The sequence below is a fragment of the Allobosea sp. TWI1241 genome, assembly GCF_039673065.1.
Taxonomy (GTDB): domain Bacteria; phylum Pseudomonadota; class Alphaproteobacteria; order Rhizobiales; family Beijerinckiaceae; genus Allobosea.
In genome coordinates this window covers 113,114-195,384 of the sequence record NZ_JBDJKW010000009.1, presented here as the reverse complement: position 1 = coordinate 195,384, position 82,271 = coordinate 113,114, and the positions used below count along the sequence as shown (strand labels likewise).

General features: G+C 69.3%; 81 protein-coding genes and 3 tRNA genes (1 of these 84 cut by a window edge). 31 read left to right on the top strand and 53 right to left on the bottom strand.

Going from position 1 to position 82,271, the window contains the following annotated elements:
* The 5 genes from ABE438_RS13715 to ABE438_RS13695 all read right to left on the bottom strand — a co-directional run.
* A partial coding sequence (locus ABE438_RS13715; protein WP_346503186.1) for a biotin/lipoyl-containing protein occupies positions 1-662 on the bottom strand: 662 nt, incomplete at its 3' end.
* Positions 663-677: 15 nt separating this feature from the next.
* Positions 678-2,117 (bottom strand): pyruvate dehydrogenase complex E1 component subunit beta, encoded by a 1,440-nt coding sequence (locus ABE438_RS13710; RefSeq protein ID WP_346503185.1) that lies wholly within the window; start codon positions 2,115-2,117, stop codon positions 678-680.
* 60 nt (positions 2,118-2,177) lie between these two features.
* Positions 2,178-3,260: a pyruvate dehydrogenase (acetyl-transferring) E1 component subunit alpha gene (gene pdhA, locus ABE438_RS13705; RefSeq protein ID WP_346503184.1), complete on the bottom strand. Its 1,083-nt coding sequence runs from the start codon at positions 3,258-3,260 to the stop codon at positions 2,178-2,180.
* A 172-nt stretch (positions 3,261-3,432) separates the two neighbouring features.
* Positions 3,433-3,744: an FtsB family cell division protein gene (locus ABE438_RS13700; RefSeq protein WP_346503183.1), complete on the bottom strand. Its 312-nt coding sequence runs from the start codon at positions 3,742-3,744 to the stop codon at positions 3,433-3,435.
* Positions 3,745-3,778: 34 nt separating this feature from the next.
* Positions 3,779-4,882 (bottom strand): hypothetical protein, encoded by a 1,104-nt coding sequence (locus tag ABE438_RS13695; RefSeq protein ID WP_346503182.1) that lies wholly within the window; start codon positions 4,880-4,882, stop codon positions 3,779-3,781.
* Between the two features lie 188 nt (positions 4,883-5,070).
* Here ABE438_RS13695 and ABE438_RS13690 point away from each other — a divergent pair.
* Together ABE438_RS13690 and ABE438_RS13685 are read left to right on the top strand one after the other, a co-directional pair.
* Positions 5,071-5,145, top strand: a tRNA-Lys gene (locus ABE438_RS13690).
* 346 nt (positions 5,146-5,491) lie between these two features.
* Positions 5,492-6,004, top strand: a complete 513-nt coding sequence (locus ABE438_RS13685; protein ID WP_346503181.1) for a PRC-barrel domain-containing protein — start codon at positions 5,492-5,494, stop codon at positions 6,002-6,004.
* Between the two features lie 68 nt (positions 6,005-6,072).
* Here the strand turns inward: ABE438_RS13685 and ABE438_RS13680 are convergent, their stop codons facing one another.
* Positions 6,073-7,608 (bottom strand): NAD(P)H-hydrate dehydratase, encoded by a 1,536-nt coding sequence (locus ABE438_RS13680; protein ID WP_346503180.1) that lies wholly within the window; start codon positions 7,606-7,608, stop codon positions 6,073-6,075.
* 280 nt (positions 7,609-7,888) lie between these two features.
* Here ABE438_RS13680 and ABE438_RS13675 point away from each other — a divergent pair, with 280 nt between their 5' ends.
* The 3 genes from ABE438_RS13675 (at position 7,889) to ABE438_RS13665 (ending at position 10,855) form a co-directional block, all read left to right on the top strand.
* Entirely contained in the window at positions 7,889-8,227 is a 339-nt protein-coding gene (locus tag ABE438_RS13675) for a P-II family nitrogen regulator (RefSeq protein WP_346503179.1), read from the top strand.
* A gap of 106 nt (positions 8,228-8,333) precedes the next feature.
* On the top strand, positions 8,334-9,743 hold the full coding sequence (glnA, locus tag ABE438_RS13670; protein ID WP_346503178.1) for a type I glutamate--ammonia ligase: 1,410 nt from the start codon (positions 8,334-8,336) through the stop codon (positions 9,741-9,743).
* A 167-nt stretch (positions 9,744-9,910) separates the two neighbouring features.
* Positions 9,911-10,855, top strand: a complete 945-nt coding sequence (locus tag ABE438_RS13665; RefSeq protein WP_346503177.1) for an FkbM family methyltransferase — start codon at positions 9,911-9,913, stop codon at positions 10,853-10,855.
* 3 nt (positions 10,856-10,858) lie between these two features.
* On the opposite strand, the gene ABE438_RS13660 is transcribed toward ABE438_RS13665, so the two are convergent.
* Positions 10,859-12,082, bottom strand: coding sequence for a glycosyltransferase family 4 protein (locus tag ABE438_RS13660; protein ID WP_346503176.1), 1,224 nt, complete (start codon positions 12,080-12,082; stop codon positions 10,859-10,861).
* Positions 12,083-12,137: 55 nt separating this feature from the next.
* Complete coding sequence (locus ABE438_RS13655) at positions 12,138-12,326, bottom strand: hypothetical protein (protein ID WP_346503175.1); 189 nt, start codon at positions 12,324-12,326, stop codon at positions 12,138-12,140.
* A 323-nt stretch (positions 12,327-12,649) separates the two neighbouring features.
* Here ABE438_RS13655 and parE point away from each other — a divergent pair, with 323 nt between their 5' ends.
* From parE to ABE438_RS13640, 3 genes are all read left to right on the top strand, one after another.
* A complete protein-coding gene (parE, locus tag ABE438_RS13650; protein WP_346503174.1) occupies positions 12,650-14,707 on the top strand; it encodes a DNA topoisomerase IV subunit B in 2,058 nt (685 codons plus the stop codon).
* 168 nt (positions 14,708-14,875) lie between these two features.
* Positions 14,876-15,802: a LysR family transcriptional regulator gene (locus ABE438_RS13645; RefSeq protein WP_346503173.1), complete on the top strand. Its 927-nt coding sequence runs from the start codon at positions 14,876-14,878 to the stop codon at positions 15,800-15,802.
* Positions 15,803-15,876: 74 nt separating this feature from the next.
* Entirely contained in the window at positions 15,877-16,125 is a 249-nt protein-coding gene (locus tag ABE438_RS13640; protein ID WP_346503172.1) for a hypothetical protein, read from the top strand.
* 7 nt (positions 16,126-16,132) lie between these two features.
* Here ABE438_RS13640 and ABE438_RS13635 read toward each other — a convergent pair whose 3' ends face one another.
* Positions 16,133-16,819 carry an alpha/beta fold hydrolase gene (locus ABE438_RS13635; RefSeq protein ID WP_346503171.1) on the bottom strand — a complete coding sequence of 229 codons (687 nt, stop codon included), beginning with the start codon at positions 16,817-16,819 and terminating at the stop codon, positions 16,133-16,135.
* Between the two features lie 190 nt (positions 16,820-17,009).
* Between ABE438_RS13635 and ABE438_RS13630 the strand changes: the two genes are divergently transcribed.
* Positions 17,010-18,473 carry a DEAD/DEAH box helicase gene (locus ABE438_RS13630; protein ID WP_346503170.1) on the top strand — a complete coding sequence of 488 codons (1,464 nt, stop codon included), beginning with the start codon at positions 17,010-17,012 and terminating at the stop codon, positions 18,471-18,473.
* Between the two features lie 162 nt (positions 18,474-18,635).
* The gene (locus ABE438_RS13625) at positions 18,636-19,694 is read left to right on the top strand and encodes a GGDEF domain-containing protein (protein ID WP_346503169.1); all 1,059 of its coding nucleotides are present in this window, start codon (positions 18,636-18,638) and stop codon (positions 19,692-19,694) included.
* A gap of 12 nt (positions 19,695-19,706) precedes the next feature.
* On the opposite strand, the gene ABE438_RS13620 is transcribed toward ABE438_RS13625, so the two are convergent.
* Complete coding sequence (locus ABE438_RS13620; RefSeq protein ID WP_346503199.1) at positions 19,707-20,084, bottom strand: HesB/IscA family protein; 378 nt, start codon at positions 20,082-20,084, stop codon at positions 19,707-19,709.
* A gap of 287 nt (positions 20,085-20,371) precedes the next feature.
* On the opposite strand from ABE438_RS13620, the gene ABE438_RS13615 reads away from it, so the two are divergent.
* Together ABE438_RS13615 and ABE438_RS13610 are read left to right on the top strand one after the other, a co-directional pair.
* The gene (locus ABE438_RS13615) at positions 20,372-21,445 is read left to right on the top strand and encodes a malate/lactate/ureidoglycolate dehydrogenase (RefSeq protein ID WP_346503168.1); all 1,074 of its coding nucleotides are present in this window, start codon (positions 20,372-20,374) and stop codon (positions 21,443-21,445) included.
* Positions 21,446-21,454: 9 nt separating this feature from the next.
* Positions 21,455-21,811 carry an MmcQ/YjbR family DNA-binding protein gene (locus ABE438_RS13610; RefSeq protein WP_346503167.1) on the top strand — a complete coding sequence of 119 codons (357 nt, stop codon included), beginning with the start codon at positions 21,455-21,457 and terminating at the stop codon, positions 21,809-21,811.
* A gap of 444 nt (positions 21,812-22,255) precedes the next feature.
* Here the strand turns inward: ABE438_RS13610 and ABE438_RS13605 are convergent, their stop codons facing one another.
* The 4 genes from ABE438_RS13605 to ABE438_RS13590 all read right to left on the bottom strand — a co-directional run bounded on the left by ABE438_RS13605 (position 22,256) and on the right by ABE438_RS13590 (position 26,025).
* A complete protein-coding gene (locus ABE438_RS13605) occupies positions 22,256-23,143 on the bottom strand; it encodes a PhzF family phenazine biosynthesis protein (protein ID WP_346503166.1) in 888 nt (295 codons plus the stop codon).
* Between the two features lie 172 nt (positions 23,144-23,315).
* Positions 23,316-24,797: an Asp-tRNA(Asn)/Glu-tRNA(Gln) amidotransferase subunit GatA gene (gatA, locus tag ABE438_RS13600; RefSeq protein WP_346503165.1), complete on the bottom strand. Its 1,482-nt coding sequence runs from the start codon at positions 24,795-24,797 to the stop codon at positions 23,316-23,318.
* A 105-nt stretch (positions 24,798-24,902) separates the two neighbouring features.
* Positions 24,903-25,190, bottom strand: a complete 288-nt coding sequence (gene gatC, locus ABE438_RS13595; RefSeq protein ID WP_346503164.1) for an Asp-tRNA(Asn)/Glu-tRNA(Gln) amidotransferase subunit GatC — start codon at positions 25,188-25,190, stop codon at positions 24,903-24,905.
* Positions 25,191-25,326: 136 nt separating this feature from the next.
* The gene (locus ABE438_RS13590; RefSeq protein WP_346503163.1) at positions 25,327-26,025 is read right to left on the bottom strand and encodes a metal-dependent hydrolase; all 699 of its coding nucleotides are present in this window, start codon (positions 26,023-26,025) and stop codon (positions 25,327-25,329) included.
* Between the two features lie 191 nt (positions 26,026-26,216).
* On the opposite strand from ABE438_RS13590, the gene ade reads away from it, so the two are divergent.
* Positions 26,217-27,917: an adenine deaminase gene (gene ade / locus ABE438_RS13585; protein WP_346503162.1), complete on the top strand. Its 1,701-nt coding sequence runs from the start codon at positions 26,217-26,219 to the stop codon at positions 27,915-27,917.
* A gap of 11 nt (positions 27,918-27,928) precedes the next feature.
* On the opposite strand, the gene ABE438_RS13580 is transcribed toward ade, so the two are convergent.
* The 6 genes from ABE438_RS13580 to ABE438_RS13555 form a co-directional block, all read right to left on the bottom strand.
* The gene (locus tag ABE438_RS13580) at positions 27,929-28,363 is read right to left on the bottom strand and encodes a hypothetical protein (RefSeq protein ID WP_346503161.1); all 435 of its coding nucleotides are present in this window, start codon (positions 28,361-28,363) and stop codon (positions 27,929-27,931) included.
* 128 nt (positions 28,364-28,491) lie between these two features.
* Complete coding sequence (locus ABE438_RS13575; RefSeq protein WP_346503160.1) at positions 28,492-29,457, bottom strand: Ldh family oxidoreductase; 966 nt, start codon at positions 29,455-29,457, stop codon at positions 28,492-28,494.
* Complete coding sequence (locus ABE438_RS13570; protein WP_346503159.1) at positions 29,454-30,386, bottom strand: hydroxyacid dehydrogenase; 933 nt, start codon at positions 30,384-30,386, stop codon at positions 29,454-29,456. Before ABE438_RS13570 ends, ABE438_RS13575 begins: the two co-directional genes overlap by 4 nt.
* 25 nt (positions 30,387-30,411) lie before the next feature.
* On the bottom strand, positions 30,412-31,464 hold the full coding sequence (locus ABE438_RS13565; protein WP_346503158.1) for a YeiH family protein: 1,053 nt from the start codon (positions 31,462-31,464) through the stop codon (positions 30,412-30,414).
* An 88-nt stretch (positions 31,465-31,552) separates the two neighbouring features.
* Positions 31,553-32,743: a UxaA family hydrolase gene (locus ABE438_RS13560; protein ID WP_346503198.1), complete on the bottom strand. Its 1,191-nt coding sequence runs from the start codon at positions 32,741-32,743 to the stop codon at positions 31,553-31,555.
* A 189-nt stretch (positions 32,744-32,932) separates the two neighbouring features.
* The gene (locus ABE438_RS13555; protein ID WP_346503157.1) at positions 32,933-33,220 is read right to left on the bottom strand and encodes a UxaA family hydrolase; all 288 of its coding nucleotides are present in this window, start codon (positions 33,218-33,220) and stop codon (positions 32,933-32,935) included.
* 78 nt (positions 33,221-33,298) lie between these two features.
* Here ABE438_RS13555 and ABE438_RS13550 point away from each other — a divergent pair, with 78 nt between their 5' ends.
* From ABE438_RS13550 to ruvX, 3 genes are all read left to right on the top strand, one after another.
* Complete coding sequence (locus ABE438_RS13550) at positions 33,299-34,063, top strand: GntR family transcriptional regulator (protein ID WP_346503156.1); 765 nt, start codon at positions 33,299-33,301, stop codon at positions 34,061-34,063.
* Between the two features lie 68 nt (positions 34,064-34,131).
* Positions 34,132-35,136 (top strand): tripartite tricarboxylate transporter substrate-binding protein, encoded by a 1,005-nt coding sequence (locus tag ABE438_RS13545; RefSeq protein WP_346503155.1) that lies wholly within the window; start codon positions 34,132-34,134, stop codon positions 35,134-35,136.
* Between the two features lie 54 nt (positions 35,137-35,190).
* Positions 35,191-35,688 (top strand): Holliday junction resolvase RuvX, encoded by a 498-nt coding sequence (gene ruvX / locus ABE438_RS13540; RefSeq protein ID WP_346503154.1) that lies wholly within the window; start codon positions 35,191-35,193, stop codon positions 35,686-35,688.
* Between the two features lie 14 nt (positions 35,689-35,702).
* Here the strand turns inward: ruvX and ABE438_RS13535 are convergent, their stop codons facing one another.
* Entirely contained in the window at positions 35,703-36,095 is a 393-nt protein-coding gene (locus ABE438_RS13535; RefSeq protein ID WP_346503153.1) for a hypothetical protein, read from the bottom strand.
* Between the two features lie 118 nt (positions 36,096-36,213).
* Positions 36,214-36,633, bottom strand: coding sequence for a hypothetical protein (locus ABE438_RS13530; protein ID WP_346503152.1), 420 nt, complete (start codon positions 36,631-36,633; stop codon positions 36,214-36,216).
* Positions 36,634-37,029: 396 nt separating this feature from the next.
* Between ABE438_RS13530 and ABE438_RS13525 the strand changes: the two genes are divergently transcribed.
* Positions 37,030-37,218, top strand: a complete 189-nt coding sequence (locus ABE438_RS13525; protein WP_346503151.1) for a hypothetical protein — start codon at positions 37,030-37,032, stop codon at positions 37,216-37,218.
* Between the two features lie 15 nt (positions 37,219-37,233).
* Here ABE438_RS13525 and dprA read toward each other — a convergent pair whose 3' ends face one another.
* The 5 genes from dprA to ABE438_RS13500 are packed head-to-tail and all read right to left on the bottom strand — an operon-like array spanning position 37,234 to position 41,588.
* Positions 37,234-38,427, bottom strand: a complete 1,194-nt coding sequence (gene dprA, locus ABE438_RS13520) for a DNA-processing protein DprA (RefSeq protein ID WP_346503150.1) — start codon at positions 38,425-38,427, stop codon at positions 37,234-37,236.
* A gap of 4 nt (positions 38,428-38,431) precedes the next feature.
* On the bottom strand, positions 38,432-39,055 hold the full coding sequence (gene plsY, locus ABE438_RS13515; RefSeq protein ID WP_346503149.1) for a glycerol-3-phosphate 1-O-acyltransferase PlsY: 624 nt from the start codon (positions 39,053-39,055) through the stop codon (positions 38,432-38,434).
* Between the two features lie 27 nt (positions 39,056-39,082).
* Complete coding sequence (pyrC, locus tag ABE438_RS13510) at positions 39,083-40,384, bottom strand: dihydroorotase (RefSeq protein WP_346503148.1); 1,302 nt, start codon at positions 40,382-40,384, stop codon at positions 39,083-39,085.
* A complete protein-coding gene (locus ABE438_RS13505) occupies positions 40,368-40,640 on the bottom strand; it encodes a hypothetical protein (protein ID WP_346503147.1) in 273 nt (90 codons plus the stop codon). The genes pyrC and ABE438_RS13505 overlap by 17 nt, the downstream gene beginning before the upstream one ends.
* Positions 40,641-40,643: 3 nt before the next feature.
* Positions 40,644-41,588 (bottom strand): aspartate carbamoyltransferase catalytic subunit, encoded by a 945-nt coding sequence (locus ABE438_RS13500; RefSeq protein WP_346503146.1) that lies wholly within the window; start codon positions 41,586-41,588, stop codon positions 40,644-40,646.
* A gap of 237 nt (positions 41,589-41,825) precedes the next feature.
* Between ABE438_RS13500 and topA the strand changes: the two genes are divergently transcribed.
* Positions 41,826-44,522 (top strand): type I DNA topoisomerase, encoded by a 2,697-nt coding sequence (gene topA, locus ABE438_RS13495; protein WP_346503145.1) that lies wholly within the window; start codon positions 41,826-41,828, stop codon positions 44,520-44,522.
* A gap of 375 nt (positions 44,523-44,897) precedes the next feature.
* Here the strand turns inward: topA and ABE438_RS13490 are convergent, their stop codons facing one another.
* The 4 genes from ABE438_RS13490 to ABE438_RS13475 form a co-directional block, all read right to left on the bottom strand.
* Positions 44,898-45,170 (bottom strand): hypothetical protein, encoded by a 273-nt coding sequence (locus tag ABE438_RS13490; protein WP_346503144.1) that lies wholly within the window; start codon positions 45,168-45,170, stop codon positions 44,898-44,900.
* A 90-nt stretch (positions 45,171-45,260) separates the two neighbouring features.
* Entirely contained in the window at positions 45,261-45,647 is a 387-nt protein-coding gene (locus tag ABE438_RS20375) for a DUF2778 domain-containing protein (RefSeq protein WP_465248617.1), read from the bottom strand.
* A gap of 965 nt (positions 45,648-46,612) precedes the next feature.
* Complete coding sequence (locus tag ABE438_RS13480) at positions 46,613-47,563, bottom strand: ring-cleaving dioxygenase (protein ID WP_346503142.1); 951 nt, start codon at positions 47,561-47,563, stop codon at positions 46,613-46,615.
* A 175-nt stretch (positions 47,564-47,738) separates the two neighbouring features.
* Complete coding sequence (locus ABE438_RS13475) at positions 47,739-50,072, bottom strand: bifunctional salicylyl-CoA 5-hydroxylase/oxidoreductase (protein WP_346503141.1); 2,334 nt, start codon at positions 50,070-50,072, stop codon at positions 47,739-47,741.
* Between the two features lie 232 nt (positions 50,073-50,304).
* Between ABE438_RS13475 and ABE438_RS13470 the strand changes: the two genes are divergently transcribed.
* From ABE438_RS13470 to ABE438_RS13440, 7 genes are all read left to right on the top strand, one after another.
* A complete protein-coding gene (locus tag ABE438_RS13470; RefSeq protein ID WP_346503140.1) occupies positions 50,305-51,066 on the top strand; it encodes an SDR family NAD(P)-dependent oxidoreductase in 762 nt (253 codons plus the stop codon).
* A gap of 8 nt (positions 51,067-51,074) precedes the next feature.
* Entirely contained in the window at positions 51,075-51,617 is a 543-nt protein-coding gene (locus ABE438_RS13465) for a MarR family winged helix-turn-helix transcriptional regulator (protein ID WP_346503197.1), read from the top strand.
* Positions 51,614-52,450, top strand: coding sequence for an enoyl-CoA hydratase family protein (locus ABE438_RS13460; protein ID WP_346503139.1), 837 nt, complete (start codon positions 51,614-51,616; stop codon positions 52,448-52,450). The genes ABE438_RS13465 and ABE438_RS13460 overlap by 4 nt, the downstream gene beginning before the upstream one ends.
* 1 nt (position 52,451) lies before the next feature.
* Positions 52,452-53,639 carry an acyl-CoA dehydrogenase family protein gene (locus tag ABE438_RS13455; RefSeq protein WP_346503138.1) on the top strand — a complete coding sequence of 396 codons (1,188 nt, stop codon included), beginning with the start codon at positions 52,452-52,454 and terminating at the stop codon, positions 53,637-53,639.
* Between the two features lie 93 nt (positions 53,640-53,732).
* Positions 53,733-55,379: a benzoate-CoA ligase family protein gene (locus tag ABE438_RS13450; protein WP_346503137.1), complete on the top strand. Its 1,647-nt coding sequence runs from the start codon at positions 53,733-53,735 to the stop codon at positions 55,377-55,379.
* 28 nt (positions 55,380-55,407) lie between these two features.
* Entirely contained in the window at positions 55,408-55,842 is a 435-nt protein-coding gene (locus ABE438_RS13445) for a RidA family protein (protein WP_346503136.1), read from the top strand.
* A gap of 96 nt (positions 55,843-55,938) precedes the next feature.
* The gene (locus tag ABE438_RS13440) at positions 55,939-56,127 is read left to right on the top strand and encodes a hypothetical protein (protein WP_346503135.1); all 189 of its coding nucleotides are present in this window, start codon (positions 55,939-55,941) and stop codon (positions 56,125-56,127) included.
* Positions 56,128-56,242: 115 nt separating this feature from the next.
* On the opposite strand, the gene ABE438_RS13435 is transcribed toward ABE438_RS13440, so the two are convergent.
* From ABE438_RS13435 to ABE438_RS13405, 7 genes are all read right to left on the bottom strand, one after another.
* The gene (locus ABE438_RS13435) at positions 56,243-56,626 is read right to left on the bottom strand and encodes an SUF system Fe-S cluster assembly protein (RefSeq protein WP_346503134.1); all 384 of its coding nucleotides are present in this window, start codon (positions 56,624-56,626) and stop codon (positions 56,243-56,245) included.
* Positions 56,627-56,655: 29 nt separating this feature from the next.
* Positions 56,656-57,894, bottom strand: a complete 1,239-nt coding sequence (locus ABE438_RS13430) for a cysteine desulfurase (RefSeq protein WP_346503133.1) — start codon at positions 57,892-57,894, stop codon at positions 56,656-56,658.
* A 1-nt stretch (position 57,895) separates the two neighbouring features.
* On the bottom strand, positions 57,896-58,105 hold the full coding sequence (locus ABE438_RS13425) for a tautomerase family protein (RefSeq protein WP_346503132.1): 210 nt from the start codon (positions 58,103-58,105) through the stop codon (positions 57,896-57,898).
* The gene (locus tag ABE438_RS13420) at positions 58,105-59,454 is read right to left on the bottom strand and encodes a SufB/SufD family protein (RefSeq protein WP_346503131.1); all 1,350 of its coding nucleotides are present in this window, start codon (positions 59,452-59,454) and stop codon (positions 58,105-58,107) included. The genes ABE438_RS13425 and ABE438_RS13420 overlap by 1 nt, the downstream gene beginning before the upstream one ends.
* Positions 59,454-60,206 (bottom strand): Fe-S cluster assembly ATPase SufC, encoded by a 753-nt coding sequence (gene sufC, locus ABE438_RS13415; RefSeq protein ID WP_346503130.1) that lies wholly within the window; start codon positions 60,204-60,206, stop codon positions 59,454-59,456. Before sufC ends, ABE438_RS13420 begins: the two co-directional genes overlap by 1 nt.
* A 111-nt stretch (positions 60,207-60,317) precedes the next feature.
* A complete protein-coding gene (gene sufB, locus ABE438_RS13410; RefSeq protein WP_346503129.1) occupies positions 60,318-61,790 on the bottom strand; it encodes a Fe-S cluster assembly protein SufB in 1,473 nt (490 codons plus the stop codon).
* A gap of 60 nt (positions 61,791-61,850) precedes the next feature.
* On the bottom strand, positions 61,851-63,056 hold the full coding sequence (locus ABE438_RS13405; RefSeq protein WP_346503128.1) for a cysteine desulfurase family protein: 1,206 nt from the start codon (positions 63,054-63,056) through the stop codon (positions 61,851-61,853).
* Between the two features lie 291 nt (positions 63,057-63,347).
* Between ABE438_RS13405 and ABE438_RS13400 the strand changes: the two genes are divergently transcribed.
* Both ABE438_RS13400 and tyrS read left to right on the top strand, forming a co-directional pair.
* Positions 63,348-64,019, top strand: a complete 672-nt coding sequence (locus ABE438_RS13400; RefSeq protein ID WP_346503127.1) for an alpha/beta hydrolase — start codon at positions 63,348-63,350, stop codon at positions 64,017-64,019.
* A gap of 147 nt (positions 64,020-64,166) precedes the next feature.
* A complete protein-coding gene (tyrS, locus tag ABE438_RS13395) occupies positions 64,167-65,408 on the top strand; it encodes a tyrosine--tRNA ligase (RefSeq protein WP_346503126.1) in 1,242 nt (413 codons plus the stop codon).
* Between the two features lie 68 nt (positions 65,409-65,476).
* Here the strand turns inward: tyrS and ABE438_RS13390 are convergent, their stop codons facing one another.
* Positions 65,477-68,983: a hypothetical protein gene (locus ABE438_RS13390; RefSeq protein WP_346503125.1), complete on the bottom strand. Its 3,507-nt coding sequence runs from the start codon at positions 68,981-68,983 to the stop codon at positions 65,477-65,479.
* A gap of 204 nt (positions 68,984-69,187) precedes the next feature.
* On the opposite strand from ABE438_RS13390, the gene ABE438_RS13385 reads away from it, so the two are divergent.
* Positions 69,188-69,652: a peroxiredoxin gene (locus tag ABE438_RS13385; protein WP_346503124.1), complete on the top strand. Its 465-nt coding sequence runs from the start codon at positions 69,188-69,190 to the stop codon at positions 69,650-69,652.
* 54 nt (positions 69,653-69,706) lie between these two features.
* On the opposite strand, the gene queA is transcribed toward ABE438_RS13385, so the two are convergent.
* The 6 genes from queA to mce all read right to left on the bottom strand — a co-directional run bounded on the left by queA (position 69,707) and on the right by mce (position 73,680).
* Positions 69,707-70,792 carry a tRNA preQ1(34) S-adenosylmethionine ribosyltransferase-isomerase QueA gene (gene queA, locus ABE438_RS13380; RefSeq protein WP_346503123.1) on the bottom strand — a complete coding sequence of 362 codons (1,086 nt, stop codon included), beginning with the start codon at positions 70,790-70,792 and terminating at the stop codon, positions 69,707-69,709.
* A gap of 159 nt (positions 70,793-70,951) precedes the next feature.
* Positions 70,952-71,419: a peptidylprolyl isomerase gene (locus ABE438_RS13375; protein ID WP_346503122.1), complete on the bottom strand. Its 468-nt coding sequence runs from the start codon at positions 71,417-71,419 to the stop codon at positions 70,952-70,954.
* Positions 71,419-72,015, bottom strand: coding sequence for a hypothetical protein (locus ABE438_RS13370; protein WP_346503121.1), 597 nt, complete (start codon positions 72,013-72,015; stop codon positions 71,419-71,421). The genes ABE438_RS13375 and ABE438_RS13370 overlap by 1 nt, the downstream gene beginning before the upstream one ends.
* Positions 72,016-72,022: 7 nt before the next feature.
* On the bottom strand, positions 72,023-72,580 hold the full coding sequence (locus tag ABE438_RS13365) for a peptidylprolyl isomerase (protein WP_346503120.1): 558 nt from the start codon (positions 72,578-72,580) through the stop codon (positions 72,023-72,025).
* Positions 72,581-73,029: 449 nt separating this feature from the next.
* Positions 73,030-73,260 (bottom strand): DUF1467 family protein, encoded by a 231-nt coding sequence (locus tag ABE438_RS13360; RefSeq protein WP_346503119.1) that lies wholly within the window; start codon positions 73,258-73,260, stop codon positions 73,030-73,032.
* A gap of 15 nt (positions 73,261-73,275) precedes the next feature.
* On the bottom strand, positions 73,276-73,680 hold the full coding sequence (gene mce / locus ABE438_RS13355) for a methylmalonyl-CoA epimerase (protein WP_346503118.1): 405 nt from the start codon (positions 73,678-73,680) through the stop codon (positions 73,276-73,278).
* A gap of 232 nt (positions 73,681-73,912) precedes the next feature.
* Here mce and ABE438_RS13350 point away from each other — a divergent pair, with 232 nt between their 5' ends.
* Positions 73,913-74,893 carry a Bug family tripartite tricarboxylate transporter substrate binding protein gene (locus ABE438_RS13350; protein WP_346503117.1) on the top strand — a complete coding sequence of 327 codons (981 nt, stop codon included), beginning with the start codon at positions 73,913-73,915 and terminating at the stop codon, positions 74,891-74,893.
* Positions 74,894-74,975: 82 nt separating this feature from the next.
* Here ABE438_RS13350 and ABE438_RS13345 read toward each other — a convergent pair whose 3' ends face one another.
* Together ABE438_RS13345 and arfB are read right to left on the bottom strand one after the other, a co-directional pair.
* Positions 74,976-75,518 carry a regulatory protein RecX gene (locus ABE438_RS13345; RefSeq protein ID WP_346503116.1) on the bottom strand — a complete coding sequence of 181 codons (543 nt, stop codon included), beginning with the start codon at positions 75,516-75,518 and terminating at the stop codon, positions 74,976-74,978.
* Positions 75,511-75,930 carry an alternative ribosome rescue aminoacyl-tRNA hydrolase ArfB gene (arfB, locus tag ABE438_RS13340; protein ID WP_346503115.1) on the bottom strand — a complete coding sequence of 140 codons (420 nt, stop codon included), beginning with the start codon at positions 75,928-75,930 and terminating at the stop codon, positions 75,511-75,513. Before arfB ends, ABE438_RS13345 begins: the two co-directional genes overlap by 8 nt.
* 66 nt (positions 75,931-75,996) lie before the next feature.
* On the opposite strand from arfB, the gene mazG reads away from it, so the two are divergent.
* Positions 75,997-76,836: a nucleoside triphosphate pyrophosphohydrolase gene (gene mazG, locus ABE438_RS13335; protein ID WP_346503114.1), complete on the top strand. Its 840-nt coding sequence runs from the start codon at positions 75,997-75,999 to the stop codon at positions 76,834-76,836.
* A gap of 303 nt (positions 76,837-77,139) precedes the next feature.
* On the opposite strand, the gene ABE438_RS13330 is transcribed toward mazG, so the two are convergent.
* The 6 genes from ABE438_RS13330 to ABE438_RS13305 all read right to left on the bottom strand — a co-directional run bounded on the left by ABE438_RS13330 (position 77,140) and on the right by ABE438_RS13305 (position 80,348).
* Positions 77,140-77,216 (bottom strand) — tRNA-Arg (locus ABE438_RS13330).
* Positions 77,217-77,259: 43 nt separating this feature from the next.
* Positions 77,260-77,565, bottom strand: coding sequence for an ETC complex I subunit (locus ABE438_RS13325; protein WP_346503113.1), 306 nt, complete (start codon positions 77,563-77,565; stop codon positions 77,260-77,262).
* 36 nt (positions 77,566-77,601) lie between these two features.
* Positions 77,602-77,678, bottom strand: a tRNA-Pro gene (locus ABE438_RS13320).
* Positions 77,679-77,966: 288 nt separating this feature from the next.
* On the bottom strand, positions 77,967-79,142 hold the full coding sequence (locus ABE438_RS13315) for a CFI-box-CTERM domain-containing protein (RefSeq protein WP_346503112.1): 1,176 nt from the start codon (positions 79,140-79,142) through the stop codon (positions 77,967-77,969).
* A gap of 168 nt (positions 79,143-79,310) precedes the next feature.
* Positions 79,311-79,706, bottom strand: coding sequence for a PRC-barrel domain-containing protein (locus ABE438_RS13310; RefSeq protein WP_346503111.1), 396 nt, complete (start codon positions 79,704-79,706; stop codon positions 79,311-79,313).
* Positions 79,707-79,877: 171 nt separating this feature from the next.
* A complete protein-coding gene (locus ABE438_RS13305; RefSeq protein WP_465248616.1) occupies positions 79,878-80,348 on the bottom strand; it encodes a DUF192 domain-containing protein in 471 nt (156 codons plus the stop codon).
* A gap of 306 nt (positions 80,349-80,654) precedes the next feature.
* Here ABE438_RS13305 and ABE438_RS13300 point away from each other — a divergent pair, with 306 nt between their 5' ends.
* Positions 80,655-82,271, top strand: the 5' portion of a protein-coding gene (locus ABE438_RS13300; protein ID WP_346503110.1) for a hypothetical protein. It continues 225 nt past the right edge of the window; 1,617 of the gene's 1,842 nt are visible here — the first part of the coding sequence; its start codon is at positions 80,655-80,657; its stop codon lies off the right edge, out of view.

Below are 82,271 nucleotides of genomic sequence, written 5' to 3'. Positions count from 1 at the left end.
ACCTGCTCGTCCGACTGGCCGGTGGCGAGCGGCGCGGCGGCCGGCATCGGCGCAGAAGGTGCGCTTGTCTGGGAGACAGATGCGTTCGCGGTCTTGGCTCCACCACCGGCCCTCGCCGCCGCGATGTCCTTCTCGACGATCCGGCCATGCGGACCAGAACCCTGAACCGTACCGAGATCGATCCCGGCTTCCTTCGCCAGGCGACGCGCCAGCGGCGAGGCGAAGGCACGCGAGCCGCCGGATGCCGGGCGGGCCTTGGCCGGCTCCGCCTTCGCGTCTGCCTTGGGGGCGTCGGCCTTGGGAGCCTCGGCCTTCGCAGTGTCGGGCTTCGGCGCATCCGCCTTGGCAGTGTCAGCCTTGGGCGCCTCGGCCTTGGGAGCCTCGGCCTTTGCTGGCGCCGAGACGGCGCTCGCATCCTCGCCCTCGGCCGCAATGATGCCGATCACCGCGTTGACGGCGACGTCGCTGGTGCCTTCGGGCACCACGATCTTGGCGAGCACGCCCTCGTCGACCGCCTCGACCTCCATGGTCGCCTTGTCGGTCTCGATCTCGGCGATGACGTCGCCGGACTTGATCGTGTCGCCTTCCTTCTTCAGCCACTTGGCGAGATTGCCCTTCTCCATCGTGGGAGAGAGCGCGGGCATCAGGATGTTGGTTGGCATCGCTTAAGCCCCTTCTCAGCGGTAGCAGACGGCCTTGGCGGCCGCGACGACCTCGCCGATGTTCGGCAGGGCCAGCTTCTCGAGATTGGCGGCGTAGGGCATCGGCACGTCCTTGCCGGTGACCCGGGCCACGGGCGCGTCGAGATAGTCGAAGGCCGCCTCCATGATCTTCATGCCGATCTCGGCGGTGACGCCGGACTGCGGGAAGCCTTCCTCGACCGCGACGCAGCGATTGGTCTTCTGCACCGAGGCGATCACGGTCTCGATGTCCATCGGGCGGATCGTGCGCAGGTCGATGACCTCCGCCTCGATGCCTTCCTTGGCCAGCGCCTCGGCGGCGCCGAGCGCATAGGTCATGCCGATGCCGAAGGAGACGATGGTCACGTCCGTGCCCTGGCGGACAACCTTGGCCTTGCCGATCGGGATCAGGAAGTCGTCGCCCTTCGGCACCTCGAAGGAGCGGCCGTAAAGGATCTCGTTCTCGAGGAAGATCACCGGGTTGGGATCGCGGATCGCGCTCTTGAGCAGGCCCTTCGCGTCGGAGGCGCTGTAGGGCATCACCACCTTCAGGCCCGGCACGTTGGAATACCAGGCGGCGTAGTCGTGGCTGTGCTGTGCGCCGACGCGGGCGGCGGCACCGTTAGGGCCGCGGAAGACGATCGGGCAGCCCATCTGCCCGCCCGACATGTAGAGCGTCTTGGCGGCCGAGTTGATGATCTGGTCGATCGCCTGCATGGCGAAGTTGAAGGTCATGAACTCGACGACCGGGCGCAGGCCCGACAGGGCGGCGCCGACGCCGATGCCGGCGAAGCCGTGCTCGGTGATCGGGGTGTCGATGACGCGGCGCGCGCCGAATTCCTGCAGCAGGCCCTGCGTGACCTTGTAGGCGCCCTGGTATTCGGCGACCTCCTCGCCCATCACGAAGACGTCGGCGTCGCGGCGCATCTCCTCGGCCATGGCGTCGCGCAGCGCCTCGCGGACCGTCATCGAGACGACCTCGGCACCGGCCGGGAACTCGGAGGAGGCGTCATAGGCCTTGGGCTGCGGCGGCACGGCCGAATCCGCCTTGGGGGCCGCCGCGACCTGCGGGGCCTCGCCGACGGCGGCCGGCGGCGCCGACTGGGCAGCCTTGGGATCGCTTTCGGCGGGCTTGGCCTCGGCCGGCCTCTCCGGTGACTTGCCGCCGGCGGCGGCAGCCGCCGCGACGTCCTCGCCCTCGGCCGCGATGACGCCGATCGGGGTGTTGACCGCGACGTTCTCGGTGCCGTCGGCGATCAGGATCTTGGCGAGCACGCCCTCATCGACCGCCTCGACCTCCATGGTGGCCTTGTCGGTCTCGATCTCGGCGATGATGTCGCCGGCCTTGACGGTGTCGCCCTCGGCTTTCAGCCATTTGGCGAGCTTGCCCTGCTCCATGGTCGGCGACAGGGCGGGCATCAGAATGTCGATCGGCATGAACGCACCCGGATATCTGGGGGCCGCGTGGGCCCTTGAGAACGGTGGATGGCGCGGCCGTTAGGCCTGCGCCGGCTCCAGCAGGATGTCGGTGAAGAGCTCGGAGACGTCCGGCTCCGGGTCGTGCGTCGCGAACTCGGCCGCGTCGTTGACGATCTCGCGAACCTTGGCGTCGATCGCCTTGAGCTCGTCCTCGGCGACCTTGTGCTCGCGCAGCAGACGCGCCCGCACCTGCTCGATCGGATCGTGCTCCTCGCGCATGCGCTGGACCTCGTCCTTCGAGCGGTACTTCGCCGGGTCGGACATAGAGTGGCCGCGATAGCGATAGGTCTGCATCTCGAGGATGTAGGGGCCGTTGCCGGAGCGCGCGTGCTCGATGGCGCGCTCGGCTGCCTCGCGCACCGCGCGGACGTCCATGCCGTCGACCTGCTCGCCCGGAATGCCGAAGGACAGGCCGCGCTTGGAGAAGTCGGTCTGCGCCGAGGCGCGGGTCACCGCCGTGCCCATGGCGTAGCGGTTGTTCTCGATGATGAACACGACCGGCAGCTTCCAGAGCTGGGCCATGTTGAAGCTCTCGTAGACCTGGCCCTGATTGGCCGCGCCGTCGCCGAAATAGGTCAGCGATACGCTGCCGTCCTGGCGGTACCAGTTGGCGAAGCCGAGCCCGGTGCCGAGCGAGACCTGGGCGCCGACGATGCCGTGGCCGCCGTAGAAGTTCTTCTCGCGGCTGAACATGTGCATCGAGCCGCCCTTGCCGCGGGAGTACCCGCCGCGCCGGCCGGTCAGCTCGGCCATCACGCCGCGCGATTCCATGCCGCAGGCCAGCATGTGGCCGTGGTCGCGATAGCCGGTGATGACCTGGTCACCCTCCTTCGACGCCATCTGGACGCCGACGACGACCGCTTCCTGGCCGATATAGAGGTGGCAGAAGCCGCCGATCAGGCCCATGCCGTACATCTGGCCGGCCTTCTCCTCGAAACGGCGGATCAGCAGCATCTCGCGATAGGCCGCGAGCTCCTCGTCCTTGTCGAAAACCGGAACATTCGGGATGCCGGAGGTCGCATTCGCCCCCGTCTTCGCGGCTCCCTTGCCGGCGGCTTTCGCCGTCGAAGCAGCCTTCGTCTTGCGCGTGGCCGTCGCCATCAGCGTCCTCCCAAGCTCAACTGAACTAGGTTGTAGAGGAACGCAAAACCCTTGGCGAGGGCAGCATCTCGCAGCGCAACATAGGCTAATGCACTGGAGTTTCTAGACTATCACGAATTAACTTGAAACAAGTTAATCGATCGGTTTGCGACTATCGCGATGCCGCGCCGGCTCAGCGCCCCATCACCACGACGTCGTTCCGATGCACCCGGCCCAGCATGTCGCGGGCGCGCTCGTCGAGCAGATCGCGATCGACCGCCTCGTCGCGCATCAGGCTGAGGCGCTTCTCCCAGCCACGCCGCTCGCCGACCAGGCCGGCGAGCTCTTTCTCCATGTCGCCGATCTGCTCGCGCAGGCCGCCGAGCGTCTCCAGCCCGCGGGCGCCGTGATGGGCATGGAACATGAAGTAGCCAACCACCCCGCCCGAGACGAGGTAGAGCGCCAGAGCGACCAGAAGGGAGCGAACGCCGCGACGGATGACCATGGCGCGAGGCTAGCCGAACAGGGTTTCCGGCGCGTTAACGAACCGGCGCGATCACCCGCAGCACATCGCCGGCCGGGCGCCCCTGCCCGGTGCCAATCGCCACCAGATCGTCCTCGATCCGCCGCGCCGTCGGCAGGCGGTAATGCGCCGGATCCCAGTAGTTCTCATCGACCGTGGTCAGGCTGGAGCGATGGGCGTAATCGGCGACGATCGCGCCATGCCGCGCCGCGACGCGGCCGATCTCGGCCTTGCAGGCGGCGAAACGCTGCCAGGCGGCGGAGCCCTCGCGCGGCAGGGCGCCGGCATGCACCGGCGGCAGCACCAGCGTCACCCGCGTCTGCGCCGGGAATTCCGCGAGCGTCTCGTCGAGCCAGGCCAGCGCCGGAAAGCGCCAGAGCGCCTGTTGCGCAGGGGTGACCTGCTCGGGTTGCGCCAGCGGCCGCAGGTCCGGCGCCCGCCCGCCATGGTCGCGATAGAGGTGGAAGCGGGCACGGGCGAGGTCGTAGGTGCCTTCCGGCGGGGTGAAGACCTCGTAGCCGTCACCGCGGATGCGCTCCGGCGCGAGGCCGAAGCGGTAGGCAGCCAGCCGAACGGCGATCTCCAGCGTGGTGAAGTTCAGCTGCTTCGGCCAGGCGAGCCAGCGCGCGCCATCATAGAGCCAGGGCGGGAAAGGCCGCGGGGTCAGCCGCTTGGCCTCCTGCGTCGCATCCGCCTCGCACCAGGGCAGGTCGATGCCCCAGACCAGCCGCGCCGGGCTGGCGACCTCGCGGGCGAAGAGCCGCGCCATCCGGACCTGCTCCCAGGGCGTGGCGGCATTCATGCCGAGATTGACGAAGCGGCCGCCGAGGCCCTGCGACAGGCGGACCGGATCGAGCAGGCGCAAAGTCGAGGTGCCGATCACGGCGGAATCGAAGGCGCCCGAACGCACCAGCTGCGGGTACATGAAGCGCTGGTTGAGATCCATCAGTGGCCGGGCAGGCTCACCCTGGCGCACGCGCACGCCATAGGGGTCCATCACCGCCACGAAGCCGAGCAGCGCGGCGCAGAGCCCGCAGGCGACGAAGACGAAGGTCGCGGCCCAGCGCGCCCAGCCGGCGCGAAGCGCGGAATCGTCGGCGCCTTGAGCGTCGTGCGCCATCGCTCAGCGCTCCATGGCCGCGCGCGAGACGGCATCGGCCGCCGCGAGAACGGCGGCCGCGGCGATCCGGAAACCAGGAAGGGGCGTGTCAGACGGCATCGGCGACCTCCGGCGCGCTTCTGGCACGATGCGGCGGCGCGAACAATGTTGACCCGGAGCCCGGCGATGCCTATTCACCGCGCCGGTGAGGGCGGGTAGCTCAGCGGTAGAGCACGTGACTTTTAATCATGTGGTCGAGGGTTCGATCCCCTCCCCGCTCACCATTTCCGGCCGGCTTTGCCCGGCGGGCTCCGCGATCCAGCCCTGATTTCGCAGCGTCGCGCCGCAGTTTCCGCCGGCGATCGGTTGCTGCGGTGCCGGATAAGCGCCCAGCCGATATTCCCCTAAGTCATCCAAGATCGAATCGGCCCGCCAATCCGACCGGCTGCAAGAGATTCCCCGGCCACACGCCACCCACAGTTTGGCTGGCTCATCTCCAAGATGAAATTCGGTTCGGCACAACAAAAAATTCGCGCAGACCGGAGAACCAAACCGGCCCCGTCGCGTTGATGGTGCATAGAGTTTCACCAGAGCGACAGGAGAGCATTTATGTATATGCGACATATTGCAATGACCGCCATCGGCACCACCATGCTCGCGACGGCCGCAATGGCGCAGACGGCTGCTCCGACGGCTCCGGCCGCTCCCCAGCCTGCCGCCCCGGCGGTGACCGCCCCGACCGGCGCTGCGGCGGGGGCAGAGAACAATCTGACAGGCCAGGGCAAGTGGCGCGCCTCGAAACTGATCGGCGTCGACATCTACGGCCCGGACCAGAAGAAGGTCGGTGACGTGACCGAGATCGTGCTCGACAAGACCGGCAAGATCGAAATGGTGACGGTCGGCGTCGGCGGCTTCCTCGGTATCGGTGCGAAGGATGTGGCGATCCCGTTCGATCAGGTGCAGTGGAGCGACATGCCGATGCAGCCCGCCGCGACCCCGGCCGGCGGCTCGGGCACTGCGCCTGCCCCGGCGATGCCGTCGACCACGGCCAAGACCGACAACATGTATCCCGACCACGGCAAGATCACGATGACCAAGGAGCAGCTCACCGACGCTCCGCCGGTCAGCTACACCGCCCGCTGATCAAGCCGCTCGGGAGCTGACGCCGGCTATCGGCCCCGTCCCTTCCCGGGACGGGGCTTTTTTCGCGCCTAATCATGAGACGCCTGGCCACGGACCTCGACGAGGAGTGGGGGCAGCGCCTCGGGTAGCTCGTCGGCGATCAGCCCCATGCCGAGCCGTTCGCCCGCGCGGCCGTGCAGGTAGACCGCGGCACAGGCCGCCTCGAAAGCCGGCATGCCCTGCGCCAGCAGGCCGGTGATAATTCCGCCGAGCACGTCGCCCGACCCCGCCGTCGCCAGCGCGGGCGAGCCTGTTGCGTTGATGGCGAGCCGCCCATCCGGCGCAGCGATGACGCTGTCCGCCCCCTTCAGCACAACTATGCCGCCGCTGAGGCGCGCTGCGGCCGCGGCGCGTTCCGGCTTGGCGAGCCCCGGCGCGCAGGCCGCGACATGGCCGAACAGGCGCATGAACTCGCCCTCGTGCGGCGTGAGCACGAAGGGCGCCTGACGCGCAGGGCCCGCCTGCATCGCAAGCTCCGGGTCGCGCGCAAGATGCGTGACGGCATCGGCATCGAAGACCGCGGGCAGCGTCGCCCGGCGCAGGGCTGCCAGCGTCAGCGCGTGTCCTCGTTCGTCGAGCCCCAGCGCCGGACCGATCAGCAGCGCCTCGGCACGGCGCGTGTCGAGCAGCTCATCCAGCGCGACCTCGTCAGCAATGGCGACCTGCATCACCGCATCCGGCCCGCGCGCGGCGTGCACCGGCAGTGCGTCCGGCGTGCAGAGAATGGTCGCGAGGCCGGCGCCGCTGCGCAGCGCGGCACGGGCGCCGAGCCGGGGCGCGCCGACGCCGGCCAGTCCGCCGGCCGCGACGAGCACGGCGCCGCGCCCGAATTTATGCGTCGCCTCACCATGACGCGGCAGCTCGACCTGCCAGAGGCCGGGCGCGTTACGACAGGCATAAGGCGTGACGCCGCCCGGCCCGAAGACGTGTGCCGGATCGATGCCGATATCGGCCAGAGTCACGGCGCCGCAGAGCGCGCGGCCGGGATGGAGCAGATGGCCGGGCTTGAGACGGAAGAAGGTCACGGTCTCGGCTGCCTGGACCGCAACGCCCGCGGCGAGACCGCTGTCGCCAGAGGCGCCGCTGGGCATGTCGACCGCCAGGACCGGCAGCGCGAGCCGGTTGAGACGCGTCACCATGGCGGCGACCTCGCCCTCCAGCGGACGCGACAACCCGGCGCCGAAGAGCGCGTCGATCACCAGCGAACAGCCTTCGGGCGAAGCCTCAGCCAGTGGCAGCACGGCCCCGCTCCAGCCACCGGCGGCGAGCGCTGCGTCGCCGCGCAGGGCAGCCGGGTCTCCGGCGAGCGCGAGCGAGACCGCGCGCCCCTCGGCGGCAAGGAGCCGGGCGGCGACGAAGCCATCCCCGCCATTGTTCCCGGGGCCGCAGAGCACGAGGATTCGCTCGCCCGGCGTCGTCCGCCGGAGCGCAGCCTCAGCGACCGCCCTGCCCGCGCGCTCCATCAGGACGATGCCCTTCGTGCCGGCGGGGATGGTGGCGGCATCGCAGGCGGCCATCTGGGCCGCGGTCAGAAGGGCGAGTGAATCCAGGTCGGCAGCGGTCATGGCGGGATCATCGGGGAAGCCCCCGTGTGACACAAGAAGGGCACCGCGCAGGCAGATAGCCCAGCAATGAGGCATATGCTTATATTTTGGGCTGTTTTCCGCCGCATCGATAGGCGACTTTGCCTAAGCTTCGGCATGGCGCGTAACCCCGCCAATGCTATGAGCAGAACAGGCGGGGCCTCGCTCGGACGGTGTCAACCATGCCATGCCGCAAGGCATGGCGGACGAGGCCTGAGACTGTATGTTTTCGGAATCCTACGCCACGGAGGCTGGTCGGCGCATGAAGAAGATCGAAGCGATCATCAAACCCTTCAAGCTCGACGAGGTGAAGGAAGCGCTGCAGGAAGTCGGTCTCCAGGGCATCACGGTGCTCGAGGCCAAGGGGTTCGGCCGCCAAAAGGGCCATACCGAGCTCTATCGCGGCGCCGAATACGTGGTGGATTTCCTGCCGAAGGTGAAGATCGAGATCGTGCTGGCCGACGAGATGGTCGAGCCCGCGATCGAGGCCATCAAGAAGGCGGCCCAGACCGGCCGCATCGGCGATGGCAAGATTTTTGTATCGACGGTCGAGGGGGCGATCCGCATCCGCACGGGCGAGTCCGGCGCGGACGCGATCTGAGCGGACAGCTCCCTTTTAGACCCGGGATCAGCGCGCACCAGCGGCCTGGACGGCCGCCGCGGTGCCGGTTGTGAAGAAACGCAAGTCGACGAGAGGAAAGTCGAAAATGAAGAACGCCAAAGATGTTCTGAAGGCGATCAAGGACAATGACGTCAAGTATGTCGACTTCCGCTTCACCGACCCGCGCGGCAAGTGGCAGCATGTGACCTTCGACATCGGCCTGATCGACGAAGAGATCTTCGCCGAGGGCACGATGTTCGACGGCTCCTCGATCGCCGGCTGGAAGGCGATCAACGAGTCGGACATGCTCCTGATGCCCGATCCGACCACCGCCACGATCGACCCGTTCTTCTCGGCCTCGACGATGGTCATCACCTGCGACGTGCTCGAACCCGGCACCGGCGAGCCCTACAGCCGCGACCCGCGCGGCATCGCCAAGAAGGCCGAGGCCTATCTGAAGTCGACCGGCATCGGCGACACCGTCTACGTCGGCCCGGAAGCCGAGTTCTTCGTCTTCGACGACGTCAAGATCGCGGCCGACCCGTACCACACCGGGTTCAAGCTCGATAACGTCGAGCTGCCGATCAACGGCTACGCCGATTACGAGGGCGGCAACCTCGGCCACCGCATCGCCACCAAGGGCGGCTACTTCCCGGTCCCGCCGCAGGATTCCGCCCAGGACATGCGCGGCGAGATGCTGGCCGCGATGGCGTCGATGGGCGTCAAGGTCGAGAAGCACCATCACGAGGTCGCTTCGGCCCAGCACGAGCTCGGCATGAAGTTCGACACGCTGACGCACACCGCCGACCTGATGCAGATCTACAAGTACTGCATCCACAACGTCGCCCAGAGCTACGGCAAGACCGCGACGTTCATGCCGAAGCCGATCTTCGGCGACAACGGCTCGGGCATGCACGTGCACCAGTCGATCTGGAAGGGCGGCAAGCCCCTCTTCGCCGGCAACAAGTATGCCGACCTGTCGCAGGAGTGCCTGTGGTACATCGGCGGCATCATCAAGCACGCCAAGGCGCTGAACGCCTTCACCAACCCCTCGACCAACTCCTACAAGCGCCTCGTCCCGGGCTATGAGGCTCCGGTGCTGCTCGCCTATTCGGCGCGCAACCGCTCGGCCTCCTGCCGTATTCCGTGGACGACCTCGCCGAAGGCCAAGCGCGTCGAAGTCCGCTTCCCCGATCCGATGGCGAACCCCTACCTCGCCTTCGCGGCCATGCTGATGGCCGGCCTGGACGGCATCGTGAACAAGATCGATCCGGGCGCAGCCATGGACAAGGATCTCTACGACCTGCCGCCGCGTGAGCTGAAGAAGATCCCGACCGTCTGCGGCTCGCTGCGCGAGGCGCTCGACGCCCTGAAGAAGGACAACGCCTTCCTCAAGGCCGGCGGCGTCTTCACCGACGACTTCATCGAAAGCTTCATCGAGCTCAAGATGCAGGACGTGATGCGCTACGAGATGACCCCGCATCCGGTCGAGTTCGCGATGTACTACTCCTACTGATGACGGGCGCGGCCTGGCCGCGCTCTCACGGTCCGAAGGCCGGGGCGGCGACGCTCCGGCCTTTTTCGTTGCGGCCGGGTTGCCCACAGCTTTCGACGATCGCCTTTACCGCCCGGAAAACCCTGCGCCCTAGACACGAAGGCCCGAGGCCGGTTCCGGAGCGCCGCATGCCCGACAAGTCGAACGTCGTCGTCGCCATGGACCGCAGCACCGGCCGCCTCACCGCGGAGAGCCGGATGGCGCGGGGCCTCGTCGGCGCCCTCGACGTCTATGGCCTGCTGTCGCGCCCCGTGATGCAGCGCGGGCTCTACAAGGCCTGCCGGCTGGTCGGGCGCCTCGCCTTCGCCGGCCGCGATGCAGCCGTCAGCCTCGGCCCCGACGCGACGATCCGCTTTCCCGCCAGCGATCCCTACTGGAACCGGATGCTGCTGCGCTCCTACGATCACGAGCCCGAGCTCGCACGGTTCCTGACGCTGCTGCGCGGCGTCGATTACGGCTTCGTCGATTGCGGCGCCAATATCGGCTACTGGTCGGTCTTCGCCGCCGCGCCCTCGCGCGGCGGCGGCAAGCCGGTGCTGGCGATCGAGGCCTCGGGCGCGACCTTCGCGCAGCTCGCCGTCAACACCGCCGCCTTCGCCGGGCGCATCACCATCCTGCATCGCGCCATCCTCGACCGCTCAGACATCGAGGTCCGGCTCGACGACGCGGCACACGAGGCGCGCGCCATCGCAGCCGACGGCGACGGGCCGACCGGCGAGCGCGTGCTCTCTCTCGCGATCGACGACCTGCTGGCCGAGCAGGGCTGGGCCGGGCGGCGGCTGGTGGTCAAGCTCGATGTCGAGGGCGTGGAGCGCGAGGCGCTGGCGGGCATGGAGCGCGCGCTGCGGGACGGGGCGCTGGTGGTCTACGAGGACCATGGCGCCGACGACTCGCATGCGCTGACCAGGCACCTGCTCGCGGACCGCGGCTTCTTCGTGCATCTGCTGCTCGACGACCGGATCGTACCGATCAGAGATGCCGGGCAGCTCGACGCCTTCAAGCGCGACCGCACCAAGGGCTACAATCTGATCGCCCGACGCTATGCGACGAGCTGGCCCGAAGCGGTCGGCTGAGACTCAGGCAGCGCGACGCCGGGCGAGCTGGCCGTCATAGGCCGCGATCGTGCGCTCGACATGGCGGCGCGTGGTCAGCGGATCCTCCCAGTAGCGGCGATAGGCCGCCGCCCCCATGGCGCGAACGACCGCGTCGTCGCCGAGCCGGCGCAGCGCCGCCGCCAAGCCGGGCACGTCGCCACCGTCGACCAGCAGCCCGTCTTCGCCGTCGACGATCCAGCTCGCCGGGCCGGTGGTCCGCGCCAGTACGACCGGGATGCCGAGCGAGCGTGCCTCGGCGATGACCAGTGGCCCAGGCTCGAACCAGAGCGAGGGCAGCACCAGGCAGCGCGCCTGCGCGATCTCGGCGAAGACCGCATCGGCCGGCACCCAGCCCCTGACCTCGGCCTGCGGGTTGACCCGTGCGATCTCGTCGGCGAGCGGCCCTTCGCCGACGAAACGCACCGGCATGCCGGCCTCGGCCGCGGCACGCGCCAGCAGGTCGGCCGCCTTCTCCTGGGTGAAGCGCCCGAGAAAGAGCGCATGCCGGTTGGCGGCGGGATCGGCGGCGGGACGGCGCGGCGCCTCCATCATGTTCTCGACGACGACATGTCGGGCCCGGCGCGGCAGGAAAGGCTCGGCGAAGCGGCGGGCGAAATCGCTGACATGGATGAAGAGCGGCGCGTCCAGCCCGCGCATGGCCTGGTCCGAGCGCCATTGCCGGGCGACCCGTACCAGCTTGTGGACATAGGACGCGCGGTCGCAATTGGTGGTGACGCAGCCCGGCCTCATCGGCCGGACCGTACAGGGCGCGCCGAGCTTGAAGTCGAAATAGCCACCTACCGGGCAGAAGGAGAAGTAGTCGTGCATGGTGATCGCCACCGGCAGGCCGCTTTCGCGGGCCGCCGCGATCGCGGCCGGGCTGAAGGCTTTAGTCCACTGGTGGAGGTGCACGAGGGTCTCGCCGCGCGGCTGCCGCGCCAGGAGATCGGTCAGAAAGGCGTGTGCCGGCGCGTTCCAGACGCCCTGTCGGGCGGCCGCCAGCCTGCTGCCGACATGCCAGATATCTTCGCCCTCGAAGCTCACCACCTCGATGCGCGGGTGGAGCAATCGTTCCGAGATCGGCGAGATGGCGCAGGCGAAGACGACGTTGACGCCGGCCTCCGCGAGGCCCCGCGCACTCTCGATGGCGACCTTGGCGGCGCCTCCGTTGACGGAGCCGAAATCGCTGACGATGACAATGCGCATGGGCCGCTCCTTCGGCGCCAGCATCGGCGCCAAAGATTGAGGAAGCCCTGACGCCTCAGCGGGCGGCCAGCACCATCAGCCCGACCAGCGCGACCACCGCCGCCAGCCACCAGAGACGGTGCATCTGGGACAGGTCGGCCTGGGCCGGCGTCTCCTCATAGGCGAAGGACTCTCCCGCACAGCGAGCGGCCCTTTCGAGACCCGCAACCCTGGTCTTCGGGACCGACACGGAACGCGACGCCATGCTATCCTCCCCCTCTTGCGAGCAGCATATCCGAAAGCCCTGCCGAGCCAAGCTTCCGCTGCCTTGCCGCGATCATCGCGGTGACGGCCTTAACGATGGCTGAACCCGGCTGCGGGCCAAGGGTTCCACCGGCCCGCAGCTTTCGCCATGGCAGCGCGCCATGACGGGATGACGACGGCCGTGCGGCGCTTTCCGCCGCGGTACGGCTTCCGATCGCGGAAGGTTGGGTCTATTGCGTGAGGAGGGGCCGGCGGACGCGCAGCACCGCGCACGCCGGCGAGCGGATGCGGTATTCTGGACCCACAGCGAATCAGGCGGATGTAATGGCTGACGATCTTTTCGGCGAAGATGGCGACAAGGCGGCGCAGGTCGAACCGCGCCCGCCCGTTGCCGCGCCGAAGGCCGTCGCAAAGGCCGCGCCGCGCGGCGGCACCCTGTCGGAAACCGGCTACGACGCCTCGGCCATCGAGGTGCTGGAAGGGCTCGAGCCGGTCCGGCGCCGGCCGGGCATGTATATCGGCGGCACCGACGAGCGCGCGCTGCATCACCTCTTCGCCGAGGTGATCGACAATGCCATGGACGAGGCCGTCGCCGGCCATGCCAGCTTCATCGACGTCGAGCTGTTCGAGGACGGTTCGCTGGCCGTGACGGATAATGGCCGCGGCATCCCGGTCGATCCCCATCCGAAATACCCGGACAAGTCGGCGCTGGAGGTGATCATGACGATCCTCCATGCCGGCGGAAAGTTCGACTCGCGTGCCTACGAGACCTCCGGCGGCCTGCACGGCGTCGGCGTCTCGGTGGTCAACGCGCTGTCCGACCGGCTCGAGGTCGAGGTGGCGCGCGGGCAGATGCTCTACCGCCAGCACTTCTCGCGCGGCCTCCCGCAGGGGCCGCTGGAGACGGTCGGGCGCATCGCCAACCGCCGCGGCACCAAGGTACGCTTCCATCCCGACCCGCAGATCTTCGGCGAGGGCGCGCAGTTCTCGCCGGCACGGCTGTTCCGCATGGCCCGCTCCAAGGCCTATCTGTTCGGCGGCGTCGAGATCCGCTGGCGCTGCGCGCCCGCGCTGCTGAAGCCCGAGGGCGACATCGCGGCCGAGGCGGTGTTCCGCTTCCCCGGCGGACTGCGCGACTATCTCTCCGGCGAGATCGAGGGCAAGGACCTCGTCGCCGAGCCGATCTTCTCCGGCAAGATCACCCGCGAGGGCGGCCATGGCTCGCTGGAATGGGCGGTGGCCTGGCTGGCGACGGGCGAGGACGGCTTCTCCTCCTCCTACTGCAACACCATCCCGACGCCGGAGGGCGGCACGCACGAGCAGGGTCTGCGCGTCGCGCTGCTGCGCGGCCTGCGCGACCATGCCGAACGGCTCGGCCAGTCCAAGCGCATGGCGCACGTCACCTCCGACGACGTGATGGCCACCTGCGCCGCGATGCTCTCGGTCTTCATCCGCGAGCCGGAATTCCAGGGCCAGACCAAGGACAAGCTCGCGACACTGGAAGCGGCGCGCATCGTCGAGAACGCAGTGCGCGACGCGTTTGACCACTGGCTGGCGGGCTCGCCCCACCAGGCGCTGCGCCTGCTCGACTGGGCGGTGGACCGGGCGGACGAGCGCATGCGCCGCCGGCTCGAGAAGGAGGTCTCGCGCAAGACCGCGACCCGCAAGCTGCGACTGCCGGGCAAGCTCGCCGATTGCAGCCATGCCGGCGCTGCAGGGTCCGAGATCTTCATCGTCGAGGGCGATTCCGCCGGCGGCTCGGCCAAGCAGGCGCGCAACCGCGCGACGCAGGCGATCCTGCCGCTGCGCGGCAAGATCCTGAACGTCGCCAACGCCACGCGCGACAAGCTCAACCAGAACCAGCAGCTTTCGGACCTGATCCTGGCACTCGGCTGCGGCATCGGCAGCCAGTTCCGCGAGGACGACCTGCGCTACGACAAGGTCATCGTGATGACCGATGCCGACGTGGACGGCGCCCATATCGCCTCGCTGCTGGTCACCTTCTTCTGGCGCCAGATGCCGCGCCTGATCGAGAAGGGGCATCTCTACCTCGCCGTGCCGCCGCTCTATCGGCTGCAGCATGGCGGCAAGAGCGTCTATGCCCGCGACGACGCCCACAAGAACGAGCTGCTGGAGACGGTGTTCAAGGGCAAGAAGCCCGAGATCAGCCGCTTCAAGGGCCTTGGCGAGATGATGCCGGCCCAGCTCAAGGAGACGACCATGGATCCGGGCAAGCGGATCCTGCTCAAGGTCATGGTCGACCACGAAGCCAAGGAGGAGACCGCCGACACGGTGGAGCGCCTGATGGGCAACAAGCCCGAGGCGCGCTTCTCCTTCATCCAGGAGCGGGCCGCCTTCGCCGGCGAGCTGATCGACCTGTGAGCGCCCTGCCCCGCCGCAGCGTTGCGGGGCTCCCCGGCGGATGCGCCGGGCTGTGGTGCGGCCCGGTCGCGGTCATGGTCGCACCATGCCGCGCGACCACACAGACCCTTGCGATGACGACCGCTCCAGACGGCCCGCGCCGTCCGGCGGCCTCTGGCCGCTGAGCCGATGGGCCGCCCTCCTGCCTCTGCCGCTCGACCCGATGGCGGGCTGGCCGGCGCGCCCCGGCTCGCCTGGGCCGATGTCGAGATTTTCCACGCCGTCGCCGAGACCGGCACGCTGGGTGCTGCGGCACTGGCGCTCGGGCTGAGCGAGACCACGGTCGCGCGCCGTCTGAAGGCCTTCGAGACCGCGCTCGGCGTCGGCCTGTTCACCCGCGGCGCCAACCGGCTGATCCCGACCGAGGCCGGCGTGGCGATGGCGGCCGAAGCGGCCCAGGCGGCGCAGGCGATCGCGCGCCTCGGCGCCAGCGCCCGCTCCGCTCGCGCCGAGGACGATACGCCAATCCGCATCACCGCGACGACCTCGATCAGCCTGCTGCTGACCCGGCACGCCGCCGAGATCTCGGCTGCCGCCGGCGGCGTCGAGATCGTCATCATCAGCACGCGCGACCGGCTCGACCTCGCACGCGGCGATGCGGAGATCGCGATCCGCATGCATCATCCGCCGGAGGATGCCGGCTATTTCAGCCAGAAGGTCGGGCAGCTGACCCAAGCGCTCTATGTCCGGCGCGGCGTCGATCCCGCCACGGCGCCGATCATCTCTTCCAGCAACGAGGGCTCGACCCGGATCGACGCCTTCGTCCGCCGCTGGGCCGGCGAACGGCCGATCGCGGCGCGCGTCGGGGATTCCTCGGCCCGCTATGAGAGCATCCGTCGCTCCGGCGCGGTCTCGATGGCGCCCTGCTTCATCGCCGACGCAGATCCCGATCTGATGCGCCTGTGCGACCCGCCGGAGGAGACCGCCGACGCGATCTATCTGGTCTCGCATGCGAGCAGCCGGCGCCGGCCGGCCGTCCTGGCGGCGCTGGAGGCGCTACGGCGGATGTTCCGCGACTGGCGCGGCCGGCCCGACGGGCGCGAACCACCGCGTTAACCGCTTTCTTACGGCAAAGGCCCTAGCGTCATCGCGCGCGGCATGGGCCGCGATCACGGCTCCGGAGGGCAGCCATGCGGTTCGTCATCGCGCTCCTGCGCTACCAGCGCGGCTTGGTCGTCACCGGCGTAGCCAAGGCCGCCCTCGCGATCGGCCTGCTTTCGCTGGTCGCCGCCAACTTGGTCTCCGAACGGCTCGACCGCGACAGGCTCGCGCAGCTGGCCCATGCGGCGGTCGGCGGCCAGGCGGACCCGCAGGTCACCGGCTCGATCCTGCCGCGGGACGGCGCGATCAGGCTCGATCCCTGCGCCGCCCCGCGCTGAAGCGCCATCAGCGCCGCGCGAACCAGTCCAGCAGCGCCCGCGTCACTGTTTCCGGCGCCTCGAGCGTCGAGAGATGGCCGCAACGCGGCACTTCGACATAATGCGCCGCGGCACCGATACCGTCGGCGATCTCGCGCGCATCCTGCGGCGGGGTGATCGCGTCCTCGGCGCCGACGAGCACCAGCGTCGGCACCGCGATCGCCGAAAGCCCCGGCCGGGCGTCGGGACGCGCCATGATCGCACGCTGCTGGCGCACGAAGCCCTCCGCCCCGACATTCAGCGCCATCTGGCGGACCTGGAGCCGCAGCGCCTCGTCTGAGAGCCGGTGCTCGGCGACGAGCTTCTGCCAGAGCAGGGTCACGACATTGTCGAAGGCGCCCTTCTCCGCCAGCGCGATCATCTGCTCGCGCGGCGCATTGCTCTCCTGCGTCGGGCCCTTGGCGGTGGTGTCGAGCAGCGCGAGCCGCGTCACCCGCTCCGGCGCGCGGCGCATGACCTCGAAGGCGACGTAGCCGCCCATGGACAGGCCGCAGAGCGCGAAACGCGCCGGCGCGGCGGCCAGGAGCCGCTCGGCGATCGCCCCCATATCGGCGTCGCGGGCCGCATCCGCGACCAGGATCGGGCGCCCCGAGGCGAGCGCCGGCCATTGCGGCGCGTAGAGAGCGGGCGTGCAATTCAGTCCCGGAACGAGCACCAGAGGCTCCGTCTGCGCCGTCCGTTCAGCCTTTCTCATCCTCAAACCTCGCTAGAATGTTGACTTGGCCACGTTTTTTCTGCAATTCACGGGGCGTCCGAAGGCGCGCAGGCAAGCAAAGTCGCGCCACCGTCGCGGTTGATCGGTCATCCCGCCACGTGTCACCGACCCTTGAGAAGCGCAACCCTCGATGTCATTTGCCGAACTCGGCCTGAGCGATAAGGTTCTGACGGCGGTCACGACAGCCGGCTACACCACCCCCACTCCGATCCAGGAACAGGCCATCCCGCACGTGCTTGCCCGCAAGGACGTGCTCGGTATCGCCCAGACAGGCACCGGCAAGACCGCTGCCTTCACCCTGCCGATGCTCACCATCCTCGAGAATGGCCGCGCCCGCGCCCGCATGCCGAGGACGCTGATCCTCGAGCCGACGCGCGAGCTCGCCGCCCAGGTCGAGGAAAACTTCACCCGCTACGGCGTCAACCAGAAGCTCTCGGTCGCGCTGCTGATCGGCGGCGTCTCCTTCGGCGACCAGGACGCCAAGATCACCCGCGGCGTCGACGTCCTGATCGCGACGCCCGGCCGCCTGCTCGACCATGTCGAGCGCGGTAAGCTGCTGCTCACCGGCGTCGAGCTCCTCGTCATCGACGAGGCCGACCGCATGCTCGACATGGGCTTCATCCCGGACATCGAGCGCGTCTGCAAGCTGGTGCCCTTCACCCGGCAGACCCTGTTCTTCACGGCGACGATGCCGCCGGAAATCACGCGCATCAGCGAGCAGTTCCTGCACAATCCGGTGCGGATCGAGGTCTCGCGGCCGGCCACCGCCGCCGCGACGATCACGCAGCGCCTGATCGCCTCGAACGGGCAGGACTATGAGAAGCGCGAGACGCTGCGCCGCCTGATCCGCGACGCCAAGGACCTGCAGAACGCCATCGTGTTCTGCAACCGCAAGCGCGATGTCGCCACGCTGCACAAGTCGCTGCAGAAGCATGGCTTCCCGGCTGTCGCCCTGCATGGCGACATGGACCAGTACGCCCGCATGGCGGCGCTGGAGTCCTTCCGGACCGGCGAGAACCCGATCCTGGTGGCGAGCGACGTCGCCGCGCGCGGCCTCGACATCCCGGCGGTCAGCCACGTCTTCAACTTCGACGTGCCGACCCATGCCGAGGACTATGTCCACCGCATCGGCCGCACCGGCCGCGCCGGGCGCCTCGGCACCGCGCTGACCATCGTCACCCCGCATGACGACAAGCTGGTCTCGGCGGTCGAGAAGCTGATCGGCCAGTCGATCGCCTTCGACGGCCCCGGGCTCGAGTCCCTGCCGCCGGCCGCGCCGCGCGAGGAGCGCCGTGGTCGCCGCGGCGAGGAACGCCGTGACGGCCGCTCGCGCAAGGGTGGCCGCGACGCGCGTCCGCCGCGAGCGGAAGCCTCCGAGGCGCGCGAGCCCCGCGAGGCGCCTGCCCCGCCGCGCGAGCGGAGCGAACGCGCCCCGCGTCCGGTCGACACCGCCGCCGAGCCGCGCGCGCCGCGCAAGGGCAATGATCGCCCCCGTCCGCAGCGCCGCGACGACATGGACGACGGCCCGGCCGTGAAGGGCCTGGGCGATCACGTCCCCGCCTTCCTGATGCGCCCGGTCCGCCTCGGCAGCTGACGATTCTCCGGTTCCGGGAAACCGGCTCTTAACCGTCCCGCTCGTAACCTTGTAACGGTGGCGGCAGAATGCCGCCGCCGCGGGAGCCGGTTCGAGGCCACCGGACGGACGTCCCGCACAGCGCAGCGCCTATTTGCTTTGCCGGGCGGGGGACAGAACGTCATGACGACCAACGGCCAGGCCACGACGCCGGCGAACGATCTCGCCGAGCGCGTCGTCGCCGCGATGCGCGAGCACAACACGCCCGGCTATCCGCGCTCCTTCGAGGTCTGGTACGCCCATCTCAGCGGCGGGCTGCCCGCGCTCAGCATGGCGCTGACCGGCATCATCGAGGCGGGCAATGGCGAGGTCGGCGCCCGCGACATCGATACGCTCTACGAACGCTTCATCGCCACCGACCGCTTTTCGCTGCAGGCGCAGCGCACCAGCCTGCAGGTCCTCGGCGAGATCGACGGCATGATGGCGCTGGTCGACCAGGCGCTCGCCTCCAGCCAGAAATATCACGGCCAGCTCAGCGCCATGTCGGACGAGGTGCCGCCATCCGCCGACCGGCAGCGGCTGCGCGAATGGGTCGAGGCGCTGGTGCTCTCCACCCGCGAGGAGATCGTGCGCAAATCGCAGCTCGAGGCGCAGCTGCGCGAGAGCGCCCACGAGATCCGCACCCTGCGCGAGGCGCTCGAGACGACCCGGGCCGAGGCGCTGACCGATCCGCTGACCGGTCTCGCCAACCGCCGCCATTTCGAGGAGATGCTGCAGAAGACGATCGACGACGCCACGCTGCGGCGCGAGCCCTTCGCGCTGGTGATGGCCGACATCGACTTCTTCAAGCACTTCAACGACGCGCACGGCCACCTGACCGGCGATCAGGTGCTGCGTCTCGTCGCCCGAACGATGAAGGACAAGTTCAAGGACAAGGCGATCATCACCCGCTTCGGCGGGGAGGAATTCGCCATCATCCTGCCCGACGCCGACATCGTCGCCGGCAAGTTCAGCGCCGAGACCGTCAGGCAGGCGCTGCTGACCCGCGAACTGGTCAAGCGCTCGACCAACGAGAACCTCGGACGGATCACCCTGTCGCTCGGTGTCTCGGTCTACCGGCGCGGCGACACCTCGGGATCGATCGTCGAGCGGGCGGACGCAGCCCTCATGCAGGCCAAGCGCGACGGCCGGAACCGCACGGTGACGGAAGAGGCGATCCTGGACGCCTCCTGCGTCGCCTGACGGCGCAGGGGCTCAGCCCGCCGCCATCGCGCCCTCGGCGCGCGGCTTGATCTCGACCGATTCGCCGCAGCCGCAGGCCGAGACCTCGTTCGGGTTCTTGAACACGAAGGTCGAGGAGAAGCGATCGGTCCGGAAGTCGAGCTCGGTGCCGAGCAGGAACAGCACGGCCTTGGCGTCGACGATCACGGTCGCGTCCTTGTCGGTGACGACCTCGTCGCCCTTCGCGACCGCGCGGGCGATCTCGAAGGTGTACTCCATGCCGGCGCAGCCGCCCTTCTTGATGCCGACGCGCAGCCCGAGCGCGGGCCCAGCGCCATCCTCGGCCGGCGCCTGCGCCATGATCTCGCGGATACGCGCCGCAGCGTCGTCCGTGAGCGAAACCACCTTCATTCCGGGTATCGAGAACATCCTCGTCCCTCCTCGACCGGGTTCAAGGCCCGATGAAAACAGGATTGCATCGCGTAACATAGGAGCTACGGCCCGCAACGTCGAGATGCAGCCGTGCCGGCGCGACATGAGCGGCGCACGCAGCGTCGATCATGCCTGCGCGGATATTGCGTCCGCCGCCGCCGCGGGGCATGTGTCTCCCCGGCGCTCGCCGCCCGCTTCCGCCCCGGAGGCATGGCGGCCCGGCGTCCAGCCGTCGACCCGCTTCTCCAGACCGATTGCCGATCGCCATGACCTATCGCCTCCACCGGCCCGAAGCCCTGCGCGCCCTCACCGAAGCCATGGTCACCAAGGCCGGCTGGACCGCCGACGAGGCCCGCGAGACCGCCAGCCATCTCGTCCTGGCCAATCTCAGCGGGCATGACAGCCATGGCGTCGGCATGCTGCCGCTCTATTTCAACTCGCTCGCCGACGGCAATCTCAGCCCGCGCTCGAAGCTGTCGATCCGGCTCGAGGCCGGCTCCTTCCTGATCGCCGACGGCAATGTCGCGCTCGGCCAGCCGACGGCGCGCAACGCCGTCGAGCGCGGCATCGCGCTGGCCAATGCCGGCGGCGTCGCGATCGTCAACCTGCTCGACGCACATCATATCGGCCGCATCGGCCACTATGCCGAGATCGCCGCCGAGGCGGGGCTGATCTCGCTGTTCTGGGTCAATGTCGCCGGCCGCCCGCCGATCGTGGCGCCGCACGCCGCCAAGGAGGCGCGCTTCGGCACCAACCCGCATGCGATCGGCATCCCGGTGCCGGAGGGCGAGCCGATCATCCTCGACTTCGCCACCAGCCGCATGGCGCATGGCAAGGCCCGCGTCGCGCTCAACAAGGGCGTCACGGTGCCGGAAGGCTACATCATCGACGGCGAGGGCAAGCCGACGGTCGAGCCCAAGCACGTCTTCCCGCACGCCATTCCGGGCGAGCCGCTCGGGGCGCTGCTGCCCTTCGGCGACCATAAGGGCGCCGGCCTCTCGCTGATCGCCGAGCTGCTTTCGGCCGGGCTGATGGGCGCAGCCCGCATCGACGAGAAGCCGCACAAGAGCTGGATCATCAACTCGCTGTTCGGCGTGCTGATCGACCCGGCGCGGCTGGAGCCGAACGCCGCGCTGCGCCGCCAGCGCATCGAGAGCTATCTCGCCTTCGTCCGTGCAGCCGCCCCGCAGGATCCGGCCGATCCGGTGCTGGCGCCCGGCGACAAGGAGCGCGCCACGCGCATCCAGCGCGAGCGCGACGGCATCCCGCTCGACGACGAGACCTGGTCGCAGATCGTCGCCGCGGCCGCCCGCCACGGCGTCGACGCCGAGAGCTTCTGAGCCGGCACCTTGACCCTCGCGGAGTTCAACCGCCTCTGCGCCGCCCTGCCCGCGACGAGCCATGTCGTGCAATGGGGCGGCGCCGATGTCTGGAAGGTCGGCGGCAAGGTCTTCGCCATCGGCCGTGACGATGGCGACGTGCTCGCCGTCTCGTTCAAATGCTCGCCGCTGGCCTATGAAATGCTGCGCGACGCCCCCGGGTGCCGCCCGGCGCCCTATCTCGCTTCGCGCGGCATGAGCTGGATCCAGCGCTTCTCCGACGAAGGCCTGCCCGACGACGCCTTCCGCGACTATCTCGCCGAAAGCCACCGCCTCGTCGCGGCGGGACTGACGCGCAAGCTCAAGGTGGAGCTGGGGCTGGGCTGAATGGGGGCCGGGCTTCAGGCCCGCGAGAAGGCTCGGCCGCCCGACGTTCGGCCGCCGCAGCACTTCGTCGCTGTCGCCTCCCGCCGAGCCGCCCTCGCGCCTGACGGCATAGCGCTCCCCGTCATTCCGGGGCTTCGCGCAGCGAAGAGCCCGGAACCCATGACCACGACTGCGCCCGTAGAGGATTGCGGGTTCCGTCGGCGGCGAAACGGCTCCGTCAGCCGCGACGCCTGCGATCTCATGTGTCCATCTGGTAGATTACTGGCCACCTGCATGACCAGCACCATGACGGCGAGATCGCCGGGCCGATGTCGTGGTCATGGGTTCCGGGCTCGGGCCTTCGGCCCGCCCCGGAATGACGGACGCGGTTCGAGGGGGTGATGAAATCCGCCCCGGCTGACGATTCTCGCGCGTAGTCGCTTGACCTCAGACAGTCGCCTGGCCTCAGACCGCCGCTTCGCCGCGCAGGACCGGGACGCTGCCGCCGCCGACGGTGGCGCGGATACCGTCCGGGGTGCGGCGGGCGGCGACGTGGAGCAGGCTGGGCCGGCCCATCTCGACGCCCTGGCGGATGTCGAAGGCGACCTCGTCGCCGCCGTCGACATGCAGCGTGAGCGCCGCCAGCGTCGCCGAGGCGCTGCCGGTCGCCGGGTCCTCCCAGGTGCCGGAGACCGGCGCGAACATCCGGGCGCGGACATTGGCGCCTTCGCGCGCGTAGACGAAGAGCGAGAGCCGTCCCGCCAGCTCCGGCCGGGTCGATTCGGCGCGGCGGAAGCTCGCCAGATCCGGCGTCGCGCGCGACAGGGCCTCGGGCTCGACCTCGGCGAGGAAGAAGGTGACGCCGACGGAGGCCTGCACCGGGCGGTGCCGGTCGAGACGCAGATCGCTTTCCGTCAGGCCGATGCAGGCCGCGACCTCGGACGGCGCGAGCTCACCGCCGAGCGAAAGCGGCTGCGGCGCAGCGATGGTCGCGCTGGTCACCAGCCCCGCCGGATTGCGCGCGACGCGTACCTCGACCAGCCCGGCGATCTCCTCGAAACGCAGCAGGCCGTCGCGGTCGCGGCCATGGCCGGCGAGGACGCAAGCCGTGCCGACATTGGGATGGCCGGCGAAGGGCATCTCGGCGGTGCGGTTGAAGATGCGGACGCGCGCCGTATTGGCCGGATCCTCCGGCGGCAGCACGAAGGTCGTCTCGCTGTAGTTCATCTCGGCCGCCAGCGCCTGCATCTCGGCGTCGGAGAGGCCGCGCGCATCGGTGAAGACGGCGAGTTGGTTGCCGCCGAAGCGGCGGTCGGTGAAGACGTCGACGGTCTCGAAGGCATAGGCGGCCATGACGGCTCTCCGCGGATCAGGATCGCGGGAGCATGGCATCTGCGGCCGCGGCCGGGAAATCAGGAATTGGAATGCGACGGATCATCGTCCGGTCATGCCGACGGAAGGCATCCGTCCGGGGCGCCTGCGGCAGGCCCGGACGGAGAATGGTGAGCCTGCGCGGCGTCGCGCCTCAGGCCCACCAGCGCTCGCGCACGGTGAAGCGGCCGGCGGCGTCCTCGATGGCATGGCCGAGCGAGAACAGCGTCTCCTCGTCGAAGGGGCGGCCGATCAGCTGCAGGCCGAGCGGCAGGCCCTGCGCGTCGAGGCCTGCCGGCACCGCGATGCCCGGCAGGCCGGCCATGTTCACGGTGACGGTGAAGACGTCGTTCAGATACATCTCGACCGGATCGGCCGAGCCCTTCTCGCCGATGCCGAAGGCCGAGGACGGGGTCGCCGGCGTCAGCACCGCGTCGATGCCCTGGGCGTAGACGCTCTCGAAATCGCGCTTGATCAGGGTGCGGACCTTCTGGGCGCGCAGGTAATAGGCGTCGTAATAGCCGGACGACAGCACATAGGTGCCGATCATGATGCGGCGCTTGACCTCGGCGCCGAAGCCCTCGGCGCGGGTCTTCTCATACATCTCGACGATGTCCTTGCCCGGCGCGCGCAGGCCGTAGCGGACGCCGTCATAGCGGGCGAGGTTGGAGGACGCCTCGGCCGGCGCGACGATGTAATACGCCGGCAGGGCGTATTTGGTGTGCGGCAGCGAGATCTCGACGATCTCGGCGCCGGCGGCGCGCAGCCAGTCGATGCCCTTCTGCCAGAGCGCGTCGATCTCGGCGTTGAGGCCCTCGATGCGATATTCCTTCGGAATGCCGATCTTCATGCCCTTGATCGAGCGCCCGATGGCGGCCTCGTAATCCGGCACGGCGCGGTCCACCGAAGTGGTGTCCTTGGGATCGTGGCCGGCCATGGAGCGCAGCATCGCGGCGCAGTCGCGCACCGTCTTGCCGATCGGGCCGGCCTGGTCGAGCGAGGAGGCGAAGGCGACCGTGCCCCAGCGCGAGCAGCGGCCATAGGTCGGCTTGATGCCGACCGTGCCGGTGAAGGCCGCGGGCTGGCGGATCGAGCCGCCGGTATCGGTCGCGGTGGCGGCGAGGCAGATATCGGCTGCGACCGCGGCGGCCGAGCCACCCGAGGAACCGCCCGGGACCAGCTTGGCGTCGGAGCCGTGGCGCCGCCAGGGATTGACCACCGCGCCGAAGGCCGAGGTCTCGTTGGACGAGCCCATGGCGAACTCGTCATTGTTGAGCTTGCCGAGCATCACGGCGCCGTCGCGCCAGAGCTGCGCCGTGACGGTCGACTCATAGGCCGGCACGAAATTGCCGAGAATCTTCGAGCAGGCGGTGGTGCGCACGCCCTCGGTGGCGAACAGGTCCTTGATGCCGAGCGGCAAGCCCTCGAGCGGACGGGCCTCGCCCTTGGCGAGCTTCTCGTCCGAGGCGGCCGCCTGCTTCAGCGCGTGCTCCGGCGTCTCGAGCACATAGGCGTTGAGCCCGCGCGCCGCCTCGACGGCCGCGATATAGGCCTTGGCCAGCTCGGTCGCGGTGAACTGCTTGGCCTTCAGGCCGTCGCGGGCTTCGGTCAGGGTCAGGCGGGTGAGATCGGTCACGGGCAATATCCGGAAACTGGGCAATCCGGCCCGGCGTGGCGACGGTCGCTGCCGGGCCCCTGGTGCCGCCCCGGCGCGGGACGGCTCGGAAATCGAATCAGGAGATCACTCGATCACCTTGGGAACCATGAAGTAATTGTCTTCCGTGGCCGGCGCGTTGGCCACGATGGTCGCGGCGATGCCGCCATCGGTGACCTCGTCCTGGCGCTTCTTCATCGCCATCGGCGTGACCGAGGTCATCGGCTCGACGCCGTTGACGTCGACCTCGTTGAGCATGTCGACGAAGCCGAGGATGGCGTTGAGCTCGCCCTGAAGCTTCGGCACGTCCGCGTCATCGACGGCGATGCGCGAAAGGTGCGCGACGCGTTTGACGGTGGCGGCATCGACCGACATGGCGGGCTCCTGTTGGAAAAGGCCGAACGGGCCTGGAACGGTTCGCCAGCGCTATAGCGCGCCGGCGGCCGGAAAGTAAGTAAGCGCTGATTGATCGGCGATGCGCGCTCGCGGGAGAAGTGCCGCGCGGCCGGGATCAGACCGTGACGGCCTTGCCCTTCTCCGGCACCAGCGCCTCGACGCCGCTGCCTTGCAACGCCGCGACAAAGGCAGCCGCATCGGCGGCGATGATCGGGAAGGAGGCGTAGTGGCAGGGAATGGCGAGCTTCGGCTTAACGAAGCGCGTCATCGCCAGCGCCGCGGTCCTGGCACCCATGGTGAAGCGGTCGCCGATCGGGCAGATGCAGAGATCGACGCCGTGCAGCTCGGCGATCAGCGCCATGTCGGAGAAGATGTCGGTGTCGCCCATGTGCCAGAGCGTCTTTTCGCCCGGCGCCTTGAGGATCGCGCCGTTGGGGCTGCCGACCGGCACGGTGACGCCGGCCTCGGCCATGCCGGCCGAATGGTCGGCGCGGGTCAGCGTCACGGTGAACGGGCCGAGATCGACGGTACCGCCGGTGTTCATCGGCTCGAAGCGCTTCAGCCCCTTCGAGGCGAGATGCATGCAGAGGTCGTAATTGGTCACCACGACGGCGTCGTTCGCCTCGGCGATCGCCAGCGCGTCGCCGACATGGTCGCCATGGCCATGGGTGATGACGATATGGCTGACGCCGGCACCGGCCGCCGCGGCATCGCCCTCGAAGGCGGGATTGCCGGTAAAGAACGGGTCGATCAGGACCGACGCGCGGGGCAGGTCGAGGCGAAAGGCCGAATGGCCGAACCAGGTGAGCTGCATGCGGGGTGCCTCCATGACGGGTTGTGCCCGCGGATATAGCGAGGCATCCCGGCGCAAGCGAGATGGGCGGGTCGAGAAAGCATGCTCCGGCCGTAATTCGTCATCCGGCCCGGCGCTGTGCCATTCTTCCGACGCGCAGGCATGGTCCTCGACGGACCCGCCTCCCGGCGTCAGCGACGAAAGGCCCCGACATGACCGACGCAGCCACCCTCGCCCGCCGCATCGCCCAGGGCCGCGGCGACGAGCCGGCCGAGCTGGTGATCCGCGGCGCGCGCCTGCTCGATCTCGTCGGCGGAGGCCTCATCGAGACCGACATCGCGCTGTGCGGCGACACCATCGTCGCCACGCACGGCCGCTTCGAGGGCCGGACGACCGTCGACGCAGATGGGCTGATCGCGGTGCCGGGCTTCATCGACACGCATTGCCATGTCGAATCCTCACTGGTGACACCGTTCGAGTTCGAGCGCTGCGTGCTGCCCCACGGCGTGACCACGGCGATCTGCGATCCGCATGAGATCGCCAATGTGCTCGGCGCCGAGGGCATCCGCTACTTCCTGGCCTGCGCCGAGGCGATGCGGATGGATCTGCGCGTGCAACTGTCAAGCTGCGTGCCGGCGACGCATCTCGAGACGGCGGGCGCGGCGCTGGAGGCCGGCGACCTCACGCCGTTCATGGACCATCCCAAGGTCATCGGGCTGGCCGAATTCATGAACTTCCCCGGCGTGCTCAACCGCGATCCGGGCTGCCTCGCCAAGCTGGAGGCATTCTCGCACCGCCATATCGACGGCCACGCGCCGCTGGTGCGCGGGCGCGATCTCGACGGCTATCTCGCAGCGGGCATCCGCACCGACCACGAGACCACCACCGCCGACGAAGCGCGCGAAAAGCTCGCCAAGGGCATGGCGATCCTGATCCGCGAAGGCTCGGTCTCGAAGGATCTGCACGCGCTGATCCCGCTGATCACCCGCGACGCCTCGCCCTTCCTCGCCTTCTGCACCGACGACCGCAACCCGCTCGACATCGCCGAGGAAGGCCATCTCGACTTCATGATCCGCACCGCCATCGCCAATGGCGCCGATATCCTCGCGACCTACCGCACGGCCAGCCTCTCGGCGGCGCGCCATTTCGGGGTGAGCGATCGCGGCTTCATCGGGCCGGGCAAGCGCGCCGACATCGTGCTGGTCAAGGATCTCGCACGCTGCGACGTGCAGGCAGTGTTCGCCGGCGGCAGGCGCGTCGAGGAGGCGCTGTTCGCCGACCGCAAGACGGTCGCGCCCGTCGGCCTCGGTTCGGTGAAGAGCCGCCGGCTCGCCCCGGAGGATTTCGCGGTGCCGGAGCGCGACGGCGAGACGCCGGTGATCGGCGTGGTGCCGGGGCGGATTATCACCGAACGTCTGGCGATGCGTCTGCCGCGCGCGGCAGGGCAGACGCGCATCGATCTCGACCAGGACGCGATCAAGGTCAGCGTGATCGAGCGGCATGGCCGCAATGGCGGCATCGCCACCGGCTTCGTCCACGGTTTCGGCATGCGCCGCGGCGCGATCGCCTCCTCGGTGGGCCATGACAGCCATAATCTCTGCGTGGTCGGTGTCGACGAGGCTTCGATGGCAGCCGCGGCCAACCGCCTGATCGAGACCGGCGGCGGCTTCGCCGTCGCCGATGGCGGGCGGGTCACCGCCGAACTCGCGCTGCCGGTCGCCGGGCTGATGAGCGAGCTGTCGTTCGAGGCGGTGCGCGGCGAGCTGGAAACGCTGCGCGCGGCGGCGAAGGCGCTCGGCGTCGTGCTGGCCGAGCCCTTTCTGCAGGTGGCGTTCCTGACCCTGCCGGTGATCCCGCATCTCAAGATCACCGACCGGGGCCTGGTCGACGTCGACCGCTTCGACTTCGTCTGAGCCCGAGCGGCTCAGTCGCGGGCGAAGAGCTCGGCGCAGCGCGAGAACGACAGGCCCATACCGTCCGAGTCGCGGCTGATGCGGATCGATTCGATCACGCCCTGCGGATCGGCGGCGATCTGCGCCTCGCAGACATAGTTGAACTGCCGCGGCGGCTGGTAGGTCGTGGTGGTGGTCATGGTGCGGCGGCCGTCCAGCGTCTGCGTCGGCACGCTGCGGGTCTGGAAGCTGGCCGGGCGCACCGAGGTCGCCTCGCCGCCACGCCAGGTGTAGAGCGCGCCGCCATTGTCGCGCGGGAAGGCGGTGACCGGCGGGCCGTTCGCCACGAAGAAGGAATCGGCGCTCTGGCCGATCCACTCGCTCCGCAGGGTCTCCGCGGCCTTCTGAGTGGTCTGGCAGCCGGCCATCGCCAGGGCGATCGTCGCAACAAGCAAGGAGGTCTTCATGTCGTCCCCGAGAACTGTAGCGCCCGGCCCCCATCTCCGCCGGCGCGCAGACATCTCTAGCGCAGACCCGTTCAAGCTTGACGACGGCATTCGCTAAAATCGCTCGCAGGCGATTAACCGGCCTCGCCTCAGAGCGCGACCGCGATCCCGTCGCGCTCCGCCGCCGCGCGCAGGCCGTAGCGGCGCATGCCCGGCAGGCGGGTGCCCTCTTGCCCTTCGATGGCCCCAACGAGGTCATGCATGCGGGCGGCGAACCAGGCGCCGCCCATCGCCGCCGGGTCAATGGCGAGGATGAGCTGGCCGGTTTCCGGCGGGCCGCCCTCGCCGTCGAGGAAGGACGAGGCCTCGAAGGCGAAATGCGCGCCGACCAGCCCGGCCGCCAGGATCTCGACCATCATGGCGAGCGTCGCGCCCTTGGCTTCGCCCAGCGGCACCATGGTGCCCGCGATCGCCGCCGCCGGGTCGGTGGTCGGGCGGCCGGCGGCATCGAGCGCCCAGCCCTCGGGAATGGGTTCGCCCTTCTGCCTTGCGGCGACGATCGGCCCGCGCGCCACCTTGGACAGGGCCATGTCGATCACCAGCGGATCGCGCCCCTCGAGCGGGGCGGCAAAGGCGATCGGATTGGTGCCGAAGACCGGCTTGGAGCCGCCCCAGGGCGCCATGGCGCCGGGCGTGTTGGCGAAGAGCAGCGCGACCAGCCCCTGCCGCGCCAGCCGCTCGACATGATAGCCGGCCGAGCCGCAGTGATTGGACCGGCGGATCGCCGCGGCCACGATGCCCTGCGCGCGCGCCAGCGACGGCAGCTCGGCAATGGCGAGGTCGATCGCCGGATAGGCGAAGCCGTTGGCGGCGTCGACGGCGAGCACGCCCGGACGCGGCCGGCTGGCGACCGGGGCGGCCTTGCCGTCGATCTTGCCGGATTTCAGCATGGCGAGATAGGTCGGCACCCGCGAGAGGCCGTGGCCCTTCAGCCCGTCAGCCTCGGCAGTGACGAGCGCGGCGGCGACCGAAGCTGCGTTGGCATCCGACGCGCCGGCCGCGACGAAGACCGCGGCGACGCGCTCCTTGGCCGCGGCGAGCGAGAGCATCGTCATGCGCGGCCCTCCAGCGCCGCCATGACGCGCTCGGCGACGAGGCCGGAGACCCGGACGTTGGATTCCACCGTGTTGCCGGCGATGTGCGGCGTCAGGATCAGGTTCGGCGTGCCGGCGAAGACCTTGGCGCCATCGGCCTTGAGCGGCTCCTGTTCGAAGACGTCGATCGCCGCCCCCGCCAGCCGGCCGGCCTTGAGGGCGGCGACCAGCGCCGTCTCGTCCATGATGCCGCCGCGGGCGGCGTTGACCAGCACCGCGTCCGGCTTCATCGCGGCGAAGGCCGCCTCCCCGATCAGCCCGCGCGTCTCGGGCGTCAGCGGCAGGTGGATCGAGATGACGTCCGAGGTTGCCAGCAGCGCGTCGAGGTCCAGCCGCTCGACACCGGCCCACACCGGCGAGTCGGCCGGGACGTAGGGATCATAGGCGGCGACGCTCATGCCCAGTGCCGCGCCGTGGCGGGCGGTGTCGCGGGCAATGGCACCGAAGCCGACGAGGCCGAGGCGCTTGCCGGCGATCTCTCTACCGATCAGCTTCGTCTTGGGGAATTCCCCCGCCAGCATGGCGGTATTGGCGAAATAGGCGCCGCGCAGGAGCGTCATCGCGGTGCCGATGACGTATTCGACCACCGAGAGGCTGTTGGCGCCGGTCGCCGGGAAGACCTTGATGCCGCGCGCGGCGCAGGCGTCCATGTCGATATTGTCGAGGCCGACGCCGAGGCGCCCGACCACTTTCAGCGCCTTGGCGGCGGCGAGCACCTCGCCGCGAACCTGGGTCTGGTTGCGGACGATTAGCGCGGGCACGGCCGCGACCAGGCGCGTCAGTTCCTCGGGCTTGGCGAAGAGCTCGGGATCGTGGTGGACGACATAGCGCGCGCGCAGGGCGGCGACCGCCGCCTCGTCCATGAATTCGGTGATGACGATGTCGGTCATGCTGGCCCCATTGGTCAGGATTGCGTCAGCCGGCGAGCAGCACCCCGCCGGTGCCGACCAGAAGGATCACGAGGCTCGTGCCGAGCACCAGCACGATATGGCGCCAGCCGAGGCGGGCCATCGCGCCGAGCGAGGTGCCAAGCCCCAGCGCCGCGATGGCGATCAGCAGGCCCCAGCGCGAGGCCTCGAGCAACAGATCGCGCAGCGGCGCATAGACTCCGGCGATGGCCGGCATGCCCGCGAGCACGCTGTTGATCAGGCACAGCACCAGGAAGACGATGGCGAAGACCGGCACCGGCACGCGGGCATGGCCGTGCTCGCCGCCATGGCGCGTCAGCCACCAGCCCACCACCAGTACGGCCGGCAGCAGCAGGAAGACGCGGAAGAGCTTGACGATGATCGCGGCGTTGGCCGCCTCGTCGGAGACGGCCTGGCCGGCGCCGACGACCTGCGCGACATCGTGGATGGTCGCGCCCAGCATCACGCCGGTCTGCTGCTCGGAGAGGCCGAGCCACAGGCAGATCAGCGGATAGACCAGCATCGCCACCGTCGAGAGCGCGTTCATGGCGATGACGGTGAAGGCGACGTCGGCGGCCTTGTTGCGGTAGTCCTTCACCACGGTCGCGGTCGCGAGCGCGGCGGAGGCGCCGCAGACCGCCGTCGCGACGCCGCCGAGCGCGCCCATACCGGCCTCGCGCCCGAGCAGGCGCGCCAGCACGAAGCCCGAGGCGATCGTCGCGGCCATGGCGACGATCACCAACACGGCCGTGCCGAGCCCGAGCGCGATAATGTCGCCCAGCGCGATGCGCAGGCCGAGCAGCGCGATCGCCCAGCGCAACATCTTCTTGACGCAGAAGGTCATGCCCGGCTCGAAGCGCGGCACGTTCGCCAGGGGGTGCAGCGCCATGCCGATCAGCAGGGCGATCACCACCGCCGGGATGCCGACCTTGCCGCCCGCCAGCGCCTTCAGCGCCGGCTCGGCCAGCACGGCCGCGATCGCGACCACGGTGGAGAGCGCGATGCCGGGCAGCAGCCGCCCGATGATCCCGCCGCGCAGATCGCCAGCCAAGGTCGCCATGTCGCCAAGTCCCGTCCAGGAAACAGGCCGTGGCGGCATCCCGCCACGGATCGTCGTCGAGTCGCCCTCCGCGGGGCGCGCCGCTGGCTTACGCGCTGCGGTAGAGCTTCGTCATCGAGAATTCGCGATGGCCGAGCGCTTCGGACGCCGTCAGCCGCCCATTGGCGGTGCGCACGATCGACTCGATCAGCGCGTCGCCGGCCTGCGGGATCGTGAGGTCGCGGCGCAGGATGCCCGACACATCGACGTCGATATGCTCCGGCATGGTGCGGATCGTCTTGGGATTGCCGCTGATCTTGATCACCGGGACGATCGGATTGCCGATGACGTTGCCCTGCCCGGTCGGGAAGGTGTGAATGACGTAGCCGCCGGCGGCCATCAGCGTGACGCACTCGGCCGCGGCCGAGGAGGTGTCCATATAGTAGAGCCCCGGCCCGCTCTTGGGCGTCTCGGCCGGCTCGAGAATGTCGATGAAGCGGCATTCGCGGCCGATCTTCTCGAGATTGCCGAGCGCCTTCTCCTCGATCGTGGTCAGGCCGCCGGCGATGTTGCCCTTGGTCGGCTGCGAGTCGGAGAGATCGTCGGTCTTGTGGGCCTCGATCACGTCGTCCTGATAGGCCTTCCACATCTTGTACCAGCGCTCGCCGACCTCGGGCGTGGCGGCGCGGGCCTTGCAGAGATGCTCGGCACCGGTGATCTCGGAGGTCTCACCGAAGACGCCGTAGACGCCGCGCGGGATCCACTTGTCGTACATGTTGCCGACCGTCGGGCAGGAGGACAGGCCGGTCGTGGTGTCGGACTCGCCGCATTTGGTCGAGATCCACAGCTCCTCGATCCCGCATTTCACCCGCGGCAGCTCGGTCGCCCACTGCACGAATTCCTTGGCGACATAGGAGGCCTTGGCGATGGTGGCGATGTCGCCATGGCCCTCGATACCGAAGCCGACCACCGGCTTGCCGGTCGCGGCGATGCCGTCGACCACGCGCTTGGTCCAGCCGTCCTCGATGCCGATGACGATCACCGCCGCGACGTTGGGGTTGGAGCCGGTGCCGATCAGCGTGCGGAAATGCAGGTCGAGATCCTCGCCGAACTGCAGGCGGCCATAGGCGTGCGGGATCGCCAGCGTGCCCTTGATGTTGTTCGCGACGGCCTCGCAGGCGGCGTTGGAGAGATCGTCGAGCGGCAGGAGCAGCACATGGTTGCGCACGCCGACACGGCCGTTCTCGCGGCGCCAGCCGGTGAAAGAATCGAGCGAGCGGCCGGTCGGGCGCTTCAGCATCGGCGTCTTGAACTCGGGCGCCTCGATCTTGCGGCCTTTGATGCGGCCGAGCTTGCCCTTCACGAGATCGAAATTGGCGACGATGGACGACATGGACGTTTCCTCAAGATCTGGCCGGCTCGACCCTTCAGGGGAACCCGACTCGTTGAATTGTTCCAGCGTGTTGCGGCGTCTGGCTGAGACGCCGAATCACCAGCGCTTCGTCTTGACGTTGTGGACGTGGAGATGCTCGCCCTTGCCGATGTCGGCGATCGCCTTGCCGATGTCCTGGCCGTATTTCCAGATCGTGTCGCCCTTGCGGATGTCGTTCAGAGCGACCTTGTGGCCGATCGGGATGTCCATTTTCGCGGTCAGGCGGAAGTCGGAATTGTCGTGGGTGACGACGCAGAGCATCTCGGTGCCCGCCTTCAGCCCCTCCACCACGACGACGCCGACCGTGTCCTTCTTCTCGTGCACCAGCAGCTGCGGCTTGCTCATTGCGTCCTCCATAAACGGCTGGCCGGACCGGGAAAAATTCGGCTCGACCTCCCCCTCGCCAAGTCTTATATAAGACACATGACTTCGCACAAGCCCGAAATCGCCGCGAGCGCGGCACCGGCCGGGACGGACGAGATGCTGGGCTTCCGGCCGCTCTACCGGCAGGTGAAGGGCGTGCTGGTGCGCCGGCTGGTCGAGGGCGTCTGGTCGCCCGGAGAGGCCCTGCCGAGCGAGGGCCAACTCGCCGCCGAAATCGGCGTCAGCCAGGGCACGGTCCGCAAGGCGCTCGACGAGATGGCGGCCGAGCACCTCGTGGTGCGCCGGCAGGGCCGCGGCACCTTCGTGGCCGAGCATGACGAGCCGCGCATCCTGTTCCAGTTCTTCAAGCTGGTGCCCGATGCCGGCGAGCGGCGCTTTCCCGACTCGCGCGTGCTCGACATCACCGAGACGGCAGCTGATGCCGACGAGCAAGCGGCGCTCGGCCTCTCGCCCGGCGATACCGTGCTGCGCATCCGCCGCATCCGCGCGCTCGGGCCCGCCCCGGTGATCCTGGAGACGCTGAGCGTCCCGGCCGCGCTCTTCCCCGGGCTGTCCGACGGGCCGGTGCCGAACAATCTCTACGCGCTCTATGCCGGCCGCTACGGCATTACCGTGGCCAATGCCCGCGAGCGCCTCAAGGCCGTCGCCCTCGCCGCCGCCGAGGCGCGGCTGCTCGGCGTCGCACCGGGAACCCCGGCCCTGCGCATCGACAGGACCGCGACCTCTCTCGACGGCACAGCGGTGGAACGCCGCCTGAGCCTCTGTCTGACGGAGGAGGCTCACTACCTTTCCGACCTGCGCTGAGGGGCGCCGGCGGCACGAGTGTCACCCAAAACCGCCGCAGAGCGGTTCGACGCAACCGGAGGAGACGCATGACGCCTGGATTCAAGACCCTGACGTCCACGAGACGCGCGGCCATCGCCGCCCTGCTCGCATTCGGACTGTCCGCCCCCGCCGCCGCACAGACATTCCCCAACCGGCCGATCACCATGATCGTGCCCTTCGCGGCCGGCGGGCCGAGCGACGTGATCGCCCGGCTGCTCGGCGAGCATATGAGCCGCAGCCTCGGCCAGCAGGTTGTGGTGGAGAACGTCGCCGGCGCAGGCGGCACCGCCGGGGCCAAGCGCCTCGTCGCCTCCGACGCGGACGGACACACGCTGCTCATCCACCATCTGGCGCTGGCGGCAGCGCCCGCGCTCTACAACAATCTCGGCTACGAGACGAAGAAGGCGTTCGCGCCGATCGGCCTGGTCAACACCGGGCCGATGGTCATCGCCGGCAAGATGACGCTCGGCCCGGCGGACGCCAAGGCGTTCTTCGACCATGCGCGCAAGCAGGCCGACAAGCTGACGATCGCCCATGCCGGCGTCGGCTCGAACTCGCATCTGTGCGCCACGCTGATGTCGCAGGCGCTCGGGGTGAAGTTCGCCCAGGTCGCCTATCGCGGCACCGGCCCGGCGATGAACGACCTCGTCGCCGGTCAGGTCGACGTGCTCTGCGACCAGTCGACCACGGCGGTCCCGCAGATCCAGGGCGGCAAGATCCGGCCCTATGCGGTCACCTCGGCGGAGCGGCTCGACGTGCTGCCCGATACGCCGACCTCGCGTGAGGCCGGAATCGCGATCGACATGACGATCTGGCACGGGATCTACGCGCCGGCCGGCACGCCGGACGCCACGCTCGACAAGCTCAACAAGGCGCTCTCCGCGGCGCTGAAGGAGCCCAGCGTGCTCGATCGCTTCAAGGCGGTCGGCACCTCGGCCTTCCCGCAGGGCGACTGGACGCGCGCCGCCCATGCCAAGCGCTTCGCAGACGAGGTCGACAAATGGGCGAAGACGCTGGCCGCTGCCGGCGTGAAGCCCCAGGGCCTCAACTAGCCGACGACGTACGGGCCGCTCGCCAGCGCGGGCGGCCCGTGCTACCGGCTGGCCATGTCAGACAATCTGGTTCCGCTGGAAGATTTCCTGTCCCTGCCGCCGCAGGCACGCCTGCTCGGGATCGATCTCGGCACCAAGACGATCGGGCTGGCGCTGTCGGACGTGCAGCGGCGCATCGCCACGCCGCTCGAGACGATCCGGCGGGTGAAGTTCGGCATTGACGTCAAGGCGCTGCTCGCCATCGCCCAGACGCACGCGATCGCCGGCTTCGTGGTCGGCATGCCGTTCAACATGGATGGAACCGAAGGCCCGCGGGCCCAGTCGACCCGCGCCTTCGTGCGCAATCTCGCGGCGCTGACGCCGCTGCCGGTCGTGTTCTGGGACGAGCGGATGTCGACGCTGGCTGTGACACGCACCCTGCTCGCCGCCGACGCCTCGCGGGCGCGCCGCGCCGAGGTGGTCGACAAGATGGCGGCGTCCTACATCCTGCAGGGCGCTCTCGACCGACTCGACCGCCTCGCCCCGCCGGATGACGGGAACGAGGCGTTCTGAGCCGGGCGTGGGCTTCAGTCGATGACGTAGCCGCGCTTCAGCGCCTTCTTCTGCGCGTCGCGATGGTTCTTGAGCGCGCGCTTCTGGTCCTCGACGCTCATGCGGTTGACCGGATTGCCGTAATAGCGCTCGGCCGGGCTCTGGCGGTAGCCGCCATAACCGTAGCCGTCCGAGCGACCGCGACCCCGATCATAGCCCTCGTCGCGGCGGCCGCGCTCGTAGCCGCGATCATAGCTGCGCTCGACCTCGCGGCGCTCATAGCTGCGGCGGTCGTTCTCGTAGCGATGGTCGTAGCGGCGGTCATAGTCGTCGCGGCTGTAATACTGGGCCGAGGCGCCTGCGCTCCACATCGCGGCCAGCACGAGGGCGCCGCAGCCGGTAGCCAGCATCTTGAGGGAAGGCTTCATCTCGATCTCCGGTGAACGGTGCGTCTCGCCATCGTCGCAAGGCGCTGCCGGCGTCCTGGCGGGCGCCGGCAGACGATCTAGCCGCAAAGGGCTTCAGGATTGCTTAAGCCGGGCCGGTTCAGCGGTTGCTGCCGCCGGCCGGATCGCGGGCATTGTTGGGATAGTACTGGTAGCGCGGGCCGTAATAGCGGCGCGGCGCGACATAGACCGGCTCTTCCTCGACATAGTAGCCGGGCTCGTAGCCGTAGCCATAGGCCGGCTCGGCATAGCCGCCGCGGCTGGCGGCGATGGCAGCGGCGCCGAGAACGCCGAGGCCGACACCGGCGGCGATCGCAGCGTTGCGGTTGCCGCCGCGCCAGCGGCGATACTGGCTGTATTCCGCCGGGGCGGTGTCGAGACGCGCGGAATCGAGCGCGACCGGCCGGGCGGGGTCGCGGGCCATCGCCGGGGCGGCCGGCAGCACGAACAGGCTGCCCGCCATGGCGGCGGCGAGCGCGATACGGACCGTGGCAGTCCGGGCATTACGGGTGGCGAGCATGGCTCTACTCCTGTCGGCGGTTCGGCCGCCTCACGTCAGGAAGACTGGTCCGGGGGCCTTGAACGGCGGCTGAACCAAAAACGGCGGAACCTGGGCTGGCGATACAACCCGCGACGCACCGCCGGGTTCCGGACAGGGCCTGGCACCGCCCAAGGAATAATACACGCGCAGATTGCAATTCCGTTGCGGCATCTGCGATAGTTCCAGTGTCCGCGTCAGGCGGCGGTGGAATCGCGGCGCCGAAGACCGGCGCAAAACGCCCTCCTCCGGCGGCACCCGAAGCCTGATGCCAAGCGGCGGTAACCGAGCGAGATCAGAGGGATAATGAGCAGTTCCGACAGAACGATTCATCCCGCGCCGATCGCCCGGCCGATGTCGGCGCCCTCCGGGCCGGGCATGCAACGCGAGGTTGCGTCCTATATCGCGGAGATCAGCCTCGAACTCAGCGCGCTGGCCCGCGGCGTGCGCCTCGATACGCTGGCCTACTTCATCGACATGGCCCGGATCGAGGCCGGCATCACTTGCCGGCGGCTCGACGGCGCGGCCGGGCAGGACGGCACGCCGTCTCCAAAACCCCGCGGCTGAGCTTCGCCTTGCGCCTCAGGCCCGACGCGTCAGGCCGCCGCCGGCGTGACGCTGAACCAGCCCGTCCAGCTCCAGCTCCATGACGAGGCGGCTGACCTCGCGTACCGGCACGCCGCTCGCCCGCACGAGATCGTCGAGCGCTACCGGCGCGAGGCCGATCAGCGAGAGGAGACGCGTCCGGTCCTCGCCTTCGGCCGGCACCGCCTCGCCGCGGGACGCGGCCGGCGCGATGCGCGGCGCGGCATCGATCCCGGGCAGGTCGAGCTCGTCCCAAAGCGGCTCGGCGCTGTCCGCCCCGCCCTCGCGCGCCTCATAGCCCGCCTGCGGAAACAGGTCGGGCTGGCGCACCATGGGCGCCAGGACCTCGACGATATGGGACGCCTCGGCGCAGAGGATCGCGCCCTCGCGGATCAGGTGGTTGCCGCCCTCGGCACGAGGATCGAGCGGCGAGCCCGGCACGGCGAAGACCTGCCGGCCCTGCTCGTTGGCGAAGCGCGCGGTGATCAGCGAGCCGGATTTGCGCGCCGCCTCGACCACCACGGTGCCGAGCGAAAGCCCCGAGACCAGCCGGTTGCGGCGGGGAAAGTCGCGCCCGCGCGGCACCCAGCCGAGCGGCATCTCGCTCACCACGGCCCCGCCCTCGACGATGCGGGCCAGAAGCGGCAGGTTCTGCGGCGGATAGGGCTCGTCGAGCCCGCCGGCGAGCACGGCCGCCGTGCCGGTCGGCAGCGAGGCCTGATGCGCGGCAGCGTCGATGCCGCGCGCCAGCCCGGACACTACGGTGAAGCCGGCCTCGCCGAGATCGCGCGCCAGCGTCGCGGTCAGCTTCAGCCCGGCGGCGGAGGCGTTGCGCGAACCGACGATCGCGACGCAGGGCCGCGACAGCACCGCCGGACCGCCTTCGACAGCGATGAGAGGCGGCGCGGAATCGATCGCCTGCAAGGGCAGCGGATAGTCGGCCTCGCCCAGCGCGATCAGGCGCGCGCCGCGCCGGCGCAGCCCCTCGAATTCGCGCTCGGCCTCGGCCTGCGTGCACAGCTTGATAGAGCGACCGGCCTGGCGCGCCAGATCCGGCAGGGCCGCGAGCGCGCCGGCCGCGCCGCCGAAGCGGTTGAGCAGGCTGCGGAAAGTGCGGGGTCCGATGCTTTCGCTGCGGATCAGCCGGAGCCAGTCGAGGCGCTGCCGATCGTCGAGAGCAGGCCCCGCCATCCGGCTAGCCCTTCTGTCCTATCCGGCCCTCGCGGCCGGCGAGCAGCCGGGCGATGTTCTCCCGGTGCATGAACCAGAGCAGCAGGGTCAACAGCGCCATCAACCCGGCGGCCGGCAGGTCGCCGGCGGCGAGCCAGAAGATCAGCGGCACCAGCAGGCTGGCGACCAGCGCCGACAGCGAGGAGTAGCGGCTGAGCTTGGCGGTCAGCAGCCAGATGCCGGCGAAGGCCAGCGCCACCAGGACATTGAGGCCGATCAGCACGCCGAGATAGGTGGCGACGCCCTTGCCGCCCTTGAAGCGCAGCCAGACCGGGAAGACATGCCCGAGGAAAGCGCCGAGCGCCGCCACGAGCGCGGCGTTGCGGCCGCCGAGCAGCGCGCCGGCGAGCAGCACGGCCACGGTGCCCTTGAGCATGTCGCCGGCGAGCGTCGCCGCGGCGAGCTTCTTGTTGCCGGTGCGCAGCACATTGGTGGCGCCGATATTGCCGGAGCCGATGCCGCGCGGATCGACGCCGCCGGTCAGCCGGGTGAGCACGATGCCGAACGGGATGGAGCCCAGCAGGTAGCCGAGCAGCAGGGCGACCGCGCCGGAAGGGCCGGACAGCGCCCAGCTCAACGTCTCAGCCATGAAGCCTCCCCTTGCCTTCGCGACAGCCTAGGCCGCCTCGGCCCGATATGCCAGCCCGCCGCCGACCCAGGTAGCCTGGACGATGCCCTGCAGTCGGGCCTGGTCGAAGGGCGAGTTCTTGGCGCGCGACTTCAGCGTCATCTTGTCGACGACGAAGGGCGCGTCGGGATCGAGCAGCATGAGATCGGCCGGCTGGCCGCGCTCGAGGCGGCCGGCATCGAGGCCGAGCAGGCGCGCTGGCCGCGCCGAAAGCGCCGAAAGCAGCGCCGGTAGCCCGACCTGCCCGGCGTGGAACAGGCGCAGCGCGGCCGGCAGCAGCGTCTCGATGCCGAGGGCGCCGTTGGCGGCGTCCGCGAAGGGCTGGCGCTTGGTCTCGACATCCTGCGGATCGTGGTCCGAGACGATGACGTCGATCAGCCCCTCGGCCACGGCCGCCACCATCGCAAGCCGCTCCTCCTCGGTACGCAGCGGCGGCGAGAGCTTGCAGAAGGTTCGGTACTCGCCGACGTCGATCTCGTTGAGGGTGAGGTTGTTGATCGAGACGCCGCAGGTCACCGCCAGCCCGTCCGCCTTCGCCCGGCGGATCAGGTCAAGCGAGTCTGAGCAGGAGATCATCTCGGCGTGGTAGCGGGCGCCGGTGGCCCGGGCGAGACGCAGGTCGCGCTCGAGCATGATGGTCTCGGCCTCGACGGGGATGCCCGGCAGGCCCTTGCGGCTGGCGAACTCGCCCTCGTTCATCACGCCGACGCCGCGCAGGTCGGCATCCTCGACATGGTTCATCACCAGCGCGTCGAAATCGCGGGCGTAGATCATGGCCCGGCGCATCACCTGCGGATTGCGCACCGCCGCCGCGCCATCGCTGAAGGCGACGGCGCCGGCTTCGAGCAGCATGCCGAATTCGGTGATCTCCTTGCCGTGCAGGCCCTTGGTCAGGCAGGCAGCCGGCAGCACGTTGACCACCGCCTTGTCGCGGGCGCGCCGCTTCAGGAAGTCGATCACGGCCGGATCGTCGATCGGCGGGCTGGTGTCGGCCCGGCAGATCACCGTGGTGACGCCGCCGGCGGCCGCGGCGTGCGAGCCGGTGCCCAGCGTCTCGCGGAACTCCGCTCCCGGCTCGCCGAGGAAGGCGCGCAGGTCGACGAGCCCCGGCGCCAGCACGAGGCCGCGTCCGTCGATCGTCTCCACGCCGTCGGCCGGCACAGGCGCGGCCCCCCAGACGATGTCGGCGATGGTGCCGTCGCGGACCAGGAGCGAGCCGCGTCCCTCGCGGCCGGCCGCCGGATCGACCAGCGTCGCATCGAGAACGGCGAAGTCACGCGCCTGCGTCATCGGGGCCTCCCTGCGGCCTGCCCTGCCGGGCGGCCTGTTCGATCTGCTGCGCGGTTTCGCTCATCCGGTCGACATGGACCCAGAAGCGCCAGGCGGCGCCGGCCAGCACCGCGGCGATCAGCCAGCCTATCGGCGAGCGCGGATCGGTGATCACGAAGAGCACGGCACCGAAGCCGAAGACGCAGGCGACGACGAGGCGCGCGCGCCGCAGCAACCCGAGCGACCAGCCGAAGAAGCGTGAGAGGAACCACGCCACGGCTCAGGCATTCGGCAGGTGCTGGGCGAGCGCGTCCAGCACCGCCATGCGCACCGCGACACCCATCTCGACCTGCTCCCGGATCAGCGACTGCGCGCCATCGGCGACCTCCGAGGAAATCTCGACGCCGCGGTTCATCGGGCCGGGATGCATCACCAGCGCGTCGGGCGCGGCCAGCGAGAGCTTGTCGCGGTCGAGCCCGAAATAGCGGAAATACTCCTTGGAGGACGGCACGAAGGCGCCGTTCATCCGCTCGAGCTGCAGGCGAAGCATAATGACGATGTCGACGCCCTCCAACCCCTTGCGCATGTCGCGGAAGACTTCGACGCCCATGCGCTCCACGCCCGGCGGCAGCAGCGTCGAGGGCGCGACCAGCCGGACCTTGGCGCCGAGCGCGCTCAGCAGGATGATGTTCGAGCGGGCGACGCGCGAATGCAGGATGTCGCCGCAGATCGCCACCGTCAGCCCGGTGATGCGGCCCTTGTTGCGCCGGATGGTCAGTGCGTCGAGCAGGGCCTGCGTCGGGTGCTCGTGAGCACCGTCGCCGGCATTGACCACCGAACAGTCGACCTTGCGGGCGAGCAGGTTCACCGCACCCGCCGCGTGATGCCGCACGACCAGGATGTCGGGGCGCATCGCGTTCAGGGTCGCGGCGGTGTCAATCAGGGTCTCGCCCTTCTTCACCGAGGAGGAGCCGACCGACATGTTCATCACATCGGCGCCGAGGCGCTTGCCGGCCAGCTCGAAGGAGGCCTGTGTGCGCGTCGAGGGCTCGAAGAACAGGTTGATCTGGGTGCGGCCGCGCAGCGTCGCGGTCTTCTTCTCGACCTGGCGGGAGAGCGCGACATAGGCCTCCGCCCTGTCCAGAAGCGCCTCGATGTCGAGATGGGACAGCCCCTCGATCCCGAGGAGGTGCCGGTGCGGATAGTGCGGAGCGGAGGATGTCATTTGAAGATGGCTGTTTAGGCCCGAGTCGCCCCCTGCGCAAGGCGTGGCGGCGGTGCATCGCCGGCCGGGGCTGTTGCATTGGCGGCGCGATCCCTATTTGACACCGGCTGCGGGCTGAACCACTTTCGCGCGCAATCCGAACAACCAGCCGTCCCGGCTCGAGAGAGCCTTGCCGGCGTGCTGACCCCGGCACGTCTGCAAGCGAGGCGGATTGCCGTTTACGAGATTTGAAGCGCCATGAAACTTCTCGTCGTCGAGTCGCCGGCCAAGGCCAAGACGATCAACAAATATCTGGGCTCCGACTACGAGGTCATCGCCTCCTTCGGGCATATCCGCGACCTGCCGGCCAAGGACGGCTCGGTCGATCCCGAGAACGACTTCGCGATGATCTGGGAGACCGAGGGGCGCGGCGCCAAGCAGGTCGCCGAGATCGCGCGAGCGGCGAAGAATGCCGAGAAGGTCATCCTGGCGACCGACCCGGATCGCGAGGGCGAGGCCATCTCCTGGCACGTTCTGGAGGCGCTCAACCAGAAGCGCGCGCTGAAGGGCGTGCCGGTCGAGCGCGTCACCTTCAACGCCGTCACCAAGGACGCGGTGCAGAAGGCGCTCGCCAATCCCCGGCCGATCGACCAGGCGCTGGTCGACGCCTATCTGGCGCGCCGCGCCCTCGACTATCTCGTCGGCTTCACCCTGTCGCCGGTGCTCTGGCGCAAGCTGCCCGGCGCCCGCTCGGCCGGCCGCGTGCAGTCGGTCGCGCTTCGGCTGGTCTGCGACCGCGAGCGCGAGATCGAGGCCTTCCGGGCCCGCGAATACTGGTCGCTGACCGCGACGCTCGCCACCGGCACCGGCGCGACCTTCGACGCGCGCCTGGTCGGAGCAGACGGCAAGAAGATCACCCGCCTCGACATCGGCACCGGCGAGGAGGCCCATGCCTTCAAGGCCGCGCTCGACACCGCCGCCTTCTCGGTGGCGGAGATCGAGGCCAAGCCGGTCAAGCGCCACCCCTACCCGCCCTTCCAGACCTCGACGTTGCAGCAGGAGGCCTCGCGCAAGCTCGGCATGGCGCCCGCCCGCACCATGCAGGTCGCCCAGCGGCTCTATGAAGGCGTCGACATCGGCGGCGAGACAGTCGGCCTCATCACCTATATGCGTACCGACGGCGTCGACATGGACGGCTCGGCCATCGCCGCGGCACGCCGGGTGATCGGCAAGGAGTTCGGCGAATCTTACGTGCCGGGCGTGCCGCGCAAGTACACGGTCAAGGCCAAGAACGCGCAGGAGGCCCACGAGGCCATCCGCCCGACCGATCTCGGCCGCCTGCCCGCCATGGTGGCGCGGAAACTCGAACCCGAGCAGGCCAAGCTCTACGAGCTGATCTGGAAGCGCACCATCGCCAGCCAGATGGAATCGGCGCAGCTGGAACGCACCACGGTCGACATAGCGGCGAGCGTCGCCGGGCGCGATCTCGAGCTGCGCGCCACCGGCCAGGTCGTGCTCTTCGACGGCTTCCTGACGCTCTACCAGGAAAGCCGCGACGACGAGGAGGACGAGGACTCGCGCAAGCTGCCGCCGATGAAGGCCGGCGACGCGCTGGAGAAGCGCGCCATCGCCGCCGAGCAGCACTTCACCGAGCCGCCGCCGCGCTATTCGGAAGCCAGCCTGGTCAAGCGCATGGAAGAGCTCGGCATCGGCCGGCCCTCGACCTATGCCGCGACACTGGCGACGCTGCGCGACCGCGAATATGTCCGCATCGAGAAGAAGCGGCTGATGCCCGAGGACAAGGGCATGCTGGTCACCGCCTTCCTCGAGAGCTTCTTCAAGCGCTATGTCGAGTTCGACTTCACCGCGAGCCTCGAGGAGAAGCTCGACCGCGTCTCGAACGCCGAGATCGACTGGAAGGTGCTGCTGCGCGAGTTCTGGGCGGAGTTCACCCGGACGATCGGCGAGACCAAGGACCTGCGCGTCTCCGAGGTGCTCGACTCGCTAAACGGCATCCTCGGCGATTATGTCTTCCCGCCGCGGCCCGATGGTGGCGATCCGCGCCGCTGCCAGCAATGCGGCACCGGCACGCTCTCGCTGAAGCTCGGCAAGTTCGGCGCCTTCGTCGGCTGCTCGAACTATCCCGAATGCCGCTTCACCCGCCCGCTCACCGTCTCGGCGGCCGAGGGAGACGGCGAAGGCGGCCAGGTCGTCAACGGCGTGCGCATGCTCGGCACCGATTCGGCCAGCGGGCTCGAGGTCAGCGTGCGCGAGGGCCGGTTCGGGCCTTACGTGCAGCTCGGCGAGGGTGAGAAGCCGAAGCGCTCCAGCCTGCCCAAGGGCGAAACCCCGGCGACACTGACGCTCGACAAGGCGCTCGCCCTGCTGTCGCTGCCGCGCGAGGTGGCGAGGCATCCCGAGAGCGGCGAGCCGATCCTCGCCGGCATCGGCCGCTACGGGCCTTACGTCCAGCACGGCAAGACCTACGCCAATCTCGACAAGGCCGACGACGTGCTCGACATCGGCGCCAACCGCGCCATCGACTTGATCGTCGCCAAGGAAAGCGGCGCCGGCCGCCGCTTCGGCCGCGGCGGCGACACGCCCGGCCGCGAGCTCGGCGAGCATCCGGACGGCGGCATGATGTCGGTGAAGGCCGGCCGCTACGGACCCTATGTCGCTTGGGGCAAGGTCAACGCCACCCTGCCGAAGACAATGACGCAGGAGAGCATCACCGCCGAGCAGGCAATCGAGCTGGTCAACGCCAAGGCCGCCGCCGGCGGCGGCAAGACCAAGCGCGCGCCGGCCCGGAAGCCTGCGGGCACCAAGGCCGCCGGCACGAAGGCTCCGGCCAAGAAGGCCGCCGCCAAGACGGCGACCGAGAAGGCCGGCGCGACCAAGGCCAAGGCGCCTGCGAAGCCTAAGGCCGCCGCGAAGAAGGCTGCTGCCGAGGGCTGAAGCCCCTCGGCGGAGAGGCCGCTTCGCGCGTCATGGTCGGGCTTGTCCCGGCCATCCAAATCGTCGGCCTGGACCGCGCGTGCGCTGGGTCGGAATGCTGGCGGCGCGATCGCTGGACCGGCGTCGTGTTCATGGGTTCCGGGCTCGGGCCTTCGGCCCGCCCCGGAATGACCGGGGTGGTTCCGGAGCGGGGTGTCCGTCGCCGCACAGCATGAGCCATGGCGTCACGGCTGCATCAGCCACAGCGCCAATCCTGCACCCTTTGGCCGTATCGGCATTGTCCTTGCGGCCTGCCTCGCCATCGTTCCGGGGCTTCGCGCAGCGAAGAGCCATGACAGCAAGGCTTGTCGACTGTCGCGCCGCCGCTACCGCGGCTCAGCGCCGCTTCCGCTGGAGATTACAGACCTTGACGCGGCCGCCTCGACCGTCGGCGCGCCAGCTGCAGCCGGGATTGCGCGGGCGGCCTTCATAGATGTGGTAGACGCCGCGATTGCGCCGGTCGAAGCGCTGGTTCGAGACGTCGTGACCGCCGATGCGGACATTGTTGCCGAAGCGGACCTCGGCGCTCGCCGGCACGGCACTCCCGAGGACCAGGGCAGCGAGGCCGAGACCGGCGAGACGGCATACGAGGCGGGGCGAGATCGTCACGGCTGAGGCTCCGGCGCAGGATGCGGGCGGGACAGGCCCGCGCGCCGCGCCACTGTCCGCCGGGAATGGGACGCTGCCGTGGCGGCGTGGTCAGCCGCGGCCTGAGACCACGACCAGCCGCTTGACCTCACCGCGCAGGAAGGCCTGCAGGAAGCGGTCGTAATCCTTGATCGAGACGCAGCCATTGGAGTCGCCGCGCGGCCCCAGCAGATAGCTGTGCACCAGCAGGCCGGTGCGCCCGAAGATCCTGCCGGGCCCGCCGACCGGATGCATGCGGATGGCCCGCACGCCGTGGAACAGCGCCTCGCGCTCGGTCAGAGTGTAGATATGCGGCGGCGTCGGCCCGTGCATCCGGACATGGACGTAGCGCAGGTCGTTCATCTTCTCGCCCAGGCCGGAATTGGCCTCGAGCTTCTCGCCGTTCGGCAGGTACACCGTGCGGGCGCTGATGTCGTAGACCGCCGTCTTGGCCGCCATCAGGTCGGCCGGGACGCCGGGCGAGGCCGGTGCGACGGAGAGGCCGCTGCCGCGCATGCGGCTGCCGATATCGTCCTGCGCCGGGGCGTAGGCCATGCGCGTGCCGCTGTCTTGGCCCGGCTGCTTCGCGCCGAAGAGTTTCTCGAGGAAGCTGCGATTATCGACGGGGGCCGGCGTGGGCGCAGCCACCGCGGCAGCGGCGCGGCGACGGTTCGGGCGCTCGGTCCTCTCGGGCTGGGCCGGCGCCGCCGGCGGGACGACACGGGTTTCCTGCGGTGAGATCAGCTTGAGCGTCGCAGGGCGCGGCACGGGCAGCGGCGTCACCAGCCGCGAGACTGCATCGTCCGGGCGCGCCACCGGGGCGATGCTGCCGGTCGTCATCGGATCGGCGACGGACCGGGCGACGAGCGCCTGGGCAGGGGCCGCCGCCGGCTGCGCGGCCGGCGCGGGCTGCGCCGTGGCGGATTGTGCGAACTGACCCTGTAGCGGAGCGACGAAACGTGGATCGTCGCCGGGCGCCAGCGCGGCGATGCGCACCGGCGCGAACATGGTGAGGATGGCGGGCCGCTCCTGCGATCCCGCTTGCGGCGCATGGTGGCGCAGGCCCGAGAGCAGGCTGGACGGCTGGCTCGACGGTTGCTCAGGCCCCGCACGCCAGACGTTCAAGCCCGCGAGGAGGCCCGCCCCGATCGCCATGACGGCACCGAGCCGCAGGAAGGGGCCGGCCATGCGGCGTCGCCGCCGAATCCGGGGAAATGAACGCGTGGAGGACCGCATACGCAACGCCTTCGGAGCACGACGCGCGCCCGGCACCGGCCGGACGCGCGCTGATGTCACGAAAGCATTGAGCAATGCCGTGGTTAATCCGCGATGAATCGCAACGCGATTTTTTCGCGCAATCCCCCTCCGCCTGCGGCCTTGCCGCGACCGGCCCGAACGGCGGCCGGCCACGGTGCCGCACACCGTCAGCCCAGCGGCTTCAGCCCCGCCTCGATAGCGGCGCGCTTGGGCTCGAGGAAGGGCGGCAGCGCCAGCTTCTCGCCCATGGTCTCGGCCGGTTCGTCGGTGGCGAAACCGGGGCCGTCGCTGGCGATCTCGATCAGGATCCCGTTCGGCTCGCGCAGATAGAGCGAGCGGAAATAGAACCGGTCGACCGGGCCGCTGTTTGGATAGCCCGACTCGCGCAGCTTCTCGGCCCAGGCCTCGTACTCGCCGAAGCTCGGCGTGCGCAGCGCCAGATGGTGGACGCCGCCGGCGCCTTCCCGGCCCTGCGGCAAATCGGGCTCGACCGCAACATGGAGCTCGGCCGCCGGGCCGCCCTCGCCCATGCGGAAGACGTGGATGTCGCCGCCGGCATGGGTCGCGTGGCGGTAGTCGCCGGTGCGCTCCAGCCCGAGCAGCTTGGTCAGGACGATCTCCGTGCGATCGAGCTGCGGCACCGAGATCGTCACCGGGCCGAGGCCGCGGATCTGATGCGCGACCGGCACCGGGCTCTTCTCCCAGGGCACGAAGTCGATCGCGCCGCCATCGACGACCAATGTCAGGCGCTGGCCTTCCGGATCCTCGAAATCGACGGCGGCGCGGCCGTTGATCGTGACGATGTCGGAGACCGTGACGCCGGCCGCCGACAGCCGCTCGCGCCAATAGGCCAGCGCGGCCTCGTCGGCGACGCGCAGCGCCGTGCGCGCGATCATGTGCGTGCCGCGGCGGGCCGGCGCGGCCGGCCAGTCGAAGAAGGTTAGGTCGGTGCCCGGCGAGCCGGCGCCATCGGCGTAGAACAGGTGATAGGCCGAGGTGTCGTCCTGGTTCACCGTCTTCTTCACCATGCGCATGCCGAGCGTCTGAGTGTAGAAGTCATGATTGCGCGCAGCCTGCGCGGTGATGGCGGTAACGTGGTGGATGCCGGTCAGCTGCATGATGCGGGTCCCTTTTGCTGGAGGCCCGCGAAGCAAGGCGGGCGCGAACGCTGTCTCGCCGCCTTAGATAGGGGTTGCAGGCGCTCAAGTCAGTGCAAAGAACGGCAATGAGATATTGCACCTCTGCAATATCGCCCGCCTCCGCCTGCTGAACGCAGGCGCGCCGCGGCCGGGATCAGGCCGCGGACGGCTCGCGCCCGTGCCGGGTCGGGCGGCCCTTCAGGCGCAGGGCCTCGATGTCGGCGCGCTCGCGCGGCATGTTGCGCATCAGCTGGTCGCGGCCGGGCTCGTACTGCACCGGCTGCGGCGCCTCGACGCCGTACCAGGCGGCCGCGCGCAGCACGAAGGCGGGATCGACCAGATGCGGCCGGCCGAGCGCCACGAGATCGGCGCGCCCCGCCCCGACGATGGTGTTCGCCTGGTCGGCCGAGGTGATCGCGCCGACGCACATGGTGGCGACGCCGGCCTCGTTGCGCACGAGGTCGGCATAGGGCGTCTGGAACATGCGGCCGTAATGCGGGCGCGCCGCCGGCGTGGTCTGCCCGGTCGAGACGTCGACGAGATCGCAGCCCGCAGCGGCGAAGGCCTCGGCGATCGCGACCGTCTCGGCCTCCGAGATGCCGCCCTCCTGCCAGTCCGTCGCCGACACGCGCACCGAGACCGGCCGGTCCTGCGGCCAGACCTCGCGAATCGCCGCAAAGACTTCCAGCGGGAACTTCATCCGGTTTTCGAGCGAGCCGCCATAGGCGTCGCTGCGCTGGTTAGTCAGCGGCGAGAGGAAGCTGGCGAGCAGGTAGCCATGGGCGCAGTGCAGCTCGATCATGTCGAAGCCGGCGCGCAGGCCACGGCGGGCGGCAGCGACGAAATCGGCCTTCACCCGGTCCATGTCCTCGCGCGTCATCTCGCGCGGCACCTGGCTTTCCGGGTAGTAGGGCAGCGGCGAGGCTGAGACGAGCGGCCAGGCGCCCTCCGCCAGCGGCCGGTCCATTCCCTCCCACATCAGGCGGCTCGCGCCCTTGCGGCCGGCGTGGCCGAGCTGGAGGCAGATCTTCGCGGCCGAATGGGCGTGGACGAAGTCGACGATCCGCGCCCAGGCCGCCTCCTGCGCGTCGGTATAGATCCCGGCGCAGCCGGGGGTGATGCGGGCATCGGCCGAAACGCAGGTCATCTCGGTGAAGACGAGCCCGGGACCGCCGATGGCGCGGGCGCCGTAATGCATCAGGTGCCAGTCGCCCGGCAGGCCGTCCTGCGCCGAATACTGGCACATCGGCGAGACCACGAAGCGGTTGGCGAGACGCAGATCGCGCAGGCGCAGCGGCTGGAAGGCCGGTGGCACAGGCGTGCCGTCGGTGCGCAGCGTCTGGTCGGCCCCCACCTCGTCGGCGACCAGCCGGTCGAGCGCGGCGACGAAGTCCGGCGCCCGCAGAGCGAGGTTGTCGTAGGTGATCGCCTTGGAGCGCGTCATCAGGCCGAAGGCGAAGCGCAGCGGATCATAGTCCTGGAAGCGCTGCAGATGCTCGAACCAGACCAGCGACACGTCGGCCGCGTGCTGGGTCTTCTCGACCTCCTCGCGCCGCCCGGTCTCGAAACGCGAGAGCGCCGCCGGCACGTCGAGCCCGGCGCGACGGAAGGCGCGATGCAGCGCGATCGCATCCTCCATGGCGAGCTTGGTGCCCGAACCGATCGAGAAATGCGCCGTCGCCTTGGCGTCGCCGATCAGCACGACATTGTCGGCCACCCAGTTGCGGCAGCGGATCATCGGGAAGCGGCGCCAGAGCGAGCGGTTGGCGATCAGCCGGTGACCCTCGAGCTCCTCGGCGAAGACGCCTTCGAGGAAGGCGACCGACTGCGCCTCGTCCATCGCGTCCAGCCCGGCGCGGGCGAAGGTCTCCGGATCGGTCTCCAGCACCCAGGTCGATTGCCCGGCTTCGTACTGGTAGCAATGGGCGATGAAGACGCCGTGCTCCGTCTCGCGGAAGAAGAAGGTGAAGGCGTCGAATGGCCGGGTCGAGCCCATCCAGACGAAGCGGTTGGGTCGGAGGTCGACCTCGGGGGCGAAGCGCTCGAGATCGCCCTCGCGGATGCGGCTGTTGATGCCGTCGGCTCCCACGACGAGATCGTAATCGCGCTTCAGCGCCGCGATGTCCTCGATCTCGTTCTGGAAGACCAGATCGACGCCGAGCGCCCGGGCGCGCTCCTGCAGCAGCATCAGCAGGGTGCGGCGCGAGCAGCCGCAGAAGCCGTTGCCCGGGATGCGGTGAACCGTATCGCGGAAGCGGATCTCGATATCGTCCCAATAGGCGAAGCTCGCGACGATCGCCTCGTAGCTCTCGCGGTCGGCCTGGCGGAACAGGTCGAGCGTCTGGTCGGAGAAGACGACACCGAAGCCGAACGTGTCGTCCGGCCGGTTCCGCTCGAAGACGGTGACCGAGAGCGCGGGCCAGTCCCGCTTCATCAGCAGCGCGAAATAGAGGCCGGCCGGCCCGCCACCCACCACGGCAATGCGCATTTCGCGACCTCCCTCGCTCGACGAATTATTTTAGACCTAAAATATTTTCTCCAGCAACGGGCAATCGCACGGGCCCTCCCCTTTCAGGACTTGAATCACGATCATGCCGCAAGCAGCTATGAATGAACGTGTTTTTCAGAAGTCCGCCGCACCTGCCTCGGCTGGAGACACCACCCTTGCCAAATGTTTGAGGCCTAAAATATAGTTGCCTCATAACGAGGAAAGGAACGGCATGTCGGCACCCTTGGCGGGACAGCATGCGCTGGTGAGCGGTGGAGGACGCGGTATCGGCCGCGCCGTCGCCCGCGCCCTGCGCGAGGCCGGAGCCAGGGTGACCATCCTCGGGCGCAACGATGCCGTCCTGCAAGAGGCCGTGCTGGCGGGCGACGCCGATATCGGCCAGGCAGTCGACGTCACCGACGAGGCCGCGGTCGCGGAGGCGATGCGCGGGCTTTCCGCCGCCCATCCGTTCGACATCGTCGTCGCCAATGCCGGCGCGGTCGAGAGCGCCACCTTCCCGCGCAGCGACGCCGCCCTGTTCCGCCGCATGGTCGAGATCAACCTGATCGGCGCGGTGAACTGCTTCCGCCCGGCCCTGCCCGGCATGGTCGAGCGCGGCTCCGGCCGGCTGATCGCCATCGCCTCCACCGCCGGCCACCGCGGCTACGCCTATGTCAGCGCCTATGCGGCGGCCAAGCACGCGGTGATCGGGCTGGTGCGCTCGCTGGCGCTGGAGACCGCCCGCAGCGGCGTCACGGTCAATGCCGTGTGCCCCGGCTATACCGACACCGAGATGGTCGGAAAAGGGCTGACCACCATCGCATCCCGCACCGGCCGCACGCGCGACGAGGCGCTGGCCGAGCTGGTCCAGGCCAATCCGCAGCGCCGGCTGATCGAGCCGGCCGAGGTCGCCGCCGCCGTCATCAACCTGTGCAGCCCGACGAGCCGCGGCATCACCGGCCAGTCGGTGATGATCAATGGCGGGGAGTTCTGAGCATGGACATGCCGGCCGCCCAGCCGCTGGACCGCGAGAGCAAGGCGAGCGAGCGCCCTGCCGACCATAAGGACGAGTTGCGGCTCTGGCTGCGGCTTCTGACCTGCACCACGCTGATCGAGACCGAGATCCGCTCGCGCCTGCGCGAGGAATTCAAGACCACGCTGCCGCGCTTCGACCTGATGGCCCAGCTCGACAAGTCGACCACCGGCATGACGGTCGGCGAGGTCTCGCAGCGGCTGATGGTCTCCAACGGCAACGTCACCGCAGTCGTCGCCGGCCTGCTCGCCGACGGGCTGGTCGACAAGCGCCCGGCGGCACAGGACCGGCGCGTGCAGGTGCTGACGCTCACCGCCCAGGGCCGCCGCGCCTTCCGCGCCATGGCCGAGCGTCATGAGGACTGGGTGGCCGAGCTGATGGCGGGGCTCGACCAGAGCGAGATCGTGCAGCTCTTCCGGCTGCTCGGACAGACCAAGACCTCGCTTCACGAGGCGATCGGCCGGCGCCAGAGCCAGGCCCAGGCCCGCGCGGCCCAGGGAGACACCGCATGAGCAGCAGCGCCAACCCCGTATCCCTGCCGCTGTCGGGCTTCACGCCGGCGCATTTCGGCCTCTCGATCGCCGGCAAGGTCGCGACCGTGACGCTGAACCGGCCGGAGAAGAAGAACCCACTGACCTTCGAGAGCTATCGCGAACTCGGCGATTTCTTCCACGCCGCCCAGCGCGACGAGGCGATCAAGGCGATCGTGGTGACGGGGGCCGGCGGCAACTTCTCCTCCGGCGGCGACGTGTTCGAGATCATCGGCCCGCTGACCGAGATGGACACCAAGGACCTGCTCGCCTTCACCCGGATGACCGGCGAGCTGGTCAAGACGATGCGCGCCTGCCCGCAGCCGATCATCGCGGCGATCGACGGCGTTTGCGCCGGCGCCGGCGCGATCATGGCGATGGCGAGCGACCTGCGCTTCGGCACCGCCGGCACGAAGATCGCCTTCCTGTTCAACCGCGTCGGGCTGGCCGGCTGCGACATGGGCGCCTGCGCGATGCTGCCGCGCATCGTCGGCCAGGGCCGCGCCGCGGAGCTGCTCTATACCGGCCGCGTGCTGCGCGGCGAGGAGGCGGAGCGCTGGGGCTTCCTCAACCGCCTCGTCGCGCCGGAGGCTTTGCTGGCCGAGGCCGTCGCGCTGGCGGGCGAGCTCGCCGACGGCCCGACCTTCGGCAACGCCATGACCAAGCGCATGCTCGAAATGGAGTGGGCGATGTCGGTGGAGGCGGCGATCGAGGCCGAGGCCGTCGCCCAGGCGCTGTGCATGCAGACGGAGGACTTCCGGCGCGCCTACAGGGCCTTCGCCGAGAAGCGCCGCCCGGTCTTCGAAGGAAACTGAGATGATCGCGCGCGGCGACACGCTGGACTGGCCCTTCTTCGAGGCCCATCACCGCAGCTTCGCCGAGCGCCTGTCGGACTGGGCCGACGCGACGCTGCCCGGCCTGCCTCATGACGATGTCGACGCCGCCTGCCGCGCCCGCGTCCGGGCGCTCGGCGAGGCCGGCTTCCTGCGTGCCGCCGTGCCGTCGGCGCATGGCGGGCTGCATGAGCGCCTCGACGTGCGCACGCTCTGCCTCGCCCGCGAGACGCTGGCGGCGCGCGACGGGCTCGCCGATTTCTCCTTCGCCATGCAGGGGCTCGGCACCGGGCCGATCACGGTCGCCGGCGACGAAGCGATGCGCGCCCGCATCCTGCCCGCCGTCGCCCGCGGCGAGCGGATCGCCGCCTTCGCGCTCTCGGAAAAGGCCGCCGGTTCCGATGTCGCGGCGCTCGCTACCACCGCCACGCCGGACGGGGCCAGCCATGTCCGCATCGACGGCGAGAAGAGCTGGATCTCGAATGGCGGCATCGCCGACCATTACGTCGTCTTTGCCCGTACCGGCGAGGCGCCCGGCGCGCGCGGCCTTTCGGCCTTCCTCGTCGATGCCGACACGCCCGGCTTCGCCGTCACCGAGCGCATCGACGTGATCGCGCCGCACCCGCTGGCCTCGCTGCGCTTCGAAGGGTGCCGCGTGCCGCTGGCCAACCGCATCGGCGGCACCGGCGACGGCTTCAGGATCGCCATGGCGACGCTCGACATCTTCCGCTCGACGGTCGGCGCCGCGGCGCTGGGCTTCGCGCGGCGCGCCCTGCACGAGACGCTGGCGCATGCGGCGGGGCGCAAGCTCTTCGGCGGCACGCTCGGCGACCTGCAGCTCTCGCAGGCCGCGATCGCCGACAGCGCTGCCGAGGTCGATGCCGCCGCCCTGCTGGTCTACCGCGCGGCCTGGACCAAGGATCGCGGCGCCGCCCGCGTCACCCGCGAGGCGGCGCTGGCCAAGCTGGTCGCCACCGAGAACGCCCAGCGGGTGATCGACCGCGCGGTACAGATCCATGGCGGGCTCGGCGTGACGCGCGGCGTCAAGGTCGAGGAACTCTATCGGGAAATCAGGGCACTGCGCATCTACGAGGGCGCCAGCGAGGTCCAGAAGATCGTGATCGCCCGCGAGCTGCTGAAGGCGGCCGGCGCGGCGAAGGACGGCGGATAACCGTCGGCGACACCGCCCCGGGAGCCGCCGCACGGCGAGCCTTCCGGGATGGGGTAGCCGGCCCATGACAGGCAAAATTGCCAGGGGAACGCGATGACAGCCGCAGATGCCTCGCGGTCGGGCCATCGGGACAGCTTTGCGCGCGACAACCTGCCGCCGCGCGAGAGCTGGCCACGGCTCGACCTCGCCGCCGCCGGATTGGGCTATCCGGACCGGCTCAACGTGGTGACCGAGCTGGTCGACCGGCACGTCGCCGAGGGACGCGGCGGGCGCGATGCGGTGATCGGCCCGGCCGAGACCTGGAGCTATGCCGGGCTGGCCGAGCGGGTGAACCGGATCGCCAATGTGCTGACGCGCGATCTCGGCATGGTCACCGGCAACCGGGTTCTGCTGCGCGCCGGCAACACGCCGATGATGGTCGCGGCCTATCTCGCCGTGCTCAAGGCGGGCGGCATCGTCGTCGCCACCATGCCGATGCTGCGTGCCGGCGAACTGGCCTATCCGATCCGCAAGGCGCGGATCGGCCTGGCGCTGTGCGACGGCCGCATCGCGGGCGAACTCGAATCGGCACAACGGCTTGCGCCCGAACTCTCACGCATCGTCACATGGGGCGACGGCGCGCTCGAAGCGCTTATGGACCAGCCGGGCTATGAGCGCTTCGAGGCAGCCGACACCGCGCAGGACGATGTCTGCCTGATCGCCTTCACCTCCGGCACCACCGGCGAGCCCAAGGGCACGATGCACCTCCAGCGCGACCTGCTGGCGATCTGCGACAGCTATGGCGCCCGCGTGCTGCAGGCCACGCCCGACGACCGCTTCATCGGCTCGCCGCCGCTGGCCTTCACCTTCGGGCTCGGCGGCATCGTGCTGTTCCCGCTGCGGATCGGCGCGGCCTGCGTCCTGCCGGAGAAGACCTCGCCGCCGGACCTGATCGAGGCGATCGAGCGCTACCGCGCCACGGTCTGCTTCACCGCGCCGACTGCCTATCGCGCCATGCTGGCGCGGATGGAGGGCCGGGATCTGTCGAGCCTGCGCATCTGCGTCTCGGCCGGCGAGACCCTGCCCAAGGCGACCTTCGAGGCCTGGCAGGCGGCGACCGGGCTGCCGCTGATGGACGGCATAGGCGCCACCGAGATGCTGCACATCTTCATCGGCGCGCCCCGCGACAGGATCAGGCCGGGCTCCACCGGCCTGCCGGTTCCTGGCTACGAGGCGAAGATCGTCGACGAGACCGGCGCCGAGGTGCCGGACGGCGTGCCCGGCCGGCTGGCGGTGCGCGGCCCCACCGGCTGCCGCTATCTCGCCGACCCGCGCCAGGCCGCCTATGTCCGCGACGGCTGGAACATCACCGGAGACACCTATCTGCGCGATGCCGACGGCTATTTCTGGTATCAGGCCCGCTCGGACGACATGATCGTCTCGGCCGGCTACAACATCGCCGGCCCGGAGGTCGAGGCCTGCCTGCTTCAGCACGAGGCGGTGGCCGAATGCGGCGTGGTCGGCGCCCCTTGCGCCGAGCGCGGACAGGTGGTGAAGGCCTATGTCGTGCTGCGCGAGGGCTTCGTGCCAGACGACGCGCTCGCCAGGACGCTGCAGGAACACGTCAAGGCGACGATCGCGCCCTACAAGTACCCGAGGGCCGTCGCCTTCGTGACAAGCCTGCCCAAGACCACGACCGGGAAGCTCCAACGCTTCGCACTGCGCGAGATCGCGCGCGACGAGGCGACGGCTGCCCCTTAACCCAGACCGAAAGACGACAGGAAACGCCATGAGCAGCGGCGCGCCGCCCCAAGCCCCGACCACCTCGCCGGGGGCCCGCCCGGTCCTGCCGGAAGGCTGGCCGCAGCCCCGCGGCTACGCCAACGGCATGATCGCCGAGGGCCGGCTGCTGGTGACGGGCGGCCTCGTCGGCTGGAACGAACAGGGCGTCTTCGCCGAGGGCTTTCTCGCGCAGATCGGCCAGACCTTCGCCAATATCAGGGCGGTGGTCGAGGCCGGCGGCGGGCGCGTCGAGGATATCGTGCGCCTGACCTGGTACGTCACCGACATCGAAGCCTATCGCTCCTGCCTCTCGGAGCTCGGCCCGGTCTACCGCGCCCATTTCGGCCGGCACTTCCCCGCCATGGCGGTGGTCGCCGTCTCGGCGCTGGTCGAGCCGGCCGCGCTGGTCGAGATCGAGGCGACGGCGGTCATCCCGCGCTGACAGCGGGAACCTTCCCGCGCGGCGCCACGTTTGTCTCCCGCAGGGGCGCAGCCGGCAACGGCGGTCGCCCCGAGATGGACGAGCGAGGGGAGGCCTATGACGAATACTCAGGACAGCCCGGCGGTGAAGAGCCTGCGCAAGGAGCAGCAGGCGCAGAAGCAGGCCGGGGCCAAGTCGGCCGACAAGGAACTCGACAAGGCGCTGGCCGACAGCTTTCCGGCGAGCGACCCGGTCGCCCCGGCGACCCCGACCAAGGCCGGCGCGCCCAAGGAGCGGCGCGGCTGACCACCGGCGTAGCGCAGAACAGTACGAAACGAAGAAGCCCGGAGGACGTCCTCCGGGCTTCCTGTTTATGGCTGGATGGCTCGTGAGCTGGCAGCGGCGCTGCGCGCCACGAGCCTCACCACATGTCGAGGGCGACGCGGGCCTCGTCCGACATGCGCGACTGATCCCAGGGCGGGTCGAAGGTCATGTTGACCGTGACGCCCGAGACGCCGCCGACCGTGCCGACCGCGTTCTCGACCCAGCCGGGCATCTCGCCCGCGACCGGGCAGCCCGGCGCCGTCAGGGTCATGTCGATGCTGACATGGCGATCGTCGGCGATGTCGACGCGGTAGATCAGGCCGAGCTCGTAGATGTCGGACGGGATCTCCGGATCGTAGACGGTCTTGAGGGCCGCCACGATATCGTCGGTCAGGCGGTCGATCTCCTCGGGCGGCAGGCCGGAACTGGCGCCGAGAGTCGGCTGGTTCGGCTTCAGGTCGTCGGCAACTCTGTCGGTCATGATGAGTGTTCCATCCGGCGCGAGCCCGCTCAGGAGAAGAGCGTCTCGGCCTTTCGCAGGGCTTCGACCAGTGTATCGACTTCGGCGAGCGTGTTGTAGAGCCCGAAGGACGCACGGCAGGTGGAGGTCACGCCATATCGCGCCAGCAGCGGCATGGCGCAATGGGTGCCCGCCCGCACCGCGACGCCAGAGCGGTCGATGACGGTGGCGACGTCGTGGGCATGCGCGCCCTTCATCTCGAAGGAGACGATCGAGCCCTTGTCACGGGCGGTGCCGATGAGGCGGATCGCGTTCATCTCGCCGAGGCGCTGCATGGCGTAGCGCGTCAGCTCGGCTTCGTGGGCGGCGATGTTCTCCAGGCCGAGCGCCATCATGTAGTCGAGCGCCGCGCCGAGCCCGACCGCTTCGATGATCGCCGGCGTGCCGGCCTCGAAGCGATGCGGCGGATCGTTATAGGTGACCGCGTCCTCGCTGACGGTGACGATCATCTCGCCGCCGCCCTCATAGGGCGGCAGCTTGTCCAGCCATTCCCGCTTGGCCCAGAGGATGCCGGAACCGGTCGGCCCATAGGTCTTGTGGCCGGTGAAGGCGTAGAAGTCGCAGCCCAGCGTCTGCACGTCGATCGGCATGTGCACCGCGCTCTGCGAGCCGTCGACGACAAGCGGGATGCGGTAGCTCTGGCAGATGCGCGCCACCTCCGCGATCGGCACGATGGTGCCGATCGCGTTCGACATGTGCGTCATCGCCACCACCTTGGTGCGCGGCGTGATAAGCTTCTCGAACGCGTCGAGGAGGAAGTTTCCGTCCTCGTCGACCGGCGCCCATTTGATCACGGCGCCATGGCGCTCGCGCCAATAGTGCCAGGGCACGATGTTGGAATGGTGCTCCAGGATCGAGAGGATGATCTCGTCGCCTTCCTGGATGCGCAGATGCCGCCCCAGCGAGGAGGCGACGGTGTTCAGCGCACCGGTGGAAGAGCGCGTGAAGACGATCTCCTCGAGATGGGCGGCGTTGAGGAAGCGGCGCGCGCTTTCGCGGGCCGCCTCATAGGCCTCGGTCGAGGCGTTGGCGAGATAGTGCAGCCCGCGATGGACATTGGCATAGTCCTCGCGCATCAGCCGCGTCATCGCCGCGATCACCGCCTCGGGCTTCTGGGCCGAGGCGGCGTTGTCGAGATAGGTCAGAGGCTTGCCATAGACCTCGCGGGAGAGGATCGCGAAATCCTTCCGGACGGTCTCGACGTCGTAGGGCTTCGCGATCGTGCTCATCTCAACCCTTAGCAGCCGGCGCGGCGGGACGATCGGCCACGAGCTGGCCGGCATGGCCCCAGTCCTCGCGGTTGATCTCCTGGATCACGATATGCGTGTTCTGCGGGTTCTTGCCGAGCACGCGCACCAGCGTCTCGGTGAACTCCTTGACCACCTGGGCCTTCTGCTCGCGCGTCACGCCGGCGGTGATCTGCAGGTTCACATAGGGCATCAGGCGGCTCCGGACTTGGGAGCGGCGCCGCGCTGGGCCAGCCAGGCGTCGATCTCGCGGCCGATGATCTCGCGCACGCTTTCGTCGCCGACGAATTCGGTGACCTCGCCAACGAAGGCGGCCAGGACGAGCGATTCCGCCACCGGCCGCGGCAGGCCGCGCGCCATCAGGTAGAAGAGCTGCTCGGAATCCATCTGGGCGACGGTCGCGCCATGGCCGCAGACCACGTCGTCGGCGAAGATCTCGAGTTCCGGCTTGTTGTACATGGTCGCGCCCTCGTTGAGGAGCAGCGCGTGGCTCTTCATGCCGCCATCCGTCTTCTGCGAGTGCGGGCGGACGATGACCTTGCCCTGGAAGACGCCGGTGCCCTCGCCTTCGGCGATGGTCTTGAACAGCTCGCGGCTTTCGCCATGCGCCGCGGCGTGGTCCATGACCAGCGTGACGTCGCAATGCTCGCGGCGGCTGAGCAGGTTGATGCCGCGCAGCGCCGCATTGCTGTGCTCGCCGGCATAGCGCACGAAGCTCTGCTGGCGCAGCACGCCGCAGTTCACCGCCAGCGCCACCGAGGCGAAGTTCGCCTCCTTGCCGATCTCGACGATCAGCGACTGGACCTGGACGGTCTCGGCCCGCTGGCGCGTGACGATGCGGACATGCTGGACCTCGGCCCCGTCGGCGACGGAGAAGGCCAGCGCCTGGTTGTTCTGCGTCGGGCTGGGCCCGAGGCTCTCATGTACCTCGACCACGGCAACCTTGGCGCCGGCGCCGACGACCACGCGCGAGCGCGAGACGATGGCGGCCTCGCGCGCGCCCGAGCCGAGCGACAGGATCAGCAGCGGCTGCGCCAGCGCGACGCCGGGTGCCACCTCGATCAGCACGCCGTCGCTCGCGAAGGCGGCATTCAGCATCAGCGCGCTGTCGTCGCGCGCGATCTCCGGCAGGTCGAAAGCCGCGGCGAAGGCGTCTGGCGCCTGGGCCAGCGCCTCGGACAGGCTGCGCACGGTCACGCCCTCGGGCAAGCCCTGCAGGTCGGAATCGGCGGCACTGAACCAGCCGTCGATCAGCACGAGGCGGGGCCCCGAGATCGTCTGGAGCGCCAGCCGATCGGCGATCGCCTGCGGCCGCTCGCCGGCCTGGGCCGGCGGCATGGCCTCGCGCAGCATCGAGCGCAGATCGGTATAGCGCCAGGATTCCAGGCGGCGATTGGGCAGGCCGCGCGCCTCGAAACCGGCGAAGGCCTCGTCACGCAGCCTGGCGACGGCACCGGCGCCCGGAAGGGTCGCCTTGGCCTGGGCGAACTGCTGGGAGAGCTGCTGCTCCGCAGCCGTCTTCAACGGAGTGACCACGGCCATCACGCGGCCTCGGTGTAGGACGCGTAGCCGCTCTTCTCGAGCTCGAGCGCCAGGTCCTTGCCGCCGGTCTTCACGATGCGGCCCTTCGACATGACGTGCACGGTGTCGGGCACGATATGGTCGAGCAGGCGCTGGTAGTGGGTGATGACCAGGAAGCCGCGGTTCTTGTCGCGCAGCGCGTTGACGCCGTCGGCGACGATGCGCAGGGCGTCGATGTCGAGACCCGAGTCGGTCTCGTCGAGGATGCACATGGACGGCGCCAGCAGCGCCATCTGCAGGATCTCCATGCGCTTCTTCTCGCCGCCGGAGAAGCCGACATTGAGCGGGCGGCGCAGCATGTCGCGAGCGATGCCGAGCTTGTCGGCGGCCGCGTTGACCTGGCGGATGAAGTCCGGCGTCAGCAGCTCGGCCTCGCCGCGCGCCTTGCGCTGGGCGTTCATCGCCGCCTTCAGGAAGGTCATGGTGGCGACGCCGGGGATCTCCAGCGGATACTGGAAGGCGAGGAAGACGCCGGCGGCGGCGCGCGCATCGGCTTCCATCTCCAGGATGTTCTCGCCGTTGAGCAGGATCTCGCCGTCGAGGACCTCATAGTCCTCCTTGCCGGCGATGACGTAGGAGAGCGTCGACTTGCCGGAGCCGTTCGGCCCCATGATCGCGGCGACCTCGCCATCGTTCACGGTGAGGTTGAGCCCGTTGAGGATCTGCTTGTCCTCGTCGGCGATCTTGACGACCAGATTGCGGATTTCGAGCATTGTCAGTGTTCCATTCTGCTGAAGATGCTCGGGCTAGGCCCGACCATGACGCGCTTCATCCCGGCGCCATGCCCGGGCTCGGCCCGGGCATCTCGAAAACGATCGATCGGATCAGCCCACAGAGCCTTCGAGGGAGATGGTGATCAGCTTCTGCGCCTCGACGGCGAACTCCATCGGGAGCTCCTGCAGGACCTCCTTGACGAAGCCGTTGACGATCAGCGCCACCGCCTCCTCCTCGGAGAGCCCGCGCTGCTGGCAATAGAAGAGCTGGTCCTCACCGATCTTCGAGGTGGTCGCCTCGTGCTCGAAGATCGCGGTCGCGGTCTTCGCCTCGATATAAGGGATGGTGTGGGCGCCGCACTGGTCGCCGATCAGCAGCGAGTCGCAATTGGTGAAGTTGCGCGCGCCGGTCGCCTTGCGGTGGGCCGAGACGATGCCGCGATAGGTCGAATCCGACTTGCCGGCAGCGATGCCCTTGGCGATGATCTTCGAGGTGGTGTTTTTGCCGAGGTGCAGCATCTTGGTGCCGCTGTCGACCTGCTGGGCGCCGTTCGACACCGCGATCGAGTAGAACTCGCCGCGCGAGCCGTCGCCGCGCAGGATGCAGGACGGGTACTTCCAGGTGATCGCCGAGCCGGTCTCGACCTGCGTCCACGAGATCTTCGAGTTCCGGCCGCGGCAGTCGCCGCGCTTGGTCACGAAGTTGTAGATGCCGCCCTTGCCCTCGGCGTCGCCGGGGAACCAGTTCTGCACGGTGGAATACTTGATCTCGGCATCGTCGAGCGCGACCAGTTCGACCACCGCGGCGTGCAGCTGGTTCTCGTCGCGCTTGGGCGCCGTGCAGCCTTCGAGATAGCTCACATAGGCGCCCTCGTCGGCGATGATCAGCGTGCGCTCGAACTGGCCGGTGTTCTGCTCGTTGATGCGGAAATAGGTCGAGAGCTCCATCGGGCAGCGCACGCCCTTGGGCACGTAGACGAAGGAGCCGTCGGTGAAGACCGCGCAGTTGAGGGTGGCGAAGTAGTTGTCCGTCACCGGCACGACGCTGGCGAGGTACTTCTTCACCAGCTCGGGATGCTCGCGGATCGCCTCCGAGATCGAGCAGAAGATGACGCCGGCCTTGGCCAGCTCCTCCTTGAAGGTCGTCACCACCGAGACGGAATCGAACACGGCGTCGACGGCGACGCGGTTCTCGGGCGCCACGCCGGCCAGGATCTCCTGCTCGCGCAGCGGGATGCCGAGCTTCTCGTAGGTTTCGAGGATCGCCGGGTCGACCTCGTCGAGCGACTTCGGCGAATCGCCCGTCTTCGGCGCCGCGTAATAGTAGAGGTCTTGATAGTCGATCGGCGGGTACTGGACGCGCGACCATTTCGGCTCGGTCATGGTCTGCCAGCGCCGGAAGGCGTCGAGGCGCCATTCCAGCATCCATTCCGGCTCCTGCTTGCGGGCCGAGATGTAGCGGACGGTGTCCTCGGTCAGGCCCTTGGCGGGCTTGTCGACCTCGACCTCGGTGACGAAGCCGTATTTGTACTCGGTCACGTCGATCGACTTGACCTGATCGATGGTCTCCTGGACCGCTGCCATGTCTGCACTCCTGTCGCGGGTTCAAGGCCCGCCGGTTCGGTCTTCGTGTTGCGGCTCGCGTCAGGCGGCGACCTGGGCGCTCCGGTTCGGTGTCGCGGCCAGCGCTTTCGCGTAGGCCGTCAGAAACGCGTCGATGTCCGCCTCCGAGGTGCTCCATCCGAGCGACGCGCGCAAGGCCCCTTCGCTCATGGCCGGGTCTACTGCCATGGCGTCGAGCACATGGGAACGCCGGACCTTGCCCGACGAACAGGCCGAGCCGGAGGAGAGCGCGACGCCGGCGAGATCGAGCATGATCAGCGCGGTCTCGGCCTTCACGCCCGGCGTGGCGAACGCGCTAGTGTTGGGAAGGCGCGCGGCTCCGCGGCCGAAGACCACGCTGTCGGGCGCCAGGGCGAGCACGCCGGCCTCCAGACGGTCGCGCAGGCCGGACAACCGCGCGGATTCGCGCGCCTGCGCCTGTTTCGCCTCGCTCGCGGCGACGCCGAAGCCGACGATGCCGGCGACGTTCTCGGTGCCCGCCCGCCAGCCACGCTCCTGCCCGCCGCCGCGTAGCAGCTTGCCCGAGAGCTCCAGCGCGCCGCTACGGAACACCACGGCGCCGACGCCCTTCGGCCCGCCGAGCTTGTGCGCCGAGAGCGTCAGCATGTCGGCGCCGAGCGCCTCGATGTCGAGCGCGAGCTTGCCGGCGGCCTGCACCGCGTCGGAATGAAGCAGGGCGCCGTGAAGGCGCACGATCGCCGCCGCCTCGGCCAGGGGCTGGACGACGCCGGTCTCGTTGTTGGCGAGATGGATCGAGACCAGCGCGCGCTCGCCCGGCCGTTCCTGCGCGAAGCGAGCCAGCCTCTTCGCGAGCCAGCCCAGATCGACCACGCCCTGCGCGTCGACGGGAATCGCCTCGGCCTGCCCGGCCGGGAACCGGTGGCCGTCGTGCACGCAGGCATGCTCGGTCGCGGCATGGAAGAGCGTGGTGACCGGCGCGCGGATGCAGTCGCGCGCGCCGCTGCAATCGCTGAGGCCGGGCGCGAGCACGAGCGCGTTCGCCTCCGTGCCACCGCTGGTGAAGACGACATTCGCCGCGCGGGTGCCGCACAAGGCCGCGACGGCCTCGCGGGCGGCCTCCATGGCGCCGCGCGCCGCGCGGCCCTCGGCATGGACGGAGGACGGGTTGCCCGGCATCTGCAAGGCACGCAGCATGGCCTCCGCCACGGCCGGGCGAACCGGAGTCGTGGCGTTGTGGTCCAGATAGCTGCGCGTCACCGCGAACACCGGTCTTTCCGCTCCCGTTTCCCTGCGCCGCCTTTGGCCTCCGGCACGAAATGCTTGAAATCGCACCCCGCCGCCGTGCTATAGCCGCGCGTCCGTGCCGCGATGCCCGGAGCGGCAAGCGGCGAGACGCCCTTCCGTTCCGGTCTTGTTCACGGCCATTAGAACCATTCTAAGCGCCTGATTTAGGGTGCGAGCGGCGTAGCCGTCAAGGGCGGGCGGGCCTGCGGACCTCGGTCCGGCACGGCTCCAACCGGTTTTTCGGCGGCGAGGCCGAGCAAGAGGCGAGAGCAGATGCCCGAGGTGATCTTCAATGGACCGGCCGGCCGTATCGAAGGCCGCTACCAGCCCGCCAAGAAGCGGGGCGCGCCGCTGGCGATCATCCTGCACCCGCACCCGCAGTTCGGCGGGACGATGAACAACCAGATCGTCTACAACCTGTTCTACACCTTCGTGAATCGCGGCTTCTCGGCGCTGCGCTTCAACTTCCGCGGCGTCGGCCGCAGCCAGGGCCAGTTCGACCATGGCGCCGGCGAGCTCTCGGACGCGGCCGCCGCGCTCGACTGGATGCAGGCGCTCAATCCCGAAGCCAAGAGCTGCTGGATCTCCGGCGTCTCCTTCGGAGCCTGGATCGGCATGCAGCTGCTGATGCGCCGCCCGGAGATCGAGGGATTCCTGTCGATCGCCGCGATGGCCAACCGCTACGATTTCTCCTTCCTGGCGCCCTGCCCTTCCTCGGGCCTGTTCGTGCACGGCTCGGAAGACCGCGTCGCGCCGGTCAAGGAGGTCATGGCCGTCATCGAGAAGGTGAAGACCCAGAAGGGCATCCAGATCGAGCACGCTGTGGTCGAGGGCGCCAACCACTTCTTCGACGGCCGCGTCGAGCAGCTGATGGAGCAGGTCGGCACCTATCTCGACGAGAAGGTCGGACCCGAGATCCTCAAGACCGAGCAGGAACAGGCCTGAGCACCAGCGCGCGCCGGTTCGCTGCCGTGGCGGGCCGGTGCGTCAGGCAGACGACCTTGCGACCAGCCGAGACGTGGATGGTCGGGCCAAGCCCGGCCATGACGCGAACACCGTGACGCGAACACCGCCAAACCATCGAGCCCCGTCATGACCGCCTTCAAGTCCGACTTCCTGCGCACCCTCGACGAGCGCGGCTTCATCCACCAGATCTCCGATCCGGAGGGGCTGGACGCCCGGGCCGCCAAGGGGCCGATCGCTGCCTATATCGGCTACGACGCCACGGCGAGCTCGCTCCATGTCGGCCATCTGATGCAGATCATGATGCTGCACTGGATGCAGGAGACCGGCCACAAGCCAATCGCGCTGATGGGCGGCGGCACCACCATGGTGGGCGACCCCTCCTTCAAGGACGAGGCGCGCAAGCTGCTCGGCGTCGAGGATATCGCGGAGAACCTGGCGGGCATCCGCAAGGTGTTCTCGCGCTATCTCGACTTCGACGGCGCGGCCAGCATGGTCAACAATGCCGACTGGCTGCTAGGGCTGAACTATCTCGAATTCCTGCGCGATGTCGGCCGGCACTTCTCGGTCAACCGCATGCTGTCCTTCGACAGCGTGAAGCTCAGGCTCGACCGCGAGCAGTCGCTGTCCTTCCTCGAGTTCAACTACATGATCCTGCAGGCCTACGACTTCGTCGAGCTGAACCGGCGTACCGGCTGCATCCTGCAGATGGGCGGCTCCGACCAGTGGGGCAACATCGTCAACGGCATCGACCTCGGCCATCGCATGGCCGACGTCCAGCTCTACGCCCTGACCTCGCCGCTGCTCACCACCGCCTCCGGCGCCAAGATGGGCAAGACCGCGTCGGGCGCCGTCTGGCTCGATGCCGAGCTGCTGCCGGTGTTCGAGTTCTGGCAGTACTGGCGCAATACCGAGGACGCCGATGTCGGCCGCTTCCTCAAGCTGTTCACCAAGCTGCCGATGGGCGAGATCGCGCGGCTCGCGGCGCTGGGCGGCGCCGAGATCAACGAGGCCAAGAAGGTGCTCGCCACCGAGGTCACGGCGCTGCTGCACGGCCGCGAGGCCGCGGACGCCGCTGCCGAGACCGCGCGCAAGACCTTCGAGGAAGGTGCCACCGCGCAGGACCTGCCGAGCATCGACGTGCCGGCTGCCGAACTCGATGCCGGCCTCGGCGTGCTCAGCGCCTTCGTCAGCGCCGGCCTCGTGCCGTCGACCGGCGAGGCCCGCCGACAGGTCAAGGCGGGCGGCCTGCGCGTCAACGACGTTCAGGTCGGCGACGAACGCGCGACGCTGACGACGGCCAATCTCGTCGACGGCGCGGTGAAGCTCTCCTTCGGCAAGAAGAAGCACGTGCTGCTGCGGCCCGTCTGAGGCCTGCCCTCCGGCGCCCTCGGGCGCCGGCCCTGCTCATGGACTGAAACGGACCAGTGCCGCCGGCCTCAGGGCCGCGCGGGGCGCGGCGGTGGCATCGGCGCAGGCGCCTGCTGCGGGGCGGGCACGGTCGCGGCGGGCGCGTTCTGCCCGAGCGGCGCGCCGCCGAGGGGATCGACGAAGCGCCGCAGGATGCCGGGCGCGATCGCCGAGAGCGGGTTGATCGTCATGGTCGGCGCGCTAGCCGCGCCCGATATGCGGAAATTGACGGCGAAGAGCCCGCCATGCTGTCCGCCGCCGCCCAGGATCATGCCGACGATCGGCACCTGCGCGAAGGCATTGTTGAAGGCGTAGCCCGGCACGAAGGTGCCGCCGATATCGACGCGGTCGCGGCCGTAATCGACGCTGCCCTTGATGGTGAAGCCGACCTGCTGGCCCCAGAGCACCGCGTCGCGGATGTCGATGCGGCTGTCGCTGCGGGTGAATTCGGCGCGCATCTTGGTGAATGGCACCTCGCTGACATCGACGCGCGCCTGCGGCTGCGCCGGGTCGGTGCGGTCGAAGGCCTGGGCGCGGCTCTGCGAGGCCGTGACGCGGCGCAGCGCCGGCTCGTCGCGCACCACGAAATTGCGCATCATCAGGTCGCCGTCCTGGCTGGCGCCATCGCCGAGCTGCAGCACGAGGTCGCCGCCATAGGCCCGGCGGTAGAGATCCAGGAAGCGCAGGGTCGCGCCGCCATTCTCCGATTGTAGCAGCAGGATCGTCGCGGCGCCGGCCTGCTTGACCTGCCTGAGGCTGATATCGGCCTTGCCGATGCGCCCGCCGAAGGCGACCGAGCGGATCGTCCCGCCGCGGCGCGAAAGCTTGAGCTGGGCGTTGCCGATCGCCTCGTTGTTGAAGCCGGTCAGGATCGGCACGTCGAGATCGATCTCGATATCCGGGCCGGCAGGCTCGGGCGCACGGGCGCGGCCACGCGCCGCGGCCCGCGCCGGCGTCGGGGCCGAGACCAGGTCGCGGATGAAGGGCCTGGCGTCGAGCACCGCGCCGCGCACGGTGATCTTCGTCGCCGAGCCGTCGCGCTGGATGTCGACCTTGCTGAGATTGTCGCCCGGCGACAGGCGCAGCTGCGTCAGCGAAGCGCTTTCGAAGGCGTTCTGCTTGTCGAGCGAGACCCGCCCCTTCACCAGCACCGGCGCGGCGTCGATGGTCAGGTCCTCGATATCGGGACCGTCCTTGTCGGCGACATAGGTGAAGCTCGCGCGGCCGGGGCGCCCGGCCGGCTTGGTGAAGCCGGGGATGGCGCCGGCGATCGCGGCGCGGGTCAGGTCGAGCTCGATGCGGGGCGGCGCCTCCGGCGTGCGGCCGAGCGGCTGCAGCACCTTGACCTGCACCGGGCCGCTGATGCCGGCTTCCGGGCCGATGCCGCGGCGCTGGCGCGCGGCGTTGTCGAGCGTCATCGTCAGGCCGGCTTCGCCGCGCCCCTTGGCGTCCTGGCGCAGTTCGATCGCGCCGCGCTCGCCGCCGACGCGCCCCTCGCCGCGGATGGTGAGCTGGCCGCGATCATAGGTCATGGCGAGATTGCCGCCCTCGAGCTTCTCGGTGCCGAGCAGCGTGTCGGAGGCAATATTGGTCAACTGGCCCGTGCTCTCGATCTGCACATCCTCGAAGCTGACATCGTTGACCAGCGGCAGGGCGATCCGGCTGGTCAGATCCACCGTGCCGCGCAGCGCCGCGGCATCGGCCTTCAGCGGCGCATGATCGCGCAGGGCCGGGAAGGCGAAGAGCGCCATCAGCGCATCGGCGGTGCCGGTGCCGCGGAATCCGACCTTGGCGTCCGGGCGCTTGGCCCAGGTGTCGGCCACGGAGAAGCTGCCCTCGGAGAGCGTGAGGAAGCGCCCCTCGCCGAGCTGGGCCCGCGCCTGCGGGATGACGAGTTGGGCGGTGCGCCCTGTCGCGTTGCCCTCGACGCGCGCCTCCACCAGCAGCGGCAGGCCGGGATCGGGCTGGAAGCTGACGCCCGAGCTCTTCAAACGGACCGCGACGGCATCATCGTCCATGCCCAGCCCGCGGTCGAGCCGCTCCGACGCTTCGTGCGTCATCGTCAGCGCGACATCGATCTCCTCGATGTGGCCGCCCTTCAGCATTTCGGTGAGCGCGGCGTGCAGGTCCGGCGAGGTCACGGCAGGCCACACCGCCAGCGCGGTGCGCATGTCGGTGTCGACTGCGCGCAGGCGCAGGGCGTGCGAGCCCTTGCCGTCGACCCGCCTGCCCTCGCCGGTGCCGACGACGTTGAGGCCCGGCCCGGTCAGCGCCAGATGGGTGATGCGCAGCTCGCCGAGCGCCGGCTCGACCTCGAAGCGCCCGTCCAGCCTGTCGATGGTGACCGGCTTGTCGTGCTCATCCACGCCGGCGAGCTGTCCGGCGCCGTCCAGCGCGACACGCCAGATGCCGTTCTCGTTGCGGGCCTCGCCCTTCGTGCTCAGCTTCGTCGCCCCGGCGGACAGCTCCATCGCGAGGATGCGCACGGAGGCCATGCCGTCATCGCTGGCGAGGTCCAGCTTCGCCCCGTCGACGGCGAAGGGCTTCATCTCCGAATTGGGAATGTCGATCGTGCCCGGCGCCACCGTCACGCTCATGCCGATGCGGCGCTGGCCCTGGGGGGTCTGCGTCAGCGAGATCCTGCCGCCGAGCGCCAGCCCGTCCAGCGTCACGCGGGTGTTGCCGAAGGCGAGCGCCACGGCTTCCGACGGCTCGAAGCGGCGGATATCGACCACGGCGCTGCGCGAGCCGTCCGGCGCGCTGCTGACGTCGATGCCGAGATCCTTCCAGCGGCTGCCATGGCGGCCGCGCAGGTTCAGCCGTGCCACGCCGTTGCCGGCACGCTCCAGGGAGATGTCGACATCCTCCAGGCCGGAGCGCTGGTTGCCGCGCGGATCGACCAGCGCGACCCGCGCCCCGGCGATGCCGGCGCGCTCCAGCGAGCCAAGCAGGCCGTCGCTCGCCGCAAGGATGCCGATCGCATTCATCACGCCGGCGAAGGCGTCCCAGTCGGCGGGGTCGCCGACGACGGGCGTGCTCGCCGGGGCAGCAGGCTCGGCGTTCTGCTCGAGCACGAGCGCGCCGTCCTGTCTCACGCCGAGCTTGATGTCGACGCCGCGCAGATCGAGCGAGACCAGCCGGATGTCGCCGCGCAGCAGCGAGATCGGATCATAGCCGAGGAAGGCCTCGGGCGCCTGGAAGGAGGCGCCACCAGTATGGCGGAACAGGAGATGGCGGGCGCTGAGCCGGGCATGGCCGCCCTTGCGCTCGAGCTGGGCCTGGCCGACCGAGACCTGCCAGTTCGGGCCGAGCCGCTCCTCGATCGTCGAGGAAATGCGGCCTTCGAGGCCCGAGAGCGGAATGAAGCCGTTCACCAGCAGCACCGCACCGGCGAAGACCAGGGTGACGATGGCGACGGTGACGGCGACGGCGATCGTGACGATGCCCTTCCAGGCCCGCTTCACGACGATCGAGGCCTCGCTGGCCGGTTCGCCGGCCTGCGGAAGTGCCGGGCTATGCCTGCCGTCTTCGCTCAACGATGCGATCGCTCTCTTCGTGGGTTGCGGACGAACCGGCCGTCGCGGGCCGCAGACTCAACCGTTCCGCGAGGAACGCCCGAACCGGCCACGATCGTAACCGATTCGGCGACGCCGCGTTCCATGCTCTCTGGCGCGAGGCGCGGCAGGCCCCTATGTGATAGCCAGCCCTTGGGGGGCGATCTCGACCAAAGGAAGGCGGACATGGTCCTGAACGAAGGCAGCGCGGCCCCGGATTTCACGCTCCCGCTCGCGGGCGGCGGCACCCTGACCCTTTCCGCGCTGAAAGGGCGGAAAGTCGTCCTCTATGCCTATCCGAAGGACGACACCTCGGGCTGCACCAACGAGGCGCTGGACTTCACGCGCCTGCGCAAGGCCTTCGCCGCCGCCGACACGGTGATCGTCGGCATCTCGCCGGATTCGGTCGCGCGGCACGATCGCTTCAAGGCGAAGTACGCGCTCGACATCGACCTCGTCGCGGACGAGGAACACACGGTGCTGGAGGCCTATGGCAGCTGGGTCGAGAAGAGCATGTACGGCCGCAGCTATATGGGCGTGGACCGCAGCACCTTCCTGATCGATCGCGACGGCAAGATCGCCCGCATCTGGCGCAAGGTGAAGGTCAAGGGCCACGCCGAAGAGGTTCTGCTCGCCGCCGAGGCGCTATAGGGCGCCCCACGCCGGCCGGCACGCAGTGTTGGCCGGCACCCTGCTCCGTGCCGGTCAGCCCGCCCGCGCCAGCAGCGACGCGTCGCCATAGGAGTAGAAGCGGTAGCCGTCGGCGATCGCGTGGGCATAGGCGCGCTGCATCGTCTCCAGGCCGGAGAAGGCCGAGACCAGCATGAACAGCGTCGAGCGCGGCAGGTGGAAGTTCGTCATCAGCAGGTCGACCGCCCGGAAGCGGTAGCCCGGCGTGATGAAGATCGCCGTATCGCCCGAGAAGGGCCGCAGCACGCCGTCCTCGCCCGCCGCGCTTTCGAGCAGCCTGAGCGAGGTGGTGCCCACGCAGACGATGCGCCCGCCCTGCGCCTTGACCGCGTTGAGCGCCTCGGCCGTCGCCGGCGAGACGGTGCCCCATTCGGCATGCATGCGGTGATCGTCGGTATCCTCCGCCTTCACCGGCAGGAAGGTGCCGGCACCGACATGCAGCGTCACGAAATGCCGCGAGACGCCGCGCGCCCCCAGCGCCGCGAACAGCTCCGGGGTGAAGTGCAACCCTGCGGTCGGAGCGGCGACGGCGCCTTCCTCGCGGGCATAGGTCGTCTGGTAGTCGGCGGCGTCGGCCGAATCCGTCGCGCGCTTGCCGGCGATATAGGGCGGCAGCGGCAATTCGCCGAGCCGGGCGATGGCCTCGTCGAGATAGGCGCCGGCGAGCGAGAAGCGCAGCAGCACCTCTCCCCCTTCGCCCTTTTCCTCCACCATCGCGCGCAAGCGCATCAGCTCGCAGGCATTTCCGGCGCCGTCCGTATCGAAGACCACATCCTCGCCGAGCGCGATCTTCTTGGCCGGCCGCGCGAAGGCGCGCCAGAGATCGGCCTCCTCGCGCTTGTGCAGCATGATCTCGATGCGCGCCGCGCTCTCGCCGCGATGGCGCCGACCGTAGAGCCTGGAGGGGATCACCTTGGTGTCGTTGAGCACCAGCGCGTCGCCCGGCCGCAGCAGGCCGACCAGGTCGCGCACGCCGCGATCGGCGAGTTCCGGCTCGGTGCCGGGCGTGACCACGAGCATGCGCGCCGCATCGCGCGGGCTGGCCGGCCTGAGCGCGATCCGCTCCTCGGGCAGTGCGAAATCGAAGAGGCCGACATCCATTGCGCCGCGAGGCTCCGCTGGCACTGCGCGTGGCCCTACGGCCGCGCCGAAACGACATATCCCGGGACGACTGGCGCCGACCCGGGATCGAGCGCGTGACCCGCGAGGTCACGCTGCAGGGCTGGCCGCGCGGGCCGGCCCTGCCGGTTCGGACGACGCTCAGGCGTCGGCCATCACCTTCATCGAGACGATCGAGTCGGGATCGCGCACGGGCTCGCCGCGCTTGATGCGGTCGACATTGTCCATGCCTTCCACGACCTCGCCCCAGACGGTGTACTGCTTGTCGAGGAAGCGGGCGTCGTCGAACACGATGAAGAACTGGCTGTTGGCCGAGTTCGGGTTCTGGGCGCGGGCCATCGAGCAGACGCCGCGCACATGCGGCTCGGCGTTGAACTCGGCCTTCAGGTCCGGATAGCTCGAGCCGCCGGTGCCGGTGCCGTGCGGGCAGCCGACCTGGGCCATGAAGCCGTCGATGACGCGATGGAAGACGATGCCGTCATAGAAGCCCTCGCGCGCGAGCAGCTTGATGCGCTCGACATGGCCGGGGGCGAGGTCGGGACGCAGCTTGATGACCACGCGGCCCTTGGTGGTCTCCATGACGATGGTGTTTTCGGGATCGAGCGACATCAGGGCTCTCTTTCGCTGTTCGGCGCGTGGCCGTTGAAATGAATGATGATCGGGCGGCCTGCGATAACCTCTCCCAACCGGGCAGACAACCTCAGCGGCGTGCATCGCCTGATCGCGGCCGCCGCGGCGGCATCGAAGACCGCGTCGCGGCCGGAGATCACGCGCGGCTGCCCGAAGAGCGTGCCGTCGCGGCGCAGGCTGAAGCGCACACGCGCCGAACCGACGCCCTCGCCGCCGCCGGGCGGCGACCAGCAGGCCCGGATCGCGGCGCCGATCTGCGCCGCGTCATCGACCTCGCCGGCCGGGGCCGGCGGGGTCGAGGCGTCGATGGTGCTGGTGAACCCGCCCTCGACGCCGCCGCGCGGGCCGCGCCCGGGCGAACGGCGACCATCCTCGCCGAAGGGACCGCCGACGCCCGGGACATAGCGCTGGCCGGAGGGCGGCGGCAGGGCCGGATATTGCGACCCCGAGGGCGGCGGCAGAACCGGGTTCTGCGAGCCCGAAGCCGGCGGCAGGCCGAGATCGCGCGTCTGCTGCGCGAGCGCGGCCGAGGCCAGCAGGCATAGTCCCCCCGCGAGGACCGCGGCGCGGCGCATCGCGCGCCTACTTCGCGTCCGCCAGCAGGCGCATGCTGATGATCTTGTCGGGGCTCGACACCATGCCGCCCTGGCCGGAGCCCTTCTTGATCTTGCGGACCGCGTCCATACCGGAGACGACCTCGCCGAACAGGGTGTACTGGCCGGTCAGCGGGCCGCAGCCCTCATAGCAGATGAAGAACTGCGAGTTCGCCGAATCCGGCGAGGAGGAGCGGGCCATGCCGACCGAGCCGACCTTGTAGGGCGTCTGGGTGAATTCCGCAGGCAGGTTCGGCAGCTGGGACTTGCCGGTGCCGGTGCCGGTCGGATCGCCGGTCTGGGCCATGAAGCCGTCGATGACGCGATGGAAGACGATGCCGTCATAGAAGCCCTGCTTGGTCAGCGCCTTGATCTGCGCGACATGCTTGGGGGCGAGGTCGGGCCGCAGCCGGATCGTGACCTTGCCGTCCTTGGTCTCGAGCACGACGGTGTTCTGCGGATCGAGCTGCGCCTGGGCTTGCGCGGGCAGGCCCGCGAGGCCGAAGGACGCGGAAAAGACAAGGGCTGCGAACAGCTTGCGGTGCATCGTCATCATCTCCTGGCCATCGGACCGGCCCGAGGCTCCGGCCTTCCGACTAGCGGTATCCTTTGGCCGGAACAAGGCATGCCGCAGAGGCGAGGAGAATGATATTGCACTGCACAAGAGCACTTTGGAACTATTGTGCAAAAACTTCGGGCCTGACGTGCCTAAACAGGTGACAAGCCCAATCTGATCGGCTAGTCATGATCTCGCTGGCTCGCCCGACCATCAATTGACGGGTGACGCGGACCAGGTCTCGGGAGGAACAAACGCCCGCCTAGTATTGACGAGCACCCCTTCAGCAATGGCGTGCCGATACTGCGGTAAAAAAACAGACTTCCAAGGCAAGGCGAAAGCCTTGCCTTTTGTTTTGACGTTTATCTCATCACGCGACTGAAAACGGTTACTTGGTACGCCCCGGCCGCGGCGTGCGTTCCCCTGCGCCCTGCCCCCGCTCAGATGTCCAGCCAGGTCCACATATACCAGACGAACACGAAGACGATGCTCGCGACGATCGTGGTCGCGACGACCTTCTTCCGGAGCCCGGGCACATGCGGCGCGCCCGGCTCCGAGCCGCGCACCACCTCGCCGGCCTCGACCTGGCTGCGGACACCGAAGGGCAGCACCGCGAAGAGCACGGTCCACCAGATCACGAAATAGACTGCGATGCCGCCGCCGATGCTCATGCCGCGTCCTCCCCCTCAGACCTGCTCGAGCTCGACCAGCGCGCCGCAGAAATCCTTGGGGTGCAGGAACAGCACCGGCTTGCCATGCGCGCCGATGCGCGGCTCGCCCGAGCCGAGCACCCGCGCGCCCGACGCCTTGAGCCGGTCGCGCGCCGCCAGGATGTCCTCGACCTCGTAGCAGATGTGGTGGATGCCGCCATCGGGATTGCGCTCGAGGAATTTGGCGATCGGCGAATCGGCGCCCATCGGCTCCAGCAGCTCGATCTTGGTGTTCGGCAGCTCGACGAAGACCACGGTCACGCCGTGATCGGGCTCGGGCTGCGGCTGCGAGACCCGGGCGCCCAGCGTATCGCGATACAGCGCGGTCGCGGCCGCGAGGTCCTTCACGGCGATGGCGACGTGGTTCAGGCGTCCGATCATGGCAGGTCTCCGCTGGGGCGCCCAACCGGTACGCCGTGCGGCGGCGGAAGGAAAGGCCGCGGCGCCGCTGCGCGATGTCACAGCGGCGCGGAACCGGCGGTCGGCGCAGCAGGGCCGCGCGTCTTGCCATTTCCGGGAGGCGATGCGCTAATCCGTGCCGGGACCGGCCGTTCGCGCCGGCTCGCGGGCACAGGGGCCGACAGAGCCGCCCGCACCATTTGGGAGGATTTCGATGCTCAGAACCGCCTGGCTGGGCGCGCTCGCGCTCGCCACTTTCGTCCAGTTCGCGCCCGCCGCCCCGGCACAGGCCCAGGCCTGGCCGCAGAAGCCGATCAGCTTCATCGTGCCCTTCCCCGCCGGCGGCGGCACCGATGCCTTCGCCCGGCCGCTCGCCGCGCAGATCGAGGCGCAGCTCGGCCAGCGCGTGCTGGTCGACAATCGCGCAGGGGCCGGCGGCACGGTCGGCGCCTCCGCGGCCGCCAAGGCCGAGCCGGACGGCTACACCTTCTTCATCGGCGCTGCGCACCATGCCATCGCGCCCGCGCTCTATCCCAAGCTCGACTACGATATCCTGACCGACTTCATCCCGATCGGCATCGTCTCGCAGCCGCCGCAGGTCGTCGTCGTCCATCCGGGCAAGGTCGAGGCCAAGACCCTGATGGAGCTGATCGAGTACGGCCGCAAGAATCCCGACAAGCTGAACTACGGCTCGGCCGGCAACGGCACGACGCACCACCTCGCCGGCGAGCTGTTCAAGATCCTCTCCAAGGCCAACTTCACCCATGTGCCCTATCGTGGCGCCGGGCCGCTGATGCAGGACCTCATCGCCGGCCAGGTCGACCTCGCCTTCGACGGGCTCGGCTCCTCCGCCGCACAGATCTCCGGCGGCAAGCTGCGCGCGCTGGCCGTGGCCTCCGCCAAGCGCAACCCGGCGATCCCGGACGTGCCGACCGCTGCCGAAGCCGGGCTGCCGGGCTACGAGGTCTCGACCTGGTATGCGATGTGGGCGCCGAAGAACACGCCCGCCCCGATCGTCCAGCGCATGCAGGACGAGCTGAAAAAGGCGCTGGCCTCGAAGATGATCGGCGATGTCTGGGCCAAGAACGGCTCGGAAATCCCCGATGTCTACGGCGCGAGCTTCGCCGCCTTCGTCAAGGCGGAGGTCGACCGCTGGGGCAAGGTGGTCAAGGAAGCCGACGTCCGGGCCAACTGACCCGGAGCAACGCGCGGGGCGCGAAGGGTCAAGCCGACCTGCCGCCCCGCGATCCGCCGCGACCGGTCGCCGTCGCGCCGGCTCAGACGCTGTCTTCGTCCGCTGCGTCGACGATGCGGCGGGCGATGGCCATGGCGAAGCCGGCGCGCAGCAGCATGCCGAGCTGGCGCTGGCGATCACGCTCGCGGCCTGGCGGCGTCCAGGGGCCGATCCGGCGGCGGCGCGCCGCGATCAGCGCAGCCGCCAGTTCCTCCGCCTCGCCGCCGGACACCGTCGCCGCGACGAGCTCGCGCGCCACGCCCTTCGCCGCCAGACCGGCCGAGACGGCCCTGGCCGAGCGGCCCTTGCGCCGCAGCGTCGCGGCGCGCGCCTGGGCGAAGCGGGCATCGTCGACCAGCCCCGAGCGGATGCAGCCCGCGACGATCTCGGCGACGACCGGCTCGAAGCTGGCCGGGTCCTGCCCGTGATGGCGGCAGCTGCGCGCTACGCGCCGGCTCAGCACGCTCCTGAGCTGCTCGGCCGAGCTGGAATAGCGCTGGAGATAATAGAGCGCCGCCCGGCGCAGGCGGTCGGCGGTGACCGGCTTCGGCGCCGGCCGCTCGCGACGGGGCGGCGCCTCAGTCATCCCCCGGCTTCCCGCTGCGCAGGCTCTTCACCTTGCCGCGCTTGGCCTTGGAGGCAAGGCGTCGCTGCTGCGAGCCATAGGTGGCGCGGGTCGGCCGCCGCGGCTTGTCGCGATGCGCCGCCTCGCGCAGGATCGCCAGCAGGCGCTCGAGCGCATCGGCGCGGTTGCGCAGCTGGTCGCGGAAGCGTTGCGCCACGATGACGATGACGCCGTCCTGCGTCATCCGCCGCCCGGCGACCGCCGGCAGCCGCGCCCGCACATGCTCCGGCAGCTCGGCCGCGGCGGCGTTGAAGCGCAGCTGCACCGCCGAGGAGACCTTCTGGACGTTCTGCCCGCCCGGACCGGAGGCGCGCACGAAGCTCTCCTCGATCAGGCCCTCGTCGATCGCGATGGACGGCGTCACTTGAATCATGGGAGGACGCTATAGCATCGGGCCGGACGCGCGGCGATCCGGCCGCCTTCCGAGGAGCCCCGCACCTTGCAACCGTCCCGCGACATCGCCCGCCTCATCGAGATCATGGCGGCCCTGCGCACGCCGGGCACGGGCTGCCCCTGGGATCTCGAGCAGGACTTCACCTCGATCGCACCCTACACGGTCGAGGAGGCCTATGAGGTCGTCGATGCGATCGCCCGCGGCGACATGGTCGATCTCGCCGACGAGCTCGGCGACCTGCTGCTCCAGGTGGTGTTCCATGCCCGCATGGCCGAGGAGCAGGGCGCGTTCGCCTTCCCGGACGTGGTCGAGGCGATCACCGCCAAGCTGATCCGGCGCCATCCGCATGTCTTCGGCGACGCCCGCGGCCTGTCGCCGGCCGAGGTCAAGGCGCTCTGGGGGCAGATCAAGGCGCGGGAGAAGGCGGACAAGGCCGAGGCGCGCCGCCGCGCCGGCCTGCCCGAGCCCGCCGAGGCCCAGGGCGTGCTCGCCGGGGTGCCGCCCGCCCTGCCCGCGCTCACCCGCGCCTGGAAGCTGCAGGCCCGCGCCTCGACGGTCGGCTTCGACTGGCACGACGCCAAGCTGGTGCTGGAGAAGATCCGCGAGGAGACCGCCGAGGTCGACGAGGCCCTCGCCGGCGGCGACAGGGAAGCGGTGGCCGAGGAGATCGGCGATCTGCTCTTCGCCGTGGCCAATCTCGCCCGCCATGTCGATGCCGACCCGGAAGGCTGCCTCGCCGCGGCGAACTCCAAGTTCGAGCGCCGCTTCGCCAGCATCGAGGCCGCGCTCGCCGCCGAGGGCCGCAAGCCGGCCGAGGCCTCGCTCGGCGAGATGGAATCGCTCTGGCAGCGCGCCAAGCGGCTGGATCGCGGAGAGCCGGCTTAGGCGCCGGCCTCGCCCAGATTCGGCACTCTACAGAGCTTTTGCAGCGCAGGACGACGGTCGGATCGTGCGCGTTTGCACGAGACCTGAGCTGCCGACATGACCGACCGCCAAATCCTGACTCAGTGAACCCAGGCCTCTTCGAAAGAGCTGCCCTGCTACGTCAAGAAAACCATGAATCAGGTCGTCAATGGCGCCCGGAATCTCCGCGCCGCGCGAACGGGCAACGGCCAAAAGTCAGAATGACCGGCAGCACGCCTGTCAGAATGCAGCACGGAACAAGCGGAGTTTCCGCAATGAAATCAATGGCGAGCCCGGCAGGATTCGAACCTGCGACCAGCAGCTTAGAAGGCTGCTGCTCTATCCAGCTGAGCTACGGGCCCGTAACTGTCGGCGCCGCCGCGAGGCGGGCTGCGCCGGCCTGCCTCAATGCGTCCACTGGCCGACGCGGTTGAAGCGGAAATTGTCGGAATAGGACAGCGTGCGGCGGCGCGGCTGGTGCGGCTCCTCGACGCGATAGGCGAGGCCGTTGCGCGTCGCATAGGCCACCGCCTCCTCCTGCGTGTCGAACCACAGGCGCAGCTGGCTCTTCATGTCGCGCGAGGAGGTCCAGCCCATCAGCGGTTCCACCTCGCGCGGACGCTCGGGCTCGAACTCGAGCAGCCAGCGGCCGGTCTTGGCCGTGCCGGACTGCATCGCGGTGCGCGCGGGGCTGTAGATGCGTGCCGTCATCACTCTCTCGCCTTTGCAGGCATGGGTCTTCCGAGCTGGTCGGGGCACCAGGATTCGAACCTGGGACCCTCTGCTCCCAAAGCAGATGCGCTACCGGGCTGCGCTATACCCCGCAAGCCCCTAAGTACCTCTGGGTACTTCGGAAACTACCGCACCAAGACGCTCGTCCATCCGCGCGGCGAGCAACGCAATAGCACCGAATGAGACGGATGGGAACATCATGCCGCCTGCAATTTCCCCTCGTGGTTCCGCGGTTGTCCCCGCCTCCCGTACATGGCGATGGCTGGGAGGAATCTTAGATTGAGTACGGCCCCCGGGACCACCTGGCCTCGAACACGTCCCCTTGACGACGCCCAGTCCATCAGCAGGCCTGAACCTAGCCCACCGAGCGTCAAGGCCGGCTATGAGGCCAAGCGGGTGATCATGCGGCGATACAAGAGATAGGCGAGGCTATTGAGGCCCAGTTTCACCGCCGCGACGCATGGCAGGATCGTCCGCCAGTACAGCGCGCGGAGTCGCCGCCTGCCCTCCGGGTCCTCCATCAATGCGTCGGCGATTGCCGGTGCAAGCGCATAGTACTCGGCGACAACCTCTCGTCCGGATGGCTGGCGAAGGAGCCAGCCGTCGCGGAACGCGCGCAGTGTCGTCAGCTCGAAGCCGTCATCCGGCCGACCCATCACCACACAGCAGGCGGTCGTCAGGAAACACCCTTGCGCGCGGCATTTTCCTCGATCGAAATTTGGTCCCCGCGCGTTGAATTCGTCCTGCATGCTGCGAAACATGTCGTCGAAACCAAGCGTGGACACCGACCTGCGGCACAGTGCGATCCGGTCGCCGGACTGTCGGATGACTCCCGATTCGAGATCGATCCGGCGTCCATGTCGCAGGAAATACACGGCCCGATTGATAGGCCCCAACTCTGACACTTCGAAGCGCGCAGTGATCAGGCGGTGGTTACGGTCGAGGTTTCGGATCAACGCATTCCGGGTCGATTGCGGCCCCCACAGTTCGAACTCGCCCTCGAAGCGGACCCAGCGCCCGTCACCATGTGTCATAGTGAAATAGGGACGATCGCCATCCCTGTGCTCCAGGCCGAATTGCAGGCCGCCCCGCTTCTGCTTCTCGATCACCGGCCAGTAATCAACGCGGCTCGGGCTGCGCTGACGCGGCGATGTGATGGCATGCACGGAACGGCCGGTATACGCATCGGGCGATACCCGTAGTTCGGCCTTCGCGAACTCGTTGGCTTTCCGCAGCAGCGTCAGCCGGAGACCCATTTCGGGTCGCGTCGGCGTCACGAGATTGCCCTCCACGTCGCCGTGAGCGACGACCAGGCGGACCAGCATATCCTCCGGCTTCAGCTCCCTTTCCTCGCGGGAAGGCCGCAGGAGCTCAAGGGACGTCTGCCATCCGTCACCATCTCGCGAAACCACACAGCGCTGCGACGCAGCCGCATTTGCCGGCACGAACGGAAGAGTGTAGCCCGACGCCACTGCTATCAGCCCCTCCCGCCTCGTCACATGTGCCATCGCCAGCTCGCCCTCGCCACGCATCCCCACCGCCGTGACGACTGCCATGATCAAATGGATCGCACACGCCCCGTATGGGGGAAGCCGCGTCGACGCCAGCCGAACGCCGCAATCTCCCGAGGCGAGGTATCGTGACGATATGGGCACCGAAACAACGAAAAGCCCCGCCGGCCGGAGCCAGCGGGGCGAGGTCTTCGAGTGACTGGTCGGTCGGGACTACTTCGCGAACCGGCCTTCATACTTGAACTGCGGCGCAGCCTTGAGCTGTTCCTTCGTCGCGTTAACGCGCGCATTCCACTTCTTGTCGGCCTCGTCCCAGGTGATGGCGATCGAATTCGGGCTGACGGCGACATAATGCGTGCCCATGCCAAGGAAGCCGCCGACGGAAAGGATGTAGGACGCCAGGGTGTTGCCGACGACCACGACATCCTCGATCTCGCCGACCTTCTCATCGCCGGCATTCAGGACGTTGAGCCCCTTGAGGCTGCTGCCGAGGGCAGAGGCCTGATTGACCTCGGTGAAGACGGGAGGCTGGGCCAGCGTCGGCGCCGACTGGGCAAAGGCGGCCCCGGCCATCAGCGACAGGGCAAGGGTTGCGGCAGTGATGCGCATGGTAGGCCTCGAGCATTGCTGGTTTCATCCCAGGCTGTTCTGGGCGACCACGTGGTGGCGGTGATCAATGCAGATGCCGCGACATTGTTCCTCGACCGCTCAGAGGCGATGGGCGGAGTCTGAACGCTTCAACGCGTCGGAATGCGCGATACCCGTTCCAGCGGGATCGGCTCACCGCTTGAAGAGCGGGTGCTCCACCCGGTCGCCGGCGCGGATGCCGAGCTTCTCGGAGAGGCCACCATTGATCTCCAGCACCGAGAGCACCGGCTCGCCGGAGGGGATCGTCCGGCGCGAGAGCGGCTCGGTGCGCTCGGCGATGCGGGCGATCGAGCCGTCGGCACGGATGAACAGCATGTCGAGCGGGATGAAGGTGTTCTCCATCCACATCGCCACCGGTTCGCTGCGCTCGAAATCGAACAGCATGCCGCGGTCGGCCGGCAGGAACTGGCGGTGCATCAGCCCGCGCGCCCGCTGCTCCGGCGTGCGCATCACCTCGACCTGGAAATCGTGGCGGGCACCGCCGCTGGCGACGATCGTCAGCGTCTCCAGCCCGGCGGGCTGCGTGGGCTGCTTGGCCTGCATCTGCGCAGGCGCGAGCCCGGCCAGAACACAGGCGATCATCGTGGCCCAGAATCCCCGCATCAGCCCCGAAGCACGCATCGGCCTGCCCTCCATCCTCGTCTCGCAAGGCTCGTGCGGCGCGGTTCGGGCGCGGCGACGGCCTCCCGTCAAAGGCACGATCGCGCGCGCCTACGTCAAGCGCATGCCGCGGCGCATCACAGGCCTTCCTTTCGCCGCGCGGGTGAGTCAGGGTCCGCCGCTTTCGCGCGCCCTGCGCCGGGACGATCGGCGGCCGCCACGGCGAAACCGCCTCTCGCGCCGACAAGGGCCGGGTGGCGCCCTGGCATCACCAGCACAGGGCGCCGTGCCTTGTCTCAGGAGATTCTTATGTCACGTCCGGCCGGCCATCCCCTGCTTGGAATTCGCCTGCTGCCCGCAGCGGGCCTCGTCCTCTTCAGCCTCGCCGGCCCGGCGGCGGCCGCAGATCTCCAGCTCGACAATGTCCGGCTCGACTTCGGCAAGTTCAGCCTCAGCTTCCCGCGCCTCGACGTGAAGGGCACCTCGCTCGACCGTGCCGGCTTCCTCGCTCTGGTCCAGGGCGGCAGCGGCGAAAGCGCCGTCGCCCGCCTCGGCAAGCTCGACGCCAGCGAGATCACCGCCCCGGCGCTGGTGATGGTGCAGGATTTCGGCACGCAGAAGCAGACCACGACCTATCGCGACATCCGCTTCAGCGACATCAAGGCCGGCCGCGTCGCGCGCGGCGAATCGACGGGTGGCAGCATCAAGGTCGAGGGCGGGCCCAACCCGATGACCGGCGAGATCAAGCGCACCAGCTTCGACACGCTCGACCTCACCCAGATCGCCCGCGTCTTCGGCGAGAAGGCCGCGCCCGGCACCGAGGCGCCGATGGCGGTGCTGCTCGGCCGCTTCGAGCAGGAGGGCTATGCGCTCGATCTCGGCGAGTCCGGCAAGATCACCGGCGGCCGCAACACCATCCGCGACTTCAAGGGGCGCCCGACCGCCGTGCCGCTCAGCGAGGCGATGACCGACATCGTCGTCCTCGGCGAGCAGGCCGACAAGGCGGCGAAGGACCTCAACAGCAAGGAAGAGCCGGAGGTCACCCGCGAGCGGGACCGCAAGCTCGCCACCGCGCTGTTCGGCCTGCTGCAGGCCTTCGACTACGGCAGCGGCGAGATGCGCGATCTCGTCATGGACATGAAGGCCCCGCCGAAGCCCGGCGCCAAGCCCGAGGCCGTGTCGTTCTCCTTCGCCCGCATCGCCTTCGGCGAGGAGACGCCCGACAAGTCCGGTCTCGTCCTCGAGGGCATGCGCTTTGCCGCCGGCGGCGCCAAGGGCTCGATCGACTCGATCGGCTATTCCGGTTTCTCCTTCGGCAACGTGCTGAACGACATCACGGCCTCGCTCTCGCAGCCCGATTTCTCGTGGAGCACGGCGGATTATCGCCGCTTCATTCCGAAGCTCGGCAAGGTGCGTCTCTCCGGTATCTCGATGACCGTCCCGCAGGACGGAAAGCGCGGCCGCCCGGCCGGCGAGCCGATGCAGATCGGGCTCGGCACCTTCGAGATCAAGGCCGGCGAGCAGCTCAACGGCATCCCGACCAGCCTCGGCCTGACCATCGACCGCCTCACCGTGCCGGTCGTCGAGAGCCCGACCAACCCGGCCGCGCGCGACCTGCTCGCCATGGGCTACAAGGTCCTCGACCTCTCGGCCGGGCTCGACCTCGGCTGGCAGGAGGCGACCAAGGAGCTGGCGATCCGCACGCTCTCGATCGGCGGCGCCGGCATGGGCAGCATCAGCGCCACCGGCACGCTCGGCAATATCGGCAAGGAGGTCTTCTCCGGCGATCTCGCCCTCGCCCAGGTCGCCCTGCTCGGCGCCAGCGCCAAGTCGCTCGACATCAAGGTCGAGAACACCGGCCTCGCCGACAAGCTGATCGCCAACGAGGCGCGCAAGACCGGAAGCAAGCCCGAGGAGGTCCGCGCC

Coding starts and splice junctions, on each gene's coding strand:
- ABE438_RS13565 (WP_346503158.1), bottom strand. CDS start 31,464: ATGGCGACCTTGGCTGGCGATCTGCGCGGCGGGATCATCGGGCGGCTG.
- ABE438_RS13555 (WP_346503157.1), bottom strand. CDS start 33,220: ATGAGCAAGCCGCAGCTGCTGGTGCACGAGAAGAAGGACACGGTCGGC.
- ABE438_RS13325 (WP_346503113.1), bottom strand. CDS start 77,565: ATGACGGCACGCATCTACAGCCCCGCGCGCACCGCGATGCAGTCCGGC.
- ABE438_RS13465 (WP_346503197.1), top strand. CDS start 51,075: ATGCCGGCCGCCCAGCCGCTGGACCGCGAGAGCAAGGCGAGCGAGCGC.
- ABE438_RS13560 (WP_346503198.1), bottom strand. CDS start 32,743: ATGCTGAAGCGCCCGACCGGCCGCTCGCTCGATTCTTTCACCGGCTGG.
- ABE438_RS13350 (WP_346503117.1), top strand. CDS start 73,913: ATGCTCAGAACCGCCTGGCTGGGCGCGCTCGCGCTCGCCACTTTCGTC.
- ABE438_RS13580 (WP_346503161.1), bottom strand. CDS start 28,363: ATGAAGACCTCCTTGCTTGTTGCGACGATCGCCCTGGCGATGGCCGGC.
- ABE438_RS13700 (WP_346503183.1), bottom strand. CDS start 3,744: ATGGTCATCCGTCGCGGCGTTCGCTCCCTTCTGGTCGCTCTGGCGCTC.
- ABE438_RS13480 (WP_346503142.1), bottom strand. CDS start 47,563: ATGCAGCTGACCGGCATCCACCACGTTACCGCCATCACCGCGCAGGCT.
- ABE438_RS13360 (WP_346503119.1), bottom strand. CDS start 73,260: ATGAGCATCGGCGGCGGCATCGCAGTCTATTTCGTGATCTGGTGGACC.
- ABE438_RS13710 (WP_346503185.1), bottom strand. CDS start 2,117: ATGCCGATCGACATTCTGATGCCCGCCCTGTCGCCGACCATGGAGCAG.
- ABE438_RS13590 (WP_346503163.1), bottom strand. CDS start 26,025: ATGCAGCTCACCTGGTTCGGCCATTCGGCCTTTCGCCTCGACCTGCCC.
- ABE438_RS13665 (WP_346503177.1), top strand. CDS start 9,911: ATGCCCGACAAGTCGAACGTCGTCGTCGCCATGGACCGCAGCACCGGC.
- ABE438_RS13420 (WP_346503131.1), bottom strand. CDS start 59,454: ATGGCCGTGGTCACTCCGTTGAAGACGGCTGCGGAGCAGCAGCTCTCC.
- plsY (WP_346503149.1), bottom strand. CDS start 39,055: ATGGCTGAGACGTTGAGCTGGGCGCTGTCCGGCCCTTCCGGCGCGGTC.
- ABE438_RS13680 (WP_346503180.1), bottom strand. CDS start 7,608: ATGACCGCTGCCGACCTGGATTCACTCGCCCTTCTGACCGCGGCCCAG.
- ABE438_RS13385 (WP_346503124.1), top strand. CDS start 69,188: ATGGTCCTGAACGAAGGCAGCGCGGCCCCGGATTTCACGCTCCCGCTC.
- ABE438_RS13620 (WP_346503199.1), bottom strand. CDS start 20,084: ATGAAGGTGGTTTCGCTCACGGACGACGCTGCGGCGCGTATCCGCGAG.
- queA (WP_346503123.1), bottom strand. CDS start 70,792: ATGGATGTCGGCCTCTTCGATTTCGCACTGCCCGAGGAGCGGATCGCG.
- ABE438_RS13545 (WP_346503155.1), top strand. CDS start 34,132: ATGACGCCTGGATTCAAGACCCTGACGTCCACGAGACGCGCGGCCATC.
- ABE438_RS13500 (WP_346503146.1), bottom strand. CDS start 41,588: ATGACATCCTCCGCTCCGCACTATCCGCACCGGCACCTCCTCGGGATC.
- ruvX (WP_346503154.1), top strand. CDS start 35,191: ATGTCAGACAATCTGGTTCCGCTGGAAGATTTCCTGTCCCTGCCGCCG.
- ABE438_RS13370 (WP_346503121.1), bottom strand. CDS start 72,015: ATGCGCCGCGCCGCGGTCCTCGCGGGGGGACTATGCCTGCTGGCCTCG.
- ABE438_RS13685 (WP_346503181.1), top strand. CDS start 5,492: ATGACCGCCATCGGCACCACCATGCTCGCGACGGCCGCAATGGCGCAG.
- ABE438_RS13450 (WP_346503137.1), top strand. CDS start 53,733: ATGACAGCCGCAGATGCCTCGCGGTCGGGCCATCGGGACAGCTTTGCG.
- arfB (WP_346503115.1), bottom strand. CDS start 75,930: ATGATTCAAGTGACGCCGTCCATCGCGATCGACGAGGGCCTGATCGAG.
- ABE438_RS13435 (WP_346503134.1), bottom strand. CDS start 56,626: ATGACCGACAGAGTTGCCGACGACCTGAAGCCGAACCAGCCGACTCTC.
- ABE438_RS13625 (WP_346503169.1), top strand. CDS start 18,636: ATGACGACCAACGGCCAGGCCACGACGCCGGCGAACGATCTCGCCGAG.
- ABE438_RS13660 (WP_346503176.1), bottom strand. CDS start 12,082: ATGCGCATTGTCATCGTCAGCGATTTCGGCTCCGTCAACGGAGGCGCC.
- ABE438_RS13675 (WP_346503179.1), top strand. CDS start 7,889: ATGAAGAAGATCGAAGCGATCATCAAACCCTTCAAGCTCGACGAGGTG.
- ABE438_RS13695 (WP_346503182.1), bottom strand. CDS start 4,882: ATGGCGCACGACGCTCAAGGCGCCGACGATTCCGCGCTTCGCGCCGGC.
- topA (WP_346503145.1), top strand. CDS start 41,826: ATGAAACTTCTCGTCGTCGAGTCGCCGGCCAAGGCCAAGACGATCAAC.
- ABE438_RS13460 (WP_346503139.1), top strand. CDS start 51,614: ATGAGCAGCAGCGCCAACCCCGTATCCCTGCCGCTGTCGGGCTTCACG.
- ABE438_RS13430 (WP_346503133.1), bottom strand. CDS start 57,894: ATGAGCACGATCGCGAAGCCCTACGACGTCGAGACCGTCCGGAAGGAT.
- ABE438_RS13310 (WP_346503111.1), bottom strand. CDS start 79,706: ATGCGCATCACTGCCGCAACCCTTGCCCTGTCGCTGATGGCCGGGGCC.
- sufB (WP_346503129.1), bottom strand. CDS start 61,790: ATGGCAGCGGTCCAGGAGACCATCGATCAGGTCAAGTCGATCGACGTG.
- ABE438_RS13400 (WP_346503127.1), top strand. CDS start 63,348: ATGCCCGAGGTGATCTTCAATGGACCGGCCGGCCGTATCGAAGGCCGC.
- ABE438_RS13550 (WP_346503156.1), top strand. CDS start 33,299: ATGACTTCGCACAAGCCCGAAATCGCCGCGAGCGCGGCACCGGCCGGG.
- parE (WP_346503174.1), top strand. CDS start 12,650: ATGGCTGACGATCTTTTCGGCGAAGATGGCGACAAGGCGGCGCAGGTC.
- ABE438_RS13475 (WP_346503141.1), bottom strand. CDS start 50,072: ATGCGCATTGCCGTGGTGGGTGGCGGGCCGGCCGGCCTCTATTTCGCG.
- mce (WP_346503118.1), bottom strand. CDS start 73,680: ATGATCGGACGCCTGAACCACGTCGCCATCGCCGTGAAGGACCTCGCG.
- ABE438_RS13425 (WP_346503132.1), bottom strand. CDS start 58,105: ATGCCCTATGTGAACCTGCAGATCACCGCCGGCGTGACGCGCGAGCAG.
- tyrS (WP_346503126.1), top strand. CDS start 64,167: ATGACCGCCTTCAAGTCCGACTTCCTGCGCACCCTCGACGAGCGCGGC.
- sufC (WP_346503130.1), bottom strand. CDS start 60,206: ATGCTCGAAATCCGCAATCTGGTCGTCAAGATCGCCGACGAGGACAAG.
- ABE438_RS13440 (WP_346503135.1), top strand. CDS start 55,939: ATGACGAATACTCAGGACAGCCCGGCGGTGAAGAGCCTGCGCAAGGAG.
- ABE438_RS13365 (WP_346503120.1), bottom strand. CDS start 72,580: ATGCACCGCAAGCTGTTCGCAGCCCTTGTCTTTTCCGCGTCCTTCGGC.
- ABE438_RS13640 (WP_346503172.1), top strand. CDS start 15,877: ATGCGGTTCGTCATCGCGCTCCTGCGCTACCAGCGCGGCTTGGTCGTC.
- ABE438_RS13455 (WP_346503138.1), top strand. CDS start 52,452: ATGATCGCGCGCGGCGACACGCTGGACTGGCCCTTCTTCGAGGCCCAT.
- ABE438_RS13445 (WP_346503136.1), top strand. CDS start 55,408: ATGAGCAGCGGCGCGCCGCCCCAAGCCCCGACCACCTCGCCGGGGGCC.
- ABE438_RS13630 (WP_346503170.1), top strand. CDS start 17,010: ATGTCATTTGCCGAACTCGGCCTGAGCGATAAGGTTCTGACGGCGGTC.
- ABE438_RS13570 (WP_346503159.1), bottom strand. CDS start 30,386: ATGACCGACATCGTCATCACCGAATTCATGGACGAGGCGGCGGTCGCC.
- ABE438_RS13345 (WP_346503116.1), bottom strand. CDS start 75,518: ATGACTGAGGCGCCGCCCCGTCGCGAGCGGCCGGCGCCGAAGCCGGTC.
- gatC (WP_346503164.1), bottom strand. CDS start 25,190: ATGTCGGTCGATGCCGCCACCGTCAAACGCGTCGCGCACCTTTCGCGC.
- pyrC (WP_346503148.1), bottom strand. CDS start 40,384: ATGACGCAGGCGCGTGACTTCGCCGTTCTCGATGCGACGCTGGTCGAT.
- dprA (WP_346503150.1), bottom strand. CDS start 38,427: ATGGCGGGGCCTGCTCTCGACGATCGGCAGCGCCTCGACTGGCTCCGG.
- ABE438_RS13315 (WP_346503112.1), bottom strand. CDS start 79,142: ATGGCAGTCGTCACGGCGGTGGGGATGCGTGGCGAGGGCGAGCTGGCG.
- ABE438_RS13535 (WP_346503153.1), bottom strand. CDS start 36,095: ATGAAGCCTTCCCTCAAGATGCTGGCTACCGGCTGCGGCGCCCTCGTG.
- pdhA (WP_346503184.1), bottom strand. CDS start 3,260: ATGGCGACGGCCACGCGCAAGACGAAGGCTGCTTCGACGGCGAAAGCC.
- ABE438_RS13615 (WP_346503168.1), top strand. CDS start 20,372: ATGACCTATCGCCTCCACCGGCCCGAAGCCCTGCGCGCCCTCACCGAA.
- ABE438_RS20375 (WP_465248617.1), bottom strand. CDS start 45,647: ATGGCGGCCAAGACGGCGGTCTACGACATCAGCGCCCGCACGGTGTAC.
- ABE438_RS13470 (WP_346503140.1), top strand. CDS start 50,305: ATGTCGGCACCCTTGGCGGGACAGCATGCGCTGGTGAGCGGTGGAGGA.
- ABE438_RS13575 (WP_346503160.1), bottom strand. CDS start 29,457: ATGACGATGCTCTCGCTCGCCGCGGCCAAGGAGCGCGTCGCCGCGGTC.
- glnA (WP_346503178.1), top strand. CDS start 8,334: ATGAAGAACGCCAAAGATGTTCTGAAGGCGATCAAGGACAATGACGTC.
- ABE438_RS13305 (WP_465248616.1), bottom strand. CDS start 80,348: ATGCGGGGATTCTGGGCCACGATGATCGCCTGTGTTCTGGCCGGGCTC.
- ade (WP_346503162.1), top strand. CDS start 26,217: ATGACCGACGCAGCCACCCTCGCCCGCCGCATCGCCCAGGGCCGCGGC.
- ABE438_RS13655 (WP_346503175.1), bottom strand. CDS start 12,326: ATGGCGTCGCGTTCCGTGTCGGTCCCGAAGACCAGGGTTGCGGGTCTC.
- ABE438_RS13525 (WP_346503151.1), top strand. CDS start 37,030: ATGCAACGCGAGGTTGCGTCCTATATCGCGGAGATCAGCCTCGAACTC.
- ABE438_RS13375 (WP_346503122.1), bottom strand. CDS start 71,419: ATGTCGCTCGATCCCGAAAACACCATCGTCATGGAGACCACCAAGGGC.
- ABE438_RS13530 (WP_346503152.1), bottom strand. CDS start 36,633: ATGCTCGCCACCCGTAATGCCCGGACTGCCACGGTCCGTATCGCGCTC.
- ABE438_RS13645 (WP_346503173.1), top strand. CDS start 14,876: ATGGGCCGCCCTCCTGCCTCTGCCGCTCGACCCGATGGCGGGCTGGCC.
- ABE438_RS13605 (WP_346503166.1), bottom strand. CDS start 23,143: ATGGCCGCCTATGCCTTCGAGACCGTCGACGTCTTCACCGACCGCCGC.